Below are 114742 nucleotides of genomic sequence, written 5' to 3'. Positions count from 1 at the left end.
GGGACAGAGGCAGCGGCCCCGACCGCCCCGATCACCCCGGCGGTCCCGATCACCCCGGCGGTCCCGACCGCCTCGGCCGCCCCGACGACGCCGCCGCCCAGGGACCGGCATCGGAGGCCATGCCCGCGGTCGACACCCGGCTGCTCGTCCGAGAGGAAGGCATCCGGGGCTACCTCGGAGAGTTCCGGCGCAAGCTGCGCAGCGGCGAGCTGGGTTCGCTTCCCGTCGTCATCGCCGTGATCATCATCTGGACCGTGTTCGGCACCCTCGACAGCGCGTTCCTCTCGGCCCAGAACCTCTCCGACCTCAGCCAGCAGATCGTCGGCACGGGCATGATCGCCGTCGGTATCGTGTTCGTCCTGCTGCTCGGCGAGATCGACCTCTCCGTCGGCTCCGTCAGCGGCCTGTGCGCCGCCCTCTTCGCCGTGCTCAACGTCCTGAACGGCATGAACGAGTGGCTGGCGCTCCTCGTCGCCATCGCGGGCGGAGCGGCCGTCGGGCTGATCCAGGGCTTCTTCTTCGCCAAGGTCGGTGTGCCGGCGTTCGTCGTCACCCTCGCGGGCAACCTCGCCTGGAACGGCCTGATGCTCCAGATCCTCGGCACCAGCGGCACGGTCAACATCCCCAGCGAGAGCATCGTCTCCAAGCTCTACACGACCATCTTCCACAGCCCCGCCGCCGCCTACGTGACCGCGGCCGTGGGAGTCGGGCTCTTCCTCGCCGCCTCGCTCCTGGACGCCCGGCGCCGCCGAGCCGCCCGGGTGCCGTTCCGGCCGGTCGCCGAGATCGTGCTGCGCACGGTCGTCATCGCCGCGATCGCGTTCGTCGCGGCCTACATCCTCAACCAGTACCAGGGCCTTCCTCTGGCGCTGCTGATCTTCCTGATCCTTCTGGTGATCCTGGACTTCGTCCTGCGCCGCACCTCGTACGGGCGGCAGATCTTCGCCGTCGGCGGCAACATCGAGGGCGCGCGCCGGGCAGGCATCAGCGTGCCGTTCGTCCGGATGAGCGTCTTCACCGTCGCGGGCACCATGGCGGCGGTCGGCGGTCTCTTCCTCGCCGGGCAGATCCAGTCGGCGAGCCAGACCTCCGGCGGCGGCAACCTGCTGATGAACGTCATCGCGGCGGCCGTCATCGGCGGTACGAGCCTGTTCGGCGGGCGCGGCTCGGTCTGGTCGGCGCTCCTCGGCGCGCTGGTGATCGGCTCCATCCAGTCCGGCATGAACATCATGGGTGTCAGCAACGCCGTCCAGTTCATGATCACCGGATCGGTCCTGCTCGCCGCCGTGGTCGTCGACTCCCTGTCCCGCCGGAGCCAGAAGGCCGCGGGCCGCGCCTGATCCCCCGGGCCCGGCGGCCGCGCTCGCGCGCGGCCGCCGTCACGAGGTGGATCGGCGCACCGGCTCAGGGGGCCTCACCTCATGACGCGTGCCTGGGCGACTCGCAGGTGCAGCGTCGCCAGGTCGAGGAGAGGGGTGGGCACGGACAGCGCCCGGGCTCGGGTCACCAGATCGCCGAAGAGGTGCTCGACCTCGGTCGGCCGCCCGGCCACCAGATCGCGGTAGAGGGAGGGCACCATCGAGGACCCGGTCGCCGTCACGACGCCCAGCGTCGCGGCTCGTTCGGACTCCGGTACGGGATGTCCCGCCGCGGCCGCCACGGCAGCCCCCTCCGCCAGTACCGCCGGGCCCAGTTCCACGCCGCCCGGGACGGCGCTGACCTCGCCGACCGTTCCGCGCATCAGACCGGTCACCGCGCCGAGGGTGGTGATGAAGACCCACTTGTGCCACATCGAGGCCATCACGTTCTCGGGCACCAGGGCGTCGATGCCCGCCTCGCTCAGCACCGCCCGGATCTTCTCCACGCGCGGAGAGGACGAGCCGTCCTGCTCACCGATCGTCAGATGGGCGAGCGGCGCCAGGCGGACGATGTCCCCTTCGTCGCTCAGGGTGGTGACCACCTTGGCGACTCCGCCGAGGACCGGTGCCGGGCCGAAACGGGCGTTGAGAACGTCCATGTGGGCCAGCCCGTTGAGCAGCGGCACGATCGCAGTGTCGGGCCCGACGGCCGGGACGATGTCCTCGATCGCCTGCTCGAGAGCGGTGGCCTTCACCGAGAGGAGCACGAGGTCGTACGAGGTGGTGAGTTCGCCGGCCGTGAGCAGCCGGGGTTCCAGGGACCATTCGCCGTCCCTGCCGGTGACGCGCAGTCCTCGCTCGCGGAGCACGGCGGCGCGGTGCGGACGGACCAGGAAGGTGACGTCCTGTCCGGAACGGGCCAGCAGGGCTCCGAAGAAGCCTCCGGTGGCTCCGGCGCCGACGACAAGGATCTTCATGAGGGGGAACCTCTCTCGGAGCGTTGCGGGGAGGGTGGACCGAGCAGGGGGCGGAGCAGACGGTGCGGGCGGGTGAGCGCCGCCGTCACCGGGTCGTCGTCCTCGGCCGCCGGGGCGAGCCCGGGGCCGGGGGTCACGAGGGTGTCGCGGGCCTCGACCGGCGTTCCGCAGCCGGTGCAGCGGCCGTCGCCGGCGAGGGGGGCGTCGTCCTCGGCATGGCGGAAGACCCGGCCGGGGCCGCCCTCCGCCGCGTAGAACTCGTCGCCCCAGGAGGTGAGCGCGCGGACGGCGGGCCAGAGCGCCACGCCCTTGGGCGTCAGGCCGTAGACCTCGCGGCGCCCGGTGTCCGGGAGGCGTTGGAGGACGCCGGCCTCGGTGAGGGTGGTGAGCCGGTCGGTGAGGACGGCCCGGGGGAGGCGCAGATGGGCGGCGAACTCCCCGAAGCGGCGGACCCCGAAGAAGGCGTCCCGCACGATGAGCAGGGTCCAGCGCTCGCCGACGATCTCCATGGAGCGGGCGAGGGCGCAGGTCTGACCGCTGTAGTCGCGGGGAAGGGGCACGGCGCAGACAGTAGCGCAAAGAGTTCGGTGGTTGAACTGTTTTCTTCGGGGTTAGGCTCGGCGCACCATGAAGAAGACTGCGGGGACCGGGGACGCGCACCCGGCGGAACCCAAGGCCGACAAGGCGAGCGTGCGACGGCACAACCTCAGCCTCGTCCTGCGGACCGTGCACGAGGCGGGCGAGACGACCCGTGCGGCGGTCGCCGCGCGCGTGGGACTGACCCGCGCCGCCGTCTCCTCGCTGGTCGAACACCTCCTCGACCAGGGGTTCCTGGTGGAATCGGGCAAGACCTTCAGCGGCCAGGCGGGACGGCCCGGGACGGTACTGAAGGCGGCCGACACCGGTCCGGCCGGGCTCGGTGTCGAGATCAACGTCGACTACGTCTCCGTGTGCGTCGTGGACCTGGCGGGGACCGACCGGCTCCGCATCACCCACCCCACCGACAACCGCGGCGACGGCGGTGACCGGGAGGCAGGGGCCGGTGAGGTCCTGGGGCGAGCGGCCCGGATCGCGGCGCGCGTCCTCGCGCGCGCGGCGGAACACGACCTGCACCCGACGGGTGTACGGCTCGCCCTGCCCGGACTCGTCTCGTCCGGCACCGTCCATCAGGCGCCCAACCTCGGCTGGAACCGCGTCGAGGCGGACCGAGTCTTCGGCGCGGCCCTCTCCGCGCTGCGCCCCGGGCTGCCGGAACTGCCGGTCGCCTCGGACAACGAGGCGAACGTCGCGGCGCTGGCGGAGCTGTGGTTCGGCGCGCTGGGCGACGTACGGAGCTTCCTCCACCTCACCGGCGAGATCGGCGTCGGCGGCGCGATCGTCGTCAACGGCGAACTGTTGCGCGGCGCGCACGGGTTCGCCGGCGAGATCGGGCACATGGCCGTCGACGCGGACGGGCCGCTGTGCCGCTGCGGCTCGCGCGGCTGCCTGGAGCAGTACGCGGGACAGTCGGCGCTCCTGCGGGCGGCGGGACTCACGGACGAGGGGCCGGCCGGCGGGGCGTCCCGCGCGGGCGGCCCGGGCGTCGAGGAGTTGGCACGCCGCGCGGAGGCGGGGGAGCCGAGGGCGGTGGCCGCCGTCGAGGAGGCCGGCCGGAAACTGGGGCTCGCGCTCTCCGGCGCGGTGAACCTGCTCGATCCCGAAGTGGTCGTCCTCGGCGGCATCTACCCGCGCCTGATGCCCCGCCTGGCCCCCGCGGTCGACGCGGAACTCGCCCGCCGGGTCGTCTCCGGCCTCTGGACCCCCTCCGCCGGCCGCCTGCGCGCAGCGTCCACGTCGGCGGACGCGGCGCGCGGGGCGGCAGCGGTCGTCATCCGCGAGGTCCTGGCGGACCCCTTGTCGTACGGCCGCTGACGCCGCCGGATCGGCCTCCCGGGGTCCGGCCCGCGCCCCGTCGGGCCCCACGTCGCCGTGGTAGGCCCGACCGACGCGCCCGCCGGGCGCGAGAGTCGGCGTCGCGCGCCCCCAGGGCCGCAGCCCCGACTCTCATCCCACTCTCACGCGGGGCTTATCCGGTCATCACCGCGCGTGCCTAGCTTCGCGCCCATGTTCTTCACCTACCTCCGGCGCGAACTGCGCCGTCGCAGAAAGGCGGCGCTCGTCGTCGCCTCCGGGCTCGCTCTCGGCATCGCGCTGGTCATCGTCGTCAACTCCGTGGCCGCCGGGATGAAGCACGCCCAGACCCAGGTCCTGGAATCCCTCTACGGGCTCGGCACCGACCTGACCGTCACCAAGGCCCGCGAGGAGCCCAAGGCGGGGGAGCAGGCCCAGCGGCCACGGTTCAAGTTCGACGCCAAGGGGGACGGCGAGGAGCAGAGCAGCGACCGGCTGATGGTCCAGGGGTTCCAGACCCTGCCCGCCTCCACCGTCGACACCGTCGCGCGGCAGAACGGTGTCGCCCGTGCCGTCGGCGGTCTCAGCCTCACCAACCTCAAGGTCAACGGCGAGTTCGAGCGAGGCGAGTTCAAGGAGAGCCGGCCCGCCCAGCCCGGCGGCCCGGGTGGCGGCGACGGTGGCAAGGGCGGCACGGTCGAAGGCGGCGGCGCCGCCTTCGACGTCAACTCCTTCACCCTCTACGGCACCGATGTCACCGTCCCCGACGTCGGCCCCCTCACCACCTCCACCCTCTCCGCCGGCCGCACCTTCAAGACCTCCGAGACCGATGCCAAGGTCGTCGTCGTCGACAGCGCCTACGCCAAGCAGGAGGGCCTCACCGTCGGCAAGACCCTCACCGTCAAGGGCGTGACCTTCGAGATCATCGGCATCGCCACCGCCGACAGCGGCCAGGCCGCCGCCCAGGTCTATCTGCCGCTGAAGCAGGCACAGACCCTGTCGGACTCCAAGGACAAGATCACCACCGTCTATGTGAAGGCGACCGACTCGACGAAGATCGAGGCCGTCAAGTCCGCCATCCAGGCGAACGTGGCCGGTACCACGGTCACCACCTCCGCCGATCTCGCCGAGACCGTCTCCGGCTCCCTCGACACCGCCGCCAACCTCGCCACCAACGTGGGCAAGTGGCTCTCGTACGCCGTCCTCGTCGCCGCCGTCCTGGTCGCCGGACTGCTCACCTCCTCCGCCGTCAGCCGCCGCGTCCGCGAGTTCGGCACGCTCAAGGCGCTCGGCTGGAAGAGCGGCCGGGTCACCCGCCAGGTGATGGGCGAGGCGCTCGTCAACGGCCTTCTCGGGGGCGCGCTCGGCATCGCCGTGGGCCTCGGCGGCGCCGCCCTCGTGACCGCCATCAGCCCCACCCTCACCGCCGAACTCGGCGCCGGCGCGCTGGGCGGCGGCGGCCCCGGCGGCCCCCGGATGCTCGGCGGCCCGGGCGCGAGCGCGGTCCGCGACGGCGCGAGCGCCGGCAACACCCTCGACATCGCCCTCACCGCCCCGGTGAGCGTCACCACCGTCGGTCTCGCCGTGGTCCTCGCCCTCGGCGGCGGCCTCGTCGCCGGTGGCTTCGGCGCCTGGCGCGCCTCCCGGCTGCGCCCGGCGGACGCGCTGCGCCGCGTCGAGTAGCAGCAGCCGACCGGCAGCCCCCACCCGCTCACGTATCGCAGGAGTAGCACCATGTACGAACTCACAGGCGTCACCAAGCAGTACCGCCGGGGCCAGGAGAGAGTCGACGCGCTCGCCGGGATCGACCTCACCATCAGGGAAGGCGACCGACTGGTCATCCAGGGCCCCACGGGCGGTGGGAAGTCCACGCTGCTGCAGATGCTCGGCGGCCTCGACCGGCCCACCGCGGGCAGCGTGCTGCTCGACGGCGTGGACCTGGCGAGACTGCCGGAGAGCCGGTTGACGGCCGTCCGCAGCCAGAACATCGGCTTCGTCTTCCAGTCGTTCAACCTCATCCCCACGCTCACCGCGCAGGAGAACGTGGAGACCGCCCTGGTCCCCATGGGCCTCAAGGCGGGGGAGCGGCGCGGCCTCGCGGCCGAGGCGCTGGAGTCCGTCGGTCTCGGTGAGCGCCGGGCGCACCTTCCGTCCGAGCTCTCCGGAGGCCAGCAGCAGCGCGTCGCCATCGCCCGGGCCCTGGTGAAGCGGCCCAAGGTGCTCCTCGCCGACGAACCGACCGGCAACCTCGACGAGTCGATGCGCGACGAGATCGTCGAACTGCTCGAAGGGCTCTGGAAGGAGCACGGGCTGACCTTCGTCATGGTCACCCACGACAGCGCCATCGCCCGCCGCGCCCCGCGCCTGGCGACCATCCGCAAGGGCCGGATCACGGTCAAGGAGAACCGTCACGCCGACGCCCTGGACGCCTAGGCCGGGGCGGTTGGCCGGGACGGTCGGCGGGGCCGGAGGGCTCCCGCGCGCGGACGGCGGCGGTGACCGGCTGTCCGCGACGCGGCTGTACGCCTGTCCCGGATGACCCGGAGCCCAGGCCCCGCTGACCCTCACGCCCGGTTCCTGCCATGATGTGCGTCATCATCACGCACTGTCGTACGGTGATCGACCGTACGCATCAAAACCCGGGGGGGTTCGTGGGCACGATCGGGACCGCGTTGACCGAGTTGAGATCCGCGCAGAAGTCCGCGAAGGGCGTCTCGCTCTACTCGCGGTTCGTCAACCGCCCCGTCGGGCGCTACCTCGCGGCCGGCTCGTACGCCGCGGGTCTGACGCCCAATCAGGTCACCCTCGTGAGCGCGGCCTTCAGCTTCGCCGCCGTCGCGGGGGTGGCCCTCGGGGAACCGTCCTGGGTGCTCGGTCCGTTGGTCTGGCTCGGCCTCGCCGTCGGATTCGCCTTCGACTCCGCCGACGGGCAGCTCGCCCGCCTGCGCGGCGGCGGAAGCCCGGCGGGGGAGTGGCTCGACCACGTCGTGGACTGCGCCAAGATCACCACCCTGCACCTCGCCGTCCTGATCGCCTTCTACCAGCACCCCGACCACTTCGGTACGACGGCGGACGGCTGGCTCCTCGTTCCGCTCGGATTCCAACTCGCCGCCGTCGTCACCTTCTTCGGCGGGCTGCTCACCGAGAAGCTCAAGCCGCGCCCCGCCCCCGGCGCGCCCGCCCCCCAGCCCTCCACCCTGCGCGCGGTGGCGCTGCTCCCCGTCGACCACGGCGTCTTCTGCCTGGTCTTCCTGCTGCTGGGCGGCGGTACCGCCTTCCGCTGGGCCTACACCGCGCTCGGCGCCGCGAGCGCGGTGTTCCTCCTCGCCTTCCTCGCCAAGTGGTTCCGCGAACTCAGCGCAGCACCTCGCTGACCCCGCCGACCCCCGTGCCCGGCTCGGCCTCCTGCGTCAGGAGGTCGAGCGCACGGCGGAGCTGGGTGCTGGACGTGTGCATCGTGTACGGGAAGTAGACGATCTCCACCCCCACCCCGGCGAAGTCCCGCTCCAGACGGTCACCCTTCGGCGTCCCCCGCCAGTCGTCGCCCTTGAAGAGCACGTCGAAACGGACCTGCTTCCACGTCTCCAGCTTGTCCGGCACGGTCTCCACGAACGCCGCGTCGACGAACTTGACGTTGCGTACGATCTCCAGACGTTCGACCAGCGGAATCACCGGACGCCGCCCCTTGGCCAGCTCCGCCATCTCGTCCGAGACCACGCCGGCCACCAGGTAGTCGCACTGGCTGCGCGCGTGCCGAAGGATGTTGAGATGGCCGATGTGGAAGAGGTCGTAGGCGCCCGGCGCGTAACCGACCCGATACGGCCTGCCTGCGGTCATGTGGTACCCCCCAGATGCGTTCGCGCTCCCCAGCGCGAAGGAGTTCCGACGATAGCGTGCACGTTCCGTTGAGAGTGCGTGAACGACTAGGGTGAGGGCCGGTTCAGTTCGGGGGAAAGGGACGGTCGCGTGGGGGAATCGACAGCGGGGATCAGCGGCGGGGGCACACCGGGCATACGACGGCGGCTGCTGATGGTGTCCACCAACTACGCGCCGGAGCACGCCGGCATAGGACCGTACGCCACCCAGATCGCCGAACACTGGGCGGCGAGCGGCCACGAGACCCACGTCCTCGCCGGCATGCCGCACTACCCCTCCTGGACCCTCGACCCGGCCTACGCCGGAGCCTGGCGCCGCACCGAGCAGCGCGCCGGAGTCGTCGTGCACCGGAGGCGCCACACCGTGCCCCCGCGTCAGACCGCGCTGAAGCGGGCGGCGTTCGAGGCGTCCGTGCTCGCCCACGGGCTGCTCGCGCCGCCCTCCATGGCCCGGCCCGACGCCGTCCTCGCCCAGATGCCCAGCCTGGCCGGCGGCGTCATCGGCGCCCGCCTCGCCACCCGTTGGCGGGTCCCCTACCTTCCCGTCGTCCAGGACCTGATGGGCGCCGCCGCCGCGCAGAGCGGGATCCGCGGCGGCGACCGGGCCGCCGCGCTCGCCGCCCGGGCGGAGACGTACGCCCTGCGCAGAGCCACGCTCGTCGGTGTCATCCACGAGACCTTCGTGGACAACGTCGCGGCCATGGGCGTCGACCGCGGCCGCATCCGGCTCGTCCCCAACTGGTCCCATGTGGCGAAACCCGAGGCGGACCGCGCCGAGACCCGGCGGCGGCTCGGCTGGGCCGAGGGCGAGACCGTCGTCCTGCACTCCGGCAACATGGGCCTCAAGCAGGGCCTGGAGGTGCTCGTCGAGGCGGCCCGGCGCGACCCGAAGGTCCGGATCGTGCTCCTCGGGGACGGCAACCAGCGCGCCCACCTGCGGCAGTTGGGCGCCGGCATCCCCAACCTGGACTTCATGGCCCCCGTCGGCGACGACGAGTTCCCCGACACCCTCGCCGCGGCGGACGTCCTCGCCGTCACCCAACGCGCCTCCGTCCTCGACATGAGCGTGCCGTCCAAGCTGACCTCGTACTTCGCGGCCGGGCGCCCCGTCGTCGCCTCCGTGGCCGCCGAGGGCGGCACCGCCCTCGAAGTGCTGCGCTCCGGCGCCGGCGCGCTCGTTCCGCCGGAGGACCCCGACGCACTCCTCGCGGAGATCCGTAGACTCGTCGACGATCCGGCGACCGCCGAAGAGCTCGGCGCCCAGGGGCCACGCCACGTCGAGGCCCATCTGACCCGGGCTGCCGGACTGGCCCGGATCGACGCACTGATCGACGAGGCTCTGGGGGGTCCGAGCACGTGACACACACCAACGTCACCATGGTGGAGGACGACGAACCGGAGCTGCTGCGCGACCAGTTCCGCCAGCTCCTGCGCTACCGCGCGATCATCGGCGCCGGCATCGGAATCGGCCTGCTCGGCGGGGTGTGGTTCGGCCTGTCCAACGCCGACACCTATGTCGCCACCAGCCAGGTCGTGCTCCGCGCCCCCGTCAACGACCCGTTCAATCCCAGCATCTCGCAGGACAAGACCCTGAACATGGGGTCCGAGCGGCAGACCGCCCTCAGCAGCAGCGTCGTCGAGCAGGCAGCCAAGAAGCTCGGCTGGACCGGCACGGTCGGCAAGCTGCAGAAGGACCTCCAGGTCACCAACCCGCCGCAGAGCCAGGTCCTCCAGTTCACCTACACCGCCGACTCGCCCCGGGCGGCGGCCGACCGGGCGAACGCGGTCACCCAGGCCTACCTCGACCTGCGCAAGAAGCAGTGGACCGATCTGCGCGCCACGATGCTCGAAGGGCAGCAGCGGCAGCTCGACGAGGTCGCCAAGAAGCACGACCAGAAGGCCAAGGAACTCGACCGGATGCCCGACGGGGCGGCCCGTGACGCCGAGTACGGCGTCAAGACCAACCTGCTCAACCGGATCAACGAACTCGACGCCCGGATCAGCCAGCTCAAGTCCCTCGACATGTCGCCGGGCACCGTCATCCGCACCGCCACCGCACCCGGCTTCTCCGACGGCCCCGGGCTCCCCATGAGCCTCGGCCTCGGCGCCCTCGTCGGTGTGGCACTCGGCCTGCTCGCCGCCTGGGTCCGGCTCGTCTTCGACCCCGCGCCGCGCTCCGCCGGCGACGTCGCCCGCGCCGTCCGCGCCCCCGTCCTCGGCACCCTCCCGCGCGGCGCCACCGACGTCCTGCTGGCCGACGACCAGATGGACGCCCGGGTCGCCGAGGAGTACCGCTCCGTCGCCTTCCGGCTCGCGTACGACCAGCGCTTCGCCGACCGCCGAAGGCTCCTCGTCGTCGCCCCGCGCGGCTCCAACGACGCCGCCGTGGCCGTCGCCTCCCACCTCGCCGCCTCCTTCGCCGAGACCGGCAAGGACGTCCTGCTGATCGAGGCCGACCTGCGCACCCCCACGCTCGCCGGACGTCTGCGCGCCCACGCGGCGGCCGCGCCCCGCTGGAGCAGCCCGGTGGAGAGCGACGAGAACGGCTGGCCCGGAAGGCGCCAACTCTCCGTCGATGCCGGCGAGTCCGGCTCCTTCGGCCTGGTGCCGGGCGAGCGTGTACGGAACGTGGCCAGGGCCCTGACCGCGCCCACGGTCTCCCGACTGATCGCCGAGGCCGACTCGCCGAACTCGACCGTCGTCGTCATCGCCCCGCCCGTACTCAACTACGCCGACGCGCTCGCCCTCGTGGACCGCGTCGACGGCGTCCTCATCGTCTGCGACCCGCGCGGCGTCCACCGCACGGACCTCCAGCGCATCCGCGAACTCATCGCGGGCGCCGGCGGCACCGTCCTCGGCGCCGTCCTGCACACCTCGGGCGGGCAGCGCCGCCCCGTCAAGCAGTCGACGGGCGGACGGAGCGGCGGAGGCCGCGGCAGGCAGCCGGTCCGCGCGCCCGCCGAGAGCGAGGAGTTCACCTCCGAGCCCGAGCAGGACATCCCGGGCGACGGCTCCGACACCGTCACCCTGCGCTCGCTGCGCGCCGAGGACCTGCGGGCCCGTGACATCCGCGCGGGCGACCGTTGAGACGTGCCGTGACCGTCGCCGCCTCGGTCCTCGACCAGGCGGCGTCGAGCCTCACCAACATCGCCGTCCTGGTGATCGCGGCGCGGGCGTCCACCGCCGACGGCTTCGCGGCCTTCTCGATGGTCTACATCGTCTTCACGGTGCTCCTCGGCCTCAACGCGGCGTACGTCGGACAGAGCGTCGTCCTGGAGAAGGGCGAGGAACACGAGACCGGCGCCGCGGCCCGGTCCGCCGTGACCTTCACCGCCGCCGGCTCGACGGCCGCCGCGCTCCTCCTGCTCGCCGCCGGAGCCCTCCTCGGCGGCCCCACCGGCGCCGCCCTGCTCGCCCTCGGCGCCGTCCTGCCGATCGTCCTCGTCCAGGACGGGCTGCGCTACGCCTTCTCCGCCCTGCGGCAGCCGCACCGGGCGCTGGCCGCCGACACCCTGCGGCTCCTCGGCGCCGTACCCGCGCTGATGCTCCAGCCGCACGGCTCCTCCCCGGCCCGCCTCGTCCTCGTCTGGGGCCTCTCCGCCCTGCCCGCGGCCCTCCTCGGGCTCGCCCTGCTCCGGCCCTTCGTACGGAACCGGCCCGGCGACCCGCGCCGCTACCTGCGCAAGGGCCATCTCGGCCGGCGCTTCGTCGTCGAGTTCGCCGTGGGCAACGGTTCCAGCCAGCTCGCCGTCCTCAGCCTCGGCCTCCTCGCCGGCCCCCTGGTCGTCGGCGCGCTGCGCGGTGCCACGACCCTCTTCGGCCCGCTCAACACGCTCTTCACCTCGGTCAACGCCTTCGGCCCGCCGGTCCTCGGCAGGGCCGGCTCCCGCCGCGCCACCGTACGGGCCGCCATCGGCCTCGCCGCCGTCCTCGCCCTCGTGGCGCTCGGCTGGGCGGCTGCCCTCCACGCGCTCCCCGCCCGCCTGGGCCGCGAACTCCTGGGCGCAACCTGGCAGTCCGCCGCCGCGCTGCTCCCCGCCACCGGCAGCCAGTACGCGGTGATGGCTGCGGGCACCTGCGCCCTGGTGACCCTGCGCGTCCTCAGCCCGCGCGCCACGCTCTCCGTCCAGGTGGTCTTCTCGCTGCTCTCGGTCGCCCTGATGCTCGGCGGGTACGCCCTCGCCGGCGCGCCCGGGGCCGCCTGGGGCCTCGCCGCCGGCTCCGCCCTGAAGGCCCTCGCCGCCTGGACCCGCGTCGCCCGTACGCGCCCCACGCCGGCCTCCCCGGAGCGGCGGGACGGTCAGCGCAGCGCCGCGCCCTTGTCCTGACGCCAGGTGGTGACCAGGGCGATGCAGATCAGCGCGATCGCCACCCGTCCCGACGCCTGCAGCAGCGGGCCGCGCAACAGGATGAAGGAGTAGCCCGCCACGAGCGGCACCACCAGGGAGATCAGACTGCCCGGTGGCGCCCTGCGGGTCCCCCGCCGGGCGAACCGCCCGTCCACCCGCGCGGCGGCATAACCCATCCCCATCATCCCGGCGCCCATGCCCACGGCCCCGAAGTCGATCCAGAGCTCGGCCCAGACGGGGGAGGACAGATTGGTGTTGACCGTCCCCATCCACTGGCCGACCATCACACCCGTGTCGCGCGGCTTGCCAGGCCACACCGAGCGGGGCACCGCGAAGAGCACGGACCCCGCCAGCTGACGGCCGTAGCGGTGCCGGCTGCCCGAGTTCACCAGCGTGATCGTGTTGGCGAACATACCGACCTGGTCGTAGTCCTTGAGGGCCAGCGGTTCCAGGACCGATGTCGTCTCGACCGGGCGGTAGTTCTTCTCGTCGTACCGGAAGCGGTCGGAGAACGGAAAGACGATCAGCGCCATCACCACCCCCAGGCTCAGCGCCGACCGGTACATCGCGGCGCTCACCGGGAAGACGGTGAACAGCAGCGAGAACATCACCGTGAGGAACCAGTACCGGGGGTTCGAGATGGGGTTGTTGACCACGCAGTTGAGCATCACGAGCGCGAGGAAGACGGCGATCACCAGCGGGCGGCGCCGGGCCCGCCGCGAGGTCACCAGCCACCGGCAGTACACCAGGAGCGCGAAGAGCGCCGGGACCGTGCCGAAGCCGCGCAGGAACGCCTGCCCGGCCTGCGAGTCGGCCTGCGAGACGCCGGCCTCCTCGATCCCGGCGATGATCTCCTGACGGCTGGAGAAGAACACCGCGGGCCCGCCGAGCTTCACGACGAACAGCCCGCTGCACGCGAAGGCGAGCAGCACCAGCAGGTACAGCCGCCGCCGGTGCACCAGCGCCGGCCGCTCCTCGCCCCGGCCGGAGCCCCCCGGACGGCCGCGCGCCAGCAGCGACCCCAGGTCGAACGCGGCGCAGCCCACCAGGACCAGCGCCACCGCCGTCGTCAGATCGGAGCGCGGGCCGACCACCGGCGTCGGCACCCGTCCCAGGACCGCCTGCGCGAGCGGCGCCACGCCCATCGCCATGTAGACGAAGAGCCAGAAGGAGCCCTGGAGCAGCTTGCGCCGACGGGTCAGGATCATGGCCGAGAGCCGGGCCCCGGCGTACATGGTCAGCGCGATCTGGAGGTAGTACGCGGCGTCGTGCACCCCCGCCCCCGGCTGGATCGCGACCAGGAGCGGCAGGAACACCGTGAAGCCCAGCACCAGCGGGACCGACAGGGCCCGCGAGAGCAGCGTGCGCGGGGACACCGGAGGGGCGAGGAGCAGCTGCGCGGGCGCCGGGGGCCCGGGGCGTGGCTCCGCCGCCGCAGCGCGTACATCGGTCGTCATCCCGCCCCCTGGATTCACCGGCGCCCCGGCCCCCGGCCCCTCACGGCGCCACCCCGGAACGTCACTTCGCGGCAGTCTACCGACGCCCCCCTGTCACCCCGGGTCAACCGTTAGTCTGAACGCCTCGGCGCCTGGGGAGGCGCCGTTAGGGGGGAACTCATGCGGAATCTCCCGGCCTTCACGCTGGCCGGTTACGACAAGGGCCGGGGCAAGCTGGTACAGGCCCTCTGGTTCGCGGTGATGAACACGGTCTTCATGGCCTGGTTCTGTCCTGCCCGGCTGCGGGTCGCGCTGCTGCGGGCCTTCGGCGCGACCATAGGCGACGGCGTGCTCATACGGCACCGGGTCAGGATCCTGTGGCCGTGGAAGCTGACCGTCGGCGACCACACCTGGATCGGCGAGGGAGCCTGGCTGCTCAACCTGGAGCCCGTCACCCTCGGCGCGCACGTCTGCGTCTCCCAGGAGGCGCTGCTGTGCACCGGCAGCCATGACCACCGGGCCGCCGACTTCCGCTACCGCAACGCCCCGATCACGGTCGAGGACGGCGCCTGGGTCGCGGCCCGCGCCACCGTCCTCGCCGGCGTCACCGTCGGCCGCCACGCGGTCGTCGCCGCCGGCACGACGCTGCACAAGGACCTGCCCGAGCTCACGCTCCACACGACCGACGGCCGCCGCCCGATCCCGGTGCCCGCATGAGCGGCCTGCGCGTCCTGCACGCGGTCACCCTGCACAGCCCCACCCACGCCTTCGGCGGACCGGTCAGAGTCGCGGTCAACCTCTGCCGCGGACTGGCCGAACGGGGCCACCGGCCCCGTCTGGTGGCCCTCGGCGACGGCTTCGACGGCCCCCTGCCCACCGAGGTCGAGGGCGTGCCCGCCCGCCTCTACCAGGCCCGCTCGATCCTCCCGCTCGGCTTCAGCGGCATCACCTCGCCCGCGCTGCTCGCCGGCGCCGGCGCGCTGGTCCGGGGCGCCGACGTGGTGCATGTCCACCTCGCCCGCGACCTGGTGACCCTGCCCGTGGCGCTGGCCGCGCTGCGGGCCGGCCGCCCGCTCGTCCTGCAGACGCACGGGATGGTCGATCCGAGCGACAAGGCGCTCGCCCGGCTCTTGGACGCCCTCGCCGTGCGCCGCGTCCTGAGGGGCGCCTCCGCCGTCCTCCATCTGACCGGCCGCGAGCGCAGGGACCTGGACGCGGTCCTGGGCCTGGAACTGCCCCACGCGGTACGGCTCGTCAACGGCGTGCCCGCGCAGGAGCCCCGCCCGGCGCCCGCCGGCCCGCCCCGTATCCTCTACGCCGCCCGGCTGCAGTCCCGTAAACGGCCGACCGACTTCGTCGCGGCCGTCCCCGAGATCCTGCGCCACCATCCCGACGCCACGTTCGTCCTGGCGGGTCCGGACGAGGGGGAACGGGCCGCCGTCGACGCGCTCGTCGCCGACCTGGGAGTCGGAGACCGGGTGGACCGGCCGGGACCGCTGTCGGCGGCGCGGATGCTGGAGGAACTGCGCAGGGCCACGGTGTACGTCCTGCCGTCGGTCGACGAGCCGTTCCCCATGTCCGTCCTGGAGTCGTTGTCGGTCGGCACCCCCGCCGTCGTCACCGCCTCCAACGGCCTCGCCCGCGACATCGAGCAGGCCGGCGCCGGGCGGGTGGTCGCGGACGCCGCGGGCCTCGCCCCGGCCGTCACCGCGCTGCTCGACCGCCACGCGAACGACAGCGCCTCCGTGGCGGCCCGCAAGCTGGCCACGGAGGCGTTCTCGATGGAGGCCGTCCTCGCCACCCTGCTCGGGGTGTACGAGTCCGCCCGCGCGGGTCAGGCCGGCAGCCAGGCGTAACAGGACGAGGAGACGAACTCCGCCGTCCCCGCGGGGACGGCGGCCCGCACCGGTCCCTCGGCGCCCAGCGCCGGACCCGAGGCGAGCACCTTCCCGTCGCGGCCCAGCGCCCGCCAGGTGCACGAGGGATCGGTGGTCAGCGCGCGGTACGTGCCCGGCTTCGGCTGCTTGGCCGTGCCGTCGGGGAAGCCGGTCCTCGCCGTCGCGAGCAGCGGCTTCTGCGCGGGACACAGATGGTTCACGGCGGCCTCGGCGTCCGGGATGTCCCCTGCGACGAGGGCGCCCACCGCCGCGTCCCTGTCGCGCTTGGCGGTGCGCTCCAGCCGCTGGCAGGACTCCTCGCCCGTCTGGAGCACGGCGGCGGGGTCCGTCTTCTCGGGGACCCGACCGCTCAGGTACTTCTTCTGCTGTGCGGTGAACGAGCCGGTGACGGGCCTGAGTTCGGCGTCGGGCACGACGGGGCCCTTGCTCGCCGAGGGTGCGGGGCCGGTCGGCTCCACCTCGACCTGCCGGTCGGGCACGGCCGCCGAACGCGTGGGTGCGGCGGCCTCGGGCGCGCCGTCGGAGGTGTCGCTCCCGGAGGAACAGGCGGAGAGGGTGAGCAGGGCGGCGAGCACGGCCGCCGCCGCTGCCGGGCGCCGGTGAAGAGGACGACGCATGAGGGAACTCCCGTGGTACGTCGGATGCGGGGCCCGGCAGGCCGGGCCCCGCATCCTGGGGTGGACGGTTCAGCGCACCGGCTACGGGGCGCCGAAGGTCAGCACCAGCTGCGGAGTGCCCTCCGCGGCCGATGCCTCGGACGACCAGAGCCACAGCGGGTCGGTCCCGGTGCTGGTCAGCGCGAGGCTGTACGAGCTGCCGAGCGCCGCCGAGATCGCCGAGGTGTCCAGCGCGGCCGAGTAGATCGCCGAGCCGTCCGTGGCGCCGCTGAGCGTCCCGATCGGTCCGGTGCCGAGGGCCGGGCGGGTGGTGTACGTCAGACCGTCCTCGGTCCACGCGCCGGTGACCGGGACGACGGACTGGCTGTCCACCGATCCCGCGCCGGTCATCGTGGTCGTCTTCACCGCGAGCCGGGCGCTCTTGAGGACGGTGCCGGCCGGGGCGGCCGGCAGGGTGAACCGCAGGTACGACTCGTACGCCGACGTTCCACGGACGGCCAGCGAGCTGGACGCGCCGTAGTTGGTGCCGGGAGCACCGGCGTTGACGTAGGTGTCCTCCGACGCGGTGACCGTGGTGACCGAGTCGGCCGGGGCGGAGGCCAGGCTGTGGTGCTTGGCGACCTGCGCGGCGGTGAGCGCCGTCGGGTACACGGCGGCCTCGTCGAGCTGTCCGGCGAAGAAGGTGCTCGTGGGACGCAGCGGCCAGCCGGACAGGTTGTCCGCGCCGACGTGCCAGTAGCCCGGGTACTGCTGGTTGGTGGTGACCGTGTTGGACGCCAGCAGCTTGCCGTCGACGTACAGCTTCATGCCGTCCGGACCCTGGGTGCCCACCACGTGGTGCCAGGCGCCGTTGTTGTACGAGCCGAGCGACGTGAGGGTCCGGGTGGTGCCGGTGTAGACGCCGAACACCACGTTGCCGGTGTTGGTCATGTACAGGTGCTTGTCGTAACTACCGCTGTTGCGCGTGGTGTTGTTGCCGAAGCCGATCAGCTTGCCACCGCGGGTCGTGGTGGTCTTGAACCACGTCTCGATGGTGAAGGCGCCGGCGGCGTTCTGGCGCCGGTCGCTGTGGATCTGCTCGTCCGTCCCGTTGAGCGTGACGGCCGTGGAGGCGCCGGAGACGGCCGCCGGGGTCTGCCGCAGCGCGGGGGCGTTGATGTACAGACCGCTGTTGTCGCCGTTGGAGGAGTCGGCCGCGTACGGCGTGGTCGACTCGTCGAAGCGCCAGTACAGACCGGCGCCGTCGGCGATCACCTGGGAGGCGTACGGCTCCGGGGAGTTCGGCACGGTCACCGTGGACGTGGCGGAGAGGGCGCTGGTGTTGCCGTCCGCGTCAGAGGCGGTCACCCGGTAGGTGTAGGTCTGGCCCGGGGTCACGGTGGTGTCCTTGACCGAGACCTGGGGGCGGGACCAGTGCAGCGAGTCGCCCTGGACGGTCGCGATCGGCGTCGCGGCGCCGTTGCGGTAGACCTTGTACGTCAGCTTCGAGTCGTCCAGGTCCAGGCTGGAACGCCAGCGGACCTGCACCGCGTTCGGGCCGACGGCGGCGGCGCTCGCGACCGGGACGGTCGGCGCGCCGGTGTCCGGGCCGGAGGCGAAGCGGGTCAGACCCTGCGCCGGGGCGCCGTTGGTGGTCGTGAACTCGCCACCCACCCAGAGGTACTTGGTCTCTCCGGTGCCCGAGATGGTGAAGGCGCGCGGCCCGATGCCCTCGCCGATGCCGTCGTTGGTGTCCGGGAACCAGCCGAGCTTGCCCGTCGACGTCGTCGGCTGGGCGAGCAGGTGGTAGCGGCGGCCGTCAGGGAACTCGCCGACACTGGAGCAGTCGTGGGCGTGCGAGGCGCTGTAGAGCACACCCTCGTAGGAGCGGACCGCCTGCGTCGCGCCGAGGCAGGTGTCGCGCCAGCGCTGCTCGAAGTCCGAGAGGTTCAGGGCGATGCGGCCGTCGAAGACCCCGCCGCCCGTGCCCTCGTTGCCGGTGTAGAAGCCCGTCGCGTCCGTCTCGATGTCCTTGACGACGGAGTTCTGCGGGATCCAGCCGTTGGGGTACGCCTTGGTCACGGCGCCGGTCGTGGCGTTCACCACGGCGAGCGCGTGCGAGTTGGCCCCGTTGACGGTGAAGAAGTCCCCGCCGAGCAGGACGTGCTGTCCGTCCGGGGTGACCTCGATGGCGCGGCCCGGCTCGTCCGCGTTGGCGGTGAAGGGCAGCAGGTCGCCGGCGGTGGTGACCGCGGCGAACCGCTGACGGTTCTGCCCTTCCACCGTGCCGAAGTCGCCGGCCGTGTAGACGGTGGTGTCCGTGACGGCGAGCGCCCGCACGGTGGCGGGGAAGCTCGGCGTGAAGGCCGCCCTGGGCGTGCAGGTGGCGATGTCGATCGCCGCGAGGCTGGAGACCGGGGTGCCGTTGACGGCGCCGAAGTAACCACCCGCGTACAGCGTCTTCTTGTCGGGCGAGACCACCAGGGCCCGGACGGTCGCCGTGCCGCTGCCGATGGTGAAGGAGAGATTGCAGTTGGTCGGCGCGCCCGTCGCCGCGTTCAGCGCCGCGAAGTTGACAGCCCCCCTCGGTGTGCCGGTGCCGCCTTCGGGCGGGCGCACCTCGGAGAAGGTGCCGCCCACGAAGACGGTGTCGTTCGCCTCGGCCAGCGCCCAGACGATGCCGTTGGTCTGCCAGGTCGGCAGATCGTCCGCGGTGAAGGCCACCGGCGGCGTCAGGGCCGCGGCCGTCGGGGCCAGAGAGCCCCCGGCTCCGGCCGCGACGGTCAGGACGAGGGCAGTGGTGAGCCCCCAGGATCTACGCATGTTCCCCCCAGGCGTGATAGCCCAGTAAATGTGGCGAGAAGTCGTGCAACTGCCATGTGATGAATGCGCACTGTACGACGAAGGGGCAAGCCGAAAAGCAGATTTAGCCAAACCGGTACCATCCACGCCGTCGTGCCGCGCCGGCGCCGCGCCTGCGGCGCGCACGGAGCGGCCGCCCCGTCCGTCATGCCCGGGGCGGCCGCGATGATCAAAGGCGCAGGTCAGCGGTCGATGCGCACCGTGACACCGGCCAACTGGTCCTCGACCAGCCGGACATCGGCGTCGACCATGATCCGGGCCAGCTCCTCCACCTGGACCGTGGGCTTCCAGCCAAGAAGATCGCGCGCCTTGCTCGCGTCGCCGATCAGGGCGTCCACCTCGCTGGGGCGCTCGTACTTGGGGTCGTAGCGGACGTACTCCGCCCAGTCGAGCCCCGCGTGCGCGAAGGCCGTCTCCACGAACTGCCGTACGGTCGCCGGGACTCCCGTCGCCACCACGTAGTCCGTGGGCTCGTCGCGCTGGAGCATCCGCCACATCGCGTCGACGTACTCGGGGGCGTACCCCCAGTCGCGTACGGCGTCGAGGTTGCCCAGGTACAGCCGGTCCTGCAGCCCGGCCTTGATACGGGCCACCGCCCGGGTGACCTTGCGGGTCACGAAGGTCTCGCCCCGGCGCGGTGACTCGTGGTTGAACAGGATCCCGTTGACGGCGAACATGTCGTACGCCTCGCGGTAGTTGACCGTCGTCCAGTACGCGAAGACCTTGGCGGCACCGTACGGGCTGCGCGGGTGGAACGGCGTCTGTTCGTTCTGCGGCGGCGGCGTGGCGCCGAACATCTCGGACGAGGACGCCTGGTAGATCCGTGTGTCGACCCCGCTCGCCCGGATCGCCTCCAGGAGCCGCAGGGCACCCAGGCCCGTCACGTCGCCCGTGTACAGCGGCGCGTCGAAGGAGACCCGCACATGCGACTGCGCACCGAGGTTGTAGACCTCGTCCGGGCGGATGTCGCGCAGCAGGTTCACCAGCGCCACCCCGTCCGAGAGGTCGGCGTGGTGCAGCACGAACGAGCGGTTCGCCTGCTGCGGATCCTGGTAGACGTGATCGATCCGCTCCGTGTTGAAACTGGACGAGCGGCGGACGAGGCCGTGCACCGTGTAGCCCTTCGACAGCAGCAGTTCGGCCAGGTACGAGCCGTCCTGTCCCGTGACTCCGGTGATGAGTGCGGTCTTGCTCATGCGTGGTGCCCCTCCCCGACGGTCCGGCCCCCAGCCGGTCCGTAACTTACGGATATTGTGTGATCCGGGCAGTAAATCCGGATCTGCTGTACTGCGGTCCCTCTCGGCCTGGCATGATCCGGGCCATGACTCAATCGACGACCGTCCCGACGACCGTGCCGATGACCGCTCCGACGGAAGCCCCGGGGGAATCCCCGTCGTACCTCCCCGAGCGGGCCCGGATATTCGTCGCGGGCCACCGCGGCCTCGTCGGCTCCGCGATCGCGCGCAGGCTGACCGCGGACGGGCACGAAGTGATCACCCGGACCCGCGCCGAGCTCGATCTGCGCGACGCGGCGCGGACGGCGGCCTTCCTCGCGGAGACCCGCCCCGACGCCGTCGTGCTCGCCGCCGCGAAGGTGGGCGGCATCATGGCGAACAGCACCTACCCCGTGCAGTTCCTGGAGGAGAACCTCCAGATCCAGCTCGCGGTGATCGCCGGGGCGCACGCCGCCGGTGTCGAGCGCCTGCTCTTCCTCGGCTCCTCCTGCATCTACCCGAGGCTCGCCCCCCAGCCGATCCGAGAGGACGCGCTCCTCACCGGCCCGCTGGAACCCACCAACGAGGCCTACGCGCTGGCCAAGATCGCCGGAATCGTACAGGTCCAGTCGTACCGGAAGCAGTACGGCGCCGCGTACGTCTCCGCGATGCCCACCAACCTCTACGGCCCCGGCGACAACTTCGACCTGGAGACCTCCCACGTCCTGCCGGCGCTGATCCGCCGCTTCCACGAAGCCCGTGAGGAGGGCCGCGAGGAGATCGTGCTCTGGGGTTCCGGGACCCCGCGCCGGGAGTTCCTGCACGTCGACGACCTGGCCGCGGCCTGCGCCGTCGTGCTGCGGAGCTACGACGGCGACGAGCCCGTCAACATCGGCTGCGGCGAGGACCTGACGATCCGCGAACTCGCCCAAACTGTCGCCGAGGTGACGGATTACCAGGGCAGGATCGCCTGGGACACGAGCAAGCCCGACGGCACGCCGCGCAAGCTCCTCGACGTGTCCAGGCTGACCGGACTCGGCTGGAAGCCGGCCGTCGCCCTGCCCGACGGCATCGCCGCCACCTACGCCTGGTGGCGGGAACAGAACTGAGCTCATGAGGCGGGCCCGTCAGTACGCTCCGCGACCGTCGACGACGGCGCGGAACGTACGGGCCATGACATCGACGTCGCTGGTGAAGGACCAGTTGTCCACGTAGTGCAGATCCAGCTCCACCGTCTCGTCCCACGAGAGGTCGGAACGGCCGCTGATCTGCCACAGGCCGGTCATCCCGGGGCGGACGGCGAGCCGGCGCAGCTCCACGTCCCCGTACCGCGCCACCTCCTCCGGCAGCGGCGGACGCGGCCCGACCAGGGACATCGACCCCAGGAACACGTTGATGAGCTGCGGGAGTTCGTCCAGCGAGGTACGGCGCAGAAGCCTCCCCACCCGGGTCACCCGCGGATCGCGGCGCATCTTGAACATCAGCCCGTCGTGCTCGTTGGCCTGCGACAGCTCCGCCTTGCGGGCATCGGCGTCCAGGTACATCGTGCGGAACTTCCACATCACGAACGGGGTCCGTCCCTGCCCGATCCGTACCTGCCTGTAGAACACCGGACCGGGCGAGGTGAGCCGTACCGCGGCTCCGATCACCAGGAACAGCGGCGACAGGGCGAGCAGACCGAGGGCCGCTCCGGCGCGGTCCATGACGGACTTCAGGACCTGCTGCACCCCGCTGCGCAACGGCGGCGCGACCCGGAGCAGCGCCATACCGGCCGCCGACGTGGTCTCCAGGCGCTTCACCGCGAACTCCACCAGGCCCGGCGCCAGCGCCAGTTCGGTGCCGGCGTCGTGCAGCCCCCAGGAGAGGCGCCGGAGCCGTTCGCCCGCCATCCGGGCGCAGGCCGCGACAAGGACGACATCGGCCTGCAGCTCACGGGCGGCGGCCAGAACCGGTGCGGTGTCCCCGTCGGTGGCCTCCGGCATCCGGACCCCGAGCCGGGTCGCCACGGGTGCGCCGGTACGGACAGGCCCCTCGCCGATCGCGACGACACCGACCACCACGTACGGGTGCTCGGTGCGTCCGGCGAGGTGCTCGGCGACCTCGCCGGCCGCCGCGGGCTCGCCCAGGACGAGCACCCGGGTGACCACCTGGGCCTCGCGGCGGGCCGCCACGAGGTGGCGCCACGTCAGTTTCGAGCAGGTCAGGGTGAGGATGGGCGCGGGAAGGAGCGCCGCGAGACAGAGCAGCGCCGGGTGGTGCAGATCGGCGGCGGCGCGCAGCACGGCGAGCACCCCGAGCAGGATCAGCCAGTCGTGCAGGACGGGCAGACTGCCCCGCGACTCGCCGAGTTCCCGCCGTGCGTACCGTCTTCGCAGGGCGCGGACCCCGGCCCAGGACAGTGCGGCGACCAGGGCGCTCAGGTAGGCGTACGGCTGACGCTCGACGCTCAGGATCAGCGCGGAGGGAAGCCCCACGCCGAGGACGTCGACCGTCAGCGCGACGGCGCGGTACCAGCGCGCCTTGGCGCGTGGATGTGGTGGTGTCGCCGGCGAACCGGCCTCGGATCCAGCAGTGTTGGTCTCAGTTGTACGGGCATGCCACATGTACCCCCCCGGCACGTGTATACGTGCGCCGCCATGCCCTCGACCCCCTGATCGATGAACAAGCGTCGCAACGCCGGAACAGTACGACAAACACCCGCACGTCCGCTGCTGTTCACGCGAACGACCTCAGAAGGTGACGGCCTGGTTATCGGTTGTGGCCGAAAAAAATCCCCTGTACGGGAGCCGGTCCGGGCCCCGTTCCGCCGTCCTGACCGCGAGCAATCCGACGCGTGCCGGACCGCGATGCGGAACGGCCCTCCGGCCGACGACACAGCCGGTCACCCTACCGACCACCGCCGAAGTGGTACGCGGCGAGGGCTTCGCAGCCTCTCCGCCACGCCTCGGAGGTGGTTGTTCCACCGCCCGCGATCGGCTGTACTACAGCCAGCCCGCGCTACTCGCACGGGCCCCGACCGACCCTGAGGACAGCCATGGCGGACACGCCTCCAGCCCGGACCCATCGGGCCCCGGGCCGCCGTCGACTGCTTCCCGGACTCACCCTGGGCGTGCTGCTCCTCGGTGCCTGGGCCGGCATCGGCACGGCCGACGCGCTGCGCGCCGACACCCCCGCGGAGCCGGTCACGGCGCCCCCGCCGGCGTACAGCACCGCGCTCCCCTTCGACCTTCCTCCGACCGGCGAACTGCGCCGCTCGGGCAAGCTCGTCTTCGCCCACTACTTCACCCCGTACCCGCTCTCCCTGGACAACGAGCCGGCGGACCGCGACTACTACAGCCGCAACTACCTGACCACCGAAGGCGAGAAGGGCAAGCACCGCGCCTACGGGGGGCTGCTGCGCGACCGGCCGCTGCCCGCCGCGCCCGAGAGCGGGAACTGGGAACTGGCCCATCTGCGCCAGGAGATCCGCACCGCACGGGACGCCGGCCTGGACGGCTTCACGCTCGACCTGCTCTCCGAGAGCGGACGCAACCGGGACCGCGCCGAACTGCTCCTGCGGGCCGCCCGCGAGGAGGACCCCGGGTTCCGGATCCAGCTCATGCCCGACATGACCTCGCTCAGCACGACCCCCGCCTCCCTCGCCGACACGCTCGCGGAACTGGCCCGCCACCCCGCCGCCCACCGCCTCGCCGACGGCCGGCTCGTCGTCTCCCCCTTCAAGGCCGAGGAGAAGGACCCCGACTGGTGGCGGACGATGATGCGCGAGCTGGAGACCCGGCACGGCATCCGCACCGCGCTGGTCCCGCTCTTCCTCGACTTCACCCCGCAGCACGAGCGCTACGCGGCCATCAGTCACGGCTTCTCCGAGTGGGGCGCCCGCAGCGCCAACCGGCAGAACGGGGCGGTCGCCGACGCCGACCGCGCCCACCGGCTCGGCAAGATCTGGATGCAGCCGGTCTCCGTCCAGGACGCCCGCCCCAACCAGGGCGTCTACGACGAGGCAGGCAACACCGAGACCCTGCGCGCGAGTTGGGGCGCGGCCATCACCTCGGGCGCCGACTGGGTCCAACTCACCACCTGGAACGACTACTCCGAGGGCACCCATTTCGCGCCCTCGCTCCACAACGGCTACGCCTACCTGGACCTCTCCTCGTACTACCTGACCCGGTTCAAAACCGGTGCCTGGCCGAAAATCGTCCGTGACACGCTCTATCTGACCTCGCGGGTCCAGTTCGTCGACGACACCCCGCCCGCCTCGCGCCAGCCGAAGGTGATAGCGCCCCGCGAGGGCACGGCCACGCCCCGGGACACCGTGGAAGTGCTCTCCTTCCTCACCGCCCCCGCCCAGATGCGCACCACGACCGGCTCCGCCGACGGGGGCTACCGGGCGCCGTCCGGGGTGCACGCCCAGCTGCTGCCGCTGCGCACCGGACACAGCTCCGCGTCCGCCGTACGGGACGGGAAGACCACGACGACGGTCACCAGCCGCTATCCGGTGCGCCGGCCGGTCGACCGCCAGGACCTGCAGTACTACGCGGTCACCAGCGGCCGCAGCCAGCGCTGAGACCGGGTCGTCGGGAGGGGCCCACGTGTAGGGCTTAGGGGCCGGGCTCACGGGCGGGGCTCACGGGCGGCCGTTGTCAGTGGCGGGGCCTACGGTTTCGGGCATGACGACGAACCGGGGGACCTTCGAGGCGGCCACGGGGGACGGGCCGCCCCTGCCGGAGGGCGAGGCGGAGCAGCGGTCCCGGGAGGTGCGGGCGGCCTGGGAAGGGCTGCTCCAGATCAGGCGGCTGACCAACCGGCAGGGCGGTGACCCCTCCGAGGTGCCCGCGGAGTGGGAGCGACGACAGCCGGTACGGGCCGTGGCGCTCGCCCTGGAGGCGGCGAGGACGCGGCCCTCGGCGACGGACGCCACGGGCGCCCGGGTGGCGACCGGCTACCGGGTCACGCCCGGAGAGCGGCACGGCACCGCCGTCGTGGAGTGGGTGGGACCGCCCGGCGGCGGAGCCGCGCAGGAGGAGGAGTCCGCGCTCACCGCCTGCGTGCCCGTCCTGGAGCGGTTCGGTTGGGAGGCGCTGCTCTACCGGGGGCCGCGCCGCAGACGGTTCCTGGAGGTCGAGCCGATGGGGCGCTGAGAAGCCGGGACCGTCCCAGGGAGCCCGCCCTGCGGGCAGGACCTAGGCGATGGAGGCGGAGACGATGGCGGAGACCGCGATGTTGCAGGAGGCCGTCACCCAGACCGCCGGGTGCGGCTGGGGGTCCACGAGGGTGGCGCCCAGCTTGCCGGGCGTGACAAGGTCCACGACCAGGAAGGCCACGGCCATCATCACGAGGCCCAGCAGCCCGAACGCGGCCGTGGACGCGAGGCCCTTGGCGAAGTCGTCGTACGTCGTCCAGATCGAGGTGAAGACGATGCCCCCGATGCCGAGCAGGGCGGAGCTGAGCAGGGTCGCGGCGTTGCGGTTGCGCTCCTCCCAGATCTGCCGGCCGAGCTTCCCCGGCGTCAGCAGGTCCACCAGGACGATGCCGAGGATCAGCAGCACCACACCGAGTGCGCCGTAGGCGGTGGCCCGGCCGAGGCCGTTGACGATGTCGCTCATGGGTTGCCGGCTCCGAGGAGAGGGATCGTGAATGATCGCGGTCAAGGACCGGCAAAATGTAGCGCATGGCCCGATCGGAGCAGTAACGCAGAGGGCCGAGACCGTCCGGCGGTGAGAGTGGGAGGTGTCCGACCTTCGGTCCTGCCCCAGGAGACCCCAGATGACCACCCTGAACCGACGCGACCTCGGGCTTCTCGTGCTCCGGGTCGGCACCGGCGCCGTCCTCGCCGCGCACGGCACGCAGAAGCTCTTCGGCTGGTTCGGCGGCGGTGGCCTGGAGGGCACCACCCACGCGATGGAGGCCATGGGCTTCTCACCGCCCCGCGAGAGCGCGATCGCCGCGGGGCTCGGCGAGGCCGGCGGCGGCGCTCTCCTCGCCCTGGGCCTGGCCACCCCGGCCGCCGGCGCCGCCGCGGCCGGTGCCATGGCCGGCGCGGTCGCCGTCCACCTGCCCGCCGGCTTCTTCGCCCAGGCGGGCGGATACGAGTATCCGGCCTTCCTCGGTTTCTCCGCGGCCGCCATCGGTGTGGCCGGCGCCGGCCGCTACTCCCTCGACCACGCGACCGGACACGTCCTCGACCGGCCCTGGGTCGTCGCCACGGCCTTCGTCGCCAGCGCCCTGGCCGCGGCCGCCGTGGTCGGCCGCCGCGCCCAGGCCCAGAGCGAGGCACCCGAACCGTCCGAGTCCGACGTGTAGCCCCTCGGCGACGCCCTCACCACGACCGAACGGCCCCGGCGACCCGAGCCACCGGGGCGTCGGGTGCCCGAAGGGTCACGTACCCCGGGGCGTGACGGTTGCGAGCTCCGGGAGAACGAGCCGCAGCGCGGCACCCGTCAGTGCCGGATGCGAGGAGCGGAAGACCTCGGCGTCCGCCTCCACCGCCGGGGTGGGCAAGGCCCGGAGGAACTTCCGTACGCGGTGCAGACCCCATCCGCGATCCGGGCCACGGGTCGTCCACTCGGGCTGGAACACTTTCCGGCCACGCGCCTCTGCCGGCAGCCCCGGGCCGTTGTCCTGTACCTCCACGATCACCTCGGGACTCTCCTGAGCCACGGAGACCTGCACCAGACCGGAACCGTGGCCCGTCAGCGCTTCCGCGGCGTTGTCCAGCACCTCGTACATCACCGCCCGCAGCACGGGCTCGGGCACGTCCACCCACAGCGACGCGGGGCAGCGGAGATCGAAGCGGACCTCCCGGTACTGCTCCTGGCACCGGGCCGTCATGTCCGCCAGGACCGCCCCCAGGTCCGCCACCCGGGGCGCCGCTTGCTCGACCAGGTCGTCGGAAGAGTGCCCCAGGAGTTCCTCACGCGCGAGATCCGCGAGGGCGGCCAGCTCTTCGGTACAGGCTCCCCGCCGCTCCGCGTTCACATAACGCGCGTACGCCGGTACCGGGGCGAAGCGGTTGCGGTGCCAGGCCGTCCACCTGGCGGGCGTCGCTCCGGTGTCGGCCGTGGCCGACGCGGCGTCCTCCACCCCGCCTTCGAGCCCGTCGGCACGTTCCATCTCCTTCAGCAGGGCGGTCATCTCCGTCTCGGCCGCGGGCCGTAGCGCCCGCACGGCCCCCCAGAGCCGCACGCACAGAGCCGCCTCCGCGCCCGGGCCCACCGCCTCCGCCTCCCGCTGGACGGGCACCTGATCGCCCCCCAGGGGCGCGCGTACGAGCAGACCCTGCGCCACCAACGAGTCGGTCGCCGCGAGGACCCGGGCCCTCGCGCCCGCCCAGCCCGAGCACATCTCGGCCCATTCCCCGAGGTCGCCCAGGGCCACACGACCGTCCTGCGGATCGCAGACCAGGAGCGCCGCCCACCACGCGGCCCGGGCCGCCGGGTCGCCGCAGCGTGCCAGCAGTTCGGCCCGCAGCGTGTGGACGAGCGCCTTGTCCTTCCGCCAGCCGCCGGTCTCCGCGGCCCAGAGGTCGCCACGGGCGGAGCGGTCGTCCACGCTCTGCGCATAGCGGAGCATCACCCACAGGAGCCCGGGATCCATACCGGTGCAGCGCTCCATGGCCTGCACCGTGGCGGTCCCTCCTCGCAGTGACAAGTGGGTGATCCACCGCAGGGTCCGCCAGGCCGCGTCGGGTTCCGTGCCGAGGATCCGGCCGAGCACCGCCGGACCGTCCCCGATGAGGGCTTCCACAGGCCATTGCCGGGCGAGGATGCCAAGGGTGCGGGCCGCCCGGTCGGCCGGCAGCACGGCCAGGCCGAGCAGATCGCGCAGGCTCAGCACGGCGGTCGCCGCACGGTCGGTGTACCCGGTGGTCACCAGACCGGGGCCGACCGCGACATGGGGACCGTGCGTCGCCAGCGCCGCCGGTACGGCGGTGGTTCCCGGGTCGGCGACGTAAAGGTCGACCCGGCCCGTCGGATGCAGACCCGTCAGTGGCTCGTCGCCGAACAAGCCGTCGAAGAAGGTGAAGAAGCCGCCGTCGATGCGGTGGGCCACGGCGCCTGCACCCGGTCCCCCGAGGAACCGTCCGAGCGCGTCGGCGAAGCCTTCCGCCGCTTCCGGGGAGGTCTCCCGGTTCAACCGGTCGAAGGCGCCGAGCAGCCGTTCGGCGTCGTCGTCGGCGGCCTTCCACGCCGCGAACTCCGGTGGCCTGCGCATCGCGGGGTTCAGCTGGTACTCCAGGAGCGTGTCGGGCACCCAGTTCCTGTTCCACACCGGGAGCGGTGCCAGCGCCTCCGGCACGGGCACACCGAGGGGCTCGCGGTTCAGCAGGGCTTGGACGGTGACCAGTTCGCCGGCCCGCAGCAGCGCCCGCAGCCGAGTCACGGCGAAGTGGCCTTCCGGATGCCGCCCGGTCCGCCCGGTGGTGCCGACGGTCGCCCGTCCGGTGCCATCGACGGTCTTCCCCGCGGCGTCGGCCGCCGCCTGCTCGGTGTCGCGCGCGGCGGCCCGCTCCTGTTCCGCGACGAGCCGGTCCAACTCCTCGCCGAAGGCGTCCACCCGCCCATCGAGCTCTCGCTCACGTGCGGACAGCACCGCTTCGGCGGCCGCGCTGCGCGACCGGGAGCTCTTGATCAGCGCAGCCATGTCCGGCGGCTCGAAGGCGACTCCTGCGGCTTCGGCGCGCCTGGCCAACTCCGAGACACGCTGCCGTACCGACTCCGCGGCCGCCTCGCGGGCGGCCTCCAACGTGCGGGCCAGCAATTCGGCCTGGTGCTCGGCCGGCACCGCACCGCCGCGGAGCAACCGCTCGGCGGCATCGTGCTCCCCCCGGTCGAGCAGCGCGTCAAAGGTCGCCCGCGGGGACATGCCCCCCACGTGTGCCAGGACGGCTCCGGCGAGCGATTCGCCCTCCAGCTCGGCGTCGGCGCCCATCGGGGACGGGCCGTCGTGCGGGCCCTCTTCCGCCGGGCCGCCGTGCTCCGCGAGGGCGACCAGGACGCCCGGGAAACGGACACGGCCCGGCCATGTCTCCAACAGCGCGCGTGGTACCCCGGTCATCTGTCGTCCTTTCCGATCACCGGCAGCGAGGCGAGGGCGCTCAGGAGCGCCTTCGCCGGATGGCGAGCAGGCTCTCCCAGCCCGTCCGCCTCCTCGAGAAGCGTGTGCCATGTGCGGTCGAGGAGACGGGCGAACGCGCGCTGCTCAGGGGTGAGCGTCGGCAGCATCGCGGCTCCCGAGGCCGCCGTTTCCTGCTCGGCCTCGTCCACGCTCGCCGCCGCGAGGCGCCGCGCCTCCGCCATCACGTCGGCGACCCGCCGCGCGTACGCCAAGTGGTTGCTCCATTCGACCTTTCTGAGGCCAAGGTCCGTCGCGAGCTGGTCCATGTGCAACCGGGCTTCCTGGGCGGTGGCCGGCAGTCCTGCGGCGGCGGTCGAACAGAACTCGGCCGTGGCGTCGTTGCTCGCCATGGCCAGGACACGGACGAACAAACCCTCGGGCGGCCGGAACATCGCGCGGTGCAACCGCTGCCCGTCGAGGAACTTGAAGTGCTGCTCGACGCGCTCGAAGTCGTTCACCTCGGCGACGAGGCGTCGCCAGTCGTCCCGGACGTCCGCCGCCCGTTTCTGCTGCTCGGCCCAGGCGTTGATGTCCTGCAGCGGCACCGGCGCCCGGGTCACGTCGAAGCAGACCGCAGCCTCGCGCGCCAGCCGAAGCCAGGCGGCCGGCAGGTCGGCGGCGGACTCGCTCCCGGGAGCGGCCAGCGCCTCGCAGACCATGAGGCCGACGTCACCGCCGTGCAGCAGCATCTCGGCGACCGCGCCCACCAGCGCCACCGTGCGATGCTCGGGCGGGGCGTCGGCCAGTTCCATCGCCTGGTAGTACAGCTGCTCGCCGAGCGGACCGTGCTCGAGCGGTGCCGCCACGGCCGCCAGAGGCGGCGGCACGCTCTCCGCGTCACCGAGCCGCGGGGCCAGCAGATAGGCCTCCATGAAGGCATGACGCTCCCAGGCGTCGTGCAGGATCCAGCGGCCCCATCGCCGCCGTTGCTCGTCGGCCCCCGTCGGGCCGACGAGCAACGCGGCGGATTCGCGGCGCAGTCGCTCGGGCGCTGTTCCGGCCGCCAGGCGGTTGTCGAGCACCTCCCAGTCGTCGGCGACGACGGACACCGAGGAGAGGGAGGGCAGCGGCGGCAGATACCCCTGCCCGCCGTCGGCGCCGCGGTCGTCCCCGGCGTCCGCGGTGTCCCCGAACCAGTCCGGAATGCCCAGCTCCTCGGCGAACTCGGCGGTGAAGCGGGTGCTCATGATGTGCAGGCCCAGCTCCGTGGGGGCCGGCCCTTGGGCCGGGTTCACGGCCCGGGTGCCGAGGGGCCGGTAGCTGCCGATGACGGTCTCGTGGTCGGAGAGCACCGCTCGCGCGCGTGCGTTGGTGCTCCGCAGGGTCCGCTCCGTGCCGAGACGCCGCTGCAGTTCGGCGTAGCCGCGGGCGGTCCGCCGGCCGTCCTTGAGCGGCGGGTGCTGGAGATGGACCACGACGCCCCGCTCCCGCAACTCGAGCAGACGCCGCCCGAGCGCGTCCGTGCAGGCCTCGCCCTCAGCGGAGTCGTCGGTCACGGCGAGCCGTTCGGTGGCGCCGTCGACGGAGTGCTGAACGAGGTCGACGTACATGCCGTCCCACACCGCTCTCACGACGGGATCGCCCTGATAGACGTCTTCCACCGCGTCCACCAGCTCCCGCAGCACGCGTCCCCAGTGGGCCGACCACTTCGTGCGGTACGCGACCTCGTCGTCGGCCCAGGACTCCGCCAGTTCCGGCAGGGAGACGCCGCGCCCGTCGATGCCCGCGTCCGCCGACGAATCCGCGCCCCGCCGCCTCCCGAAGTCCGTCGGCAGCAGGGCGATGCCCTGGCCCGCCTCCCAGTACGGATAGGTGCGCCGGGCCCAGCTCAGCAGCTCCGAGACACAGTTCGGCGGCTCGTCCGTGCCCTCGGCCGGCTTCACCAGCACTCCCGCGCCGGTGTCCTCGGCCAGCGGGCTGCGCGAGCCGACGTACGCGTACAGGTCGTCACAGACGACCGCGGAGGCCGAACTGCTGCTGCTGCGCTGTTCGAGCAACACGTTCTCGGGGAAGCGGCTCTGGAGGTCGTACAGGGCGGTGGCGACCTTGCCCTCCAGCTTGGCGGAGGGGTTGGCGCCCCAGAGGAACACGAGCGTGACGCCTCGCTTGGCGGCGAGTTCCAGTGAGGGCAGCACCGGATGCAGGGCCTCGTAGGTGATGCGCGGTACCGCTAGGACGAGCTGGTGGGCCGCCTGCTCGATCAGGTCCTGGATCACCCACTCCACGCCCGCTCCCGGGGCCACCCGCTGAAGGGAGCATCGCCCACGGCGTGCCTCCGCCAGCTGCTCCAGCACTCTGCCCGCCTTCGCCCGCAGATTCTGGTGCCGGGCCGGAAGCTGGTCGACGGGGATGGTACCCAGACCCTCGGCCAGCCGGTCCAGTCCGACCAGGAGCGAGCGGAGATTGTCGGGCGGCACCACTTCCAGTACCTGGCGGGACCGCAGTTGCTGGACGAACTTGCTGTCCGGCCGGGTGCGCACCAGCTCGCTCACCCTGGACTGGAACAACTGCAGCGCGCGCCGGCCCCAGCCCTGCGGCATCTGGACCGGGGTGGCGGTCACGATCCCGGTGGCGGGGTCCCGGTTCACCACGACCTCCACCGTGTTCCAGTGGACGGCCTCCGGCGGACTCAGCATCGGATTGGCGAAAGACACGTTCAGCACGCGCTGGCGCACTCCGCGCTGCCTGCGATCGGTGCGGACGGCCTCCCGTACAGCGCGCAGGAGTTCGGTCTGCGGGATGTCGGTCTCCGAGATGCCGCGCGCGAGAGGCATCGAGATGGCTCCGGGAGGAACCCTGTCCATGCCCTTGCGGTGCAGCATGACGGCCGCCGTCACCGGGTCGAACAGGAACTTGCGCGCCTGCACCTTCGACGAGACGGGCCGGTCGCCCTCGTGCTCGCCGAGAATGGCCTGGGCCGCCTGGGTGTGCTCCAGGCTGTTCGTGGAGAAGTCGACGGCCAGGAACCCCCTGCTCCACAGGCCGTGCACCACGTCCAGCATGAGCCGGTTCGGCAGGGAGAACAGTTCTCCCAGATCCCTTACCGTCGTGCGTCCCGCGGCCACGGCACGAAGGACGAGCTCCTCCAGTGTGGAGGCTCCCTCCTCCGAGCCGAGCTCCATCCGCAGGGTGATGACGCGGCAGGGAATCGCGATGAGCGCGGTCTCGGTCATCGGATGTCTCCCGTTCCCGCCGCCGGGTCGACGACGATCTCTCCCGTCGAGGCGTCCACGATCCTTCCGACCTCACGGAAGGTCCTGATCACCGACTGCCAGGCGCTTCCCCCATGGCGTTCGAAGTGGGGCAGGTTCCCGACGACGACGAGCAACTGCTGCGCACGCGACAGCATTACGTTGATCACGTCGGCCTGAGCGGTGTGCCCCACGTTCTGACGCGAGTCCGTGCCCCGCTCGGAGCTGCGGACCAGCGAGACGATCACGGTCTTCGCCTGCCCGCCCTGGAAGGAGTGGACGGTGTGCACCCGTCCCTTGAGGAATCCTCGCTCCAGCTCCCGGACCTGTCTGCGGTACGGGGTCAGCACGGTCAGCTTCCGCGGGTCGTTCTGGGTGTCGAGCCCCAGCTCACGTACCAGGTCCTCCACGAGGCCGACCTCCCCGGGGTTCCACCAGAACCCCATGTCCTCGCAGCTCGTGTGCTGGGAGGTGTCCAGCCAGATCAGGGGCGCGGCCTTGATGTAGTCCGGCCTGGTGGCGGAGTGGAACTCGTCGATCTCGGGATCGGGTGCCAGGAAGGTGCCGCCGTCGCCGTCGGGATAGAAGGCGCGGGCGAAGGGCTGGGCGATGACCGGGTGCATGCGGAACTGGGTGTCCAGGGTGTCCATCGGGCTCGTCGTCTCGGCGCGCTGGGCCGAGTCCCGGCCCTCGAAGAACCGGCCGAACATCTGGACGAACCTCAGATAGCTCTCGCGCGCCGCGTAATGCAGTTTGATGCGCTCGTCCGGGTGTGATCCCAGGCTGTCCAGGAACGTCTTGACGTCCTGGGCCCTGTGCGGGCCGAGCTGCAGATGGTCGCCCACCAGGGTCCAGCGCACTCCGAGGACCAGCGGCATGATGATCTCGGTCGGCCAGGCTTTGGCAGCCTCCTCGATGATCACCCAGTCGAAGACGTCCGACGGGTCCCGCACGTCGTCGGTCAGCGTGCCCGCGATCGAGCACGTCGCCAGCACGACGTCGGCACTCGCCCGGATGCGCTCGGTCAGCTCCACCAGGTTGGCCTGGGCGACATCGGCCCACCGCAGCATCAGCTTCTCCTCCGACGCGTTGCGGGCCCCGTGATGGCCGTTCGTGAGCCGCGTCCGGATCCGCTCGACCAGGTCCTCGGCGATCGCCTCCGCGGTGAAGCGGCGCAACTCCGGACGCAGGTCGGAGGCGTCCTTCTTACGGGAGAGCTCCCGGAGCATCAGTACCGACTGGTTTTCGATCGCCGGCCGGAGCAGCTCGACGCACTTCCCCGCCAGTTCGTCCAGCGCGTCGTTCGACTGCGCGCTCACCAGCACCCGGGCGCCGTGCTCGGTCCGGAGGAAATCGCGCAGCGCATGCGAGACCACGGTGCTCTTGCCGGTGCCCGGAGGCCCCTGGAGGGCGTAGAAGGGGTGCAGCCGCAGCATGTCGGCGATGATGCGGGCGGCCTTGCCCCGCAGGGGCTTCTCGCCCGGCCGCGCCGGAATGTCCAGCGTCGTCTCGCGCCGTCCGTGCAGCTCGATGGACGTGGGCGTGTGCAACACCCGCGCCAGGCCGGCCTTCTGACGCAAGGATGCCAGCCCCCTTGCCTCCCGCCGGAGTTGGACCTCCGTGCCCAGATCGCTGTCCGGCCTGAGCCACCCCTTGGGCGGGAGCTCCTTCCCGGTCGCCGGCTCGACCACGATGGACTCCGCGTCCAGCCGCTCCTTCAGCCGGAACGAGACGGAGCCGCTGCCGAAGTAGGGGCTGTGCCGGTCGTACACCACGGAGATCGACGCCCGGTCGTCCTCGGCGAGCAGGCCCCGGGCGAAGTCACCGAGCGCGGGCCGGTGCCGGGGGTCGGCACAGTAGGCGGTGAGCAGCTCGTCGCCGTGCATCCACCTGCGTTCCCTGCCCCGGTCATGGGTCAGCACCAGACGGCCGTCGCCCTTGTCCTCGAGGGTGTACGGGTACTGCCGGGCCCGGAGCACCGCGCCCTGGTAGTCCAGCATGAACGACACGGCTCGCAGCATCTCCTGGACGTCGGCGCCCTGCGCTCCCTGCTCGGTGTTCCGGACCGCGTCGGTCAGCTCCGACCAGGACGGGCGGTCCTTTCGTTCGTCGTCCAGCGGCTGCCCCTGGCGGAACGGCACGAGATCCACCTTGCCGACGCGCCGCTTCGGCCTGACCGACAGGATCTCGGACGCGAAGCGCCTGTCCACGAGGTACTTGATGACGAGGGTGTCGGTGCTCGTCACCGTGCGGCGGCCCATGGCGTCGTACTTCTCGTAATGGAAGGCGCAGAACCACACGGCCTGTTGTCCGATCAGGACCCACTCGGCCTCGCCGAGCGAGCGGGGGTTGCCGTCGACGAAACCGACCGCGCCACCATGCCAGTGGACCAGCTCGGCCTCTCGCAACTCCTCCTCCAGAAAGACCTGGAGCTCCTGACAGCCCTGAGGGGTATCGGGGCTGTGGTCGGTCCAACCCCGGCTCGTGTGGATCGTCACCACGGACTGGTCGGGCATGAAGGCCAGCAGCCGCGGTTTCGCGCCGGTCGGTGACGGGTCCAGGGCCAGACAGATGCTGGACCAGTTGCGCTGGAGCGCCGCCGACGCCTCGAAGGAGGAACTGCGGCCCGTGGGCGACGGGTCGAGCATGTCGAGCAGGGCGAGGCGCAGCGGGCGGGGGACCCTGAGGGAGAGGGTGAGTTCGCGGCGCATCGCCGCGTGCAGGCGGGCCAGGGCCGGAGGAAGCTCGTCGCCCTCGGCACTGTCGACGACGGCGCACTCGGCAGGCAGCTTGTCCTCCAGGGAGCCGACGAACAACTCCCACCCGAGGACACCGAGCCCGAAGACATCGGTGCTGCCGTGGTCCAGATGGCGCAGCATGACGTCGCAGAAGACGGGAGGGTGGTTCTCCGGAGCCAGGTACGCCAAGTGGTGGGCCTTGGAGACGCCTGTCGGCGGCGTGAGGAACAACGCCTTCACGGCCTCGTCGTACTTCGCCTTGGTGCTCGGGCCGTGGACCGACCGCAGCAGGTTGTTCAGCAGGGCGCTCAGTTCGAACCGCGCCAGGGCCAGCGTCGTCCGGGCCGGATTGTCCGGTTCCGGGTTGAACCGTACGGCGGCCAGCGTCAGGTTCCGGTGCACGATCCGAGTGCCGTGCAGCTGGCTCAGCGCGTCCATCAACAGACTGAACTGCTCGAACGCCACGACGGGGTAGGCCGTCGCCCACTCGTCCACCACGGACCGCCAGTCCTGGGCGAGGGGCTGCCCCTCCTGGCGCGTCATGATGAACGCGACGCGGAAGGTCCGGTCGAACCTCCCCTCGACGATCTCCGGCAGCGCCGGATGGCCGAGCATCTTCAGCCGCAGCAGATTGCGCACCTCGTGGTCCCAGAGGTCGCCCCCCGCCTGGTCGACGCTGAGGAACAGAGCCACCTCCCGTACGTCGGTGGGATGGTCGAGACTCCGCAGGACGAGATGGAGCAACCGCCCCTTGATCAGCTCCTGGTAGCCGCCCACCCGCCGATACCGGCCGTGTCGTGCCTGTTTCCCGGTGAACAGGGCGTCCAGCAGATCCTCTACGTGCTCCGGTGCCAGCTCGTCATCCATGCGTCTCCTCCGTTTCCCCGCCGTCGCCACCACACGCGGCAGGATTGAGCTTGAGCACCACGACGCCGTCGTCGGTGGCGACCGCCAGCCGCCCCGACGACATGGGTATGAGCCGGGTGCACGGTGACCCCAGCGGTATCCGGCGCACCGGGCGCCAGCCGGACGCCGGCTCCTCGCGCCACAGCACGACGCTTCCTTCGCGGCCCGCGGTCGCCCGCAGCCGGGCCGTTCGCCGGTGGCCGGGGGACTCGTCGACCGCGACGCAGCCGACGGTACGGGTGTGCCGGTCGTCGGCCCCCTCGGGCAGCGGCGCCTGCGCGGAATCCGCCCCGCCCACGGAAGCCGGCGGTGCGTCACCGTCGAGGGCCGCACCGCCCAGCTCGGTACCGTCCGACGCGCGCAGGACGCGCACCGTCGAGTGCCCGCCGCACCGCTCCCTCACCACCAACGCCTCCGTACCGTCCGCCAGAAGGTGCGCGCGCAGGTCACGGACCGACGAAGGGCGGCCCGTCGGCGCGGAACCGGAGCGCGCCGCTGCCGAGGGGTCCCAGAAGTGCACCGTGGAATCCCGCTCCGCCGCCGTCACGAGGACATGGCCGCCCTGAGGCCCGCGCAGGGCACCGATCGCCGTGATCGCCCTGCTTCCGGTCGACGTCTCGAGGAACGCCGGCTCACCGGGGGTGGCGGCCGGACGCACGACCCGTACGATGCCCAGCTTGTCGCCGACCACCGCGACCGCTCCCTCCTCGGCCGACGGCAGGGCGGTGAGGACCGGATCGCCGCCGCTGCGCACATCGGTCAGGGGTTCGGCGGTCTCGGCGACGATCGCCGGACCGCCGTCACCCGTGGTCACGCGCCAGTACGCGAGGCGTCCGTCGTCGGAGACCGTGATCAGCCGGTCGATTCCCTCGGGGCCGGGAACACGCGCGAGTCCGTTCAGCGCGGCCCGAGAGCTCACCCGATGCACCGGCACGGGCATGACGCCGCTGACCGCCCACAGCCCCAGGAGTCCGGACTGGTAGGCCGCCACCACGAGCGGCGCGCCGTCCCGGCCCGGGAAGGACACCAGTCCCACGACGTCGCTGCCGGCGACCGCCTCTCCGGCCGGAGACAGCGCCCCGTCCGGACCGAGGAGGGCGAGATAGCCGGCCTCGCCCGCGACGACGAACCGTCGCGTGTCATCGGGAAGGGCCACCATCAGGCGGACGACCTCCACGGACGACGTGATGCGCGGCACCGGGCGCTCGGCGGTGATGTCGGTGTCCCAGACATGGATGGTCCGGTCGTCGTGGGCGACGGCCAGCAGACCGGGCCCCACACGTTCGCCGTCCCGCGGGGCGGCCGAGCCGAATGCGGCGAGCGCGCTCACCGGACTCTCGCACCCGTTCAGGCGCAGGGTGGGGTGGTGCGAACGCCACGGTTCCCACGCCATCACCGACCCGTCGAGCGAGCCGGTGACGAGCCACGCGGCATCGGGTCGCGTGACGAGAGCGGTCACCACGGTGTCGGCGCCGCCGAGTCGCAGATGCAGGGGGACGCGGCGCAACCGTCCCCAGACGACCTCCCAGGCGGCGCCGGGGCCCGCGTCGTGGGTCCTGCCGGCCGCCCGGAGGCCACCGAGCTGGCGCAGCCCCGGCCGGTCGGCCGGCTCCGACTCCTTGATCAGGTGAGCCGACGCGACGGTGCCGAGCACCTCGATGGGCAGATCGGTGGGAGCGGTACCCGTTCCCGGCCCCGGGGTGAGCGCCAGAGTGCTCAACGAGGCCGGTGGCAGCCGGTCGACGACGGCGGCGTGCGCGGCGAGCGCCGCCCATCCACGGGCACCGCAGTCGGCCGCGTACTCGGCGAGCCGGGTGGCCAGATGCGGGCTGAGGAGCTGTCCTGCACCGGCCTGCCCGGCGGCCAGGTCCAGCAGGGAGAGAAGCATTTCGTACCTGCGGTCCGGCGTGCCGTCCCCGAGCAGTTGCTCGGTGTGGGTGCGGTGCGCCAGCCGGTACACGCTGCGCCGGTCCTCTCCGTCCACGAGGACGTAGGCCGCTGCCCGATTGAGGAACAGCGCCAACTGCTCGTCGGCGAACGGTTCGTCCGCTCCGGCTATGCCCGCGGCGGCGCACGCCCAGATGCCGTCCGCGAGGGGGAGCCCACGGCCGTGCGCGTAGGCCAGTGCCCGCAACAGCGGCCCGGCCGTGGGCAGCCCCGACGTGATCCGCTGGACGGCCGCCCGGAAGAGCCCGCTCTGATCGCGCTCCAGCATCTGGGCGAGCGCGGCCCGCCCGTCGTGACCGGCGGACAGGACGGTGGGCCGCTGCCCGATCTCCTGAACCACCAGAGCGGCCTGGAGGAACTGCCAGGACCCGGTGCGCACATGGCTTTCGACGGCGTCCGCCACCGTGCGGACGACCGTCTCGTGCCAGGCGGCGTCACCGGCGGGGTGCTCGCGCAGAAGCTCGCGCACGTTGCGCTCGGCGTAGTCGCGGGCCGCCGCCGGATCAGGTTCGAGGGTCAGCACGCGGGCGTGCCCCGTCGCCGAGCCGAGGACCTCGAGCAGGTCGACGCGGCCGTTCCCCTCCGGCGGCCGGCCTTCGCCCACCACGGCGGCGAACGGCGAGGGGCGTGTGCCGATGAGCAGCCGTACGCCGGGAAGGGCCACGAGCTCCCGTAACAGGGCGGCGATACGGACCGGGTCCCTGGCCTCGTCGAGCGCGTCGGCGACGATCAGGACCGGCGACGGTGTGCCGGCGCCCGCGTCGGAGACGCGCGTCAGTTCGGCCAGACGGTGCCGTACGGCGTCCAGGGCCTCATCGTTCTCCCCGGAGGCCGCGGACCGCTCCGGGCCCCCGGCGCCCGCGTCGAGCTTCTCGGCCAGTTGCCGTACGACGTCCCCGGGCGTGCTCCCGGTCAGCGGCAGCACCGCGACGATCCGGGGGAGACGCCCGGTGTCACGTCCCTCTCCCGAGGGAGTCGACCAGCGCAGCAGAGTCTCACCCAGCAGGGCGGACTTGCCCGCGCCCGGTGCGCCCGTGACGGCCAGCACGGCGGCCTCGGCGACTGAGTCGGGTTCGGCGCACCAGGCCGCGACGGTACGCAGGTCCTCCGCCCGGCCGGTGAAGTCGTGGACCACTTCGAGGAGCCCCACCTTTTCCGGAGTCGGCATGCGTGGCGGCGCGTCGGGTGCGTCGTCGAAGCGGCTCTGCAGCCGGCGCGCGTCGGCCACCGTCGTCGCCCCGCCGAGGGGAACCCTGTCCCGGAGGGCGAGACGGAGTTCGGCGCCCGTCTCGTCGCCGACGAGCTGGGCATGGCAGTCATGGCTGATGAAATGACCCTGCAGGTCCCGGAGGGTGAAGACCTTGTCGTGTGAGGTCTTCCCGTCCAGATACCGCTCCAGCACGCCGCGGAACGTGCCCAGATAGCCCTGCGCCGCCGGCTTTCCCGTGGCGATCAGCAGCAGCGAGCGCGTGCGGGGCTGCCGGCTGCCGTTGAAGCAGTGCGCCACGTCCTGCGCGAAGCCGGCCGAGTTGCACGCCTCGAACACGACGAGCGCCCACCGGCTCTCATCGTGGTCCCGCCTGCTCTGCTCGGCGAAGACATAGTGGGCGACCATGTCGGGCGTCACCCGGGCGTCCCCGCGCTCCTTGGAACCCGGCACGAGCAGCACGGAACCCATCGTCGCCGCGCGGCCGTGGCCGAACCACAGCAGTGCGGACGGCCGCGACTCGTCGTCGTCGCGGCGCTCCCCGGCCCAGTGCGCCAGCGCCTCGTCGGCGTCGGCCAGCGAGCACACGGCGTCGCCGGCGAACACGGGGTCGACGGCCTCCCCGCCCATCCGCCTCAGCACGGCCGCGCTGCGCGCGGCCTCGCCGACCGTGTCCTCGTCCGGGAAACCGGCCACCGGCCCGACCGGAACGGCGTGCACGGCGAACGAGTCCGCGACATCGGCCTCCATGTCGTAGAAATCCGAGGCCACGGCGTCAGACGTGCCGCTCCGTTGCCACCACGAGCACGAGCCGTGTCACCGGCTCACTGCCCCCCACCACCTCGACCTCGTACAGGCCCGGCCTGGTGGCCACGCAGGACGCCGCCAGCCTCCCGTCCTGCCCGGGGACCCGCTTCAGCTCCGGGTACAGCACCTCGTCCAGGCCGCTGACCTCGCGTGCGGTGCAGTGGAGGTCGAAGACGCCGTCCCAGCCGGACACCTCGATGGCGATGGGCGAGCCGGGCTCGACCCACTCCGGTACGTCCAGATCGAAGGACCCGTCACCGAGCATGGCCCCCAGCTCATCGGGGTGCCGCAGCCCGCGCAGCATGCCGCGCGCCAGGTCGATGACGGTGCGACTGCGGGCGAGGGCGCCGTGCTCCTGGTGGACCGTGACCGGCTTCTCGCCGGCGCCCGGCAGATGTGCGGCGAACTGGTACACCGTGCCGTCGCCCTTGCGGTTCTCGCGCCGGGGTCGGCCGTCGGGGTGGAACAGCACCCGGTCGTCGGAGGGATCCCGCTCCAGGATCGAAACCTGGCCGACGACGTCGTCCTCCGCCATGCGGTAGCTCTGCAGCGTGCGTTTGCCGAGACCGACCACCATGCTGTGGCCGGGCAGGGTGCCGCCCCGCCTGCTGTCCCGCCAACGCAAGGTCTCCAGGACGAGATCGCGTCGGCCGCCCAGCGCCACGAGGTCGTCTGCGGTCGGCACCCGCGAATCGAGGCCGAGGTCGAGCGCACGGTAGGAGGGGAGGAGGTCGTACACCCCCGGCATCGTCCGGGCGGCCTCACGCAGCACGGCCCGGGGCAGCGGGAGCGGCGCGCCCTTGCCGGAGTTGAGCATGACGGCCGCCTGCACCGATCCACTGAAGGGCGTACCGATGGTCATGACGGCTCGGATGTCGCGCCGGAGGTCGCCGTGGTGGAGGAGTTCGCGCACGAGAAGCCCGCCCATGGAGTGCGCGACGAACACGATCCGGGCCTGCCCGGCCTCGGGATGCGTGGCGAGATAGTGGCGGTGGGCGGCGTGGTCACGCCAGGCTTCGAGGTGTCGACGGGCCGCTGTCGCGAGGAGCGCTCCGTTGTGCTCGACGGAGAGTCGCCAGTCGTAGGGGAACGCGTGGACCGCGCTGCGGTGCACCGCCTCCTGACGTAACTCGCTCACCAGGTGGTTGTACGGCTGCGCCGGACCGAGCCCCGGCATCCACTCGGCGAGGTTCAGCACGCCCGTCGGCTCGATCCGCCCCGTCCGCCCTGAGCGCTCCTCGTCCGTGACGGCGAGGGCACGCAGCCGATCGGCGTGCATGCGCGCGGAGTACTCGAAGAGCCGCTTCACTCCCCACAGCTGCTTGCCGCTCTCGACATCCCTGAGGCCACTCCCCATGATGCCGGGCACGATGATCACCGCATCGTGCAGCAGCCGCTCGGGCACCCGTCGCCTGCTCATGCCCCACGCCCCTCACGCCGACACCCCATGCTGCCCCCCGCCTGCGTCACCCACCGTGATGGGCCACGAGGCTAGCAGAGGAAACGCGGAGGTCACCGCGGGGTGCGTGCGGTCCATCAAGCCTTTGGAGCACGGAAGTTGCGGCCCGCGCCCCTTGTGCGCCCCGCCCCGGACAGCCCTTCGGCGACGCCGGATCCGTGGTCCGGGGCGCGCGCCCTTGCGCGGACCGACGTGCTCGCCGACGAGTGCAAGACGTGCCCGTGCGGCGGCTCGGGCTGTTCTCGGAGGAGAGCCTGTTCCGCGACTCCCCCTGTGTGGTCTTCGAGCCCGACGACGAACCGTCGGGGGCGGATCGAGCCCGCCGCGCGGGGGGGCCGACCGGCGCACCCGTGCCGTACGGGGAACGGCATCACGCCGGACGCGGTGAACGGGCCTCGGCCAGGGGGACGCCGAGGGGCGCGGTGACCGCTCACACCCGCGCGTCCAGACGGCGGGCCGCCGCCTCCACGTCCGGGGGCAGCGGCCGGCGTTCGCGCAGGGCCACGGGCAGCCGCCTGACCAGTTCGCGCAACGCCGTACGGGCCTCCGGGTCCCGCCGGGCCTTCCCGGCGAGCTCACGGGTCCGGCGCAGCGCCACCGGCAGAGGGCGGCGCATCCACGCCGTCAGCGCGGCGTTGCGGAGCTGGACGGCCGGCCTCCCCGGCCTGACCCCGCCACTGGGGGAGTGGACGGCAACCACGTCGGGGCAGTGGCACACGCCCCAGCCGTGGGCCGCCACGTCGTAGGCGAGCAGCGTCTCCTCGCCGCCCAGGAACAGGATCGGGTGGTACCCGCCCGCCGCCAGGTACGCCTCACGCCGCGCCACCGCCGCGCAGGCCAGGAACCCGAGGACCTGCGGCCCCGGGAGATCGGGGGCACGGCCGAGCGGGGAGGCGGCCAGGAGCTCGTTCAGCGGATCGGGGTCACCTCCCGGCCCGACGTGCACGCGCCCCGCGATCAGCCCGAGTCGCTCGTGCCGGTCCAGGAGGTCCGCCGCACGGCTCAGCGAACCCGGCTCCCACCAGGAGTCGTCGTCGCTGAAGGCCACGTACGGCGTACGGGCCCGGCGTACGCCCAGGGTGCGGCCGGGCGCTCCGAGGTTCGATCCCGGGGTGAGCACGGTGGCCCGCGGGTGGTGCGCGGCCACGGCTTCCGGGGTTCCGTCGGTCGACGCGTTGTCGACCACGATCAGCGGCGGAGCCTCGGGGAGCGCGGCCAGTCGGTCGAGCGAGCGCAGCAGCTGTTCGCGCCGGTTGTGCGTGATCAGGACGACGGTGGTGCGGGCGTCGCCGCTCACGGGGAGGAGAGGACGACGCAGGCCGCGGCCGGTACGTCCACGGCGCCGGCGCGGGAAAGACGTCCGGTCTCCGGGTCCGCGTCGAACCATGTGACATTGCCCGACCACTCGTTGGCGACGTACACCCGGAGCCCCGAGGCGTCCGTCACCAGGTCGCGCGGCCAGCTGCCCCCGCAGTGCACGGCGTCCACGAGCTGCGGCTTCTCGGCGTCGTCGGCGAGGTCGAACGTGAGGACGCGGTCGCTGCCCCGCACCGCGGCCCGCAGGAAGCGTCCGTCGGGCGCGACCGAGACGACCGAGGGGTAGGCCCGTTCCCCCTGGGGGAGACCGGTCGTGTCGACGGCGACCTCGGAGAGCGCCACCAGTCGCCCGGACGCCTCCTCCCAGCGGCAGACCGTCATCTGCGGCTCCAGCTCATGGAGGACGTACACCACCTCACGGTCCGGGTGGAAGGACAGGTGCCGCGGCCCCGACCCGGCACGGAGCGCGGTCTCGGCGTGCACCCGCAGCGCTCCCGTGGCCTCGTCCAGCTCGCAGACCCGCACGGAGTCGGTCCCCAGGTCCACGCTCAGCACCCACCGTCCGCCGGGGGAGGGGAGCACCTGGTGCGCGTGGGGGCCGCTCTGGCGCTCCGGGTCCGGTCCCGAGCCCTCGTGCGTCAGCACCACCGGGGGCCCCGCCGGGCTTCCGTCGGGGCGCACCGGCAGGCTGCCGACACCGCCCGAGCCGTAGTGGGCGGTCAGCAGCCGGTGCCCCGCCAGACAGAGGTACGCCGGGCCGGACCCGCCCACCTCGACGGCGGGCCCCAGAGGGGTCAGCCCGGCGCCTTCGGGCCGCAGGGCCGCCACGGCACCCCGCTCGGTATCGCTCGTCGCGTAGAGGATCCCCGTGTCCGGGGCGAGCACGAGAGAGGAGGGGTTGGGGACGGTGCTCACCGTCGTCCGCGGGACGAGAGTCCCGTCGGCCTCCACGGCGGCGACGGTGATGCCGTCGCCGCCCCCGGTGGTGAACGAGCCGATGTACGCCCACCGGCCGGTGCTCCGGTCCGCCCCGCTCCCACGCTGCGCGCCGCCCACAGGATGTCCTTTCGTCGATGCTGGATGCGCCCGATCCCGGATCCGTCCGGTCCCACATCCGTCCGGTCCCGGATCCGCTCGGGGACGGAGAACGACCGGCCGGACCTCCGGTCACCGTGGCTTACTCCGTTCGCCACACGGCGCGACCCGTCGCGCGCACCCGTCCCACGCGCCCCCGCAGGGCCTCCCGCCCCCTCTCGAGATGCGTAAATCTCCCCATGGGGTGAACTGGAGAAGGAGTACGCATCCCACGAGAGGTGATTCATGGGCGACGGAACCGAGGTCACCGTAGGAGTGCTGGGTTCCTACGGCGGACGCAACGTCGGCGACGAGGCGATCCTCACCGCCATGCTGGGCCGCGTGCGGGCCGCACGGCCGGACGTCGGCATCACCGTGTTCTCCCGCGACCCCGACCACACGCGGGGCGCGTATCCGGATGTCGGGGTGGTCGGGTGGGAGGGCGTGAGCAGGGAGCGGATCGCCGAGCACCTGCGCCGGCTGGACGTCCTCGTCCTCGGTGGCGGCGGCATCCTCTACAACACCGAGGCGCGCCGCTATCTGCGCCTGGCGCGCGCCGCGCAGAACTTCGGCGTCCCCGTCTTCACCTACGCCGTCGGCGCCGGCCCCCTCACCGACGAGGTCGACTGCGACTGGGTCCGCACGACCCTCTCCGACGCGGCCGAGGTGACGGTCCGCGACGAGGAGTCGAAGCTGGTCCTGGAAGAGGCCGGCCTGGAGCGTCCCGTCACGGTGACCGCCGACCCGGCGCTGCTCCTGCGCCCCGGCGACGGCGGGGAGGAACTCCTGCGCGCCGAGGCCGTACCACGCGGCGTGCGGCTGGTGGGCATCAGCGTCCGCGAGCCCGGGCGCGCGGCCGAGCACCTCGACGAGGGCGGCTACCACCAACTCCTGGCGCACGTCGGCGACTTCCTCGTCAACCGGCTGGACGCCCATGTCGTCTTCATACCGATGGAGCGCGACGACATCCGGCACGCCCACGCCGTGGCCTCCCACCTGGCCGATCCCGGCGCCTGCACGGTCCTGCGCGGCGCCTCCACCCCGCAGCAGGTGCTCGACATCGTCAAGCGACTGGACCTCGCCATCGGCATGCGGCTGCACTTCCTGATCTTCGCGGCGCTCGCCGGGATCCCCCTGCTGCCCCTGCCGTACGCCGGAAAGGTGTTCGACTTCGCCCAGCGGATCGGTGCGCCCGCCCTGCGCGGGGTGGTCCGGGAGAACGTCGGACTGCTCCTGTCCGAAGTGGACCGTCTGTGGGACGAGCGACCCGCCCGCCTCGCCGAGACGGCCGCCCGGACGGCGGCCATGCGGCAGCAGGCCGACCTGACCGCGGAACGCTTCCTGGCCTACCTGGAGCAGATCGCTCCGCCGCCCGTGCTGCTGCCCACCACGCCGGCGCCCGTCTCTTCGGTGGGCTGACCCGAGCCGCCGCCCCGCCCCGGCTCCCAGGAGAAGACGTGACCTACCTGCAACCGCCCCGTGTCCCCCGGAGCGTGGAGCTCCCCCCGCGCCAGGCCCTCCACGCCGGCACCACCCAGGTACTGGTCGTCGGCGGCGGCCCCGCCGGGATCGGGGCGGCCATCGGCGCCGCCAACGCGGGCGCGCAGGTCACGCTCGTCGAGCGGTACGGATTCCTCGGCGGCAACGCCACCGCGGCGCTCGTGATGCCGCTGATGAGTTTCCACAACGAGGTCAAGCAAGCCGTCGCCGGGGACGCCGCGCGGCTGCTGCCCCCCGACCACGGCGAGGGCGAACCCGTCGTCGGGGGCGTGTTGTGGATGCTGCTCGACCACCTGGTGCGCGCCGGGGCGGCGATCCGCCCCTCGGTCGAGACCGGCTACACGGTGCCCTTCGACGCGGAACTGTTCAAGCTCGTCGTCTACGAACTCCTGGAGACGCACGAGGTGCGCACCCTGCTGCACGCCTTCGCCTCCGGCGTCCTGCCGCTGCCGGACCGAGCGCGGGCCGTGTTCGAGACGAAGTCGGGGCCGCTCGTCATGGACGCGGACGTGATCGTCGACTGCACCGGTGACGGTGACATCGCCGCGGCGGCCGGAGCGTCGTACGAGATCGGACGCCCCGAGGACGGCTGGACGCAGCCCATGACCCTGATGTTCCGCATGGTCGGCTTCGACCACGACGAGTTCTCCGCGTACGCCCGGGCGCATCCGGACCAGTGGAAGGGCGTGCACGGCCTGTGGGACCTGGTCCGCGATGCCACCGACGCCGGTGAACTCGATCTGCACCGCGAGGACATGCTCTTCTTCGCCACGCCCAACGACGGCGAGATCGCGGTCAACTCCACCCGTGTCACGGAGGTGCTCGGCACGAGCGTCTGGGACCTCACCCGCGCCGAGTTCGCCGCACACCGCCAGATGGCCCAGATCGCCCGCTTCCTGCGAAGCCGCGTACCCGGCTTCGCCGAGTCGTACGTCGTCCAGAGCGGCGTCCAGGTCGGCGTCCGCGAGACACGGCGGATCCTGGGCGAGTACCTGCTCACCGGCGAGGACGTCCTGACCGCCCGGACCTTCGACGACGCCGTGGCCCGCGGCGCCTATCCGGTGGACATCCACAACCCGAGCGGCCGTGGCACCACGCTCCGGCGCCTCCCGCGCGGTCAGTCCTACGACATCCCGCTGCGCTGCCTCCTCCCCCAGGGCCTGGACCGGATTCTGGTCGCGGGCCGCTGCATCTCGGGCGACCACGTGGCCCACTCGTCGTACCGCGTCATGCCGATCTCGATGGCCACCGGTCAGGCCGCCGGCGTGTGCGCCGCCCTCGCCTCGTCCCAGGGTCTGCTTCCCCGGGACGTCTCGGTGTCCGCGGTCCAGCGGGAGCTCCGCGCACAGGGAGCCAGCCTCCGCTGAGCACGGTGGTGCGCCACGGCGACACCGCCGGCCACCACCCCCTCGCACATCCCTCGTGTGTCAGTGGCCCGTTGTAGCTTCGGGCACGTTCGAGAGGTTGTGCGAGAGGGGTGGATTCGTGGGCGACGGGCGTGCGTTGAGGGTCGTTCTGGTCGACGTGAACGACAAGGTGGTGGCGGCCTGGCGCGCCGCGTTCGCGGATGTGCCCGCGGTCGAGATCCGGCAGGGCTCCCTTCTCGACGTGGACGTCGACGCGTGGGTGTCCCCGACCAACGCGCGCGGCCGGATGGACGGCGGGGTCGACGCGGTCATCAAGAGGCACCTCGGTGCCGGCATCCAGGTGCGGGTGCAGCGGGAGATACGGTCGCGGTTCGGCGGGGAGCTGCCCGTGGGCAGCGCGGTATGCGTCCCTTCCGGGGCGGCCGTGCCGCGGTATCTGATCTCGACGCCGACCATGCGGCAGTCCTCGCAGAACATCAGCGACACCATGAACGTGGCGCTGGCGTGCGCGGCCGCGTTCCAGGCGGTGCACCTGCAGAACCGTGCGAAGCCCGGCAGCATCCGGTCGGTGGCGCTCGTCGGCATGGGCGCGCAGACCGGCCGGGTGCCCGCGCGGGTGTGCGCCAACCTGATGTGGACGGGCTACACGCTCTTCCAGGACCACGGATTCGCGGACTACGACGCGTTGCGGGCCGCCGTGCTGGGGCAGCTCGACGACATCGAGAGCGCGGGGGCCGACCGGCGGGTGCGGATCACCGTGCCGGCGAACCCGGCGGGCGCCCCGGCCGGGGACGAGCTGGGGCTGGCCGGACTCTTCACCGGCGGAGGTGAGCCGTGGCTGCCGCTGCTTCGTCCGGTGATCGAGGCGCAGCCGGGAGCCGCCGACTTCATCGGCCCCCGGCGCAGCGCCGAGGTGGTGCCGGTACGCGAGTTGACGTTCCAGGCGCTGAAGCCGCACCCGCCGCACAAGTGGAAGGTGGTCGTCTTCGGGCAGAACCCCTATCCGCGGCCGGAGAGCGCCACCGGCATCGCGATGTTCGACAACACCTTCCACGACTGGAAGGACAGCCAGTTCGGCCGGGTGGTCAGCATTCGCTGCATCATCAAGGCGGCCGCGATGTGGAAGTACGGCATCGCCAAGAAGACACCGGTCGCCGACATCCGGGCCTTGCTGAAGAAGGAGGACACGGTTCAGCCGCCGGAGTGGTTCCAGGCGATGCTCACCCAGGGTGTTCTCCTGCTGAACGCGTCCCTCACGGCGAGTGCGGACGGGGCGCTGCCCACCGATCGGCACACCTCCTTCTGGCGGCCCGTGACCGAGCGGATCGTCGAGGAGATCCTGCGTGCCAAGCAGGACGCGGAGGAAGAGGACCGGGGCGTCGTCTTCGCCTGGTGGGGTGCGCACGCCCGGAGCCTGAAGAGGGTCGTCCAGCGGCTGGAGAAGAAGTATCCGGGGGTCGAGGTCCGGCACGTGGACCACGCGAACCCGGCGGCGCAGGGCGACATCTTCTGCGAGGGGGACCACTTCGCGCAGGTCAACGACGCCCTGGCGGCGGTGGGGACCGAGCCGGTCGACTGGTTGCCGCGGAAGGGCTGGGACCGCGAGGCGGCAGCGTCCGGCGGCTCGGACGGCGGGGGAGTCGCGGAGCGGATGGGGGCCTTCATCACGTCGACGATGGAGCTGCATCAGCTGTATCTGGAGCGGCTCTCGAGCGTCAAGGACGAGGGGCTCGTCCTGCCGCCCCTCACCGGGGTGTTCGACACGCCGTTGACCGATTTCCTGAAGGCCGTCGAGCCGGTGTCGAAGGTGCTCCCGGATCTGGACCGGCACGTCGAGCGGTCGTGGCGCTTCGGGGAGGCCAGGGCCGCGGACGCCGGGCCCGTGGGCGGGGCAGCCGGGGAGGGCCTGTCCGCCCACGCGATCGCGGCTCTGTACCTGTACACGTGTGAGTCGGCCTTCTACCGCGAGATCAACGCCGCGTTGCGTTCCCCCGACCGGGAGCGGACGGTGCCGTACCTCCCGTACCTGCGTCTTCTGTTCTCGGCGCTGTCGGCCCTGCCGGCGCGGAAGCGGCCGTTGTGGCGCGGTGTGGCACTGGACCTGCGCGCCCAGTACCCGGTGGGGCGGACGGTGACGTGGTGGGGTGTGTCGTCCTGCACGTCCGAGCCGGGCGTCGCCCGGGCGTTCCTCGGGAGCCGCGGCAGGCGGACCCTGTTCGAGGTGACGCCCGCGACGGCGGTGGGGATCCGGAGGTTCTCCGCGTTCACGGGCGAGGAGGAGTACATCCTCGCTCCCGGCACTCAGCTGGAGGTGACGGAGGTGAAGGCCGAGCGGGGCGGTCTGTGCACCGTCCGGCTGACCGAGCTGGAGGGGCCGGGGCCGGTGTCCTAGGCCGCACCCGCGAACATGCGGGCGGCGGGGAGCAGGTGGCGGAGTCATCGCTCTGCGTATCTGGGCATTCCGCCGTAATAAATTGGTTCGGATTGCCGATGAACCCGCCTCGGGCGCTGCCGCAGACTGCCTGCATGCGCCCCGAACAATCGCAGCATCACACCGACGTTCGGCTACGTCCCGATTGCGGACTTCTTGCGGCGAGCAGCCGCCAACTGCTCGGGAAGCGCATTCTCGACCTTGTGGTCGCCCTGCTGGCACTGATCCTGCTGTCGCCGATTCTTGTGGGCGCGGCATGCGCGGTCAAGATATCTTCCGCGGGGCCGGTCTTCTACCGGCAAGAGCGCGTCGGGCGCGACGGAAAGCATTTCCGGATGCTCAAGTTTCGCTCGATGTGCCGGGACGCGGAACGTCAAAGGGCCATGTATCTGCAGCAGAACGAAAGCACCGGTCCCCTCTTCAAGATGCATCACGACCCGAGGGTCACCCCGGTGGGACACGTTCTTCGCAGGTGGAGCATCGACGAGCTGCCCCAGCTGCTGAACGTCATGCACGGCGAGATGAGTCTTGTCGGCCCCCGGCCCCCGCTTCCGGAGGAGTGCGAGCACTATGGTCCGCTGGAGCGGCAGAGATTGCTCGTGAAGCCCGGAATCACCTGTATCTGGCAAGTCAGCGGTCGTTCCGACATCACGTTCGCCGAGCAAGTGCGGATGGACCTGGACTACATCGCCCGATGGGACCTCGGCATGGACATCATGCTCCTGGCCAGAACGGTACCGGCCGTGCTCAGGCACCGAGGCGCCTATTGAGGCGATTGTCGGGAATTAATACACTCGGAGTCGCCTGCTGAGGCTATAGCCTCAGCAGGCGACTCATATGCGTACCAAAATCAGTTCATGCCGACAATCTCATACCAGCAATTCCGAGAAGACCGCGGTCAGGGGAAGCTGATCGACGCCGGGGGAGTGGGTGCGGGAGTGCAGGAGCAGTGCCTGATGCGCGAACATCGCACACCAGACGTTGGCGATGTCCTGATCGCGTGAGAAGAGAACTCCTCCGTCCGGCCGCACGAAGCCCAACAGCGCCCGGGTCAGCGCCTCCAGACGCCCGGCCCAATGGTTCCCCCGCAGGTATCCACGACTGCGCAGCAGAAGGCCGATGCGCAGGGCCTGGGCGAGAACGTCGGAGCGTACGATCCCCCCTTCCGTGGTCTCCGTAAGCGTTCCGTCCGCGGCCTGCAGCCCCATGAGGCGGGTGTAGATCCTCTCGATGACCTCCAGCGCCTCGTCCTCCGTGGGGAGCGCCCCGATGAGCAGGCCCTCGATCCCGTAGAGGAGCGGGTGCAGTTCGTGGCACGGCCAGGTCTCCTCCAGCGCGGCCTCCCAGCGCTCGCAGGTCCGGCGGCAGACCCGGGTGAGGGGCGGTGCCCTGCGCACGCCGTCCGGCATCCGGAGCAGGGCAGCGGCCGCTTTCAGATGGTGCGGGCCCGGGTGCGTCGACCAACGGTCGGGAAGGGGCGCGCCGACGATCGCGTCGTGCGACTGCAGAACGGGAGCCCCCGAACTCATGCCGTCGATGGTGGTGCACAGGCCGGCGGCAAGCCGCTCCCAGGGGCCGTGCCGGTCGACGTCGCCGAAGCACGCGACCCCGCGCGCGGCCATCGCCAGGTCGAACGTGAACACGCCGGCGTTCCGCCAGTCGGAGTGACCGGCCGACAGGTACAGCCGCGTCGGCGGAACTCCCTGTTCCGACACGGTGCGGGTGATCCATCCCAACGCCTGCCGACCGTGCTCGTGCGCCTCCGCCGCGCGCTCCGGAGAACTCGCCGCGCCCGACGCCAGCCAGGCCATCGTCGTCAGGTAGTAGCCGGTGATCTCGAGGTACACGAACTCCGGTCGCCCCTCCCGGTCCAGCCATCCGGCGACCGCTCCGCGCTCGGCACCCTCCTCGATCTGCACCCCGCTCCCCAGCAACCATCCTTCGATGCGCCGGGTGGCCTCCGCCGTCGCGGGAGGCGACCCGGCGCTCGTGATCGAGGACGTCTCCGTCATGGCCGGAGCTCCGTTCCTGTCGATGGCGCGATCGTCTCGCCGAGGATCTTCGCGATCCGTTCGCCGGCGAGACCGTCCCCGTAGGGGTCGTGGCGCGTGGCCATACGTGCATAGCGGACGGGGTCCTCGAGCAGCGCGGCCACCGCGGTGACGATGTCGCTCTCGTCGATTCCGACAAGGTCGGACGTGCCTGCCCTGAGGGCCTCCTCACGTTCCGTGCGACGGTTGACCACGAGAAGCGGCTTGCCCAGGGCCGGTGCTTCCTCCTGGATGCCGCCCGAATCCGTCAGTATGAGATAGGAGTCGGCGAGCATGTGCGTGAACGGAATGTAGCTGCACGGCGCCAGTACCTCGACGTTCTCCGGACAGTCTCCGTTCAGCGTCTCCTCGATCATCCGGATGACCGGCGGGGACGGGTGCCGCACCAACTGGAATTGCACCGAGGGGTAAAGGCTCGCCAGCTGCCGGACGGCACCGAGAATCGCCCTGATCCCGTGAGGGATGCTCTCGCGCCGGTGCGCGGTGATCACGATACGACGCCGGCCCTCGGGGGGCGCGGGCGTCTGACGCGGCTGAGAGCGGGCCCAGTAGAGTGCGTCGATGCCGGTGTTCCCGGTGAGGTGTACGCGGTCCGGAGCCACCCCCTCGCGTACGAGGTTGGCCGCGGCCGGCTCGGTGGGGGCGAAATGCAGATCCGCGATCGCGCCGACGATCCGCCGGTGCCCCTCCTCGGGCCAGGGAGCGCTGTTGTCGTAGGTCCGCAGACCGGCTTCGACATGAGCCACTCTCGTCGAGGAGTGAAAGGCCGCGACGCCGGCGGCCATCGTGGTGGTGGTGTCACCCTGAACCATGACGACGTCCGGCCGAAGCCGGTCACAGATGTCGGCGGCCCACCGCGTCACTCGCCACGCCACCTCGGCGGGGCGTTGGTCCTTTCGCATCACCGCCAACTCGTAGTCGGCGCTCATCCCGAACGTCGTGAGGGCGTCGGACAACAGCTCTGCGTGCTGGCCGCTGGAGCACACGATCGTCTCGAAGGTCGAATCCAGCTCGCGCAATGCCCGAACGGGCGAATACATCTTGATGACCTCGGGCCGTGTGCCCACGAACGTGACCACGCGGATGCGTCTCGACATGTGCCACCACTCCCGCCTTGTGCCGGGGCACCTGAGGCGCTGCGCGCCCCCGGGCTCACAGTGCGTCCAGTCTGCGGTGGTGGACAGGCCGGTTCATCGGCATCCGGGCCCAATCTTTCGCGGCCCCGTGCCCAGATAACGCGCCCCGGAAAGCGCGGGTGGTGAGGGGATGTCGGTGGTGCCGGTGCGACCCGCCGATGTCTCCCGGCTCAGCGCGAGAGGTCGTCGTCCAGCGGGACGGCGGCCTCCTCGCGCGTGTGCACGCCGAGTTTCGTGAGCACCGCGGCCACGTGATGCGCGGCGGTCTTGGGGGTGATGTAGAGCCGGGCGGCGATCTCCCTGTTGCTCAGTCCCTCGCACAGCAGGCGCTGGACCTCCCGCTCCCGCTTGGTCAGGCTGTACGGATTGGCCCGGGTCGAGGCGCGCTTGCCGTACGGGGTGCGCCGCACCCCGGCCGCCCGCAACCGTTCCCAGGCGCGGTCGGCGGCGGGCCGGGCCCCCAGGGAGCGGAAGACCTCCAGGGCCTGCCGCATGGCGGGCACGTCACCACCGAGGCCGGCCAGGGCCGCGTCGTAAGGGCAGCCGAGCCCCTCCCACACGCGCACCGCCTCGCGCCACCGTCCGGCCAGTTCGAGGGCGTACGGCTCCGCCGCCCGCGCCTGCGGAAGCTCGCCGCCCGCCGGCCGGGACCAGCGCAGCATCGCGCCGACGAGCCAGGGGTCGCTCTCGATGGTGACCGCCTTCATGCCGTGCTCGGCCTCCGCCACGGCGAGGCTGTCGTCCCCTTCGAGCCAGGCCGCCTCGGCGCGGGCGGCCCACACCGGGCCCGCCAGGAAGAGATCCGCCTCCTCGCCGTACGAGAGTGCCTCGTCCAGCAACGGCCACACCCCCGGTTCGCCTCGGCGGGCTTTGACCAGCGCCGACGTCACCAGGGGCAACAGCCGGTGCAGCGGCTGGGGGTTCCGGTCGAGCACGTCGCCCGCCTTCCGGGCGGCCCGGGCCCACTGGCCCCGGTGCAGCATCCCGAAGCCGTCCGCTCCGAGGGCCAGCACGAGGAACGTCGGAAGTTCGTGTTCGCGGCAGTACGCGCAGGTCTGGACGGTCAGTCGATCGAGGCGCGGCAGATCGTGGTGGAGTGCCGCGGTCCAGCACGCCATCGCTCCGATCTGGCAGGCGTCCTCCGCCATGGCGTCCTCGGCCATGGCCCGCTGCCAGGCGTCCTCGAGGTCCTGCCAGCCCTGCCCGCGGCAGGCCACGTTCACGAGGGCCTCGTAGACACGCGCATGCGTCTTCAGCGCGGGTTCGCCCAGGCCCCGCCCCAGTTCGGCGGCCTTGCCCGCGTAGTCGGCCGTCGCCGCGGGGTCGTAGCCGAGGCAGGCCAGCTGGGCGAGGTTGGAGTAGGCCCAGGCGAGTTCCCGGGTCTCGCCCTCGCCTTCCAGTACGCGAACGGCGTCCAGGCCCGCCCGCCAGGCGTCCGCCGCGTGGACCGACAGCCAGTGCATGTGGGAGAGCCGGCGCAGGTCCTCCGCCTCGTGGCGCCGGTCGCCCTGCTCGTGGCGCAGCGGCACCGCTTCCTCCCAGGCGTCGATCGCCTCCGGAAGGCTCCCGGTCACGTAGCTCTCGTACGCCCGGGCCTCGAGCAGTTCGACACGCTGGGCGGGCGGCGCGGCGGCCGGGTCGCGCACCGCGCGTCCGTACAGTTCGGCGGCCTCCCGGTGCGAGCCGAGGGCCGCGGCGTAGGCGGCCGCCCGCGGGGCGTACTCGGTCACGGCCGCTTCGTCCCCGGCCTGCTCGGCGTGGAAGGCGAGCTGGGCGAGGTCGACCGGATCGACCGGGCCGGCCCGCAGCGCCGCCAGGACGCGGCCGTGCAGCCGGGCGCGCCGGTAGGCCGGGAGCGACTCCCAGACGGCCCGCCGCGCCAGCTCGTTGCGGAAGCACAGCACCGGCCCGTCCGGGCGCAGCACGCCCGATGCCAGGCACACCTCCAGCCCCGTGACGGCGTCCGGCGACACGGCGGCGATCAACGGTTCGGTGGCGCGGGGCCCGATGACGGCCACCGTCTCCGCCACTTCCCTGGCCCGGTCCGGGAGCCGGGCTATGCGGCCCAGCACCGCTTCACGCACCGTGGTGGGGATGCCGGGGGTGCGGGCCGCCAGCACCTCCGTGACGTAGAACGGGTTTCCGTGCGTGTTGCTGAACAGCTCACGGGCGTCCACCGGGTGGCCGGCCGCGGCGGTCAGATCGGCGACCGCCCGGCAGCTCAGCGGCTCCAGCGTGCAGCGGTGGACCGCGGCGAAAGCGGCGAGGTCGCCCAGGACCGCCGCCAGCGGGTGTGTGGGACCGACCTCGTCGTCGCGATAGGTCGCCAGGAGCAGGAGGGGGATCCGGTCGATCCGCCGGGCGAGGAAGCGCACCAGGTCCAAGGTGGCCTGATCGGCCCAGTTCAGGTCCTCGATCACCAGCAGCGTCGGCTGCCCTCCCGCCTGGCCGCCGAGCGAGGTGAGCACTCCGCCGAAGGTGCCGACGGGGTCGCTGTGCCGACGCAGACCCGCCTCCAGGGCCTGGGTCACCGGCGGGTCGAGCAGCGCGGCGATGTCCATCAACGGGCCCAGCGGGCGCGGCGCCGAGAGCGGGTCGCAGGCGCCGAGCAGAACCCGGGCGCGCCCGGTGCCGGTACCGCCCCGCTCCTCCGCGAAGCGTCGCACGACCGCGGTCTTGCCGATCCCCGCCTCACCGCGCAGCAGCACCACTTGTCCGTGGCCGTGTTCAGCCCGTTCCAGGCAGTCGGCGAGATCCTGTAGTACGGCGTCGCGTTCGAGCAGATCGGTCACGGCCGTCCCCAGTGTGGATGCGTCGTGGGTCCGTACACCCTCAGTCTAAGGATCTTCGGGCGCGCACGCCTTCAGACGGGCGACGGCGTCGCTCCGTGGAGCGATGCGGTCGCTCCGCGTTTCTGGGTACCCCGGCGCGAAAAATTGGGTCCGGTTGCCGATGAACCTGTCCCGGCCCCACCGCAGACTGCTTGCATGCGCCCCGAATCCCACCGCCCCGAGATCCATCTGTTCGAACCGTCGGGATACGCGGGGGTCTTCCAGCACGCCTGCCGCCTCGGTCAGCTCCTCGGCGGGTCCGGCCGGCGCGTCGTGCTCCACACCGGGCACGAGCACGAGGAGGTGCGCGTCGAGAACGTCGAGCTGTGCCCGTGCTCCTGGTGGCCGCGCCATGGTGAGAGCGGCGCTCGCCGTTCCGCCGCGATAGCCCGCGGGTTCGTCAGCCACACGCTGCCGCACCTGCACAGGGCGGTGCCGCGCGGCGCGGTCCTTCATGTGGAAGGGATCGCCGCGGCGGGGGCACTGACGCTTCTCGCTCTGAGCGTCGCTCGGCTCAGGGATCGCCTGGTGATCTACTCGCCGCACGACACGTTCTCGCGCCGAGGGCGTGTGGACGGCGCGTTGCTCCGGCTCGCCCTTCGGGTCCCGCACGCGATCATCGTCTACTCCGACGCGGACGTCGAGGTTCTGCGCCGCCGTGGCCTCGAGGCGCACCGCTCTCCGCTCGTCCAGCTCGTGCCCGAGGCCACGGACGACGAGCGGCTCAAGTGGCGCAACGAGTGGCGGGCCGGCCCGGACGTGTCCGTCGTCCTCTTCGCGGGATGCATCCGACCCGAGAAGCGGCTGGACGTGCTCATCGAGAGTGCCCGCCACTGGCCGGCGAACCGGCGCCTGGCCGTCGTGGGCGAAGACCGCGGTGGGTGGGAACAGTGTGCCCGACTCGCGGAGACCTACGGCGTCGACGTGTCCGCACGAGTGGAGTTCCTCGAGCTGGAGGAGTTCTCGGCGGCGATCTCGGCGGCGGATCTCGTCGTGCTGCCCTATGACAAGGCGAGCCAGAGCGGCGTGCTCGCCGTCGCCCGCCGGCTCGGCACCCCGACCGCCGCGGCGAACGTGGGTGGCCTGCGGGAACTCGCCTCACAGACCTTCGAGGCGGGCGATCCGCACGATCTCAACCGCGCCATCGACGCGCAGCTGGCCCGCGCCGTGGCACCCGACCCGTCCCTCGACGAGAACCAGGCGGTCACCGTGCATCTCCTCGCATACGGGCAGTCGGCATGACCCGGCGTATGTCCCGACTCGTCCCCGGGTCCTCCTCGGCAACGGATGGCACACGGCCCCCAGGCGCGCACGGCAGTGACACCGACACGGGCGCCGTCGGGAAGCGCGGCGTCGCGCGCTGGTGGCCCCTGGTGGTGCTCACCACGCTCGCCGCCGTCGTGGCGAGCCTGCTGGCCCTGGGGCCGCGGGAGTCCTCCTACAGCGCGGTCACGAGGATGCCGCTGACACCGCTCGCCCAATCGGACGAGACGTTCCTCGGAACCAGTCTGATCCGTGACGCGGGCGATGCCACCCGTACCTCCTCCATGGCGGCGCAACTGGTGGACTCCCACCGCGTCGCGGCCGCGACCGCCCAGTCCCTCGGAGGGAAGTGGACAGCCGAATCCGTCCGCTCCTCCGTCGACGTCGCGCCGGTCGGCGAGACGAACATGATCGGGATCACCGCCCGAGCGGCCGACCCGGCCCAGGCGGCCCGCCTGGCGCAGACCTTCGCGGAGACGGTTCTGAAGGATCGGTGGCAGACGGTCTCCGCCGAACTGGACCGCCGCATCGCCTTCTCGGCCAGGAACACCGCTGTCGACCCGAACACCGGAGAAGAGTCACGGAAGCTGCAACTGCTCAAGTTCGTCCGTGAGACCGGCGTGGACCCCACGCTGGGAATCGAGTCGACGAGTCCGCCGGAGCGCGTCAAGGAGATGCCCGCGGCCGTGACCATCGGCCTGGCGGGAGTCGGTGGGATGTTCGTCGGCATCCTCGCGGCCTTCGCGATCGAGCGGTTCAGGCGCCACACCCGGAGCGACGACGTCGCGGTCGACGGACGTGAGGTCTCGGTGTCCTCACCGGAAATCCTGAAGAGGTGAGTCCGATGTCGTTGCCCGCTCCTGGATCGCCGCCGCTCCGGCGGACCCCACGTCTCATGGGCATGCCCATCCACGCGGTGACGCTGGACGAGGCCGTCGACCAGGTGTTCGACAGTTTGGCGGACGGCCGGGGCGGGACGGTGCTGACGCCGAACATCGAGATCCTGCGGCAGTACCAGCGCTCGCCGGACCTGCGGCACATGTTCGAGCACACCGATCTCGTCGTCACCGACGGAATGCCGCTGGTGGTCGCGCTGCGGATCCAGGGAACTCCGGTGCCCCGGCAGATCACGGGCACGGACATGCTCTGGGCACTGGCCGCGGGAGCGGGTGCGCGGGGCCGTTCGATCCTGCTCGCCGGGGGCCGTCCCGGCGAGGCCCAGCGGGCCGCCGACCGTCTCACGCGGCTGAACCCGGGGCTGCGCGTGGACACCTACCCGTGCTACGTCCGGCCCGACACCATGGCCGCCGAACTGGCGGCGCTCTCCCGCACACTGATCGCCTCCTCGCCGGACATCGTGTTCCTCGGCCTGCCCTTCGCGAGCCAGACCTCGGTCATGGCCGATCTGCGCCCCGCCCTGCCGGGCACCTGGTTCGTGGGCGTGGGATCGAGCTTCGACTTCATCAACGGCGACCGCAGACGCCCCCCGGAGATCCTGCGGCGGCTCTGCCTGGAGTGGGCCTGGCGGCTGACGAAGCAGCCCTGGCTCTGGCGCCGCTACCTGGTCCAGGGAGCCCCTTCCGCCGCTCGCCTGGCCGTCCACGCCCTGCGCGCACGGTGGCACCGCGAGGGGGCATCGGCGAGGTCGGCCGGCAATCCGGCCCGGTCGTGAAGGTCCGCACCACAGTGGTCTTCAGGCCGCGCGACCTCACCGGGCGCGGCCTGATCGCCTCTGCCTCCTGGATGACCGGAAGCCATCTGGTCGCCCAGGCGTTCGCCTACGGATCGCTCATCTTCCTCGCACGACGCCTGCCGCCCGCCAGCTTCGGGACCGTGGCGGTCGGAACGGCCGTCGTCTACATCGCGACACTGCTCGTGGAACGCGGCACCTACGGCGCCATCATGGTGCATCCGCACCTCACCCGGGCCTACCTCCTCCGCGCCTTCTGGCGCTGCTTCCTCATCGGCACAGCACTCGGCGCGGCGATGGCGGTGTCCGCCGGGCCCCTGGTAAGCACCTTCGCGGGAGGCGGAGACGCGCCTGCCGTCGCGCTGCTCGCGGTCTGCCTGCCCCTGCACGCGATCTCCGTCATCCCCACGGCGCTGCTGCACAAGTCGATGCAGTTCCGGCGGCTCGCCTGGGCGTCGGCCGCCGCCAATGTCGTGTCCGCCGCGGTGGCCGTGGCCGCGGTCCTGGCCGGGGCGGGCGTCTGGTCGCTCGTGGCACGCCAAGTGGTGCTGTTCGCCCTGCTCGCGGTGCTCACCACCGTGCTGTGCCTGCCCGGCCTGCGCCATCACCGGTCGGCGTCGCCCTACCCCGCCGGCGCCCAGGCACGCGAGCGCACCGGTGACCGGTGGTTCTTCCTGTTCGGCGCCACCATGATGGTGGCCGCCAACATCGACTACCTGATCGTCGGCCTCTCCAGCGACGCGAGCCTCGTCGGGCTCTACGCTCTGGCCTTCACGATCGCCATGGCGCCCTCGACACAGTTCTCGGAACAGGTCGGCAAGGTGCTCTTCGCCGCCGCCGCCTCCAGCCCGGAGACCAGCGGGGAGCGGACGGTGCAGTCCGTACGCCTGATGTCGGCGCTGCTGCTGCCGATGCTCCCGATCGGCATCCTCCTCGCACCGGTGGTGCTCCCGGCACTCCTGGGCCCCGAATGGGCGGGGATGGTGGTCGCCTTCCAGGTGCTGTGGGTGGCTGGCATCGGGTACGCCATCGACAACTGCATCGGCGAGGCGCTCTCCGGGATCGGACACATCGCCTTCCGCGCGAAGGTCATGGCCGTCCGCTGCGTCGCCACCGCGATCGCCCTGTGGGTCCTCGTCTCGATCGACGGAATCCGCGGGGCCGCACTCGCGCACCTCGTCATCTTCCTGCCGTACGTGGCGGTGTACGCCACCGTCGGCGCACGGCTCGCCGGAACCCGGGGCCGGGAACTCTGGCATGCCGTGCGCCCGATCGTGGCCGCGGTGGCATGCCAGGTGGCGGTGACCTTCGCCCTGCTCCTCTCCCTGAGAGCCTGGGGAACGTCCGAGGGCGTCGCCGTCTGCGCCGCGGTCGCCGCCGGAACGGCGGCGTGCGGCGTCCTGCTGCTGCGGCTCTTCGTCCGGAGGCGGTCACCGTGAGGACCTGGACAGCGGTCGGACGGAACGGGGCGCCGCCCCTGGCGCCGCTCGCGTCCGGGTCGCGCCGTCGCGCGCTGGGCACGGCGTCCGTGGCCGTGCTGTCGGCGTTCGCCTTCGGGGCTCTGCTCCCCAGCGACCCGCTGGCGGCCGTCGCCGCGATCGTGGTGATCCCGCTGGCGTTCGCGGCCCCGGTCGCCGCCCTGTCCACGCTGATCGCCCTCACGGTCCTGGTGCCCTTCCCCGTGCAGGACCAGTTCTCCGTCATCGGCGGATCCGGCCGGCCAGGGCTGCTGCTCGTCGACGTCCTCCTCTTCCTCGGGCTGTGCCGGGTCGCATGGCTGGTCCTCTCACGCAGGCTGAGGTTCGACGCGCCGCTCCTCGCCGCCGCGGCCGTCGCCGTGATGCTCGCCGGGGCCCTGGCATGGGGCATCGCCCACGGAGCCGACGTGAGCGAGGCGGGCCATGAAGCCCGCCGGGTGCTGCTCGGGGTGGGCGCGTTCGTCCTCGCCTGGCCGCTCGTCCACGACAAGGCGGCCCGACGGCGTCTGGAGAACGCGCTGATCGGCATCGGGCTGGCCCTGGGAGTCTGGGGGCTGCTCCAGTGGGGGTTCTCCATCAGCTACACGAGCGCCGCCGATGTCGGCGTACGCCGCGGGGTGGACCTCACCTCGTCGGGCCGCGGTTCCCTGCAAGGCGGGCTGTACGCCTACCCGGTCGCCGTGACCCTCGCCTGGGCCGCGCTGGTGTCCGGCCGCGTGCGCTCGACCCCGGTGCGGTGGCTGCTGGCGGCGACCGTGTGCTTGAACGCGCTCTGCGCCTGGCTGACGTACGAGCGGACCTTCTGGGTGGCCACGGCGGTGGCCTGCGCCGTCGTCCTGACGATGTCAGGAGCCCAGGCGCGCCGGGCCGCCGCCAAGTGGGCTCCCATCGGTGTCGTGTCGCTGCTGGTGTTCCTCGTCGCACTCGCGCCCGGTGAGATCCGTACGGCCGTGGAACGCCTGGTCTCGGTGACCCGGCTGGAGGTCGACAAGTCCTACGAGTACCGGGTGGTCGAGTCGGAGATCGTCGGGGAGGAGATCAGGAGCCGCCCCCTGACCGGATCGGGCTTCGGCGCCACGATCACCTGGGGCAAGGACGACACCTTCAACACCATGACCACCCCCTTCGCCCACAACGGGTACCTCTGGCTGGCATGGAAGATCGGGATACCGGTGGCGGCGTTCCTCGTGTTCGTCATCGTCGCCGCGGTCGCGCGGCGGGGCCCGCCCGGGGAGGAGTGGCGGTGGCACGCCCTGCGGATCGGCAGCCGAGCGGCACTGCTCGGGCTTCTCCTCGTCAGCCTCACCTTCCCCGCCTTCGACGCCCTGGGTGTCACGGCGGTGATGGGCCTGCTGGTCGCCGTCTGCTTCAGCGGTGGTGCCGATGCCGATCCGGGGAGACCGCCGCCACCCTCGCGCGGCGGTACGACGGAGCAGGCCCCGCCGGGCGTGCGGCGGAGGTGAGGGGAGCATGCCCGTGCCGACCACCAGGTGCTCTCGTGACAAGGGCCGTGCTGCCCAGGGTGCGTTGACGCGATACGCACGGCTCCTGGCCGGCGTCGCCCTGAGCATCGTGCTCGCCGTCACGGTGACGTCCGGCTGGTCCGCCGACCCCGCACCCGGCCCGGCGCAGCAGCGCCAACAGGGTTTCGCGCTGCCCACCTACTCCAGTGACGGTTACGGCGATACGCGGATACTCCAGGGCCGGCTCCACGACATCGCCGACGTCGGCGCGGGATGGGTCCAGATCGCGCCCACCTGGTTCCAGGCCGGTGCCGACGCCGACGAGGTCATCCGCGCGCCGGCCGGTGCCGTGTGGCAGACGCCCGACGACGCCGGAGTGCGGAAGGTGATCGCCCTCGCCCACGAGCGCGGACTGAAGGTCCTGCTCAAACCGCATGTCGATCTGCCGGACGGCGAGAGCCGGGGCACCATCCGGCCACGCGACCGGGCGGCCTGGTTCGCCTCCTACACCGCCTTCATCACCCACTACGCGGAGTTGGCCGGACGGACCGGAGTGGAGCAGTTCGCCGTCGGGACCGAACTGGAAGGGGTCTCGGAGGACCGGGACAGGTGGCTGAACGTCGTCCGGGCCGTGCGCGAGCGCTATCCGGGGCCGCTGGTGTACGCGGCCAACTACGACGAGTACACCCGGGTCGCCTTCTGGGACGCCCTGGACCTGATCGGCGTCGACGCCTACTGGCCCCTGAGCACGCGGCCCACCCATGACGCGCGGGCGCTGGAGAAGAGTTGGCGACCCATCCGCGAGGAGCTGGCGGCCTTCGCGGCCGAACACGGTCGCCGGATCCTGTTCACCGAGGCCGGCTACGCCAGCCAGCGCGGGTCCACCACCGCCCCGTACTCCTGGACGATCAGCAGGACGCCGGATCAGGCGGAGCAGGCGGCCGGCTACGAGGCGCTGCTGGCGAGCTTCCGGAGCGAGTCCTGGTGGGCCGGTGTCTTCTGGTGGGTCTGGGACGTGACGCCGCGCGGCAGCCGGGACGACGTGCTCGACTACACGCCGCGCGACAAGGAGGCCGAGAAGGTGGTGCGCCGATGGTGGACGTGATCGGCCCGGCGAGCGACCCCCGCGTGCGTCGCTCCCGTGGCTCTCGCGGAGGTTTCGCACGCGTCCCCGCGGCGGTTCCGCCGACGGTGCCCCGCCGTGGAGGTGCGTCATGCGACAGGACGCGCTGAGCGACGCCCCCACGGGCGTGGTCGAGTCGATGCGCGGACTCCTGGGGCCGCGGGGCCGCCGAGCGGCCCGGCTCGCCGTCGACGCACTCGCCGGCCGCTGGCTCGGATCGATCCGCCGCGTGCGGACCGGCCTCCCCTACGTCGCCGTGACGTTCGACGACGGGCCCGACCGGACCTGGACCCCGCAGGTGCTCGACGTCCTCACGGACCGGGCCTGCCACGCGACGTTCTTCCTGCTGGTGGGCAACGCCCGCCGCCACCCCGAACTCGTCCGCCGCATGGTCGCCGAGGGGCACGAGGTCGCACTGCACGGAGCCGATCACCGCAGCCTCGCCCACCTGTCGCGCAAGGCCGTACGGGTGCGCCTCGAAGCGGCCGCATCCGAACTCGCGGCGATCGCCGGCACCCCCGTCACCCTGTTCCGGCCCCCCTTCGGGTCCCAGACCGTACGGAGCTACCTCGGCATACGGGACGCCGGCCTCGACTGCGTCGTATGGGACCTGGACAGCCTCGACTGGCGCGGTGGAGACGAGCGGGACGTCGCGGACAGCGTCCTCACCCGGGCCACCGCGGGGACCATCGTCCTCGCGCACGACGGCCGCGCGGGCATCGACGAGGACGCGAGCCCCCACCCTCCGTACGACCGCGTGTTCGACCGGGCCAGGATGGCGGACCTCCTCATCGGCGGACTGGCGCGGCGCGGGCTGCGCGGCATCACCGTGTCGGACCTGCTCGCCGCCGGCGACGCGCATCGCACGGTCTGGTTCTCCCACTACACACCCCCCGAGCACGACAGGTGACCCCGCGACGCGGCTGTGGACGGCCGCTGAACACGCGCATACCGGAAGGCGGACGTGATGGCGGACACGCAGGGACCAGGACGAGACACCGAGCTGGACGTCGTCATCGCGACCCGTGACCGCCCGGCCGAGAAGCTGGCGGCCTGTCTCGGCGCGCTCTGGAACCAGACCTTCGAGCACTTCGGTGTGATCGTGGTCGACGACGGCAGCCGGGACCCGGTGGCGCCTCGCGTCGAGGCGTCCCACCCCGCCCGCCCGATCCGCGTCGTCCGCAACGCGGAATCGGCCGGGCCCGCCGCGAGCCGCAACAAGGGTGTCGCCCTCTCGGACGCGCCGTACGTCCTGTTCATCGACGACGACTGCATCTCCCACCCCGAGCTGGTGGCCCGGCACCACGCCGCCCTGAGCCGCGCCGCCGGACCCGTGGTCTCGCTCGGCCCGATCCTCTCCCCACCCGGGCGGCGCCTGCCGCCCTGGACGCACTGGGACGCCGATCGTCTGGGGCGGGAGTACGACCGGCTGGGCAGCGGCGAGAGCACCCCGGCGTGGACCCACTGCTACACCGGCAACCTCGCGGTCCGTCGCGCGGACTTCCGCGCCGTCGGCGGGTTCGAGGAACGTCTGGCCAGGCAGGAGGACGTCGAACTGGGCTTCCGGCTCTCCCGGCACGGCTGCCGGTTCACGTTCGACCCCGGCGCGGTCGTCTGGCACGACAGCGATCGCACCCTCCGGAACTGGACCCGCATCCCGGCCCTCAGCGCCCGGTTCGACGTCCTCATCGATCAGCTCGTGCCCGACTCCCGCCGGCTGCCGTCCGTGCGCGACGACCTGCGTCACCGACACCGGCTGCTGCGCGTCGCCCGCCGGGTCTGCCGACCGCCGGTGGTTCACCGGTGCGCCGTCACCGGCGCGATCGCCACCGGACGCCTGCTGCACGCCGTACACGCCGACGGCCCGTCGCTGGCGGCCTTCAGCCTGGTCTGGGACCTCGAATACACGCGCGCCCTGGCGGAGGCGACAGCCGCCTCCCCGGGACCACGCGAGCGGCACGCGGCGTAGCCCCGGCCCCGGTCCGTCCTGAGCCGCCCGCGAAGAGAACGCCCGCGAAGTCGCCTGCGTGCCCCGCAGCGCGCCCGGCATGACAAGCTGTGGTGGCCCATCCCCGAACCCAGGAGGTCACCATGACCGCAGAGCCCGTAACGACGGAAGGTTCGGAGCCGGCTGCCCCCGACGCGTCCCCCCTCGCGCCGGACAGCGACGGCAACTACGACCTCAAGCGCAAGTTCCGCGAGGCCCTGGAGCGCAAGCGCGGTGCGCAGGCGGACGCGGCCGATGTCGCCGCCAACCCCGACGCGTCGAAGGTGCGCGCGGCGCACGGCCCGGCCGCGAGCCAGCGGTCGTTCAGGCGCAAGAGCGGCGGCTGAGCCGCTCCGCCCGGCGGTCAGGCCACCTGACCGCCATCCTGCGCGCGCCCGGCGCCGTAACCCGTATCGCGCGCATGGACGTGCGCGCGGTACGGGTTACGGCGTCTCCGGCGGTCTCACCTGTTGCCGGGGCTTGACCGAGACGGGCGCGGGTCGCCGTTCCTCCCGGTCGCAGCGTCGCTGGACTCGATCACCAGTGCGTGGTCACCAGGGCGCTATGCGCCGCCGGCCGGGTCACCTCCCCCTCGGGAGGCGCGGGCGGTGTGTTCAGGGCAGCCGTCAGGATCAGTCCCAGCAGGGCGATGACCGCCAGGACGACCGCTGTCACGAATCGGGGGTCGCGCCGTGACCGGCGAGCCTTCCCTGGCCGCTCCGGTCGCCCGGGGAGCTGTCGGCTCAGCGTCTCCATCCTGGCGCTGAGGGCGGGATCGTCGTGGGTGAGACCGTGCTCCATCTCGGCGAGGATGCGCTCGTCGTCTGCGGGGTGACTCAAGGGGACCGCCTCCACCGCTGCTGTGGGACTCCTACCGTCAGTGTGCCTGTCCGGCGCTGTCTCGGCGCTCCCAGCGGTCAGAGTTCCTGGTCGGGCCACCCGAGGAGACGTGCACCGACGACGGCGGTCTGGAGGGTGTAGCGCTGGGCGGGGTCGCCCGGATCGGCGCCCGTCAGCCGGTGGATGCGGTCGAGGCGGTACGTGACGGCGCGGACGCTCAGGGCGAGTCGGCGCGCGGCCTCGGCGGCCACACAGCCGGTGTCGAAGTACGCCGTGAGGGTGTCCAGGAGCGGCTCGGCGCCGCCTCTGGCACGCTGCAGCGGGCCGAGCACGCTGAGCACCAGGTCGGCCATGGCCTGCCGGTCGCGGGTGAGGACGGGATAGACCAGGAGGTCCGCGGCATGCAGGACCGGGTCGTTCAGGTCCATGCGCTCGGCGAGGTCGAGCGCGTTGAGAGCTTCCTCGTAGGAGTGGACGACTCCTCCCGCTCCGGAGTGCGGGCGGCCGATCGCGACCTGGCCGCCGTCGGTGGCGGCGTACGCCTGCTTCGCGAAGTAGGTGAGCACGTCGGGCTCGTCGGCGGGCGCGACGCAGATCAGCCGGCCGTCCTTGGTGGTGAGGAGGATGCGTCGGTTGCCGAAGCGGGCGACGAGCGAGGACTCGACGCCGCGGGAGACCGGATAGCCGTCGGCGTACGGCTCCGGCCCCTGGGCGACGGCCACGGCGTGGGCCTGGGAGAGAAGCAGCCCGAAGCGTTCCGCGCGCTCGGCCAGGCGGCCGAGATCGCTGCGTCCGTACAACAGATCGTCGATGAACTCACGGCGGGCCGCCTCCTCCTGACGCACCGCCAGGCGCTGCGCCCGGTCATGCCCTTCGGCGAAGGCGTCCACGGCCTGCTCGACGGCGGCCAGAAGATGGGCGTGAGCCCCCCTCGACGCCTCGGCACCCACCGCCCTCGCGGCGGAGAGGTGGGCACGGACGAGAGCGCGCAGACCCATGCCGGCCTCCGCGGCCCGCTCGCCGCGGGCGCGCAGCCCCTCCAGCTCCTCGCGGGTCAGCCTGCGTCCCGTGGCGCAGACGCCCTTCAGTATCTCGGCGTACCCCTCCAGGTACTCCTCGGTCGACTCCCGTTCCGTCACGGGTCCTCCCCCCTGCACGTGGCGTCGTCGACGAGCTCCCGACGCGCGGACCAAGGGTGACATGGCTCCGTCGAGGGGGCTGCCACCGGCGCTGTGGACCGCGGCGGTGGTTGTGGTCGTCGGCTTCTGGCCGCTGATGCTCTGTGGTGCGGTGCGCCACGACGTGTTCGACTCCGACGTGGACACCGACACGCTGCACCTCGCCCGTCCCTCGGCCGCTGAGCAGAGCCGCGGGACAGGTCTGTGAGGCCGAACGCTGCTGACCTGCGGAGATAAGTGTCCTGTGAACGGATGTATGTGTTCGGATAACGGTCGAGTCACGCTGGCTGGGCTTTCGGAAGATCACCTTCCGTTATGTGAGGTGTGTCACACGACGGATCGGGTGGGTCGTGGTAGGAATGCGCAACTCCGCAGGTGGCACCATCCCTCGCCGCCTCGTGGAGCCGCCGGCACGCACCGGCCTGCACGACCAAGGTGATCACGCTCCGAGTCCGCGGACGTCGACACCTCGGGTCGCCGATCGGACAACGGCGTTCGCTCACAGACCGCACTCCCCACCGGCGCAGCCTCCCGCGCGCCGGTCCTGCGCACTGAGGTCCCCACCGTGTCACTCGATTCCCTCACCCAGTCCATCGACAAGGCCGTCAGCGGCTTCTTCGAGCCCATAGCCAAGTGGCTCGGCGAGATCGTCTTCTACGCCGTACCCGTCGGGGGCACGCAGCTGCCACTGATCGTCGCCTGGCTCGTCGTGGCGGGCCTGGTCTTCACCAGCTGGTTCGGCTTCGTCCAGCTGCGCAAGTTCCGGCTCGCCGTGAACGTCGTGCGCGGCAAATACGACGAGAAGGGGTCGGCCGGTGAGGTCAACCACTTCCAGGCGCTGACCGCCGCCGTCTCCGGCACGGTCGGTCTCGGCAACATCGCCGGTGTGGCCGTCGCGGTCTCCATCGGCGGCCCGGGTGCCACGTTCTGGATGATCCTGTGCGGCCTGCTGGGCATGGCGACGAAGTTCGTCGAGGTCACCCTCGGTGTGAAGTACCGCGAGGTGCACGCCGACGGCACGGTCTCCGGCGGTCCGATGCACTACCTGCCCAAGGGTCTGGCCGAACGCTTCGGCAAGAACGGCAAGACACTCGGCAAGGTTCTCGCCGTGCTCGCCTCGTTCATGATCCTCTTCTTCGGCCTCTTCGGCGGCAACCTCTTCCAGGTCAACCAGTCCTACGCCCAGCTCGTCTCCGTCACCGGCGGCGAGAACGGCGCCCTGGGATCGTCGGCCGGCGCGCTCTTCTTCGGCATCCTCATCGCCGCCCTCGTCGGCATCGTGCTCCTCGGCGGCATCCGCTCCATCGCCTCGGTGACCAGCAAGCTCGTGCCCGCCATGGCCGGCATCTACATCGCCGCCTGCCTCGTCGTCATCGCCGTCAACGTCACCGCCGTCCCGACGGCGGTCTCCTCGATCATCGAGGGCGCCTTCAACCCCCAGGGCGTCGCCGGTGGTGTCCTCGGCGCGCTGATCATCGGCTTCAAGCGGGCCGCGTTCTCCAACGAGGCCGGTCTCGGCTCCGCCCCGATCGCGCACTCGGCCGTGAAGACCAAGCACCCCGCGAGCGAGGGCCTGGTCGCCCTGCTCGAGCCGTTCATCGACACGGTCGTCATCTGCACCATGACCGCGCTGACCATCGTCATCGCCAACCCGGCCAGCTATGTCGAGCTCCGTGAGGGCGGCGAGTCCATCGGTGGCGTCACGATCACCTCGGACGCCTTCGGCACGGTCCTGCCCTGGTTCCCGTACATCCTGACCGTCGCGGTGCTGCTGTTCGCGATCTCCACCGTGCTGACCTGGGGCTACTACTGCATGAAGGCGTGGACCCACCTCTTCGGCCGCTCCCAGGCCAGCGAGTTCACCTTCAAGGTCCTCTACACGCTCTTCGCGGTCGCCGGCTCGCTGCTGACCCTGCAGACCCTGATCGACATGGCCGACGCGGTGCTCTTCATGCTCGCGGTCATCAACATCATCGGCCTCTACCTCCTCGCCCCGGTGGTCAAGCGGGAGCTGAACTCCTTCCTCGCCTTCGTGAAGAAGCGTGACGCCGGTCTCGACACGGACGAGGACGAAGACCAGGAGCCGGTGAAGACCACCGTCTGACCGCCCCCCCGGCGGCCCGGTTCCTGAGAGGGCCCGCTCCCACCTCGCGCCTTGGTGGGGACGGGCCCTCTCACCTGTCCCAGCGTTCCAGCAGGTGAGAGACGCCTGGTGGGACCCCCGGCCACCCGATAGGGTGTGAAGAACGCATCAAGACGATGCTGGTGTGCCGGGAAGTCTGGTCGGCGTCCGAGGGCCTGTGTGCCCGTTTGCCGACATGCCCCGGAGGTCTCTTCCCGTGACTCAGGCACGCCCCCGCAAAGTCATCCTCGGTCTGCTCCCGTGGCCCGAACGCCAGGCCGTCGCCGAGGCCCTGCGCACGGAGACGGTCGGCGGACTCGTCCTCCTCGCCGCCGCCGTCGTCGCGCTGGTGTGGGCGAACAGCCCGTGGAGCGCCGCGTACGAGTCCGTACGGGACTTCCACTTCGGCATACCCGCCCTGGGCCTGGACCTGTCCGTCGGCCACTGGACGGCTGACGGTCTCCTCGCGGTCTTCTTCCTGGTGGCGGGCATCGAGCTGAAGCGCGAGCTCGTCGTCGGCGAGCTGCGTACGCCCGCCACGGCCGCCCTCCCGGTCGTCGCCGCCCTGTGCGGCATGGTGGTACCCGCGGCGCTGTACGCGCTCACCGCCGCCGCGGGCGGGGGCAGCCTGGACGGCTGGGCCGTGCCGATGGCCACCGACATCGCCTTCGCCCTCGCGGTCCTGGCGGTCATCAGCACCCATCTCCCGTCCGCGCTCCGGGCGTTCCTGCTCACGCTGGCCGTCGTCGACGACCTCGGCGCCATCCTCATCATCGCGATCTTCTTCACCTCGGACCTCAACTTCTGGGCGCTCGGCGGCGCGTTCGCCGGCCTCGCCCTCTTCTACGCTCTGCAGCGCTTCCGGGTGCGCGGCTGGTGGTGGTACGTGCCCCTCGGCATCGCCACCTGGGCGCTGATGTACAACTCCGGCGTCCACGCCACCGTCGCCGGCGTCGCCATGGGCCTGATCCTGCGCACCACCCGCGACAAGGGCGAGGCCGCGTCCCCGGGCGCGCGCGTCTCGCACCTCGTCCACCCCGTCTCGGCGGGCGTGGCCGTCCCCCTCTTCGCGCTGTTCGCCGCCGGCGTCACCGTGTCCGGGGCGGCTCTGACCCGCGTGTTCACGGATCCCGAACCCCTCGGCGTCGTCATCGGCCTCGTGGTCGGCAAGATCCTCGGCATCTTCCTCGGCACCTATCTCGCCGCCCGATTCACCAGGGCGCAGCTCAACCCCGACCTCGCCTGGGCCGACGTCTTCGGACTCGCCACCCTGGCCGGCATCGGCTTCACCGTCGCCCTCCTGATCGGCGAACTGGCCTTCCCGGACCCGGCACAGGCCGAGCACATCAAGGCAGCTGTCCTTGTCGGCTCACTGATCGCCGCGGCCCTGGCAGCCGTCCTCCTGCGCCGCCGCGACCGCCTCTACAAGCGCCTGTACGAAGAGGAGGAGCGCGACGACGACGCCGACGGCATCCCCGACATCTACCAGACCGGCTCGCGTACGGGCGCGGCGAACGGCGCGTAGCGGGGCGCGGAGACGGGGGGCGGCGATGCCGGTCGGCAGCTGTCGAGGATCACCGGGCCGGCCCTCGGTGAGGCCGCACCAGTGGAACGTTGCCGGCTCCCGGCAACCGCACCCGTCTCCGGCTGCCCGTCAAGGACCTGTCGACATCGCGTAAGAGACGTATAAGGTCGGCGTTGGTGTGCCGGGAAGCCTGGTCGGCGAGCGGGGAGAGAGCTCTCTCTGCTGATACGTGTCGATCGGGGGACTTCTGCCATGGTGCTCGCCGCCTTCTCCGCGGGCGCGGTCCTCGCGGCGATCTCCCCGGAGTCCAAGGGCGCCTTCGAGCCGCTGGGCGAGTCGCTGGCCGAACTCGCGAAGTTCCCAGCCCTTCTGGTGTTCGGCGCGCTGCTCGCCCCGCAGCTGTTCGGGGACCTGTCTCTCGGCGGGTACGTGGCGGTGATCCTCGCGATCGTGCTGATCCGCCCCGCGTCACTGCTTCTGTCGCTGCTGGGTACGAGGATCGATCGCCGGGAGAGGCTCGTCGCGGCCTGGTTCGGTCCGAAGGGATTCGCGTCGGTCGTCTACGGACTGCTGGTCCTCCAGGCCGGCGTCCCTCAGGGCCAGGAGGCGTACACCCTGATCGCCGTCTGCATCGCCTTCTCGATCATCGCCCACAGCAGCACCGACGTCCCCATCGCCCGCCTCTTCCACGTCGACGACCTCGTCGAGGCCGGCGGCGAGGGGACGCAGGCACGCGCGACGATCACCACCACAGAATCGAGCACGCGTGCCCGCGCGTGACCTCGGCCGCCGTGGCGACGACCGCCGGGCCCTGCCGGGCATGTCACAGCAGCCCCGACCACCTTTGCGCCCGACTACGGAGGACGTCCTGTGCATCACGATGACGAGCCCGTCTTCAAGAAGAGCCCGTGGGGGACGAGCCGCTACACCTAAAACCCCCGCAACCCCATCGGCCTCGCCCTGATCATCGCCAGCTCGGTGTTCGCCATCCTCATGCTCGTGATGATGCAGAACCGCATGGGGCCCTTCGCCCCGTCACCCACGCCGACCTGGAACCCGCCCACGTACACGTACGAACCGCCGACGTACGCACCTTCCACCCAGCCGTGAGACGCCTCAGCGGGCGGCGGCCTCGCCGCCGTGGACATGATCCGAGCCGCTTTCCCCGGGACGGCTTCGGTCCGGCGACAACTGTTCGGCTGGGACTACCCCTTGAGGATGAACCATGCGCAGTCCACAGATGAGGGCAGGAAACGCCAAGGTCGACGCGGAGACGCGCAACAACATGGTCGACCACTTCGAGAACGGCGAGAACCAGATGTACGCCATGATGCGCGAGATGGCGACGGAAAAGGGCCTCGACCCGGAGACGGAGCTGGACGTGAGCCCGGGTGAGTACGAGGACGGACTCCAGCCCACCGCCGAGCAGTGGTACCAGAACGGCATCCAGGATGCCCAGATGAAGATGGGGCAGCCGTAGATGAACAAGAAGTACCTCGTTCTGCCCGGCGTGCTCATCGTCGCGGCGGCTGTTGTCGCGGCAGTCAATCTGTGGCCTACGGAGCTCAAGAAGCTGCGCGAGCAGAACCTGTGCCTGGGGATGCTGACGGAGAAGACGGCCGCTCTCCTCCAGGACGGCAAGGGCGGGGCTGTCCGCGTCGAAGAGTTCGTGCCGAACAGCTCCGGGAAGGCGAGCGAGCGGGCGGACCCGATCTTCTCCACCATCTGCTTTGTCAACCGGGAGAACCCTGAGAAGGGCACCGTGCGGCTCCAGTACACCCTGGATGTCAGGCCCACCCCTACGCTGAACGATCCCCCGAAGGACTCCACTTCCATCGGCGAGGGCCTGACGGGCTGGGTGGGCCAGCGGCAGAGCGAGGTCCAGCTGCCGGCCGGGTGCGCGAAGAAGATGAAGAGCTTGGACACGCAGCACATCACGGTCGCTCTCAAGATCTCGCCGGTTGCCATCGCCGGACGGGACGGGAACCACGCGTCGCTGACGAAGCACTCGCGCACCGTCGTCCTCGAGGCCGTGGAGAACCTGACCAAGCAATACGACTGCGCCGCCTGACCACGTCGGGGCTCACGGACGAATAGCCGGACGCGAGCCCCGGCGAGTGCGAGGACCGCCTTCAGGCTATCGCCGACGAGTGGTGCCAGAACGGCATGGGGGACACCGGCAAGTGGATGGGACAGTGACCGATGGACAGGAAGCGGCTGCCGCTCACCGTCGTGCTCGGCGCCACCGGTGTGGCCGTCGTGACGGCGAGTCGCCGGCCTGACAGCAAGGAAAAACCGCCACTGCCACAGACCCTGTGTCATGGCGCGCTCAGCCGGCGACGGCGGAGCTGATCGACGACGGCAAGGGGGGGGGAGGTCGGCGCGGAGGACCTTACTTGGCATTCGCGTCCCAGACCGCGACCGTTATGTCGGTTCTGTCCGTGTTCGGGATGGGTAGGTGGAGGGATGAGTTCCCTGAGGGAGGCTGATCCGATGCCGTGGTTCGTATGGCTGCTCGCCGCCGCGGCGCTCGGTGTCGCGGAGTTCTTCACCCTGACGTTGGTTTTCGGGTTGCTCGCGAGTGCCGCCTTGGTTGCCGCTGTGGTCGCCGGTACCGGAATCGGCCTTTTCGGCCAGCTCGTCGCGCTCGCGGTAACAGCGGCAGCGGGTCTCCTCGTCGTCCGTCCTGTCGCGTTGCGTCACCTGGCGCAAGCACCCCTCGTGCGCGAGGGCAGTGACGCGCTGATCGGCAAGCGGGCCGAGGTCATGCAGGAGGTCACCGCGAGCCACGGCCTGATCAAGCTCTCCGGTGAGGAGTGGTCGGCTCGGGCTCTCGACGAAAGCCTCGTGATCCCGGTGGGAGCGCTGGTCGATGTCATGGAGATCGAGGGCGCCACGGCTGTCGTCTACCCCCGCGAACTCCTTCCGTGAACGGCCGAACACGTCCGACGGAGGCATTGTGGACCCGGTTGTCATCCCGCTTTTCGTGGCGGCCCTCGTCGTCGTCTTTCTCGTGGCCGCCACGGTGCGTATCGTCCCGCAGGCGCGCCGCTACAACATCGAGCGGTTCGGCCGGTATCGGCGGACGCTGCAACCCGGCCTGAACTTCGTCCTGCCGGTGGCGGACCGCGTCAACACGAAACTCGATGTGCGCGAGCAGGTGTACTCGTCCGCCCCCAAGCCGGTGATCACCGAGGACAACCTCGTGGTGAACATCGACACCGTGCTGTACTACCAGATCACCGACCCGCGGGCGGCGGCCTACGAGGTCGCCGACTACCTGCAGGCCATCGATCAGCTCACCGTGACCACCCTGCGGAACGTCATCGGCTCCATGGACCTGGAGGAAACGCTCACCTCGCGCGAGGAGATCAATGCCCGCCTGCGCGCCGTCCTCGACGATGCCACCGGCAAGTGGGGCATCCGGGTCAACCGCGTGGAGATCAAGGCCATCGATCCGCCGCACACCATCAAAGAGGCGATGGAGAAGCAGATGCGGGCCGAGCGCGACAAGCGCGCGGCGATCCTGCACGCCGAAGGGGAGCGGCAAGCCAAGATCCTCACCGCGGAGGGTACGAAGCAGAAGGACATCCTGGAGGCGCAGGGTACGCAGCAAGCCATGATCTTGCGGGCGGACGGCGAGGCGAAGGCGGTGGAGCGCGTCTTCCAGGCCGTTCATCGCAACAATGCCGACCCGAAGATCCTTGCCTACAAGTATCTCGAGACGCTCCCGCATCTGGCGAAGAGTGACAACAACACGTTCTGGGTGATCCCCGGCGAGCTGACCGAGGCCGTTCGCGCCGTCACCCACGCATTCGGTGATCGGACGACGATGGGTCCGCCCGCGTCCGCACGACCGGAGGAGACGGCCTCTACCGATTCCGGCGGCGCGGCGGACGAAGACGGGGCCCCGGAGATCGAGGGAGGTTCGCCGCTTTCACTCGATGCCGCCGCGGCTGCCGATGAGGTCGCGAAGCAGGCCGCCGCGGTGGTGAGCGACGCGAAGGCCGAGGCCGCGAGGGCACGTCAGGTGCCGGGCGGAGGGCGCGCGTCCGGCAACTGAGCGAGGTGAGGACGACGCGGCGGGCCGTCGTCGGCGTCGCCGGGCGGACGAGTGGGTCGGCCCTCACCACCACGAAGGCCCCGACCGGAGCCCGAGCCGCAGGACGGCTGCGGCCCCGGGGGCGTCGACAACGTACGGCGCCATAGGAGGCACCGGGCGGCCTCGGGTGGGCGTGTCACGGGCTCGGCCCGGTTTCCAATGCGGGATGTTCGTCTCCGACGATCGGCGACTGTGCGGAGGTGCCCCGGTGGAGGCGAGCGACGGCGAGCGGAACCGGCCCGAACCCCCGTCCCGGGCGCCGTCGGAGCCCGCGAAGCGGCCGGCGGTGCCGACGCGTCCCCGGGCCGTCGTGTCAGGGCCCCCGCCGGGGCCGACGCGGCCGGAGTTCTGGCGCAGCCCGCTGCGGGGGCTGTGGCTGACCGCCGTGCTCGGACTCGTGCTGCTGGTCGGCATCACCCTGCTGTTCGTCACGGGCCTGCTGTCGTACGCCGCGTACAACCCGGATCTGTCGCCGGTCAACGACCAGACGCCGGACAAGGGGTGGCTCGGCTTCTACCTGTTCTCCTGGCCGACCTCGCCGTACTGGCTCTACCGGGTGAACCAGGGCGTGCACGTGGTCCTGGGCGTCGTCCTCGTGCCGGTCCTGCTGGCGAAGCTGTGGTCGGTCATCCCGAAGCTGTTCCAGTGGCCGCCCGTACGGTCGGTGAGCCACGGCATCGAGCGCCTGTCCTTGCTCCTGCTGGTGGGCGGCGCCGGCTTCGAGTTCGCCACCGGCATCCTCAACGTGCAGTTGCACTACATCTTCCCGGGCTCCTTCTACGTCCTCCACTTCTACGGGGCGTGGGTGTTCATCGGCGCCTTCGTCGTGCACGTGGCCTTCCGGCTGCCGCGTGCCCTGCGCGCGGTGAGGTACGGACGCGAGCTGCCGGAAGCCGGTACGGAGGAGGCGGCCGGCCTCGCGTCGCCCCGGCCGGCGCCGCCGACCATCTCACGGCGGGGCGCCCTGGGCATGGTCGGACTGGGATCCCTGGCGTTGTTCGTGGTGACGGCCGGGCAGAGCGTGGGCGGCTGGTGGCGCCGGACGGCGCTGCTCGCCCCGCACGGCAGGGACCCCGGCTCGGGACCGAACGGTTTCCAGATCAACAAGACCGCGGCATCCGTCGGGGTCCGGCCCAGCGACATCGGCCCCGCCTGGCGGCTGACCGTACGCGGCGCGGGCCGCCAGGTCGTGCTGACCCGGGACGCGCTCCTGGCCATGGAGCAGCACGAAGCGGCTCTGCCCATCGCCTGCGTCGAGGGCTGGTCCACCTCCGACCAGCTGTGGAGCGGCGTTCGGCTCACGGACTTGGCCGCACTGGTCGGGCACGGCACGGGCACCCCGCGGACCCTGGTGGAATCGGTACAGCGCGGAGGGGCGTTCCGCTCCGTCGTCCTGAGGGACAACCAGGTACGCGACCACCGTTCCCTTCTGGCCCTACGCGTCAACGGAGCCGTGCTCTCGCGGGACCACGGCTATCCGGCCCGCGTGATCGTCCCGGGCGCGCCGGGCGTCCACAACACCAAGTGGGTCACCCGGATCACCTTCGGAGAGCCGGCATGAGCCCCATGGCCGCCTTCCGCCGCCGCTACGGAGCCTCCCCCCTCCACCTGCTTCTTGTGCTGGCCTCCTTCGCACTCGCCGCGTACACCGGCGTACGGCTGCTCAAAGGGGACACTCTCGGCGTGGCCCTGTGGTTCGTCGGTGCGGCGCTCCTCCATGACCTCGTCCTGCTCCCCTTCTACGCGGTGACCGACCGGGCCGCGCAGCGCCTGTGCGGGGAGAAGGCATGGGCGGGGGAGGAGCCGCCGAGGACGAGCGTCAACCACCTGCGTGTTCCGGTCTTCGTGTCGGGACTTCTGCTGCTGGTCTGGTGGCCGCTGATCCTGGGCCGGGTCGACCACTACACCGCGTACACGGGGCTCCCGGCCGACGGGTTCCTGGGACGCTGGCTGCTTGTCACAGCTGCCCTCTTCGTCGCCTCGGCGGCGGTGCTCCTCGCCCGTAGGCGGCATGCGTCGGCGCCTCGACGGCGAGCGGCACGACGCGAGCGACGAGCACGCGAAGCCGCGCGGTGACGGCGAGGGCCGGCGGCTCTCGACCGAGCGGTTCCGGTTGCTGACGGCTCCTCCCGCACGGCGCGTCGTCGGGTCGTACGGAAGAGTGGGTCCCATGACGTACGACGAAGGGCTGGCCCAGCGGATCCGGGAGGGGCTCGGTGAGCGGCCGGACCTCACCGAGAAGCGGATGTTCGGCGGCCTGGCCTTCCTGCTCGGCGGCAACATGACCGTGGGCGTGGTCGGCGACGAGCTGATCGCCCGGGTGGGCCCCGAGCACACCGAGGTGGCCCTGGCCCGCCCGGAGGCCCGCCCCATGGACTTCACAGGCAAGCCCATGCGCGGCTGGGTGACCGTCGGCGGCCCCGCGCTCGCGCAGGATCAGGTCCTCGACCACTGGATCACGACGGCCGTGGGTTTCGCGAGCACACTGCCGCCCAAGTGACGGACGAGCGAGGCCGGCCGGCCTCGGACCCGCCGGTCGCACAGCGCCTCGAGGCGTGCGCCGCGCACGCCGAGGCCGGCGCCGCTACGCCGGCCGGCTCGTGGTCCGGGCCGAGGGCGGGGACCCCGGCCCCGATGCCTGGACGGAGACGTCCTCGGGCTGACGCGTTCCGGTTCGGCGACGCCGACGCACGGCGGTGGCCGCGAGGACGATGAGGACAGCGAGACCGTACGCCGTCGCGGCCGTCGGCTCCCGGTGGTCGAAGACCCGGCCGAAGACGTAGACGGCTGGGCCGGCCAGGGCGACGCCGAGCCATTCCCAGCGTCCGTCCAGTGCGACGAGGGCGACCAGGAGCAGGGCGTACCAGGAGTAGCCGGGTGTGAGGAGGGCGAAGGCCCAGCCGGTGACCAGGAGCGCGCCGCTCCAGGGCCGGTGCCGGTCACCGCGCCACATCACGTACACGGACACGCCCGCCATGACGACGAGGACCACGGGCAGCGCCCAGCTGTCGGGCAGGATCAGGCGGAGCAGCGCGTACCGGGATCCGTCCGCGGGGTCGTCGTAGCCCTCCTCCTCCACATAGCCGCCGAGGTAGCCGAGGACGGAACCGTCCGAGAGGAGGACATAGGGGAGGTAGGCGAGCGCGGAGAACGCGGCCACGGGCAGCAGCACGGCGGCCGCGTCGCGGACGCGGCGGACTTCGGACAGCGCGCCCGGCAGGACGACGGCGGGCATGAGCTTGGTGACGACAGCGGCGCCGAGGACCAGCCCGCCGGCCGACCGGCGATCCGGAAGGACGGCGACGAGTCCGAGTCCGGTCACGGCCAGCAGCGCCCCGAGGACGTCCACGTGCGCGTTGTTGACCGCTTCGACGGGCACCACCGGGCACCACGCCCAGTACGCGGCCCGCCGCGGGTCCGACCCCCTACGGCGCAGGATGAGCAGCACCGCACCGGTCACGCCCAGGGAGATCAGGCCGGAGCCGATCTGCAGGGGCTTGTGCCGGGCCCCCTCCGGGGAGAGCCGGTCGACGGCCAGGAAGTACGCCTCGGCCACGGGCGGGTAGATGGTGTGTACGGCGGGCCGGTTGAGACGCGTGCAGTGCGGCGCCGGCCCGGGATGCGGCACACGGGCACGGTCGGGTCCGCTGCAGGCCGCCCCCGTGGGAAAGAGCCACGAGTCGCGCAGACGGAGCAGCTCCGGGTCCTGCGGAGCGTGGTCGTAGGGGGAGACGCCGGCCGACTGGACGCGGCCGTCCCAGGCGTAGCGGTACGCGTCCGTGCTGGTCCGGGGCGGCGCCACCAGTCCGGTCACCGTGACGGCGATCGCGCCGGCCACGAGGAGGGGTACGACATGGGAGGACGGAACCCGGCGCAGCGCGAGCACAGCCCCGGCGAACAGCACCCAGCACGCCGCGTACCACCGGAACAGCCCGCCGGGGTCGGTGAAGTAGCCGTCGTACCGGACGGTGAGGACGAGGACGGTGGTGAGGACGGCGAGGACCGGGGCGGTGAGGGCGGTGCGCGGGTTCACGTCCGCAGCGTTCCAGGAACGGTCCCGGAAGTGGGATCGGGCGCCCCGCGCGTCCGTGTTTCGTAAGGTGTTCCGGCGACCCGTACGGGTCCGCCCGGGGGTGTCATGGGCTCATGCGCCTCACTCCGCCTCCCGGACCGCCGATCATCTTCTCGGCGCGTCTGCATGACGCCCGTACCGCGACCGCGATCGGCCGCTGGCTCGGGCTCGCCATCGTCGTCTGTTTCGCGACCGGCGTGCTCAGCCACTTCCTCCAGCACCCGCCCGCCTGGCTCGCCGACCGGCTGCCGAGCCGCCCGTACTGGGGCTACCGGCTCACCCAGGGGCTGCACGTGGCCTCAGGCATCGCCGCGATCCCGCTGCTGTCGGCCAAGCTGTGGGCGGTGTTCCCCAGGCTTTTCACGTGGCCCCCGGTCCGGTCGGTCCGTCACGCCCTGGAACGCCTCTCGGTGGCCGTGCTCGTCGCCGCGGGAATCTTCGAGCTGGTCACCGGGCTGCTGAACACCTTCCAGTGGTACCCCTGGCCGTTCTCCTTCGTGCCCGTGCACTACGCCGTCGGCTGGGTCCTGGTGGGCGCGACGCTGATCCACGTGGCCGTGCAATGGCCGCGGGTGCGGGACCACTTCACCCGCCGCTCACCCGGCACCCTCTCCCTTCCCGCCGCCGACGAACCGGACCGCCGTCAGCTGCTGGCGGCCGTCGCGGCCGGAGTCGGCGCCGTCACGCTGACGACGGCCGGCCAGTCCGTCACCGCACTCGGCCCGCTGAACCTGTTCGGCCCGCGCAGTCCGGACCACGGTCCGCAGGGACTGCCGGTCAACCGCACGGCCGCCGCGGCACGCGTCACCGCGGCCTCGCTCACCGCCTGGCGGCTGACCGTCGCCGGGCCGCGCCCGTACAGCCTCACCCTTGAGGAACTGCGCGGGATGGCGCAGTACGAGGTGAGCCTGCCCATCGCCTGCGTGGAGGGCTGGAGCAAGTCCGCCCGCTGGACGGGGGTACGGGTGCGCGACCTGCTGGACAGGGCGGGCGCCGGCCCGGGGGCACGGTGCCGGGTGGTCTCACTGGAGGCGGCGGGTGCGTACCGGGTGACGGAGATGGGTCGCACGTATGCCCAGGACCCGCTCACCCTCCTGGCGTTGGGCCTGAACGGCGAAGTCCTGTCCCTGGACCACGGCTACCCGGCGCGGATCATCGCCCCGAACCGGCCCGGAGTGCTGCAGACCAAATGGGTCGGCCGGCTGGAGGTGCGGTGATGGTGTTCCGGTACATGGTGGGCGGCTGTGGGCTCGTCCTGATGGCCTTCGGCGGTGCTTTGGTACTGGAGCAGCCCGAGCCGTGGCGGGTCGGCCTGTGGCTCGCGGGTGGGGTCCTCGTGCACGACGGGCTGATCGCCCCGCTCATCCTCGCCATCGCCGCGCTCGCCGCGGCGGTGGGTCTGCGCCTGCGGGGAGCTCCGCGCACCGCGTTGATCGTCGCGGGCTCGCTGACGGCGATCGCCCTGCCACCGCTCCTGCGCCCCGAAGGCGTGGCCAACGCGACGGTCCTGCCGTTGGACTACGCGCGGAACTGGCTGCTCGCTATGGCGGCCGTCGCCGTGATCACGGTGGCGTACGTCGGGGTGCGCGCGTGCCTGCGACGGGCGGCCCGGCGGCGGTGAGCCGGGGGCTACGGAGAAGGGGGCCTACGCGTGTCCCGCGACGGCCCCCTCCACGTCGCGTCGTCAGCGGCCCAGGCCCACGAAGCCGCGGCCTGCGGCCTGCCAGGTGAGGGCGCGGGTCCAGCCGGCCTCCAGGGCCTCGGCGCACAGGGCCCGCGTGCCGAGCCGGGCCCATCGGAAGGGCGCTCCGCGGCCGCCGCGGCCGTCGTCCACGTGGACCTCGATCCGTTCGTCGACCTCGGTGGTGGCCACCTCGACCAGCAGGGAGCCGGTGGGGGAGGCCAATTGGGCGGCGCGGCGCAGCAGGGCGGCCGGATCGCCTCCGATACCGATGTTGCCGTCGATGAGCAGCACGGTGTCCCAGCGGCCCTCACGGGGCAGGGGATCGAAGACCGATCTGCACAGAGCGCTGCCTCCCGCGCGGACCGTGCGCGCCACCGCCTCCGGGGTGACATCCACACCCAGAGCCCGGTGACCGCGGGCGGCGAGGGCGGTGACGAGGCGACCGGGTCCGCAGCCGACGTCCAGGACCGGGCCGTCGCAGCGGTCGAGGACGGTGGCGTCGGCCGCGTCGGGTGCGGCGCACCAGCGCTCGACCTCCAGGGGCAGCAGCCGGCCGTCGCCTCGGCGCAGGTAGAGCGGGCCCCGGCCGGAGCGGAGGGCCGAGGCGTACGGGTCGGCACGCCAGGCGAGGGCGGGCTCGGTCACATGGGTGGTCATCGCGTCACCGCGCAGAGGCCACCGTGGAGGGTGGCGAAGCGTGAGCCGGGCAGGGCGGCCGCGACCTGTGCCGCGTCGGCCGGGGTGTCCACGTCACACAGCTCGGGCAGGTCCCGGACCGCGCGCCCGGACGCGGTCAGCCGTCGGCGCTGCTCCCGCCCCGTGTGCGACACGGACATGGGGACCCCGAGGAACAGCGCGGGGTCGGGCTCGGCCAGGCCCAGCGCCCAGAACCCGCCGTCGTCGGCGGGACCGAACCAGGCGTCGGTCCCGCCGAAGTCGAGGCCCTGGGCGAGGAGATCGGGGGTGACCTGGGGCGTGTCCATGCCGATGAGCAGGGCCGGTCCGTCGACGTGGGAGAAGGCCGCGGCCAGGCGGACGTCGAGGCCGCCCGCGGTCTGCGGAACGACTTCGATGCCCTCGGGCACCCAGGCGCCCGGCCGCCCGTCGAGCACCAGGACGCGGTGCGCGGCCGGAGTGGCGAGCACGGCCGCAAGGGTGTCCTCGAGCGCGGCGCGTGCCAGGTCGGCCGCCTGCTGCGGCGTGAAGTGCGGGGTGAGGCGGGTCTTGACCCGACCCGCCACGGGAGCCTTGGCGATGACGAGGAGGGTGCTCATACGGCAACCTCCCCGGCCGCGACGGACGGTGCGCCGGGCGGCTCCGCCAGGACCCGGCGCATGTCGCGGACGGCGTTCCAGGTGCCCCGCCAGGTCCCGGTGACCTTGGACCTGCCCGAGCGGGGCAGGTACGGGACGTCCGTCTCGGCGACCCGCCAGCCCGCGTCCGCGGCGCGCACCACCATCTGGAGCGGGTAGCCGCTGCGCCGGTCGGTCAGCCTGAGGCCGAGCAGGGCTTCCCGGCGGGCCACCCGCATCGGTCCGAGGTCGTGGAGCCGCAGGCCGGTGCGGTGGCGCAGCATCCGTGCGAGGGCCAGGTTCCCGACGCGGGCGTGCGCGGGCCATGCGCCGAAGCTCCGCGGGCGGCGACGGCCGAGCAGCAGGTCGACCTCACCCGACGCCACCCGTGCGGCCATCGGCGCGAGCAGCCCCGGGTCCATGGAGGCGTCGCAGTCGCAGAAGCAGACCAGGTCGGCCCGCGCCGCGAGCAGCCCGGCGTGGCAGGCCGCACCGAAGCCGCGTCGGCTCTCGTGCACGACGGTCGCCCCGAGGCTTCGGGCGATCTCCGCGGAGCCGTCGGTCGACCCGTTGTCCACGACGATGGCCCGCCATCCGGCGGGCACGCGCCCCAATACCCAGGGGAGTGCTTCCGCCTCGTCGAGGCACGGCAGTACGAGGTCCGCGCGGGGCGGTGCGCTGGAAGATGAAGTCACCTCCACACCGTAGGAACCGGGCAGCGGGAAAAGGCCCTTCCACTCCTTACGAAACGCGGACGCCATCCCGGCGGAGGGGCATCCGGGCCACGTCTGGGCCCGGCCGGGTGACACCCTGGAGCCATGGCAGTGAGTGATGGGGAGAGCGCGTCCGAAGGACACCGGGCCGACGGCACCGACGAGACCGGCGCGCTGGGTGGTGTTCTCGTCGTGGACGATGATCCGACCGTCTCGGAGGTCGTGGCCGGGTATCTGATGCGGGCCGGTTTCGCGGTTCGCCTGGCGGCGGACGGGCCGGCCGCGCTGCGCGCCGCCGAAGAGCTCCGGCCCGACCTCATGGTGCTCGACCTGATGCTGCCCGGTATGGACGGGCTGGAGGTCTGCCGCCGACTGCGTGCCAGGGAGAGCGGCACACGGCCCGTCCCGGTCATCATGCTGACCGCGCGCGGCGACGAGGACGACCGGATCCTGGGCCTGGAGGTGGGCGCGGACGACTACGTGACCAAGCCCTTCAGCCCGCGAGAGCTCGTCCTGCGCGTCCGGTCGGTCCTGCGCCGGGCGACGGCCGCCCCTCCGGCCGGTGAGCCGCGCCTCGCCGCGGAGGGTCTGTCCTTGGACCCGGCGGCGCGTCGGGTCACCAAGAACGGCACAGAACTCGCCCTCACCCTGCGGGAGTTCGACCTCCTGGCGTACTTCCTGCGGCACCCCGGGCAGGTCTGCGACCGGGAGCGGCTGATGCGCGAGGTCTGGGGCTGGGACTTCGGAGACCTGTCCACCGTGACCGTCCACGTGCGCCGGCTCCGCGGAAAGGTCGAGGACGACCCGGCGAACCCGCGACTGATCCGGACCGTCTGGGGTGTCGGCTACCGCTTCGAGGCGAGCCCGGCCACGGAGGCCGCGCCGGCCGCGGAGACGGCTGTCGAGACGGCGGCCGGCCGTGCGTGACCTGCTGCTGATCGCCCTGTACGCCCTCCTCGGCGCGGGCGCCGCGGGGCTTCTGGGAGCCATGGCGCTGCGCGTCCTCAGGCACCGGAGTCTCGCGGTGTCCCTCGCCGTCGTCGCCGCCGTCGCCGTGTCCGCGATGCTCGCCGGGACGCTCGCGGTGGCGTGGGCGATGTTCCTGTCCTCCCACGACCTGGCCGTGGTCACCATGGTGGTCGCGATGGCGGCCGCCGTGTCGCTGGCCACCGCGCTGCTCCTCGGCCGCCAGGTCGTACGACGATGCCGGGAACTCGTCCGCGCGGCCCGCGGATTCGGGGAGCAGGGCACGTTCACACCACCGCTCGTCCCCGCCCCCGCCGAGTTCGCGGCCCTGAGCCGCGAACTCGCCCTCACCAGCGAACGGCTGGCCGCTTCCCGCGAACGCGAGCGGGCCCTGGAGACCTCCCGGCGCGAGCTCGTGGCGTGGATCTCGCACGACCTGCGTACCCCCCTGGCCGGGCTGCGCGCCATGTCGGAGGCGTTGGAGGACGGCATGGCGGCCGATCCCGCCCGCTACCACCGCCAGATGCGCACCGAGGTCGACCGCCTCAACTCCATGGTCGGCGACCTCTTCGAGCTCTCCCGCATCCACGCCGGCGCGCTGTCCCTCAGCCCCACCCGGATGTCCCTCTACGACCTGGTCGGAGACGCCCTGGCGGGCGCCGACGCCCTCGCCCGGGAACAGGGCGTGCGCCTGGCGGGCGAGAACGTCGCACCGCTCCCGGTGGAGGTGGACGGCAAGGAGATGACCCGCGTTCTCTCCAACCTGCTCGTCAACGCCATCCGCCACACCCCCGCCGACGGCACCGTCGCGATCGCCGCCGAACGCCGCGCGGACTCCGTGGTGCTCTCGGTCACCGACGCCTGCGGAGGCATCCCCGAGGAGGACCTCCCGCGCGTCTTCGACACCGGCTGGCGCGGTACCCCGGCACGTACTCCGCCCTCGGGGGCGGGCCTCGGCCTGGCGATCGTCCGCGGCATCGTCGAGGCCCACGCGGGCCGGGCCGACGTCCGCAACGTCTCCGGCGGCTGCCGCTTCGAACTGACGCTGCCGGCACCGGCGGGGTAGCCTCCCCGCAGCCCGGCCCCTGCCGCCCTACGGCTGCCGGGCGAGGCCGGCCTCCCGCAGGGCCGGGCCTTCCCCGCCACCCGTGAGCTCGGCCATCCCCTCGGCGAACGGCACCGCCGGGCGCCAGCCCAGCTCGCGGCGCAGCCGCGCGGAGTCGGCGGTGATGTGCCGCACGTCGCCCAGCCGGTACTCGCCGGTGACCACCGGGTCCGGGCCTCCGCACGCGGAGGCCAGCGCCCGGGCCATGTCGCCGACGCTCCTCGGATGGCCGCTGCCGACGTTGTACGCGGTGAAGCCCGGGCCGTCCGCCAGAGCCTCCAGGGCCACCGCGTTGGCCGAGGCCACGTCCCGTACGTGGACGAAGTCCCGCCGCTGTCCGCCGTCCTCGAAGACGCGCGGCGATTCCCCGCGCGCGAGCGCGGAGCGGAACAGGGCGGCCACGCCCGCGTACGGGGTGTCGCGGGGCATCCCCGGCCCGTAGACGTTGTGGTAGCGCAGCGAGATCACGCGTCCGTCGATCGCCCGGGCCCACGAGGACGCGAGGTGCTCCTGAGCGAGTTTGGTGGCGGCGTAGACGTTCCGCGGGTCCATCGGCGCGTCCTCGGCGACCAGGCCGGGCGTCAGGTCGGCACCGCAGTGAGGACAGCGCGGCTCGAACCGACCGGCCTTCAGGTCGGCCTCGGCACGCGGACCGGGCCGGATCGCGCCGTGCGCGGCACACGCGTACCGCCCCTCGCCGTAGACGACCATCGACCCGGCGAGAAGCAGCCCCCGCACGCCGGCCTCCGCCATCTCGGCCAGCAGCACCGCCGTACCGAGGTCGTTGACCGACACGTACTCCGGTGCGTCCCCGAAGTCCTTGCCCAGGCCCACCCTGGCCGCCTGGTGACAGACCGCGTCGACCCCGGCCAGGGCCTTCCGCACGGCAGCGGCATCCCGTACGTCCCGCCCGTCCTCCGCGATGTCGAAGACCACCGGGTCGTGCCCGTGTCCGATCAGCTCGGCGACGATGTGCGAGCCGATGAAGCCCGCTCCTCCAGTCACAAGTACGCGCATGCCCCGAAGCTATGCCGCCCCGGTCCCGACGAGGCGTCCGACCGGCCGCACGTCACGGATCCGTAAGGGGATTCCGGGCGGTCGGCGCGTCCGACGCCGTGGACCACGGCATTCCGGGCGCCTCCGCAGACCGATGACGCGCATGCGGCTTCTTTCGGTCAACCCATCCGCCGATCATGGGGTTTGACGCGTTGGCCTGCAAGTTTCGGCCGCAGTCCGGCGGAGTCGGGGGGACTCATGGAACGGGGCACGGGCGCGTACGCGCACTCCTGCGCGGCGAGCACCGCGTGCGGAACGGGCGGGACGCACCGGTGAGCACGCCGAGTCCGAGCCCGAGCCCGACCGGTACGGGCTCGCCGAGTCCCAGCCCGAGCCCGCAGCCCACCACGACACCGACACCCGGCACGACGCATCTGCCGTCGCCGGGGCAGCCGTCGGGCTCGCCCGACCCCCAGCCGACGCCGTCGCCGAGCCCGAACGCGCCACCCACCCCACCGGTCTCCGGCCCGCCGCCCCAGTTGCCTCCGCCAACCCCGCCCGCCGTGACCAACCCATGGACGGCCCCCGGCGGCTTCGACGTCCAGCCGCTCCATCTGTACCAGGTGGCGACAGCCCTCGCCGTCGAGCAGCAGTCCTTCCACAAGGCGCTCGTCCAGTTCCTCGACGTTCACGCCGGGTACTCCAAGGTCGGCGGATCCGGCACCGTCACCGCCGAGTTCGCCACCCAGTACGCCGCGGTCGTCGCTCTGCTCATGGAAGTGCACGGCAAGGCCGTGGTCGCCATCGGCGGCGCGGCGGTCGGCTTCACCACCACGGCCAACAACTTCCGGCAGGCGGACGCGGCCACACACCCGCTCAATCCGCCCTTCACGCCACAACCGCCGCCGCAGGTCATCTCCGCGCCGCCGGCGTACACGGCCCCGCCGCCCTTCGGCGTGCGCGACGGCAACGCCGTCGACGAATTCGCCGACTTCTTCGACGGCGGCGACATTCCCGGCTCCCTGATGCGCACCGTGATCGAGGAAGCGCTGCGCACCGGCCGCGCGCTGGAGATCCTGTCGCTCCCGAACTACCTCAGGGTCAACGAGCTCTCTCAGGCGTGGCTGCCGTACCAGACGGGCCTCGGCATCATCCAGGGACAACTCACCGGCACCATCGACGCCATCACGGACAACGCCAACGGGGACTGGTACGGGGCGATGCTGCAGTTCGTCTCGTCGGTGTGGGGCACGAAGGCCTGGGGCAAGAACACGGCCGGCTACGAGTGGGGGCACAAGCCGCCGACCGGCGCGGGCACGAGCCTCCCCGTCGTCGGTGTCCTCAGCACCACGGCTTAGATCCTGGCCCAGGCCATCCGCTCGTACGCGGAGGCCGCGGAGAAGGTCCGCACCGAGCTGCGCGAGATCCTCTGCAAGGCCATCAAGGACGCCTTGGCCCTCCTCGAGGTGACCGACCTCAAGAACTTCGTCGGGGACTTCTTCGAGCGCCTCAAGAAGGTGTGGAAGGGCCTGGGCGCCGCGGTGCTCCTCAGCATCGACACGGACGCCGTCAACAGGGCCGTCGATGCGTACGAGACCACGCTGCGGGCCCAGACGGAGAAGGTGAGGGGCCTGCTCGAACCCCTGCGGGAGGCCTCGCGCGCGGTGCAGCATGTGCCATGTGACCACGAAGCATGAAGAGTTCCTCACCGAAGGCGCGGTGGGGCTCCTGCTGCGCATCGCCGTCGCCTCCCGCAACCCGGGAGCCGCGCCACTGGAGGACGAACTCCAGAGGCTGTCCCGCTTCCTGCAGGATTCCACCGCGATCGCCGACGTGATGCCGCTGGTGGCACTTGCCTCGCTGCTCGACCTCCTTGCCGACGAGGTCGGCACGGAGGCGTTCGAGGCCAGACCCGCCGCGTACCGTGACAGGCTGGCGCGGGCCGCCGGTGACGATGAGCCGGCGGACTTCCTGCGCTCACTGGCCGCGCTCGTCCGCGACAGGCAGCTCCGCTTCTACCCGGACCTGACGGAGTTGCCGCTGTCCGACTGGGAGGCCAGCGGACGCTTCTCGCTGACCTCGGCCTTCATCTCTTCGATGGTCTCAGGGGAGTACGACAGCGTGGAAGAGGCCCTGGACGAGATACTGACCAGCGAGCACCCGGACTGTCATGAGCGACTCGGCAACCTCGCCGGGGAGCTGCAGCGCGTCCTGTACATGTTCCGTACGCCTGCCGAACTGGACGCCGCCTTCGCCGCCGTCATGCCTCATGTGACCCACGCACGGGTCCGCTACCTTCTTGACGCCGTCCACGCCCACTTCGCGGAGCAGCACTGACCCACCATCCCACCACTCGCATCGCCCCGGAAGGAGCCGCCGCCATGCCCATCGACCCTCATCTCGCCGTGTCGGACGAGGACCTGAAGCGTCTCGCGGACGACTTGGACGCCATGCGGACGCACATCGACGGGCAGGTGCGCCGGATGGACGCGCTCGTGGACCGGGCCGAGGCGCGATGGCGCAGCGAGGCGGCGACGGCGTACCGGAAGCTGCACCGGGAGCCCGGGGCCGACGCCGTGCGAGTCCGGGAGATCCTGGGAGTCCTGGCGCAGGCGGTGCGGATGAGCCGGGACGGGTTCACGCGCCAGGAGCTGGACACCCTGCGGCGGTTCCGGGCAGAGATGAAGAAGGTCGACATCGACGCCGAGGTACGCGAACTGTCCGGCGAGGGGCCGGGCAGCGCCGGCCCCGGCGGGGGAGCGGCGCCGACCAGCAGGATCAACGACATCTGAACGTGCAACTGAACGTCCGCGACGGCCGGCACCGGCACTCGCCGATGCGCTTACCTGGCGCATCGTCAGGGAGGTTGGCACCCGGCCCTCATCAGTTCACGCACCTTCCGGGACAGCTGTTCAGACAGGTGCCTGGTCGGCGATGGCGCAACAGCCTGGTTCGCACGGAAGCGCAGGCTGGGAGTGCCCTACAGGGAGTGAAGCGATGTCCGACACGTGGCTCGACAGCTCGCCCGCTGTATGGGCTCCTTCTTCAAGGAACGTGACTGCATCCAGCCCACCCGCTGCCCGCATCCGTACACGATTCGCTTCAGGGACGCGCTCGGCAAGCAGCGCGAGGAGCCCGGGTACGACACGCAGGACGACGCGATCGAGCGCCTCACGGCGATCCACGCGGAGAAGGAGAGCACGGCGCCGCCCGTCGCCGAAGCCCGCCGTGAGCTAGGCCGGCAGACGGTCGAGGAATACGCGAAGCAGTGGCGGCCCCGACAGCGCAAGGGGACGGAGCACTCCACCGGCGAGCACGTCGACAGCTCGATCAATGCGCGTTTGTTCCCGGCCTCGGATCGCGAAGGCTGAACTCGGTCACGCCGATCGTCGTCGAGCGCTTCTTGGGGCGAGTTGTGGGCAGGCGGCAGAGGCGGAGCCAGGAAGCGGGCCGCAGGAGCCGGGCCCGGCACCGCTTGGTGTTCATCGACCGGCTGACAGCTACGCTGATCCATCTGCGGCACGATCTCCCGCACGCGGTGCTGGGGCTGCTGTTCGGGGTTGACCGCTCCACGATCACCCGTGCGATCGGTGAGATACGCGGGCTCCTCGCCGAGCGGGGAGGCGCGGTCCCCGACCGTCCTGGCTTGCGGCTGCGGACCCTGGCGGATGTGTTTCGTCCATGCCCAGGCCGAGGCGTCGAGCTGCGGCTGGGCGCCACCGAGGTCCAGGTCTGACGACCCGCAGCCGGCCACGGCAGACGCTGGGTGTTCGTCTCGGGCAAGAAGAAGCAGAACCCCAGAAAACCGAACAAGATCGCTTTGTCGCACGTGCACGCAGCCAGAGAAGAGGCCCGGCACAACCACTCATCGAAACGCATCGCCGTCGACCACGTGCTCGCCGACCACAAACGCTGGAAACAGCTGACCCGCTGGACCCACCGGCGCAAAGTTCTGTCCGACACCTACCGGGCCATCGCCGGCCTCGTCTCCGACCGCAACACCACCACCTGACAAAACCACCAGCTCAGGACCGTGCATCTCCAACGCAAACACGCACCAGCTCGATGGCGCTGGACAGTTCCCATGCCTTGCAGGCGTTGTACGGCTCCCGATCCCAGCGTCGGCTCCGGCGCGGGTGTCACGGATCCCGGTGCCCGCCGGGTGGGGCTGCCCGGGTCTCGGCGGTGCCGGGTGGACCGGGTGAGGGCTCGCCCGCCGCGAGGTGCTCCAGGACCTCCGCCAGTTCCTGGCAGGCGCGGCGCACCGACCGGCGGGTCGCACGCTGCTCGGTGATGACGGATGCGAGAAGCAGGGCGGTCAGGGCGGCGGAACCGTTGAACGCCTGGAGCTTGGCCATGATCTCGACGTCCGTCAGGTGGAGGAACGCGCCCCGTCCGGAGGTCGCCTCGAAGGTGGTGAGCACGGAGGCGAAGAGCGCGCACAGCATGCTTCCGGCGAGCTGGAAGCGGAGCGCTGCCCAGATCAACAGGGGGAAGACGAGGAAGAGCATGCTCATCGGGCTGAGGACTGCCATGGGCATGAGGACCAGGGTCGTCAGCCCCAGAAAGGCCGCCTCCTTCCAGCGTCGTACCCGGAACCGTCCGGCCGGCCCCGCGAGGACGAGCAGGAGCGGGGCGACGAGCAGCACCCCCATCGTGTCGCCCACCCACCAGGCCAGCCAGACGGGCCAGAACTCGCTCTTGTCCAGGGAGCCCTTCACCACCTGCAGTCCGACCCCCGCGGTCGCACTGATCAGCATGGCGCCGAACCCGCCGAGGAAGACCAGGGAGAGTCCGTCCCGCAGCCGCGCCATGTCGCTCCGGAAGCCCGCCCGTCTCAGCAGCAGGACGGCGCAGAGCGGCGCGACGGTGTTGCTCACCACGGTGACCACTGTGGTGGGCCCCGGAGCGGTGAGGGAGGCGATGACGAGGAAGGACCCCAGGGCGATCCCAGGCCAGACCCGCGCGCCGAGCAGCAGCAGGGCGGCGACGGCGACGCCAGTGGGCGGCCAGATGGGGGTGACCACCACGCCTTCGACGACGAGGCGGCCCATCAGGCCGAGTCGTCCGGCCGCGTAGTAGCAAACCGCCACGGCCAGCGACATCAGAGCCGCCTTCGAAGAGGGCCGGAACTGCCGAGTATCCAACACGTCAGCCATCAGACACCGGCCGGGCCGCCACGACCGGGCAGGGACCACCCCTGCGTGTCGGGCGCCGCCTTACGGCACCGGCCCGGGCCGGTCCGAGGGTCGACCTGGCCCGAGGCGAGCCCCCTCTCCCCGCTCCTCGGCCGCCGACCCGGCCGGACCGCCGTCATGGCCGACGACCAGGACGGCCGCGTCGTCCTCGTGCCCCACCGTGGCCGCCAGCTTCATGACGGCGGTGGCGAGCGCGTCGACGTCCAGCCCGGCGACGGCGGTGATCCCGGCGAGCCTCGTCACCCGGTCCAGACCCTCGTCGACGTGGAGCGAGGGCCCCTCCACGACCCCGTCGGTCAGGAGGACGAAGACACCGTCGGCGGTGAGCCGGCGGCGCGTGGCCGGGTAGTCGACGCCGCGGAGCACACCGAGCGGAGGCCCGCCCTCGCTGTCGTCGATGCCGGAGCGGCCGTCGGTGGTGGCCCAGATGTGGGGGATGTGACCGGCCCGGGCGCACTCCAGGGTGCCGGCAGCGGGGTCGAGCCGCAGGAAGGTGCAGGTGGCGAAGAGGTCGGCGTCCAGAGAGATCAGCAGGTCGTTGGTGCGACCGAGCAGCTCTCCCGGGTCTCCGGTGACGGAGGCCAGCGCGCGCAGTGCCACGCGGACCTGTCCCATGAAGGCGGCGGCCTCGATGTTGTGCCCCTGCACGTCACCGATGGACATGCCGATCTGCCCGCCGGGCAGGGAGAAGGCGTCGTACCAGTCACCGCCGACGTTCAGCCCGTGGTTGGCGGGCTCATAGCGGACGGCCAGCCGGGCGCCCGGAAAACTGGGCAGGTCCGAGGGCAGCATGCCGCGCTGCAGGGCCACGGCGAACTCGACACGGGAACGCTGCGTCTCGGCCAACTCCCGCGCCCTGGCGGTCAGCGACCCGAGCCGGACCAGAAGGTCCTCGCTGTTGTCGGCCGGCCGTCTGCGGAACATCGATCACTCCGACGTCACGACGATCCTCGCATCAGTCCGTCCCGTCTCCAACACGCGGGACCACAGGGGACCACCTCGGTACGAACAGGTCCTTCCCCACTCTGCCCGGAGGGGACGGCGTCCGCATCTCATCGGCGGAGAATGCGGCGGATCCAGCGGGGCCACCCCACACCGCCGGAAACGAACAGCGGTTCGGCGAGATCGATGGCGGGCAGGTACGTCCGCCACGCGGAGGGCGAGAGCGTCCCTCCGGCGCGGCGGCACACCTCGGTGACCGCCCGCGCCGGGTCGATGTCGTACGTCTGGGCGGGGACGCGCGCCCCCGCCGCGTGCAGGCTGTGGCCGTCCGCGCCGAACGCGAGCGACAGGACGGCGCCCCCCGCACCGGGCAGGCGGTGCCCAGTGGCTGCTGGGAGGCCACGTCCACAAGCCGCATGGTGCCCGTGAGTGACTGCCTGTGAGGGCAGAGCAGCAACTTGGCGCCGGGCGGATGAGCGTAAGACGTTAGTCCGGCGCTGCCTGAGCGGGGCTCGCTTTTGAACCTCGCCGTTGCCCGTGTCAGGGGCCGTAGGTGCTTCCCGCGTCGTGGAGAGTGCGTTGAGGGGGAGGGCCGAGGTGCTGGGGTCGTCCAGTGCCACCGGGGCCGCGAGCGCGGCCGCGGTGGAGGACGGCGGACTCGGCGTGGATGTCGAGTGGGGCGCGGTGGCCGGTCCCCGACCGGACCGCGTGCGCTGTGGCAGGGTGCGCCGCATCGGCTCCTCTCCGTACCGGGCACGCTCGGCTGCCATGTCTTCGGGGGCCCAGCGGGTCTCGCGGGAGCGCCACGTGGAGCAGTGCGTGACCGAGCGGCCGCGGTACTCGGTCCTGGTCGGTGGCGTGCGCCGCCACGTGGTCCGGCGGGGGTGTCCACGTTCCTCGCGGGTCAGCCGCGGCCGACCCAGTCCACGACGGTCTCGGCGAACTCCCGCGGTACCTGCTCCGGTGCCGCCACGTGCCCGGCGGACAGCACTCTGGTCGGGCAGCCGAGTGCTGCCGCGAACTTCGCCAGGGACGGCCGGGAGTAGTTGTCCTCGGGCGCGCACACCGCGAGCGTGCGTGCGGTGATCTGCGGCAGGCGGGGTTCCATGACGTAGCGGTGTACGGCCTCGTGACCCTCCTCGACGCGGTCGAGGACGGTCAGCGCGTCCACGACATACCGGCCCAGGGCCGCCTCATCACCCGGCCGGTAGAAGCCGCGTCGCCTGTCCCACAGCTCCCGTAGGTGGGAGCCGTCGGGCGCGGGGTCGACATGGTCGATGCGTCCGTGGGCGACGGCGCCGGCGCGCTTCTCGTCGTCGACGAACGGTGTCCCCGACAGCAACAGGCTGGCCGCGCGGTCCTGGAAGCGGGATGCCAGCTCGACGGCGATCACCCCGCCCGTGTGGTGCCCGACCAGGTGGAACCGGTCGAGGCCGAGTGCCTCGATCAGATCGCCGGCCGCGTCCGCGAACCGCTCGATGGTGTGCGGCCCGGCGGGCTTCGCGGACGCCCCATGGCCCAGCGTGTCCATGGCGATCGCCCGGTACCGGTCTCCGATCAGGGGGAGCACGTCCAGGTACTCCGTCCAGGAGCGAGGTGTCTGGTGGAGCAGCAGCACGGGTTCGCCGTCACCGCACTCCACGTAGTGCAGCTGGCCGAAGCGGCTGGGCGCATAGCCCTTCCGCAGGGTCTCGGTGTCCGTCATGCGTGCGTCGCTTTCGTCACAGGGCCGGCAGCACAGAGGTGCCGACGTTTTCGATGGGGGCGAAAGGCCAGGCTCACTCGGCGCCCTGTGTCGCCAGGTCGAGCGCGATGTCCGTGATCATGTCTTCCTGGCCGCCGACCATCCCGCGCCGCCCGACCTCGACAAGGATGCTGCGGGTGTCCAGGCCGTAGCGAGCGGCGGCCGCCTCCGCGTGGCGCAGGAAGCTGGAGTACACGCCCGCGTATCCGAGGCTCAGGGTCTCCCGGTCGACCCGCACCTCTCGGTCCTGGAGGGGGCGGACGAGGTCGTCGGCGGCATCCATCAGCGGGAACAGGTCGCAGTGGTGCTCCCAGCCCATCAGGTCGGCCACCGCGACGAATGCCTCCAGGGGGCAGTTGCCCGCGCCCGCTCCCTGCCCGGCGAGGGAGGCGTCGACGCGGGTGACGCCCTCCTCCACGGCCACGACCGTGTTGGCGACGCCGAGGGCGAGGTTGTGGTGGGCGTGGATGCCGAGTTCGGTGGCCGGGTCGAGGGCGTCGCGGTAGGCGCGGAAGCGGTCGCGCACGCCGTCCATGGTGAGGCGGCCGCCGGAGTCGGTGACGTAGACGCAGTGCGCGCCGTAGGACTCCATCAGCTTCGCCTGACGGGCGAGCTCGGCGGGCTGGGCCATGTGGGACATCATCAGGAACCCGGCGACGTCCATGCCCAGGCCGCGAGCGGCGGCGATGTGCTGGGCGGCGATGTCGGCCTCGGTGCAGTGCGTGGCGACGCGGACCGAGCGGATGCCGAGGGCGTGGGCCTGCTTCAGGTCCTGGATCGTGCCGATGCCCGGAAGGAGGAGCGTGGTCGGGATCGCGGTGCCGGTGGCGTCGACGACGGCTTCGATCCACTCCCAGTCGGTGTGCGCGCCGACGCCGTAGTTGACGCTGGAGCCCGCGAGACCGTCGCCGTGCGCGATCTCGATGGCGGCGACCCCGGCGGCGTCGAGGGCGGCGGCGATGGTGCGCGCCTGCTCGGTGGTGTAGCGGTGGCGGACGGCGTGCATGCCGTCCCGGAGGGTCACGTCCTGGACGTACAGGCCGGTCACTTGGCCGCCTCCTTCGAAGCAGTGGCGCGTTGGGCGGCCATGCGCTCGGCGGTGCGCAGCGCGGCCGACGTCATGATGTCGAGGTTCCCGGCGTAGGCCGGCAAGTAGTGTGCGGCGCCCTCGACCTCGAGGAAGACGGAGACCTTGAGCGCTTCTCCTGTGCCGGGGGGTGTGAGGCTGTGCAGGGAGTCACCGGGGCGGACCGTCTCGTACTGAACCTTCTGCTTGAGACGGTAGCCGGGGACGTACGCCTGGACGCGGCCGACCATCTCCTCGACGGACGCGGTGACGGCCTCCTCGGCGCTGGCGGAGACCACACAGTGCACGGTGTCCCGCATGATCAGCGGGGGTTCGGCAGGGTTGAGGACGATGATCGCCTTGCCACGGGTGGCGCCACCGACCTGCTCCACGGCCGCGGAGGTCGTCTCGGTGAACTCGTCGATGTTGGCGCGGGTACCGGGTCCGGCGGAGCGGGAGGCGATCGAGGCGACGATCTCGCCGTAGTGGACCGGGGCGACCGCGTTGATCGCGGCGACGATCGGGATGGTGGCCTGGCCGCCGCAGGTGACCATGTTGACGTTCGGGGCGGTCAGGTGGGCGTCGCCGTTGACCGGCGGGACGACGTACGGACCGATCGCCGCCGGAGTCAGGTCGATCAGTGTGCGGCCCAGGGGGCGCAGGACGTTCTCGTGGTGGCGGTGGGCGCCGGCCGAGGTCGCGTCGAAGACGTACTCCACGTCCGCGAACTCGTCCATCGCCACCAGGCCCTCGACCCCGGTGTGGGTGGTGGCGACCTTGAGGCGACGGGCGCGGGCCAGGCCGTCGGATTCCGGGTCGATGCCTGCCATGGCGGCGATCTCCAGCGTCTCCGACAGCCGGAGGACCTTGATCATCAGGTCGGTGCCGATGTTGCCCGATCCGATGACGGCGACCTTCGTGCGGACACTCATGCGGTGTCTCCTTCCGGTGCGAAACGCACACTGACGCGGCCCAGTTGACTGATGCGGGCCTCGAACCGGTCGCCGGGTGCGGCGACGGCCATCGGGCCCAGCGCCCCGGTGAGCACGACGTCCCCGGCGCGCAGCGGGTCGCCCGCCGCCGCGAGCGTCGAGGCGAGCCAGGCGGCGGCGTTGAGCGGGCCGCCCAGGCAGTCGGCGCCCGTCCCCTCGGACACCGGCTCCGCGGCGCCGTCGCGCGTCATGGTCATCCGCACGGCGCGCAGGTCCAGGCCCGACAGTGGTACGGGCGTGCCACCGAGTACGTAGAGGCCGCTGGAGGCGTTGTCGGCGACGGTGTCGACGATGGTGATGTCCCAGTCGGCGTTGCGGCTGTCCACGATCTCCAGTGCGGCGAGTGCGAAGTCGGTCGCCCGGATCACGTCCGCCACCGTGCAGTCGTGGTGTGGCAGGTCCGCGCCGAGCACCAGCGCGACCTCGGCCTCGACCTTCGGCTGGATGAGCCGTCCGGCCGCGACGGTGCCGCCCTCGGGGACGGCCATGTCGGCGAAGAGCGTGCCGAAGTCCGGCTGTGCGACACCGAGCTGGGTTTGTACGGCGGGGGAGGTCAGTCCGATCTTGCGTCCGGCGATGCGGCGTCCCGCTGCCAGGCCGCGTTCGACGTTGAGGCGCTGAACGCGGTACGCCGTGTCGATGTCGCCCTCGGGAAGCAGGGACCGTACCGGGGGACAGGGCTCGCCCGTGTGCGCGGCCGCCAGCAGCGCGTCGGCTGCCTTCGCCACGTCGGCGGCGCTCATCGCGCGCTCACCAGAGGGGTGTCGACGCCCACCGGGCCGAGCGGCGTCGCTCCGCCGGGGGAGCCGAGGGCGCTGTCGCGGCCGGGGAGGACCTCGGTGAAGAAGCGCCGGTTGTCCTCGCGGAAGTCGGGGTCGGCCTTGCGGTCGACCGTGATCGCCTCCGCCGGGCAGGCGAGTTCGCAGGCGCCGCAGTCGATGCACTCCATCGGGTTGATGTAGAGCTTGCGCTCACCCTCGTAGATGCAGTCGACCGGGCACTCCTCCATGCAGGACCGGTCCATGATGTCGACGCAGGGCGCGCCGATGACGTAGGCCATGGTGTGTTCAGTGCTCCTTCTCGGTGGAGTGCCCGGGGAACAGGGCGGCTTCCGGGTCGATGACGGTGGCCGCGTTGTTGACGGCGGTGGCGGCCTCGCCGAAGCCGACCGAGATGAGACGGACCTTGCCGGGGTAGTCGGTGATGTCGCCCGCCGCGAAGACCCGCGGCAGGTTGGTCGCCATGTGGGTGTCGACGGCGATCTTCCGCGCCCGGAGGTCGAGCCCCCACCGCTGCAACGGTCCGAGGTCGGCGAGGAAGCCGAGCGCGGCGATCACGGTTCCGGCCGGGACGAGGCGGGTCTCCCCGGTCGTGCGGTGCCGGATCTCCGCCCGCTCCACCCGGTCCCCGCCGATGAGCCGGCTCACCTCGCAGTCCGTGACGATCTCCACGCCGAGGGTGCGCACCTTCTCCACGGTCGCCGCGTGTGCGCGGAAGCGGGCGGTGCGGTGCACCAGGGTGACCGACCTGGCGATCGGCGCGAGGAGGGCCGACCAGTCGAAGGCGCTGTCGCCGCCGCCGACGACCACCACGTCCTGGTCCGCGTGGACCGACGGGTCCGGCACGAAGTAGGCGAGGCCGCGCCCGAGGAACTCCTCCCCGGCGGGCAGGGGACGCGGCGTGAACGTCCCCACGCCGCCGGCGATGACGACGGCCCCGGCCCGCACCGACGTGCCCTGGTCGCTGCGGACGACCGGCAGTCCGTCGGCGTCGTGCGTCAGCTCGGCGGCCCGGTGGCCCAGGAGGTAGCGCGGGGAGTACGGCTCGGCCTGGGCGACGAGCGCGTCCACGAGGTCGCGGCCGCGCACGGACAGGAATCCGGCGATGTCGAAGATCGGCTTCTCGGGGTACATCGCGCTGACCTGCCCTCCGAGCTGCGGCAGGACGTCCATGACGGTGACGGTCAGGCCGCGGAACCCGGCGTAGTACGCGCCGTACAGACCCGCCGGACCGGCGCCGATGATCAGGACGTCGGTGGTCAGGACACCGGCGTCGTCGGTGAGTTGGCTCATGCGGTGAGCGTAGGAACGAGGGGGTGGTTCTCCCTACGGATCCGTTCCGGTGAGCAGGACGGCCGTTCGGAATCGTGTGAGGTGGGGCGTGTGTGCACCGGAACACGGCGAGGGGCCCGCCCTCAGGCGGACCCCTCCGTGCGGCCGGCGGCCGACGAGCGCAGTCCTGCGGCTCAGGCCAGTGACCTTCCGATGCCCAGCGCGGCGGTCCGCAGCGCCGTCGCGTGCCCCGCCGCGTCCATCCGGTAGGTGGGCGCCGTGATGGACAACGCGCCCACCAGCGTGGTGCCCCCGGTGAACACCGGGACGGCCAGGCTCGCGTATCCGAGCCTGATCTCCTCGGACTCCAGGGCGATCCCCTCCTTCCGGATCAGGTCGAGCTGGGCGCGGAGCCGCCCCGGTGAGATCACCGTGTGCCGGGTGAGCGGCTTGAGGCCGCTGCGGACCACGTCGACGAAGAGCGACGGCGGCGAGTGCGCGAGGATCGCCTTGCCGGTGCCCGTGCAGTACAGGGGAAGCCGGCCCGCCACCCGTGACTCGGCGTTCAGTCCGCGGTGGGGGAAGATCTTGTCCAGGTACACGACGTCCAGGCTGTCGTGGATGGCGAAGTGGATGGTCTCCCGCGTGATCAGGAGAAGATCCTCCATGTACGGCTGCACGGCCTCACGCAGGATGCGCTGCCGGTGCACGCGCTGCCCGAGCTCGAACAGACGCAGGCCGAGCCGGTAGTCGCACCCCTCCCGCTCCAGCAGGCCCCACGTGACGAGTTCCTGGGCCAGCCGGTGCACCGTGGCCTTGGCCGCCCCCGACCGGCGCACCAGCTCGGCGAGCGAGAGAGCGGCGTCGTCGGAGGTGAAAGCCTCCAGGATCGGGCGGACCTTGCCCAGAACGGAGTTCATGGGGTCGGCGCCGACCGCCGCGGCTCTGCTCGTATCGGCCTCGGACCCCGGCGCCGCGCGGTGCGCGGAGAACACGCAGTCGAGTGGCGCCGGGCCGGCGAGGGAGCGATCACCGGCCGTCGCCGCGTCGGCCGGCGCCTTCATGCCGACTGCCCCGTGTCCACGGCCGCGGGGTCGATGACCGCGACGCCCATTCCGGTCAGCCACTCGGGCATCGGCTCGTACGCCAGGCGCCGGGCCGGCGCGTGGTCGAGGACCGCGGCCATCAGCAGCCACGTCCGCAGTTCCTGAGCGCCGTTGCCCGCGGCCTTCTCCAGCTCCTCGGTCGTGTACGCGGTGAGGCGGTGGGCTTCGCCGCGGGTGAGAAGGGTGAGGAACTCGTTGTCGAACTCCGGGGTGAGGGAAGCCTCGGCGGCCCGGATGATCTCGCGACGGCGGGCGTCGTAGTCCTGCCAGTTCTCGCGTCCGTCGAGCCACGCGCCGACCATGAACTCCTCGTCGTCGCCGTGCGGTTCACGCCAGTCGGGCCAGGGCAGCCGGTGCGAGAGCCCGCCCGAGCCGACGACGGCGACGCGCCGGTCGCCGGGGAAGGCGAGTACGGCCTCACGGATGGCCCGCCCCAACCGGTCGCACCGCTCAAGGGTCGGCAGCGGAGGGGCGAAGACGTTCACCACCAGGGGGACGATCTCCACGTCCAGCCCGCCCAGCAGGTACTGGATGGCGTGGGACTGTCCGTGATCGATCTGGAGCCGGGCGGAGAACGCCGGATCGAACCGCCCGCGCTCCACCAGGGAGCCGGCGATGTGCCGTGCCAGGGGCACGTCCACCGGCTGGGGCCCCTTCGGAGTTCCGGACTCGCCGCTGGCGACGCACTCCCCGACGCCGAGAGTGAACGGGGGAATCAGGTCGAGCCAGAAACCGCGGAAGTGGTTCGAGCCGATGAGGAGGACTGTGTCGGGGCGGGTCCGCGCCAGCTCGTCGCGAGCCGCGCCGAGCGCGTCACGGAAGCGTTCGGCGCGGTCCTTGTGGAGGGTTTCTTCCCAGTGCGTGTTCATCAGCGTGCTGTGGGAGGCCCCCACGCCGAGCACGATCTCGCTCATGCCGTTGCTCCTTCCGGCTCCATGACGGGTCCGGCCTCCCCGGCCGGTTCGCACTCCGCGTGGGAACGGGTGAGTGTGTCGACCGCCGTGCGGATCAGGTGTCGGGTCAGTTTCCGCATCTCCCGTACGGAGACGGTGTTCATGCCGCGGGCGAAGTCGATGTCGAAGGGCGCCTCGGCGACCTTCGGCATGCCGACGCGGACCGTCGGGATGCCGCGCCCGCGGAGGATGTTGGCGTCGGTCGCGCCGCTGTTGCCGTTCAGGACCTCGTGCGGGCGCCCTTCGATCGCCTCCCATCCGGCGACCGCGCTGCGGAAGATCCAGCTCTTCCGGCTGGTGGTGGTCCCCGGGACGGCAAGAATCATCTCGACTGTGGCGTCGAGCGCCGGCATCGAGCGTTTCAGCTCCGCCAGAGCCGCGGTGAACTCACGTTTCGCCTGCATGGGCGTCGTCCCGGGGGCGATGCGCAGGTCGACGCGCAGGGTGCAGGCGGCCGTGGTCACCGCGGCCATACGCGGCCAGCCGCCCCGCACCGACGACACGATGCCCTGTGGCGCGGCCGTGCCGGTGGTGTGCCGCTTGGCGTACTGGGCGAACCACTCCTCCAGGTGGCGTACGACGTCTCCGGCGCGACTGATCGCGTTGTCGTAGGGGAGCCGGTGGCGCGAGCCCACGTAGGTGTGGGTCCCGTGCACCGTCACCTCGAACCACACCAGGCCGACCTCGTCCCACGACACGGTCCAGCCCGGTTTGGCGATGACGGCGTAGTCGGTCCACACCCCCTGTTCGAGCAGGAACGAGCAGCCGACGCCCTGACCGGTGTTGAGCCGGTCGCTGCCGGGCCGGGCGTTGGTCGGCATGCCGCCGGCGCCGAACGCGGCCACCAGGTCCCCCGTGAGCGGGACACCGGCCAGCGCGATCGCCTCGGCGGCCATCATCACGCAGGCCGCGTGCCCCTTGGGGTTGGAGGCGCCGAGGCCGGTGACCAGGTCGTCGTAGACGGTGGCCTCGGGGCGCATGTCCTCGCGCAGCTTCGGCCCGATCCACGGCAGGTCCTCGTTCTCGGCACCCGTGGTGAGGGTGTCGATGGGCGCGTACAGCATCAGATCGGGCCCGGTGCCGTCGCCCTCCAGACGGGCCCAGGCGTTCGCCTGGCGTGCGTCGATCGGCTGACAGGCCGCGCGCAGACCCACCGATGCGAGGCTCCTCGCGATGTGTTCGGCAAGGGGGCGCTCGTCGCCGGTCGGGCTGGGGACGCCGACCAGGCCGACGATCAGCTCCCGCAGTCGCTCTTCGGTGACATGCCGCCATGCCTCCGTCACCCAGGCGCGACGCCGGTCGCCGAGCCCGGAGAGCCCGTCGGGCTCGTCGTGGCCGCTCACTGGTTGATCCGGTGGACCTGGGTCATCGTCGTCCGGGCGAAGCGCTTCTTCGCGCGGGGGAGTGCCACCGCGACGGCGACACCGAGGAGGATCTTGAACAGGGTGCGGGCCATGATCAGGCTTCCCCTTCCGTGATGGTCGCGGTGTCAGCGGAGTCCGTGGTGGGCGCGATGACTCCGGCGGCGGCGAGCTTCTTCTCGTACTCCTCCTCGCTGAGGTTGCGCCAGGAGGTCAGCGACACGTCGGGGCGGTAGAGCTTCTCCGGAGGCGCGTCGGTCACGTCGACCATCCAGGCGTCCTGGCCGGAGAACTCGCCGTGGAACAGCCAGCGGACCGCGCCCAGGTACTTGGCGTAGAAGCGGAGCGTGTCCCAGCCCTGCGTGAAGTTGACCATGACGCCGACGTACTGGTGACGGTCGGCGTCGACCGGGACGTAGAACTCGTAATGGATGAACTTGGGGTACGCGATCCGCAGCACACCCGGCATCGAGAGCGAGGCGAAGCCGGGAAACTCCTGCGCTTCGATGACCGGGTCGACGGTGTCGGCCCTGCCGGTGTTGCCGAGGTTGAACGTCTCCTTGGGCGGCTGCTTCTTCCACCACCGCTTGTTGGACCAGTGACCCACGCCCGGGAAGTCGGCCTCCCAGTAGACCTCGTCCTGTACGCGGTAGATCCAGCGATCCTTCGGCACGATCCGGGTGACGTTCCACGTCGGCATCGGCTTGAACAGGCGCCAGAGCGCCGTCCGGTGGAGGTACTTGGCGTGCCCCTCGTCGAAGCCGTTCTCGCAGGCGAAGCGCCAGTTGCCGCCGCGCGGCTCGATGCGGCCGCCCATCACGAAGGCGTTCGACACCAGCTCCTCGGGAAGCTGCTCGTCGATCGGGTGCGGCTCCTCCTCGGCGACCGGCATGTACACCCAGACCATGCCGAGCCGCTCCTCGACGGCGTACGTGCGGACCCCCAGCTTGCCGGTGAGCCGGCACCCGGGACCGTCGGTGATGACCGCCGATAGCCGGCCCGTGGGCAGGTCGAAGGTCCAGCCGTGATAGGGACAGCTGACGGTGCCGGGAAACTGCTGATTGCCCTCGGACAGCGGGACGCCGCGGTGCGGGCAGCGATCGTGCAGCGCGTACACCTTTCCGCTGTCGCGGATCAGCGTGATCTTCTCGCCGCAGAGCGTGAACGGCTTCGGGTCGCCGGTGATGTGGCTCGCCCAGGTGACCGGGTACCAGTAGCCGCGGAAGCCCGACGCCGCCGCGTCGTAGTGGGGCCAGGACGACCAGTCCTGGCGGCCGATCTTGTCGGCGGATCCGCGGCGCGCCTGGGCGGGCTCCTTCGCGGCGGTCCTCTTCACGGCGGGGGGTCGTTCGCTCGTCGTCATCTCGTCGTGGCCTCCTGCTCGGTGGGTCTGCGGCACGAGCATCCGGCGCGGTGCGGCGCCTGCCTATGAACCCGTTCCGGTGAGCGGACCGCGGTGGCGGCGGACCGGTCAGCGAACCACAGCCCTTGATCACCCGGGGGCGGGCGAACAGCATCCGTTCATGAACCGCATGACGATTCCCGGCCTGGTCGACGCCGCGGCCGCCCACCACGGTGAGCGGGTCTTCCTCACCGTCGACGGGATTCATCGCACGTACGCGCAGACGCGTACGGCCGCGGCCACGACGGCCGGTGCGCTGGCGGACCAAGGCTGCCGGCCCGGGGACCGGGTCGCCACGCTGCTCTCCAACCGCGTCGAACTGATCGATCTGGTGCTCGGTTGTGCCTGGCTCGGCGCGGTCGTGGTCCCGCTCAACACGGCACTCCACGGCCGGCTGCTCCGGCACGCCCTGGACACGTCGCGGCCGCGGTTCCTGTACGTGGAGGAGCAGCTGGCCGCGCGGGCGGGAGAGGTGGGCTACGCGGGGGAGGTCCGGGTCGTGGGTTCGGGCTCATCGCCCGTGCCCGCTTCCGGCGCCGCGCTTGCGCTCGACCCCTGTCCCGCCGAACCCGGCGATACCGCCGCCGTCCTGTTCACCTCCGGCACCACCGGGCCCTCCCGCGGGGTCCGCTGCCCCCACGCCCAGTTCGCCTGGTGGGGCCGGAACGTGGCCGACTCGCTGCGGCTGACCGCCGAGGACATCCTCTACACGTGCCTCCCCCTCTTCCACACCAACGCGCTCAGCACGCTGGCGCAGGCGATGACGGTGGGAGCCTCCGTGGTCGTGGACCGCCGCTTCTCCGCGTCGAGGTACTGGACACGGGCCGTCGAGGCGAAGGCCACCTGTGTGTACGTGCTCGGTGCCATGGTGCCGATGCTGCTCGCGCAACCGGCCGGGCCCCACGACCGCGCGCACCCGGCCTGGCGCGGACTCGGCCCTGGCACGCCCGGCGCGCTGTGGGGCGCGTTCCGCGAGCGGTTCGGCGTGACCCTCGTCGACGGGTTCGGCTCCACGGAGACCAACCTGGTCATCGGCGCCGTACCGGAGGACTGCCGTCCCGGTTACATGGGCAGGGTGCGCGACGGCTTCGAGGCGAGGGTCGTCGACGCGGACCTCTCGTGCGTGCCGGACGGAACGCAGGGAGAACTCGTCGTCCGCACCGACCAGGAGCATGCCTTCGCCACGGGCTACCTGGGTGAGGTGAGGCTCGATCCCGGTTCGTGGCGCCGCACCGGGGACCGCGTGGTGCGCGACCCCGACGGCTGGTTCCGCTTCGTCGACCGCGTCAAGGACTGCATCCGGCGCCGCGGCGAGAACATCTCGTCGTACGAGGTCGAGGCCGCGCTGCGGACGCATCCTGATGTCGCCGAGGCGGCCGCGTTCCCGGTCCCGTCCGCACTCGCCGAGGACGAGGTGATGGTGGCGGTCGTCCCGCGCGCCGGCCGCGTGCTGGACCCGGCGCGGGTGGCCCGGCACTGCGCGAAGGAGCTTCCCGCCTTCGCGGTGCCACGGTATGTGGACGTGGTCGAGGCGTTGCCGCTCACCGAGACGGGGAAGGTGCGCAAGTCCGTGCTCCGGGAGAGGGGAGTCACCGGAGAGACGTGGGACCGGTGCGGGTAGGGCTCGTACCGGACGGCCGCTCGGCGCTCCCGGCGGGACGCCGCACGCAGGGCGCACCGCAGGGGCGTGGGACCCGCCCGACCGGTTCCCACGCCCCACGGCCCCGGTCTCTCACCCGGGCGTGCCCGGTCTCTCACCCGGGCAGCAGCACGGCCCGCCCCCGCACCCGCCCGCCCCGCAGCGCGTCCAGCGCCGCGGGAGCTTCCGCGAGGTCGAACTCCTCCACCGCCAGGGTCAGGACACCCTCGGAGAGCCGCCGGGCCAGGTCGCCGGAGACCTCGTGGGCCCGCCGCTCCTGGCGGATCATGTTCACCGGCAGCAGCGCCACCTCGTCGAGCAGCCAGCTCGGCAGGTCGAGCTCGACGCGCGGGCCGGCCACGTACCCGATGACGACGGCGCGTCCGCCCCGCCGCACCCACCGGCTGCGGCCGACCAGCCCGGCGCCGCCGAGCGTGTCGACGAGCAGCGAGGCCGACCGGTCCCGGGCGAGAGCTTCCGCGTCCTCCAGCGTGACGGCCTCCGCCCCTTTCGGAACGTCGGCCAGCTGGTCCTCCCGGCCGACGACACCGGTCACCCGTGCGCCCGCGGCCAGCGCCTGCTGGGTCACCATCGCGCCGACCGCGCCGGCGGCACCCACCACGACGACGTCCTCGTCCTGCCCGATCCGGGCGACGTCGTGCAGAGCCACGTACGCGGTCGTGGCAGGGACGAAGAAGCTCGCCGCCACCGCGGGGGCGAGCGGAGCCGCGAGCGGGGTGACGGCCTTGCGCTTCACACTGACCCGCTCCGCCCACGTGCCGTCGCGCAGGAGACCCAGGCCGCCGCCGCGCAGCACGACCCGCGCCCCGGGCGTGAGACCGGAGTCGGAGTCGGCCTCCAGGACCGTGCCCGCGCCCTCGACACCGCCGACGTACGGCAGGGCCGGCTTCAGCCCGAAGTCACCGGCCGCGACGGTGGCGTCGAGGTGCGAGACGCCGGCCGCCGTGACCTGGACGAGGACCTCGCCCGGTGCACGGACGGGCTCCGGCACGTCGTCGAGGACGGGAGCGGCGCCCCACGTGTGGAACCGTACGGCCCTCATCAGTCGGCGGCCTTGCCGATGAAGTCGAGGCTCAGGGCGTTGTAGCGCTCGGCCTGCTCGTGCTGCGGCCAGTGCCCGCACTCCTCGAACAGTTCGAGGCGCGAGCCGGGAATGCCCTGGTGCAGCGCCGTCGCCTCGGGCACTTCGCCGAACGGGTTCTGTCGTCCCCACACCACCAGCGTGGGCTGGGTGATCCGGGCCAGGTGCTCGGGTCGCAGCAGGTTGCGCTGACGGCGTTCCATGTCCTGGAGGGAGAGGAGGTTGTCGACGCCGGCGACGAACTCCGGCGTGTGGTAGATCGCGTGCCGGACTTCGACCAATTCCTCGGTGGCGGAGGCGTCGTCGGCCATGAGCAGCCGCATCCGCTCGCGCGTGAGGTCGATGTCGTCGGAGGTGACGGCCTTCTTGGTGCTGGTGCGGATGCGTTCCATGATCTCCGGGTTGGCCACGGTGCCGCCGGAGCAGAGGAGCTGGAGGCTGCGCACCCGCTCGGGGTGTTCGATGGCGGCGCGGGCGCCGACCCAGCCGCCCAGGGACTCGCCGACGATGTGGACGCTGTCGACACCGACGGCGTCTAGGTAGTCGAGGAGATGGGTGACGTAGTCGGCGATCTCGTACGGCTTGTCGGGCTTGCCGGTGTAGCCGTGGCCGAGCATGTCGATGGCGTGCAGGTCGTAGGCGGCGTGCGCGGTGATGTTGCGCGCGAACGCCTCCAGGTGGCCGCTGGTGCCGTGCAGGAAGACGACGGCCTGGGCGTTCGGGTCGCCGGCGCGCAGGGTGCGTGTGGGAACTCCGGCGGCGTCGACGTACTCGACGCGGAAGGGGGTGGGGTTGATCTCGGTCCAGATCGACATGGCTGTACTCCGTGTGACGGTCGGGGGAGGGAAAGGTTCAGACGAGGGAGTCGAGAAAGCCGCTGACCACCGAGTGGTACGCCTCCGGGCGCTCCTCCTGGAGGTGGTGGGAGGCGTGGTCCATCACGTGGAGGCTCCCGCTGGGCACCATGCGCGCCAGCATCAGCGGGTAGTCCGGGGTGAGGAACGCGTCCTGCATGCCCCACACGAACAGCGTCGGGGCCTGGATCCGGCCCAGCTCCTGGGTGAGGTCCTGCCAGTCGCCGCGCGGCGAGTCGGACATGGCCGCGAGCGCGCGCTCGCCCCCGTCGAGGCTCTGCTCGTAGCGCAGCGTCAGCGTCTCCTCGGGGAGCTTCGCGCCGTCGTACCACTCCAGCTTGGTGATGAGCTGCCGCATCTTCTCGCGGGTCGGGCCCTCGCCGCCGTAGTAGACGTCCCGGGCCGTGCGGCCGCGGTGACCGTTCTCGGGGAGCGGGGCGAGCGGGCCGTAGAAGACGGGCATGCTGCCGGTGATGACGAGCGACCGGACTCGGTCCGGGTACTTCGCCGCGAGGTTGAGGGCGATGGTGCCACCCCACGAGTTGCACACGAAGTCGGCGCGGTCGACGCCCAGCGTGTCGAGCAGACCGACCGTCTTCGCCGCGTGGTGGTCCCACATCGGGCCCTCTATGCGGGACTTCTCCGACTTGCCGTACTGGTGGATGTCGACGAGCAGACAGCGTCGGGTGGCCGCGAACAGGGGCGCGACGGGCCCGAAGTCGCTCCACGCCGTGCATCCGGGGCCACCGCCGTGCAGGAACACGGTGTCGGGGCCCGAGCCGAGGTCGTGGTAGTGGTAGCGGATGCCCGCGCCGTCCGCGTAGTGACTCTCCGGTGCTGGTGACATGCGGGTCCTTCCGTACGAATGCGGGGGGTACGGTGGCAAGCCCATCACCGCGCCGGGCGTGGGCCCAGCTCCTCGGTCCGGTGAGCGAACCCCTCCCACCTGGCGGTTCGTGGGCGACCGGAACACCCACGTGCGGACCCGCCGTCACCGCCCGGTGAACACCGGGGGCCGCTTGTCGAGGAACGCCTGGAGACCCTCCGCCGCGTCGGCGGTCCCGGTCAGGTCGGCGACGCCCTTCTCCTCGCGCCGCAGGGCCTGCTCGACGGGCAGCCCGTACCCCTCGTCGACGACCCGTTTGAGCAGGGCGATGGCGGCCGTCGGCTGCGCGGCGAGACGGCGGGCCCGCTCGGTCACCACCGCGTCGAAGTCCTCCCGCGCCACTACGGCGTCCACGAGTCCGAGCTCCAGGGCGCGTTGCGACGTCAGTCCTTCACCTTCCATCATCAGGCGCTTCGCCAGATGGGGGCCGACGAGCCGGGGGAGACGCTGGCTGCCGCCGGCGCCGGGGAACAGCCCCAGCCGGATCTCCGGGAAGCCGAACGTCGCCCCGGCCGAGAGGATCCGCAGATCACAGGCGAGGGACAACTCGGCGCCGCCGCCCAGCGCGTGCCCGTTCATCGCCGCGACGACCGGCTTGGGCGCCTGCTCGATCACCCGCTGTACGTCGATCCAGCGGCGCATCTTCGCCTGGTTGTCCGCGGACAGGTCCCGCATGACCGCGATGTCGGCGCCCGCGATGAAGAAGCGGCCGGTGCCGGTGATGACGACGCAGCGCACCTCCGGGTCGGCGGCCAGTGGGGTCAGGACGGTGAGGAACTCCTCGATCATCGCCGGGTCGACGGCGTTCGCCTTGGGCCGGTCGACGCGGATCGTGGCCACGGCGCCGTCACGTGTCACGTGCAGCACCGAGCGCTTCTCCCGGGTCGCGTTCGCTTCGCTCATTCCGTCACTCCCTCTGCGGCCAGTGCCGCCAGCTGTTCGTCGCTCAGGCCCAGCAGGTCCCGTAGCACCTCGTGCGTGTGCTGGCCGAGGAGAGGTGCGGGCCGGTCGAGTCCGCCGGGTGTCGCGGCCAGCCGCACGACGATGCCCTCGTGACGGACCGGTCCGGTCAGGGGGTGGTCCAGTAGGGGATAGAAGCCGCGGGCGGCGAGCTGTTCGTCGGTCTCCACCAGGTCCTGCCCGGTCGCCACGACCGCCGCCGCCACGCCCTCGGTCTGGAGCAGTTCGGCCAGCTCGTCGCCGTCCTGCAGGCTCGTCCAGGCGGCGAGGGCGCCGTCGATCTCGTCCTCGTGCGCCCGTCGAGCGTCCAGGTCGCCGTCGGCGCAGGGGAGTTCGGCGAGGTGTGTCAGGGCGTGCCACTGTGCTTCGTCCGTCACCGACACCGCCACCCACCGGTCGTCACCGGCCGTCGGATACACACCGTGCGGCACGGCACGCGGTGACCGGTTCGGGTGTTCGGCGGTCCGGGGATCGGGCGCTTCCGTCCCGAGAACGGGCTCCAGGGCCGCCGGGCCCATCGTCGCGGCCATCGCCTCCAGCTGGGACAGGTCCACGTGGCCGCCACGTCCCCGCGCCAGCAGGTCGAGGACGGCGAGCACCGCGGAGTCGGCCGCGACCATGTCGCCGAGACCGAAGGTCAGGCCCTGCGGAGGGCCCCCGGGATCCCGGGTCTCGCTGGACAGGCCCGACATCGCGGCGAGCGTGTCCGCGAAGGTCACGGCGTTGCGCCAGGGACCGGTCTGTCCGACCCCCGCCATCGACACCAGGACGACGTCCGGGTTCAGTTCGCGCAGCGACGCGTAGTCCATGCCCCACCGGGCGAGTACACCCGGGCTGAAGTTCTCGACGACGACGTCGCAGTGCGGGACCAGCTCGCGCAGCAACCGCCGGCCGACCTCGGTCCGCAGGTTCAGGGCGACGCCGCGCTTGCCGCGGTTGAAGTTGAGGAAGTAGCCGCTGTCGTCGGGGTCGGAACCCGGCCGCAGATGCATCGAGGGCGCGAACCGTGTGGGGTCCTGGCGGTGCCGCGACTCGATCTTGACGATGTCCGCGCCGTGCTCCCCGAGCTGCTTGGTCACGTACGGGCCGGCGAGGACCCAGGTCAGGTCGAGGACGCGTACCCCCTCAAGGGCTCGGGACCTGGGCTCCTCCCCACTGTCACGTACCCGGTCCGGCCCGGAACCGCGCCACGGCGCCTCGCCCGGCGCCACCTCGCGCAGCGCGGGCAGAGCCACCGGGCGGGGGAGCGCGGCCCACGGGAAGCCGACGTCCTCGACGCCACCGTCCGGCAGCCCTTCGCCGGTGATCGTGACGAGGAAATCGCGGTCGCGCAGCTGCGGGTTGTCTGTCAGACGCCCGGCCGGCACGACCTCCGCCCACGGCAGGGCCCGCGCCCGCGCCTCGGCGGCCAGTTCGGCGGCCGGTCGCCGCGCCGCGAACTTCTGTACGAGAGCGTCCACGTGGGCGCGCTGCCGCCACCTGAAAGCGGGGTCCTGCCAGCGCTCGTCGAGGAGGTCACCGGCCTCGCCCCGCTCCGCCATCCACGCCAGCAGGTCCGTCCACATCCGGTCGCTGCCGGAGTAGCCCCCGGCCACATGGCCGTCCGCGGCCTCGAAGATCCGGTGCGCCACGTGCTCGTACACGCCTCCGTTGCGCACGGGGAAACGTCCGCCGTGGATCCAGGCGAGAGCGGCGGTCTCCAGCGTGGCGGCCACGGCCTCCTGCACGGAGACGTCGACCAGCTGAGGGGTGCCCGACACGACGCCCAGGAGCGCCCCGATCGCGGCGTGTGCCCCCGCGGTCTGCAGCGCCTGCTCCCGCGGGGGCGGCTTGGGCTGCCCGTCGGGGCGCCCGCCGAGCCACGTCATGCCACCCGCCGACGCCAGGACCAGATCGTCACCGACCCAGTCGCGGCGTGGTCCGGTCAGCCCGAAGGGCGTCACCACCACGTGCACGGCGTTCGGCCAACGGGACGAGCCGTCCTCCCGCAGGCCGATCAGCCGTGCCACGGGCCCGCTCTCCAGGACGATGTCGGCGCCCCCCGCCAGTGTGTCGAGGTCGGCCGAGCCGTCCACCGACACCCACCGCTTGCCCGCGTGCCAGTGGGTGCGGGTCGCCGGGCCGAGGTCGGTGCCCGGCTCGATCCGTACGACATCGGCACCGGTGCCGACAAGCAGCCGGGCGCCCTGGAAAGCGAGCTCATCGGTCAGGTCCAGCACGCGCAGTGCCGCCGGGTCCGTGTCTGGTCGTCGCACCACGGCTCTTCCCCTTACGTGTCCGCTGCCTTTGCGGAATCTCACGATCACGGGGGAGGGGAGGCGGTACCACCGGACTGTTCTGCTGACCGAACCGACCGAACCGACCGAACCGAGCGAGCCGAGCGAGCCGAGCGAGCCGACCGAGCCGACCGAGCCGACCGAACCGGCCGACCGAAACGACCGGACCAGCAGGCCCGCGCCGCGCGGTCAGCCCACGGCCGGCGCGCCGCGCACGACGGGTGCCTTCCGTCCGCTCGCCGGGGAGGACCCCCGCGCGGTCTTCTGCGCCACACCGCGCTCGATGCTCTCGGCCGTGGCCCGCAGGACCGCGAGGCACCGGTCCACCGACACCTGCGCGACCGGCGCGGTGACCGAGAGTGCCCCGTACTCCTGTCCGCCCATGGACACGGGCACGGCGAGGCTGGCGTACCCGGCCTTGACCCCTTCGACCTCCAGCGCGTACCCCTGACGTGACGCCCTGGAGAGCCGCTGGGCCAGCACCCCGGGATCCGTCACGGAGCGTGGGGTCAGCACGGGAAGCCCGGTGCGGGCGAGGGCCGCGACCCGCTCGGCTCCGTCCGGTGCCAGGGCGAGCAGCAGCTGACCGGTCGCCGTGCAGGAGGCCGGGAGGCGGCCCCCGACGTACGAGTGGGTGAGCACGTTCGCCTCACCGGCGATCTTCTCCAGGAACAGGACGTGGGTGCCGTCGAGGACCGCGAGATGCACGGCGGCGCGGGTCCGCGTGTACAGGTCGGTCATCAGCGGACGCGCGACCGATCGCAGCACGGAGCAGGCGGGGACGCGCTGCCCCAGGTGAAAGAGCCTGATACCGAGCTCGTACGTCTCCCCGTGCCGGTCCAGCAACCCCCATTGCACCAGTTCCCGGGCGAGCCGGTAGGCCGATGCCTTGGGCACGCCCGAGCGGCGGCTCAGTTCGCTCAGCCGCAACCGGTCCGCCCCCGACTCGAACGCGGCGAGCAGCAGCTGTGCCTTGCCCAGGACCGAATTGGGCAGAAACACCTCGTCGTCGGCGCTCGACTGCATCAGCGTCCCTCACTTCGTCGCACGGCGGCCAAAGCCATTTGACCTGCAACAACGTCCTGTTGCATAGAGGGGCGGGGAGGTAAATTTCAGGCAGCAGATGCACTGATGTCCCGTTTGTCAGGTTCGGTGTCCGATGCGTCGGGCTTCTCCGCCCCCTCGGCGGCACATGCCGCCTCCTCCGTGCCGGTCCGCCAGGTGGGACACCGACCTTTCCCCGGCCCCTCCGGGGTGCCAGCGTGCCGCCACCCCGACAGCACTCTGCCCCGGAGGTGCCATTCGATGTTCTGCCATCACCGCACGGGCCGGCGCCCGCGGACCGTCCTGCTGGCCCTGCTCGTCATGTTCCTCGCCACCGCCTGCGGGGCGGGCACCACGGACTCGGGGGGATCCGCCGGCGGCGAGCGTCCGACCGTGCGGATCGCCCTCGGCGTCGACGGCTCGTGCGCGCCGCTGTACCTCGCGGCCGAGCGCGGCATGTTCGAGAAGGCCGGCCTCGACGTGCGGCTGACGAAGGTGGAGGGCGGGCCGGCCGCCACCCAGGCGGTCACGGCCGGCACAGCACAGATTTCCGCCAACGCCGACTCCACCGCGCTGCCACAGATGGTGAACAATCCGCGGTTGCGCGCCCTGGGCGCCTTCCAGTCCTCGGGTCGCTACCTCGAAGTCGTCCTGCGCGAAGGCATCACGTCACCGCAGGCCGTCGCCGAGATCTCCTTCGAGGCCCGCGCCCTGACCTCGGCCGACGTCACGTCCTCGCGCCGGATCGTGGACTTCCTCAGGGGCCAGGGCCTCATCAGGAGCGCACCCGACCTCGACACGGTGCTGCTGCGCGGCTGGTACGACCGGTACGCCCGGTGACCGTCTGCGCAATGCCATTCCCGGGCTGTCCCACTGAGCGGACCGCCGCCCATGCCTCTGCCCTCCGACCGGCAGTAGCGTGCGCCAACTCGCGGGCCCAGAACCCGATGACCTGCCGAAAAGCGTCCCATTCCGAGGTGGCTATGAACACTGCATCCCACTTGAAGTCCCGCCCGACACGTCGCATCACCGGCTCGGCCCTCGCCGGCGCCGCACTGTTCGCGTCGACCGCGTGCGGAGCGGGCACCACAGACACCGGGTCCGGTTCGGGTTCCGGCGGGGAGGGCCGCCCCCAGCTGCGTATCGCGGTCGGCGTCGACGCCTCGTACGCGCCGTTCTACCTGGCCGGCGCCGAGAACCTGTGGGCCGAGCACGGGGTCGACGTCGACCTCGTCCAGTTCGCCAAGGGCGGCGAGGGCATCGACGCCCTCAACGCCGGACAGGTACAGATGGCCGGCAACTCCGACGCCACCACCATCGGCCTGCTCGGCCAGAACCCGGACCTGCGCTCTCTCCTGGTGTACGAGGACTCCGGGCGCTACCTCAAGGTCGTCCTGGGACCCGATGTGAAGTCCCCGCAGCAGATCCGGAAGATGGCCGTGGTCCCGGGCCTGTCCGAGCTGGCCGCCACCCGGTTCCTCGAATCGAAGGGCATCAGGCCCGACTCGGTCGAGTTCGTCACGTCCGATCCCGCCGAGATCCCCGCGCTCACCAAGAAGGGCGACATGGACGCGTACGTCCTGTGGGAGCCGTGGCCGTCCAAGGGGAAGGAGCTGGGCGCGCGGATCCTGCAGACCACCGGCGACTACGGCCTCAGCTACCAGCACTGGCTCCTCTCGACCTCCCCCTGGCTCAAGGACCACGAGGACATCGCGGCCAAGGTGGCGGCGGCCCTCGCGGAAGCGGCCAAGAGGGTCGAGAGCGATCCGGAGGCCGCCGCGAAGGCCACCAAGGACGCCGCGAAGATTCCCACGGCCCAGACCGTGAACGCGGTGAAGGAGATCGACTTCGAGGTCCGTGACTTCACCGCGGAGGATCTGAAGGGCTACGACGGGACGGTCCGGTTCTACCTGGACACGGGCAAGCTCAAGACCCGTCCCGACGTGACCCGCGCCGTCCAGCGCGGCTGGCTTCCCGAGCACACGGAGGGATCCTGATGAGCGAGGCGACCAAGAGGTTCGCGACCGTACCGGGGGAAGGCGCCCGCGCCGCGGCCACCGTGACGGCCGTCCCCGGTACCCGTACGGAAGAAGCGGCAGCCGGACGCGGAGCGGCCCTGCGCATCGAGGGCGCCGGAATCTCCTTCGGGAACTTCCGGGCCGTTCAGGGCATCGACCTCGACATCCCGGCCGGTGAGTTCCTCTGTCTGCTCGGCCCGAGCGGCTGCGGCAAGTCCACCCTGCTGTCGGCGATGGCCGGATTCACCCGGGTCAGCGAGGGGTCGCTCACTGCCGACGGAGTCCCCGTCAGCGGCCCCGATCCCGAACTCGGCATGGTCTTCCAGAGCAGCGAGGCCCTCTTCGACTGGATGACGGTGCACCAGAACGTCACCTTTGGGCCCCGCATGCGCGGTCGCTCCCGCGCCGAACAGAACCGGGTGGCCGACGAGTTCCTCGGCCTGGTCGGCCTGCGCCACTGCGCGGACCGCTACCCCGGCCGGCTCAGCGGCGGCATGCGCCAGCGCGTCCAGATCGCGCGGGTCCTCGCCAACGAGCCGGGCGTGGTCCTCATGGACGAACCCTTCGGCGCGCTCGACGCGCAGACCCGGCAGGTCCTGCAACAGGAGACGGCCCGCATCTGGCGGGCCTCCGGCTGCACCGTCGTCTTCGTCACGCACGACATCGACGAGGCGATCCTGCTCGCCGACCGGGTCGCCGTCATGACGGCGGGCCCCGCGGCCTCGATCAAGTCCCTGTACACGGTCGACCTGCCGCGCCCCCGCGACGAGTCCGACCCCGCGGCCCTGCGCCTGCGCAACAGGCTGCGCGAGGACATCGGGGAAGAGGTCCGCAAGGCGATGCGGGGCCAGGGACTCGACCAGGACACGGAAGCGGCCGCCGGCGACCGCGCCGAGGCACGCGACGCACACGTCGACCGAGAGGCGAGGGGCGCATGACGATCACCACGACGGAGGCCCCGGCCCCGACCCGCGCACGCGACCGTGCGCGCCGCACCGACGACCGGTCGGGCGGCGGACAAGGGCTGCGCACCATCGGCCTGTACGCCGTCGCCGTCCTCGTCGGGCTGGGTGTCTGGCAGCTCGTCGCCATGAAGTACGGCCCCTCCCTGGTCGCCTCGCCGAAGGAGACCCTGTCGGCCGCCCGAGAGCTGGCCGCCGACGGCACCCTGGGCAATTCGGTCATCGCCTCCAGCCGCCGCATCCTGATCGGCTGGGGCCTCGGCGTCGTGGTGGGCGCCCCGATCGGGCTGCTCATCGGCCAGATCGCGATCGTCCGCCAGCTCCTGGAGCCGTACATCGAGTTCTTCCGCTTCATCCCGCCGGTCGCCTTCGTCACCCTGGCGGTGGTGTGGCTGGGCATCGGCGAGACGTCGAAGGTGGTCCTGATCTTCTACACGGCCGTCTTCATCGTCACCCTCAACACGAGTGCGGGTGTGATGGCCGTCAACGAGTCCAAGCTGCGGGCGGCGGCCAGCCTCGGGGCGAACCGCCGCCAGATCCTGCAGCGCGTGGTGCTGCCGTCGACCGTTCCCTACATCCTCACGGGTGCCCGCCTGGCCATGGGCAACAGCTTCCTGACGATCGTCTCCGCCGAGATCGTCGCCGCCCAGGTGGGCCTCGGCTCCCTGATCTGGACCTCCCGCAACTACGGCCGCATCGACTGGGTCTTCGTCGGCATCATCACCCTCGGCATCCTGGGCCTCGTCTACGACCGGCTGCTGCGCCTGATCGCGATGCGTGTACTGTACAAGTATGGGGTCAAGATGTAAGCGGGGCCGCCGTGATCGACGGGGGCAGCGCAGTGACCAACGGGGGAAGAACGGAGAACACAGCACGTGAGTCATTCCTCGTCCCCCTCGCGCACCCTGATCCTGGATGAGTTCGGCACCCTGCCGGGGGGGGGGGGGGGGGGGGGGGGGGGGGGGGGGGGGGGGGGGGAGAAAAGAGGGGGGGGGGGGGGGGGGGGTGGTAGACCGGTAGTTAGGGGCGTTCCCGGAAGGGTGTTTATGTGCTTCC

96 protein-coding genes and 2 pseudogenes are annotated in these 114742 nt (G+C 71.9%); 54 read left to right on the top strand and 44 right to left on the bottom strand.

What is annotated here, in order from left to right; translation table 11 throughout:
- Positions 1-119 precede the first annotated feature (119 nt).
- On the top strand, positions 120-1340 hold the full coding sequence (locus ACZ4VW_RS21075; RefSeq protein ID WP_467964808.1) for a sugar ABC transporter permease: 1221 nt from the start codon (positions 120-122) through the stop codon (positions 1338-1340).
- A 74-nt stretch (positions 1341-1414) separates the two neighbouring features.
- Here ACZ4VW_RS21075 and ACZ4VW_RS21070 read toward each other — a convergent pair whose 3' ends face one another.
- Both ACZ4VW_RS21070 and ACZ4VW_RS21065 read right to left on the bottom strand, forming a co-directional pair.
- Entirely contained in the window at positions 1415-2335 is a 921-nt protein-coding gene (locus ACZ4VW_RS21070) for a 2-dehydropantoate 2-reductase (protein WP_467964530.1), read from the bottom strand.
- Positions 2332-2895, bottom strand: a complete 564-nt coding sequence (locus ACZ4VW_RS21065; RefSeq protein ID WP_467964528.1) for a winged helix-turn-helix transcriptional regulator — start codon at positions 2893-2895, stop codon at positions 2332-2334. Before ACZ4VW_RS21065 ends, ACZ4VW_RS21070 begins: the two co-directional genes overlap by 4 nt.
- Before the next feature lie 67 nt (positions 2896-2962).
- On the opposite strand from ACZ4VW_RS21065, the gene ACZ4VW_RS21060 reads away from it, so the two are divergent.
- The 4 genes from ACZ4VW_RS21060 (at position 2963) to ACZ4VW_RS21045 (ending at position 7599) form a co-directional block, all read left to right on the top strand.
- On the top strand, positions 2963-4246 hold the full coding sequence (locus ACZ4VW_RS21060) for an ROK family protein (RefSeq protein ID WP_467964526.1): 1284 nt from the start codon (positions 2963-2965) through the stop codon (positions 4244-4246).
- A 192-nt stretch (positions 4247-4438) separates the two neighbouring features.
- Positions 4439-5908: an ABC transporter permease gene (locus tag ACZ4VW_RS21055; protein WP_467964524.1), complete on the top strand. Its 1470-nt coding sequence runs from the start codon at positions 4439-4441 to the stop codon at positions 5906-5908.
- 51 nt (positions 5909-5959) lie between these two features.
- Positions 5960-6658, top strand: coding sequence for an ABC transporter ATP-binding protein (locus ACZ4VW_RS21050; protein WP_467964522.1), 699 nt, complete (start codon positions 5960-5962; stop codon positions 6656-6658).
- A 218-nt stretch (positions 6659-6876) separates the two neighbouring features.
- Positions 6877-7599 carry a CDP-alcohol phosphatidyltransferase family protein gene (locus ACZ4VW_RS21045; RefSeq protein ID WP_467964520.1) on the top strand — a complete coding sequence of 241 codons (723 nt, stop codon included), beginning with the start codon at positions 6877-6879 and terminating at the stop codon, positions 7597-7599.
- On the opposite strand, the gene ACZ4VW_RS21040 is transcribed toward ACZ4VW_RS21045, so the two are convergent.
- Positions 7580-8062 carry an FAD synthase family protein gene (locus ACZ4VW_RS21040; protein ID WP_467964519.1) on the bottom strand — a complete coding sequence of 161 codons (483 nt, stop codon included), beginning with the start codon at positions 8060-8062 and terminating at the stop codon, positions 7580-7582. The genes ACZ4VW_RS21045 and ACZ4VW_RS21040 overlap by 20 nt on opposite strands.
- A gap of 192 nt (positions 8063-8254) precedes the next feature.
- Between ACZ4VW_RS21040 and ACZ4VW_RS21035 the strand changes: the two genes are divergently transcribed.
- The 3 genes from ACZ4VW_RS21035 to ACZ4VW_RS21025 are packed head-to-tail and all read left to right on the top strand — an operon-like array spanning position 8255 to position 12428.
- Positions 8255-9460, top strand: a complete 1206-nt coding sequence (locus ACZ4VW_RS21035) for a glycosyltransferase family 4 protein (RefSeq protein WP_467964806.1) — start codon at positions 8255-8257, stop codon at positions 9458-9460.
- Positions 9457-11187, top strand: coding sequence for a lipopolysaccharide biosynthesis protein (locus ACZ4VW_RS21030; RefSeq protein WP_467964517.1), 1731 nt, complete (start codon positions 9457-9459; stop codon positions 11185-11187). The genes ACZ4VW_RS21035 and ACZ4VW_RS21030 overlap by 4 nt, the downstream gene beginning before the upstream one ends.
- Positions 11184-12428, top strand: coding sequence for an MATE family efflux transporter (locus ACZ4VW_RS21025; RefSeq protein ID WP_467964515.1), 1245 nt, complete (start codon positions 11184-11186; stop codon positions 12426-12428). The genes ACZ4VW_RS21030 and ACZ4VW_RS21025 overlap by 4 nt, the downstream gene beginning before the upstream one ends.
- Here ACZ4VW_RS21025 and ACZ4VW_RS21020 read toward each other — a convergent pair.
- A complete protein-coding gene (locus tag ACZ4VW_RS21020; protein ID WP_467964513.1) occupies positions 12401-13906 on the bottom strand; it encodes a hypothetical protein in 1506 nt (501 codons plus the stop codon). The two genes, ACZ4VW_RS21025 and ACZ4VW_RS21020, sit on opposite strands and share 28 nt — an antisense overlap.
- 159 nt (positions 13907-14065) lie before the next feature.
- Between ACZ4VW_RS21020 and ACZ4VW_RS21015 the strand changes: the two genes are divergently transcribed.
- Positions 14066-14602: a WcaF family extracellular polysaccharide biosynthesis acetyltransferase gene (locus ACZ4VW_RS21015; protein ID WP_467964511.1), complete on the top strand. Its 537-nt coding sequence runs from the start codon at positions 14066-14068 to the stop codon at positions 14600-14602.
- 5 nt (positions 14603-14607) lie between these two features.
- Entirely contained in the window at positions 14608-15741 is a 1134-nt protein-coding gene (locus ACZ4VW_RS21010) for a glycosyltransferase (RefSeq protein WP_467964804.1), read from the top strand.
- Here ACZ4VW_RS21010 and ACZ4VW_RS21005 read toward each other — a convergent pair.
- The 3 genes from ACZ4VW_RS21005 to gmd all read right to left on the bottom strand — a co-directional run bounded on the left by ACZ4VW_RS21005 (position 15720) and on the right by gmd (position 20437).
- Positions 15720-16400 carry a hypothetical protein gene (locus ACZ4VW_RS21005; RefSeq protein WP_467964510.1) on the bottom strand — a complete coding sequence of 227 codons (681 nt, stop codon included), beginning with the start codon at positions 16398-16400 and terminating at the stop codon, positions 15720-15722. The two genes, ACZ4VW_RS21010 and ACZ4VW_RS21005, sit on opposite strands and share 22 nt — an antisense overlap.
- An 81-nt stretch (positions 16401-16481) precedes the next feature.
- Positions 16482-19202, bottom strand: a complete 2721-nt coding sequence (locus ACZ4VW_RS21000) for a CBM96 family carbohydrate-binding protein (protein ID WP_467964508.1) — start codon at positions 19200-19202, stop codon at positions 16482-16484.
- 221 nt (positions 19203-19423) lie between these two features.
- Positions 19424-20437: a GDP-mannose 4,6-dehydratase gene (gene gmd / locus ACZ4VW_RS20995; protein ID WP_467964507.1), complete on the bottom strand. Its 1014-nt coding sequence runs from the start codon at positions 20435-20437 to the stop codon at positions 19424-19426.
- A gap of 161 nt (positions 20438-20598) precedes the next feature.
- Between gmd and ACZ4VW_RS20990 the strand changes: the two genes are divergently transcribed.
- Positions 20599-21564: a GDP-L-fucose synthase family protein gene (locus ACZ4VW_RS20990; protein WP_467964802.1), complete on the top strand. Its 966-nt coding sequence runs from the start codon at positions 20599-20601 to the stop codon at positions 21562-21564.
- An 18-nt stretch (positions 21565-21582) separates the two neighbouring features.
- On the opposite strand, the gene ACZ4VW_RS20985 is transcribed toward ACZ4VW_RS20990, so the two are convergent.
- A complete protein-coding gene (locus ACZ4VW_RS20985; RefSeq protein WP_467964505.1) occupies positions 21583-23058 on the bottom strand; it encodes a sugar transferase in 1476 nt (491 codons plus the stop codon).
- A gap of 431 nt (positions 23059-23489) precedes the next feature.
- Between ACZ4VW_RS20985 and ACZ4VW_RS20980 the strand changes: the two genes are divergently transcribed.
- Both ACZ4VW_RS20980 and ACZ4VW_RS20975 read left to right on the top strand, forming a co-directional pair.
- Positions 23490-25019, top strand: coding sequence for a glycoside hydrolase family 71 protein (locus ACZ4VW_RS20980; protein ID WP_467964503.1), 1530 nt, complete (start codon positions 23490-23492; stop codon positions 25017-25019).
- Positions 25020-25122: 103 nt separating this feature from the next.
- Positions 25123-25593 carry a hypothetical protein gene (locus ACZ4VW_RS20975; RefSeq protein ID WP_467964501.1) on the top strand — a complete coding sequence of 157 codons (471 nt, stop codon included), beginning with the start codon at positions 25123-25125 and terminating at the stop codon, positions 25591-25593.
- A 42-nt stretch (positions 25594-25635) separates the two neighbouring features.
- On the opposite strand, the gene ACZ4VW_RS20970 is transcribed toward ACZ4VW_RS20975, so the two are convergent.
- Complete coding sequence (locus ACZ4VW_RS20970; protein ID WP_467964499.1) at positions 25636-26058, bottom strand: DUF350 domain-containing protein; 423 nt, start codon at positions 26056-26058, stop codon at positions 25636-25638.
- A gap of 160 nt (positions 26059-26218) precedes the next feature.
- On the opposite strand from ACZ4VW_RS20970, the gene ACZ4VW_RS20965 reads away from it, so the two are divergent.
- The gene (locus tag ACZ4VW_RS20965; protein WP_467964497.1) at positions 26219-26755 is read left to right on the top strand and encodes a DoxX family membrane protein; all 537 of its coding nucleotides are present in this window, start codon (positions 26219-26221) and stop codon (positions 26753-26755) included.
- A 75-nt stretch (positions 26756-26830) separates the two neighbouring features.
- On the opposite strand, the gene ACZ4VW_RS20960 is transcribed toward ACZ4VW_RS20965, so the two are convergent.
- The 7 genes from ACZ4VW_RS20960 to ACZ4VW_RS20930 form a co-directional block, all read right to left on the bottom strand.
- Positions 26831-29509: an ATP-binding protein gene (locus ACZ4VW_RS20960; RefSeq protein ID WP_467964495.1), complete on the bottom strand. Its 2679-nt coding sequence runs from the start codon at positions 29507-29509 to the stop codon at positions 26831-26833.
- A complete protein-coding gene (locus ACZ4VW_RS20955) occupies positions 29506-32742 on the bottom strand; it encodes a hypothetical protein (protein ID WP_467964493.1) in 3237 nt (1078 codons plus the stop codon). The genes ACZ4VW_RS20960 and ACZ4VW_RS20955 overlap by 4 nt, the downstream gene beginning before the upstream one ends.
- Positions 32739-36365 carry an AAA domain-containing protein gene (locus ACZ4VW_RS20950; protein ID WP_467964491.1) on the bottom strand — a complete coding sequence of 1209 codons (3627 nt, stop codon included), beginning with the start codon at positions 36363-36365 and terminating at the stop codon, positions 32739-32741. The genes ACZ4VW_RS20955 and ACZ4VW_RS20950 overlap by 4 nt, the downstream gene beginning before the upstream one ends.
- Positions 36358-40329: an AAA family ATPase gene (locus ACZ4VW_RS20945; RefSeq protein ID WP_467964489.1), complete on the bottom strand. Its 3972-nt coding sequence runs from the start codon at positions 40327-40329 to the stop codon at positions 36358-36360. Before ACZ4VW_RS20945 ends, ACZ4VW_RS20950 begins: the two co-directional genes overlap by 8 nt.
- A gap of 4 nt (positions 40330-40333) precedes the next feature.
- Complete coding sequence (locus ACZ4VW_RS20940; RefSeq protein ID WP_467964487.1) at positions 40334-41785, bottom strand: esterase/lipase family protein; 1452 nt, start codon at positions 41783-41785, stop codon at positions 40334-40336.
- A gap of 469 nt (positions 41786-42254) precedes the next feature.
- Positions 42255-43121, bottom strand: coding sequence for a glycosyltransferase family 2 protein (locus tag ACZ4VW_RS20935; protein WP_467964485.1), 867 nt, complete (start codon positions 43119-43121; stop codon positions 42255-42257).
- Positions 43118-44197, bottom strand: coding sequence for a lactonase family protein (locus tag ACZ4VW_RS20930; protein WP_467964484.1), 1080 nt, complete (start codon positions 44195-44197; stop codon positions 43118-43120). The genes ACZ4VW_RS20935 and ACZ4VW_RS20930 overlap by 4 nt, the downstream gene beginning before the upstream one ends.
- A 264-nt stretch (positions 44198-44461) precedes the next feature.
- On the opposite strand from ACZ4VW_RS20930, the gene ACZ4VW_RS20925 reads away from it, so the two are divergent.
- From ACZ4VW_RS20925 to ACZ4VW_RS20910, 4 genes are all read left to right on the top strand, one after another.
- Positions 44462-45634 (top strand): polysaccharide pyruvyl transferase family protein, encoded by a 1173-nt coding sequence (locus ACZ4VW_RS20925; protein ID WP_467964482.1) that lies wholly within the window; start codon positions 44462-44464, stop codon positions 45632-45634.
- A 38-nt stretch (positions 45635-45672) separates the two neighbouring features.
- Positions 45673-47082, top strand: coding sequence for an FAD-dependent oxidoreductase (locus ACZ4VW_RS20920; RefSeq protein WP_467964480.1), 1410 nt, complete (start codon positions 45673-45675; stop codon positions 47080-47082).
- A gap of 118 nt (positions 47083-47200) precedes the next feature.
- On the top strand, positions 47201-49474 hold the full coding sequence (locus ACZ4VW_RS20915) for an ADP-ribosyltransferase domain-containing protein (protein WP_467964478.1): 2274 nt from the start codon (positions 47201-47203) through the stop codon (positions 49472-49474).
- A 134-nt stretch (positions 49475-49608) separates the two neighbouring features.
- The gene (locus tag ACZ4VW_RS20910) at positions 49609-50283 is read left to right on the top strand and encodes a sugar transferase (RefSeq protein ID WP_467964476.1); all 675 of its coding nucleotides are present in this window, start codon (positions 49609-49611) and stop codon (positions 50281-50283) included.
- Between the two features lie 99 nt (positions 50284-50382).
- Here ACZ4VW_RS20910 and ACZ4VW_RS20905 read toward each other — a convergent pair whose 3' ends face one another.
- The 3 genes from ACZ4VW_RS20905 to ACZ4VW_RS20895 all read right to left on the bottom strand — a co-directional run bounded on the left by ACZ4VW_RS20905 (position 50383) and on the right by ACZ4VW_RS20895 (position 55492).
- A complete protein-coding gene (locus ACZ4VW_RS20905) occupies positions 50383-51525 on the bottom strand; it encodes a hypothetical protein (protein ID WP_467964474.1) in 1143 nt (380 codons plus the stop codon).
- Complete coding sequence (gene wecB / locus ACZ4VW_RS20900) at positions 51522-52661, bottom strand: non-hydrolyzing UDP-N-acetylglucosamine 2-epimerase (protein ID WP_467964472.1); 1140 nt, start codon at positions 52659-52661, stop codon at positions 51522-51524. The genes ACZ4VW_RS20905 and wecB overlap by 4 nt, the downstream gene beginning before the upstream one ends.
- A gap of 209 nt (positions 52662-52870) precedes the next feature.
- Entirely contained in the window at positions 52871-55492 is a 2622-nt protein-coding gene (locus ACZ4VW_RS20895) for an ATP-binding protein (protein ID WP_467964470.1), read from the bottom strand.
- Between the two features lie 195 nt (positions 55493-55687).
- Between ACZ4VW_RS20895 and ACZ4VW_RS20890 the strand changes: the two genes are divergently transcribed.
- The 9 genes from ACZ4VW_RS20890 (at position 55688) to ACZ4VW_RS20850 (ending at position 64882) form a co-directional block, all read left to right on the top strand.
- Positions 55688-56773 carry a glycosyltransferase gene (locus tag ACZ4VW_RS20890; protein WP_467964468.1) on the top strand — a complete coding sequence of 362 codons (1086 nt, stop codon included), beginning with the start codon at positions 55688-55690 and terminating at the stop codon, positions 56771-56773.
- Positions 56774-56781: 8 nt separating this feature from the next.
- Positions 56782-57633, top strand: a complete 852-nt coding sequence (locus ACZ4VW_RS20885; RefSeq protein ID WP_467964466.1) for a YveK family protein — start codon at positions 56782-56784, stop codon at positions 57631-57633.
- Positions 57634-57689: 56 nt separating this feature from the next.
- Positions 57690-58466, top strand: a complete 777-nt coding sequence (locus ACZ4VW_RS20880; protein WP_467964464.1) for a WecB/TagA/CpsF family glycosyltransferase — start codon at positions 57690-57692, stop codon at positions 58464-58466.
- Positions 58463-59923, top strand: coding sequence for an oligosaccharide flippase family protein (locus ACZ4VW_RS20875; RefSeq protein WP_467964462.1), 1461 nt, complete (start codon positions 58463-58465; stop codon positions 59921-59923). Before ACZ4VW_RS20880 ends, ACZ4VW_RS20875 begins: the two co-directional genes overlap by 4 nt.
- Positions 59920-61425 carry an O-antigen ligase family protein gene (locus ACZ4VW_RS20870; protein ID WP_467964460.1) on the top strand — a complete coding sequence of 502 codons (1506 nt, stop codon included), beginning with the start codon at positions 59920-59922 and terminating at the stop codon, positions 61423-61425. Before ACZ4VW_RS20875 ends, ACZ4VW_RS20870 begins: the two co-directional genes overlap by 4 nt.
- A gap of 64 nt (positions 61426-61489) precedes the next feature.
- Positions 61490-62530: a glycoside hydrolase family 113 gene (locus tag ACZ4VW_RS20865; protein ID WP_467964458.1), complete on the top strand. Its 1041-nt coding sequence runs from the start codon at positions 61490-61492 to the stop codon at positions 62528-62530.
- Between the two features lie 109 nt (positions 62531-62639).
- Entirely contained in the window at positions 62640-63458 is an 819-nt protein-coding gene (locus ACZ4VW_RS20860; protein WP_467964457.1) for a polysaccharide deacetylase family protein, read from the top strand.
- 57 nt (positions 63459-63515) lie between these two features.
- Positions 63516-64517, top strand: a complete 1002-nt coding sequence (locus ACZ4VW_RS20855) for a glycosyltransferase family 2 protein (RefSeq protein ID WP_467964455.1) — start codon at positions 63516-63518, stop codon at positions 64515-64517.
- Between the two features lie 122 nt (positions 64518-64639).
- Positions 64640-64882, top strand: coding sequence for a DUF5302 domain-containing protein (locus ACZ4VW_RS20850; RefSeq protein WP_467964453.1), 243 nt, complete (start codon positions 64640-64642; stop codon positions 64880-64882).
- A 190-nt stretch (positions 64883-65072) separates the two neighbouring features.
- Here the strand turns inward: ACZ4VW_RS20850 and ACZ4VW_RS20845 are convergent, their stop codons facing one another.
- Together ACZ4VW_RS20845 and ACZ4VW_RS20840 are read right to left on the bottom strand one after the other, a co-directional pair.
- Entirely contained in the window at positions 65073-65375 is a 303-nt protein-coding gene (locus ACZ4VW_RS20845; RefSeq protein WP_467964451.1) for a DUF3040 domain-containing protein, read from the bottom strand.
- Positions 65376-65452: 77 nt separating this feature from the next.
- A complete protein-coding gene (locus ACZ4VW_RS20840; protein ID WP_467964449.1) occupies positions 65453-66514 on the bottom strand; it encodes a PucR family transcriptional regulator in 1062 nt (353 codons plus the stop codon).
- 61 nt (positions 66515-66575) lie between these two features.
- Between ACZ4VW_RS20840 and ACZ4VW_RS20835 the strand changes: the two genes are divergently transcribed.
- From ACZ4VW_RS20835 to ACZ4VW_RS20780, 12 genes and pseudogenes are all read left to right on the top strand, one after another.
- Positions 66576-66761, top strand: a complete 186-nt coding sequence (locus ACZ4VW_RS20835) for a hypothetical protein (RefSeq protein ID WP_467964447.1) — start codon at positions 66576-66578, stop codon at positions 66759-66761.
- A gap of 357 nt (positions 66762-67118) precedes the next feature.
- Positions 67119-68657 (top strand): alanine/glycine:cation symporter family protein, encoded by a 1539-nt coding sequence (locus ACZ4VW_RS20830; RefSeq protein ID WP_467964445.1) that lies wholly within the window; start codon positions 67119-67121, stop codon positions 68655-68657.
- A gap of 214 nt (positions 68658-68871) precedes the next feature.
- Entirely contained in the window at positions 68872-70200 is a 1329-nt protein-coding gene (gene nhaA / locus ACZ4VW_RS20825; RefSeq protein WP_467964443.1) for a Na+/H+ antiporter NhaA, read from the top strand.
- Between the two features lie 258 nt (positions 70201-70458).
- Positions 70459-70980 (top strand): annotated as a pseudogene (locus ACZ4VW_RS20820) (cation:proton antiporter domain-containing protein); the annotation flags it as partial.
- A gap of 198 nt (positions 70981-71178) precedes the next feature.
- A complete protein-coding gene (locus tag ACZ4VW_RS20815; RefSeq protein ID WP_467964441.1) occupies positions 71179-71310 on the top strand; it encodes a hypothetical protein in 132 nt (43 codons plus the stop codon).
- Between the two features lie 115 nt (positions 71311-71425).
- Positions 71426-71680, top strand: coding sequence for a hypothetical protein (locus ACZ4VW_RS20810; RefSeq protein WP_467964439.1), 255 nt, complete (start codon positions 71426-71428; stop codon positions 71678-71680).
- A complete protein-coding gene (locus tag ACZ4VW_RS20805) occupies positions 71681-72271 on the top strand; it encodes a hypothetical protein (protein ID WP_467964437.1) in 591 nt (196 codons plus the stop codon).
- Between the two features lie 422 nt (positions 72272-72693).
- Complete coding sequence (locus ACZ4VW_RS20800; protein WP_467964435.1) at positions 72694-73131, top strand: NfeD family protein; 438 nt, start codon at positions 72694-72696, stop codon at positions 73129-73131.
- A gap of 28 nt (positions 73132-73159) precedes the next feature.
- Positions 73160-74263, top strand: coding sequence for an SPFH domain-containing protein (locus ACZ4VW_RS20795; RefSeq protein WP_467964432.1), 1104 nt, complete (start codon positions 73160-73162; stop codon positions 74261-74263).
- A gap of 205 nt (positions 74264-74468) precedes the next feature.
- A complete protein-coding gene (locus ACZ4VW_RS20790; RefSeq protein ID WP_467964430.1) occupies positions 74469-75863 on the top strand; it encodes a molybdopterin-dependent oxidoreductase in 1395 nt (464 codons plus the stop codon).
- A gap of 5 nt (positions 75864-75868) precedes the next feature.
- Positions 75869-76378 (top strand): hypothetical protein, encoded by a 510-nt coding sequence (locus tag ACZ4VW_RS20785; RefSeq protein ID WP_467964800.1) that lies wholly within the window; start codon positions 75869-75871, stop codon positions 76376-76378.
- Between the two features lie 94 nt (positions 76379-76472).
- Positions 76473-76802 carry a TfoX/Sxy family protein gene (locus tag ACZ4VW_RS20780; protein ID WP_467964428.1) on the top strand — a complete coding sequence of 110 codons (330 nt, stop codon included), beginning with the start codon at positions 76473-76475 and terminating at the stop codon, positions 76800-76802.
- Positions 76803-76886: 84 nt separating this feature from the next.
- Here ACZ4VW_RS20780 and ACZ4VW_RS20775 read toward each other — a convergent pair whose 3' ends face one another.
- Positions 76887-78335: a glycosyltransferase 87 family protein gene (locus ACZ4VW_RS20775; RefSeq protein WP_467964426.1), complete on the bottom strand. Its 1449-nt coding sequence runs from the start codon at positions 78333-78335 to the stop codon at positions 76887-76889.
- 113 nt (positions 78336-78448) lie between these two features.
- Between ACZ4VW_RS20775 and ACZ4VW_RS20770 the strand changes: the two genes are divergently transcribed.
- Both ACZ4VW_RS20770 and ACZ4VW_RS20765 read left to right on the top strand, forming a co-directional pair.
- Entirely contained in the window at positions 78449-79591 is a 1143-nt protein-coding gene (locus ACZ4VW_RS20770) for a molybdopterin-dependent oxidoreductase (RefSeq protein ID WP_467964424.1), read from the top strand.
- Positions 79591-79995: a hypothetical protein gene (locus ACZ4VW_RS20765; RefSeq protein WP_467964422.1), complete on the top strand. Its 405-nt coding sequence runs from the start codon at positions 79591-79593 to the stop codon at positions 79993-79995. Before ACZ4VW_RS20770 ends, ACZ4VW_RS20765 begins: the two co-directional genes overlap by 1 nt.
- Before the next feature lie 63 nt (positions 79996-80058).
- Here the strand turns inward: ACZ4VW_RS20765 and ACZ4VW_RS20760 are convergent, their stop codons facing one another.
- The 3 genes from ACZ4VW_RS20760 to ACZ4VW_RS20750 are packed head-to-tail and all read right to left on the bottom strand — an operon-like array spanning position 80059 to position 82045.
- On the bottom strand, positions 80059-80715 hold the full coding sequence (locus ACZ4VW_RS20760) for a class I SAM-dependent methyltransferase (RefSeq protein WP_467964420.1): 657 nt from the start codon (positions 80713-80715) through the stop codon (positions 80059-80061).
- On the bottom strand, positions 80712-81332 hold the full coding sequence (locus ACZ4VW_RS20755) for a TIGR04282 family arsenosugar biosynthesis glycosyltransferase (RefSeq protein WP_467964418.1): 621 nt from the start codon (positions 81330-81332) through the stop codon (positions 80712-80714). Before ACZ4VW_RS20755 ends, ACZ4VW_RS20760 begins: the two co-directional genes overlap by 4 nt.
- The gene (locus ACZ4VW_RS20750) at positions 81329-82045 is read right to left on the bottom strand and encodes a glycosyltransferase family 2 protein (protein ID WP_467964416.1); all 717 of its coding nucleotides are present in this window, start codon (positions 82043-82045) and stop codon (positions 81329-81331) included. Before ACZ4VW_RS20750 ends, ACZ4VW_RS20755 begins: the two co-directional genes overlap by 4 nt.
- Before the next feature lie 255 nt (positions 82046-82300).
- Between ACZ4VW_RS20750 and ACZ4VW_RS20745 the strand changes: the two genes are divergently transcribed.
- On the top strand, positions 82301-82990 hold the full coding sequence (locus ACZ4VW_RS20745) for a winged helix-turn-helix domain-containing protein (protein WP_467964797.1): 690 nt from the start codon (positions 82301-82303) through the stop codon (positions 82988-82990).
- Positions 82983-84095: a sensor histidine kinase gene (locus ACZ4VW_RS20740; protein WP_467964414.1), complete on the top strand. Its 1113-nt coding sequence runs from the start codon at positions 82983-82985 to the stop codon at positions 84093-84095. The genes ACZ4VW_RS20745 and ACZ4VW_RS20740 overlap by 8 nt, the downstream gene beginning before the upstream one ends.
- A 27-nt stretch (positions 84096-84122) precedes the next feature.
- Here the strand turns inward: ACZ4VW_RS20740 and ACZ4VW_RS20735 are convergent, their stop codons facing one another.
- Complete coding sequence (locus ACZ4VW_RS20735) at positions 84123-85151, bottom strand: NAD-dependent epimerase/dehydratase family protein (RefSeq protein WP_467964412.1); 1029 nt, start codon at positions 85149-85151, stop codon at positions 84123-84125.
- Between the two features lie 542 nt (positions 85152-85693).
- Here ACZ4VW_RS20735 and ACZ4VW_RS20730 point away from each other — a divergent pair.
- From ACZ4VW_RS20730 to ACZ4VW_RS20705, 6 genes and pseudogenes are all read left to right on the top strand, one after another.
- Positions 85694-86488, top strand: a complete 795-nt coding sequence (locus ACZ4VW_RS20730; protein WP_467964410.1) for a hypothetical protein — start codon at positions 85694-85696, stop codon at positions 86486-86488.
- A gap of 93 nt (positions 86489-86581) precedes the next feature.
- Positions 86582-86827 carry a hypothetical protein gene (locus ACZ4VW_RS20725; RefSeq protein ID WP_467964408.1) on the top strand — a complete coding sequence of 82 codons (246 nt, stop codon included), beginning with the start codon at positions 86582-86584 and terminating at the stop codon, positions 86825-86827.
- Positions 86811-87467: a hypothetical protein gene (locus ACZ4VW_RS20720; protein ID WP_467964406.1), complete on the top strand. Its 657-nt coding sequence runs from the start codon at positions 86811-86813 to the stop codon at positions 87465-87467. Before ACZ4VW_RS20725 ends, ACZ4VW_RS20720 begins: the two co-directional genes overlap by 17 nt.
- A gap of 44 nt (positions 87468-87511) precedes the next feature.
- A complete protein-coding gene (locus ACZ4VW_RS20715; RefSeq protein ID WP_467964404.1) occupies positions 87512-87922 on the top strand; it encodes a WXG100 family type VII secretion target in 411 nt (136 codons plus the stop codon).
- Positions 87923-88162: 240 nt separating this feature from the next.
- On the top strand, positions 88163-88501 hold the full coding sequence (locus ACZ4VW_RS20710; RefSeq protein ID WP_467964402.1) for a hypothetical protein: 339 nt from the start codon (positions 88163-88165) through the stop codon (positions 88499-88501).
- Between the two features lie 57 nt (positions 88502-88558).
- Positions 88559-89142, top strand: a pseudogene (locus tag ACZ4VW_RS20705) (helix-turn-helix domain-containing protein); the annotation flags it as partial.
- A 127-nt stretch (positions 89143-89269) separates the two neighbouring features.
- On the opposite strand, the gene ACZ4VW_RS20700 reads toward ACZ4VW_RS20705, so the two are convergent.
- The 12 genes from ACZ4VW_RS20700 to ACZ4VW_RS20645 all read right to left on the bottom strand — a co-directional run bounded on the left by ACZ4VW_RS20700 (position 89270) and on the right by ACZ4VW_RS20645 (position 101906).
- Entirely contained in the window at positions 89270-90235 is a 966-nt protein-coding gene (locus ACZ4VW_RS20700; protein ID WP_467964400.1) for an MASE1 domain-containing protein, read from the bottom strand.
- A 114-nt stretch (positions 90236-90349) separates the two neighbouring features.
- Positions 90350-91252 carry a PP2C family protein-serine/threonine phosphatase gene (locus ACZ4VW_RS20695; protein ID WP_467964398.1) on the bottom strand — a complete coding sequence of 301 codons (903 nt, stop codon included), beginning with the start codon at positions 91250-91252 and terminating at the stop codon, positions 90350-90352.
- A 922-nt stretch (positions 91253-92174) separates the two neighbouring features.
- Positions 92175-92975 (bottom strand): alpha/beta fold hydrolase, encoded by an 801-nt coding sequence (locus ACZ4VW_RS20690; protein WP_467964396.1) that lies wholly within the window; start codon positions 92973-92975, stop codon positions 92175-92177.
- Between the two features lie 73 nt (positions 92976-93048).
- The gene (dmpG, locus tag ACZ4VW_RS20685; protein WP_467964394.1) at positions 93049-94062 is read right to left on the bottom strand and encodes a 4-hydroxy-2-oxovalerate aldolase; all 1014 of its coding nucleotides are present in this window, start codon (positions 94060-94062) and stop codon (positions 93049-93051) included.
- Positions 94059-95012 (bottom strand): acetaldehyde dehydrogenase (acetylating), encoded by a 954-nt coding sequence (locus tag ACZ4VW_RS20680; RefSeq protein WP_467964392.1) that lies wholly within the window; start codon positions 95010-95012, stop codon positions 94059-94061. Before ACZ4VW_RS20680 ends, dmpG begins: the two co-directional genes overlap by 4 nt.
- Positions 95009-95815: a 2-keto-4-pentenoate hydratase gene (locus ACZ4VW_RS20675; RefSeq protein ID WP_467964390.1), complete on the bottom strand. Its 807-nt coding sequence runs from the start codon at positions 95813-95815 to the stop codon at positions 95009-95011. The genes ACZ4VW_RS20680 and ACZ4VW_RS20675 overlap by 4 nt, the downstream gene beginning before the upstream one ends.
- On the bottom strand, positions 95812-96132 hold the full coding sequence (gene fdxA / locus ACZ4VW_RS20670) for a ferredoxin (protein WP_467964388.1): 321 nt from the start codon (positions 96130-96132) through the stop codon (positions 95812-95814). Before fdxA ends, ACZ4VW_RS20675 begins: the two co-directional genes overlap by 4 nt.
- Before the next feature lie 7 nt (positions 96133-96139).
- A complete protein-coding gene (locus tag ACZ4VW_RS20665) occupies positions 96140-97144 on the bottom strand; it encodes an NAD(P)/FAD-dependent oxidoreductase (RefSeq protein ID WP_467964386.1) in 1005 nt (334 codons plus the stop codon).
- A 173-nt stretch (positions 97145-97317) separates the two neighbouring features.
- Positions 97318-98187 carry an IclR family transcriptional regulator gene (locus tag ACZ4VW_RS20660; protein WP_467964384.1) on the bottom strand — a complete coding sequence of 290 codons (870 nt, stop codon included), beginning with the start codon at positions 98185-98187 and terminating at the stop codon, positions 97318-97320.
- Positions 98184-99143, bottom strand: coding sequence for a DODA-type extradiol aromatic ring-opening family dioxygenase (locus tag ACZ4VW_RS20655; protein ID WP_467964382.1), 960 nt, complete (start codon positions 99141-99143; stop codon positions 98184-98186). Before ACZ4VW_RS20655 ends, ACZ4VW_RS20660 begins: the two co-directional genes overlap by 4 nt.
- Positions 99140-100525: a M20 family metallopeptidase gene (locus ACZ4VW_RS20650; RefSeq protein ID WP_467964380.1), complete on the bottom strand. Its 1386-nt coding sequence runs from the start codon at positions 100523-100525 to the stop codon at positions 99140-99142. Before ACZ4VW_RS20650 ends, ACZ4VW_RS20655 begins: the two co-directional genes overlap by 4 nt.
- 115 nt (positions 100526-100640) lie before the next feature.
- Positions 100641-101906, bottom strand: a complete 1266-nt coding sequence (locus ACZ4VW_RS20645; protein WP_467964378.1) for an aromatic ring-hydroxylating oxygenase subunit alpha — start codon at positions 101904-101906, stop codon at positions 100641-100643.
- A 160-nt stretch (positions 101907-102066) separates the two neighbouring features.
- Here ACZ4VW_RS20645 and ACZ4VW_RS20640 point away from each other — a divergent pair, with 160 nt between their 5' ends.
- Positions 102067-103566, top strand: coding sequence for an AMP-binding protein (locus tag ACZ4VW_RS20640; protein ID WP_467964376.1), 1500 nt, complete (start codon positions 102067-102069; stop codon positions 103564-103566).
- Between the two features lie 133 nt (positions 103567-103699).
- Here the strand turns inward: ACZ4VW_RS20640 and ACZ4VW_RS20635 are convergent, their stop codons facing one another.
- The 6 genes from ACZ4VW_RS20635 to ACZ4VW_RS20610 form a co-directional block, all read right to left on the bottom strand.
- Positions 103700-104647, bottom strand: coding sequence for a quinone oxidoreductase family protein (locus tag ACZ4VW_RS20635; protein ID WP_467964374.1), 948 nt, complete (start codon positions 104645-104647; stop codon positions 103700-103702).
- A complete protein-coding gene (locus ACZ4VW_RS20630; protein ID WP_467964372.1) occupies positions 104647-105501 on the bottom strand; it encodes an alpha/beta fold hydrolase in 855 nt (284 codons plus the stop codon). The genes ACZ4VW_RS20635 and ACZ4VW_RS20630 overlap by 1 nt, the downstream gene beginning before the upstream one ends.
- A gap of 37 nt (positions 105502-105538) precedes the next feature.
- Positions 105539-106387 (bottom strand): alpha/beta fold hydrolase, encoded by an 849-nt coding sequence (locus tag ACZ4VW_RS20625; RefSeq protein ID WP_467964370.1) that lies wholly within the window; start codon positions 106385-106387, stop codon positions 105539-105541.
- Between the two features lie 144 nt (positions 106388-106531).
- Positions 106532-107329 (bottom strand): enoyl-CoA hydratase/isomerase family protein, encoded by a 798-nt coding sequence (locus tag ACZ4VW_RS20620; RefSeq protein WP_467964367.1) that lies wholly within the window; start codon positions 107327-107329, stop codon positions 106532-106534.
- A complete protein-coding gene (locus tag ACZ4VW_RS20615) occupies positions 107326-109644 on the bottom strand; it encodes a CaiB/BaiF CoA-transferase family protein (RefSeq protein WP_467964365.1) in 2319 nt (772 codons plus the stop codon). The genes ACZ4VW_RS20620 and ACZ4VW_RS20615 overlap by 4 nt, the downstream gene beginning before the upstream one ends.
- Before the next feature lie 207 nt (positions 109645-109851).
- Positions 109852-110688, bottom strand: coding sequence for an IclR family transcriptional regulator (locus tag ACZ4VW_RS20610; RefSeq protein ID WP_467964363.1), 837 nt, complete (start codon positions 110686-110688; stop codon positions 109852-109854).
- A 279-nt stretch (positions 110689-110967) separates the two neighbouring features.
- On the opposite strand from ACZ4VW_RS20610, the gene ACZ4VW_RS20605 reads away from it, so the two are divergent.
- The 4 genes from ACZ4VW_RS20605 to ACZ4VW_RS20590 all read left to right on the top strand — a co-directional run bounded on the left by ACZ4VW_RS20605 (position 110968) and on the right by ACZ4VW_RS20590 (position 114495).
- On the top strand, positions 110968-111546 hold the full coding sequence (locus ACZ4VW_RS20605) for an ABC transporter substrate-binding protein (RefSeq protein ID WP_467964361.1): 579 nt from the start codon (positions 110968-110970) through the stop codon (positions 111544-111546).
- A gap of 143 nt (positions 111547-111689) precedes the next feature.
- A complete protein-coding gene (locus tag ACZ4VW_RS20600) occupies positions 111690-112703 on the top strand; it encodes an ABC transporter substrate-binding protein (RefSeq protein WP_467964359.1) in 1014 nt (337 codons plus the stop codon).
- Positions 112703-113662 carry an ABC transporter ATP-binding protein gene (locus tag ACZ4VW_RS20595; protein ID WP_467964357.1) on the top strand — a complete coding sequence of 320 codons (960 nt, stop codon included), beginning with the start codon at positions 112703-112705 and terminating at the stop codon, positions 113660-113662. Before ACZ4VW_RS20600 ends, ACZ4VW_RS20595 begins: the two co-directional genes overlap by 1 nt.
- Complete coding sequence (locus ACZ4VW_RS20590; protein ID WP_467964355.1) at positions 113659-114495, top strand: ABC transporter permease; 837 nt, start codon at positions 113659-113661, stop codon at positions 114493-114495. Before ACZ4VW_RS20595 ends, ACZ4VW_RS20590 begins: the two co-directional genes overlap by 4 nt.
- The last annotated feature ends 247 nt before the right edge of the window (positions 114496-114742 follow it).

The sequence above is a fragment of the Streptomyces sp. NPDC029139 genome (assembly GCF_055564335.1).
Note: the sequence above shows the minus strand (reverse complement) of the source record. Positions and strands in the feature narration are given on the sequence as shown.

Coding starts and splice junctions, on each gene's coding strand:
- ACZ4VW_RS20855 (WP_467964455.1), top strand. CDS start 63,516: ATGGCGGACACGCAGGGACCAGGACGAGACACCGAGCTGGACGTCGTC.
- ACZ4VW_RS20940 (WP_467964487.1), bottom strand. CDS start 41,785: ATGAGCAGGCGACGGGTGCCCGAGCGGCTGCTGCACGATGCGGTGATC.
- ACZ4VW_RS20695 (WP_467964398.1), bottom strand. CDS start 91,252: ATGTTCCGCAGACGGCCGGCCGACAACAGCGAGGACCTTCTGGTCCGG.
- ACZ4VW_RS20850 (WP_467964453.1), top strand. CDS start 64,640: ATGACCGCAGAGCCCGTAACGACGGAAGGTTCGGAGCCGGCTGCCCCC.
- ACZ4VW_RS21020 (WP_467964513.1), bottom strand. CDS start 13,906: ATGACGACCGATGTACGCGCTGCGGCGGCGGAGCCACGCCCCGGGCCC.
- ACZ4VW_RS21075 (WP_467964808.1), top strand. CDS start 120: ATGCCCGCGGTCGACACCCGGCTGCTCGTCCGAGAGGAAGGCATCCGG.
- ACZ4VW_RS20975 (WP_467964501.1), top strand. CDS start 25,123: ATGACGACGAACCGGGGGACCTTCGAGGCGGCCACGGGGGACGGGCCG.
- ACZ4VW_RS20805 (WP_467964437.1), top strand. CDS start 71,681: ATGAACAAGAAGTACCTCGTTCTGCCCGGCGTGCTCATCGTCGCGGCG.
- ACZ4VW_RS20770 (WP_467964424.1), top strand. CDS start 78,449: ATGCGCCTCACTCCGCCTCCCGGACCGCCGATCATCTTCTCGGCGCGT.
- ACZ4VW_RS20980 (WP_467964503.1), top strand. CDS start 23,490: ATGGCGGACACGCCTCCAGCCCGGACCCATCGGGCCCCGGGCCGCCGT.
- ACZ4VW_RS20710 (WP_467964402.1), top strand. CDS start 88,163: ATGGGCTCCTTCTTCAAGGAACGTGACTGCATCCAGCCCACCCGCTGC.
- ACZ4VW_RS20595 (WP_467964357.1), top strand. CDS start 112,703: ATGAGCGAGGCGACCAAGAGGTTCGCGACCGTACCGGGGGAAGGCGCC.
- ACZ4VW_RS20965 (WP_467964497.1), top strand. CDS start 26,219: ATGACCACCCTGAACCGACGCGACCTCGGGCTTCTCGTGCTCCGGGTC.
- ACZ4VW_RS20765 (WP_467964422.1), top strand. CDS start 79,591: ATGGTGTTCCGGTACATGGTGGGCGGCTGTGGGCTCGTCCTGATGGCC.
- ACZ4VW_RS20810 (WP_467964439.1), top strand. CDS start 71,426: ATGCGCAGTCCACAGATGAGGGCAGGAAACGCCAAGGTCGACGCGGAG.
- ACZ4VW_RS20755 (WP_467964418.1), bottom strand. CDS start 81,332: ATGAGCACCCTCCTCGTCATCGCCAAGGCTCCCGTGGCGGGTCGGGTC.
- ACZ4VW_RS20655 (WP_467964382.1), bottom strand. CDS start 99,143: ATGAGCGAGATCGTGCTCGGCGTGGGGGCCTCCCACAGCACGCTGATG.
- ACZ4VW_RS20790 (WP_467964430.1), top strand. CDS start 74,469: ATGTTCGTCTCCGACGATCGGCGACTGTGCGGAGGTGCCCCGGTGGAG.
- ACZ4VW_RS20715 (WP_467964404.1), top strand. CDS start 87,512: ATGCCCATCGACCCTCATCTCGCCGTGTCGGACGAGGACCTGAAGCGT.
- ACZ4VW_RS20880 (WP_467964464.1), top strand. CDS start 57,690: ATGGGCATGCCCATCCACGCGGTGACGCTGGACGAGGCCGTCGACCAG.
- ACZ4VW_RS20780 (WP_467964428.1), top strand. CDS start 76,473: ATGACGTACGACGAAGGGCTGGCCCAGCGGATCCGGGAGGGGCTCGGT.
- ACZ4VW_RS20690 (WP_467964396.1), bottom strand. CDS start 92,975: ATGACGGACACCGAGACCCTGCGGAAGGGCTATGCGCCCAGCCGCTTC.
- nhaA (WP_467964443.1), top strand. CDS start 68,872: ATGCCCCGGAGGTCTCTTCCCGTGACTCAGGCACGCCCCCGCAAAGTC.
- ACZ4VW_RS20660 (WP_467964384.1), bottom strand. CDS start 98,187: ATGAAGGCGCCGGCCGACGCGGCGACGGCCGGTGATCGCTCCCTCGCC.
- ACZ4VW_RS20600 (WP_467964359.1), top strand. CDS start 111,690: ATGAACACTGCATCCCACTTGAAGTCCCGCCCGACACGTCGCATCACC.
- ACZ4VW_RS20735 (WP_467964412.1), bottom strand. CDS start 85,151: ATGCGCGTACTTGTGACTGGAGGAGCGGGCTTCATCGGCTCGCACATC.
- ACZ4VW_RS20635 (WP_467964374.1), bottom strand. CDS start 104,647: ATGAGGGCCGTACGGTTCCACACGTGGGGCGCCGCTCCCGTCCTCGAC.
- wecB (WP_467964472.1), bottom strand. CDS start 52,661: ATGTCGAGACGCATCCGCGTGGTCACGTTCGTGGGCACACGGCCCGAG.
- ACZ4VW_RS20910 (WP_467964476.1), top strand. CDS start 49,609: ATGCGCCCCGAACAATCGCAGCATCACACCGACGTTCGGCTACGTCCC.
- ACZ4VW_RS20860 (WP_467964457.1), top strand. CDS start 62,640: ATGCGACAGGACGCGCTGAGCGACGCCCCCACGGGCGTGGTCGAGTCG.
- ACZ4VW_RS20675 (WP_467964390.1), bottom strand. CDS start 95,815: ATGAGCGCCGCCGACGTGGCGAAGGCAGCCGACGCGCTGCTGGCGGCC.
- ACZ4VW_RS21000 (WP_467964508.1), bottom strand. CDS start 19,202: ATGCGTAGATCCTGGGGGCTCACCACTGCCCTCGTCCTGACCGTCGCG.
- ACZ4VW_RS20620 (WP_467964367.1), bottom strand. CDS start 107,329: ATGAGCGAAGCGAACGCGACCCGGGAGAAGCGCTCGGTGCTGCACGTG.
- ACZ4VW_RS20625 (WP_467964370.1), bottom strand. CDS start 106,387: ATGTCACCAGCACCGGAGAGTCACTACGCGGACGGCGCGGGCATCCGC.
- ACZ4VW_RS21040 (WP_467964519.1), bottom strand. CDS start 8,062: ATGACCGCAGGCAGGCCGTATCGGGTCGGTTACGCGCCGGGCGCCTAC.
- gmd (WP_467964507.1), bottom strand. CDS start 20,437: ATGAGCAAGACCGCACTCATCACCGGAGTCACGGGACAGGACGGCTCG.
- ACZ4VW_RS21050 (WP_467964522.1), top strand. CDS start 5,960: ATGTACGAACTCACAGGCGTCACCAAGCAGTACCGCCGGGGCCAGGAG.
- ACZ4VW_RS20925 (WP_467964482.1), top strand. CDS start 44,462: ATGGGCGACGGAACCGAGGTCACCGTAGGAGTGCTGGGTTCCTACGGC.
- ACZ4VW_RS20800 (WP_467964435.1), top strand. CDS start 72,694: ATGCCGTGGTTCGTATGGCTGCTCGCCGCCGCGGCGCTCGGTGTCGCG.
- ACZ4VW_RS20960 (WP_467964495.1), bottom strand. CDS start 29,509: ATGACCGGGGTACCACGCGCGCTGTTGGAGACATGGCCGGGCCGTGTC.
- ACZ4VW_RS20760 (WP_467964420.1), bottom strand. CDS start 80,715: ATGACCACCCATGTGACCGAGCCCGCCCTCGCCTGGCGTGCCGACCCG.
- ACZ4VW_RS20630 (WP_467964372.1), bottom strand. CDS start 105,501: ATGTCGATCTGGACCGAGATCAACCCCACCCCCTTCCGCGTCGAGTAC.
- ACZ4VW_RS20970 (WP_467964499.1), bottom strand. CDS start 26,058: ATGAGCGACATCGTCAACGGCCTCGGCCGGGCCACCGCCTACGGCGCA.
- ACZ4VW_RS20785 (WP_467964800.1), top strand. CDS start 75,869: ATGGCCGCCTTCCGCCGCCGCTACGGAGCCTCCCCCCTCCACCTGCTT.
- ACZ4VW_RS20605 (WP_467964361.1), top strand. CDS start 110,968: ATGTTCTGCCATCACCGCACGGGCCGGCGCCCGCGGACCGTCCTGCTG.
- ACZ4VW_RS20990 (WP_467964802.1), top strand. CDS start 20,599: ATGACCGCTCCGACGGAAGCCCCGGGGGAATCCCCGTCGTACCTCCCC.
- ACZ4VW_RS21005 (WP_467964510.1), bottom strand. CDS start 16,400: ATGCGTCGTCCTCTTCACCGGCGCCCGGCAGCGGCGGCGGCCGTGCTC.
- ACZ4VW_RS20700 (WP_467964400.1), bottom strand. CDS start 90,235: ATGTCGCTGGCCGTGGCGGTTTGCTACTACGCGGCCGGACGACTCGGC.
- ACZ4VW_RS21055 (WP_467964524.1), top strand. CDS start 4,439: ATGTTCTTCACCTACCTCCGGCGCGAACTGCGCCGTCGCAGAAAGGCG.
- ACZ4VW_RS20985 (WP_467964505.1), bottom strand. CDS start 23,058: ATGTGGCATGCCCGTACAACTGAGACCAACACTGCTGGATCCGAGGCC.
- ACZ4VW_RS20905 (WP_467964474.1), bottom strand. CDS start 51,525: ATGACGGAGACGTCCTCGATCACGAGCGCCGGGTCGCCTCCCGCGACG.
- ACZ4VW_RS20680 (WP_467964392.1), bottom strand. CDS start 95,012: ATGAGTGTCCGCACGAAGGTCGCCGTCATCGGATCGGGCAACATCGGC.
- ACZ4VW_RS20590 (WP_467964355.1), top strand. CDS start 113,659: ATGACGATCACCACGACGGAGGCCCCGGCCCCGACCCGCGCACGCGAC.
- ACZ4VW_RS20610 (WP_467964363.1), bottom strand. CDS start 110,688: ATGCAGTCGAGCGCCGACGACGAGGTGTTTCTGCCCAATTCGGTCCTG.
- ACZ4VW_RS20745 (WP_467964797.1), top strand. CDS start 82,301: ATGCGGGCCGGTTTCGCGGTTCGCCTGGCGGCGGACGGGCCGGCCGCG.
- ACZ4VW_RS21060 (WP_467964526.1), top strand. CDS start 2,963: ATGAAGAAGACTGCGGGGACCGGGGACGCGCACCCGGCGGAACCCAAG.
- fdxA (WP_467964388.1), bottom strand. CDS start 96,132: ATGGCCTACGTCATCGGCGCGCCCTGCGTCGACATCATGGACCGGTCC.
- ACZ4VW_RS20665 (WP_467964386.1), bottom strand. CDS start 97,144: ATGAGCCAACTCACCGACGACGCCGGTGTCCTGACCACCGACGTCCTG.
- ACZ4VW_RS21015 (WP_467964511.1), top strand. CDS start 14,066: ATGCGGAATCTCCCGGCCTTCACGCTGGCCGGTTACGACAAGGGCCGG.
- ACZ4VW_RS20645 (WP_467964378.1), bottom strand. CDS start 101,906: ATGACGACGAGCGAACGACCCCCCGCCGTGAAGAGGACCGCCGCGAAG.
- ACZ4VW_RS20890 (WP_467964468.1), top strand. CDS start 55,688: ATGCGCCCCGAATCCCACCGCCCCGAGATCCATCTGTTCGAACCGTCG.
- ACZ4VW_RS20885 (WP_467964466.1), top strand. CDS start 56,782: ATGTCCCGACTCGTCCCCGGGTCCTCCTCGGCAACGGATGGCACACGG.
- ACZ4VW_RS20955 (WP_467964493.1), bottom strand. CDS start 32,742: ATGACCGAGACCGCGCTCATCGCGATTCCCTGCCGCGTCATCACCCTG.
- ACZ4VW_RS20835 (WP_467964447.1), top strand. CDS start 66,576: ATGGCTCCGTCGAGGGGGCTGCCACCGGCGCTGTGGACCGCGGCGGTG.
- ACZ4VW_RS21070 (WP_467964530.1), bottom strand. CDS start 2,335: ATGAAGATCCTTGTCGTCGGCGCCGGAGCCACCGGAGGCTTCTTCGGA.
- ACZ4VW_RS20950 (WP_467964491.1), bottom strand. CDS start 36,365: ATGGATGACGAGCTGGCACCGGAGCACGTAGAGGATCTGCTGGACGCC.
- ACZ4VW_RS20640 (WP_467964376.1), top strand. CDS start 102,067: ATGAACCGCATGACGATTCCCGGCCTGGTCGACGCCGCGGCCGCCCAC.
- ACZ4VW_RS21035 (WP_467964806.1), top strand. CDS start 8,255: ATGGTGTCCACCAACTACGCGCCGGAGCACGCCGGCATAGGACCGTAC.